112 protein-coding genes and 1 pseudogene (1 of these 113 running past the window's edge) are annotated in these 113362 nt (G+C 60.7%); 67 read left to right on the forward strand and 46 right to left on the reverse strand.

The genetic code is table 11. The features are described from left to right. Positions 1–90: 90 nt before the first annotated feature. The 4 genes from cobF to AX768_RS32810 all read left to right on the forward strand — a co-directional run bounded on the left by cobF (position 91) and on the right by AX768_RS32810 (position 3292). A complete protein-coding gene (gene cobF / locus AX768_RS15560) occupies positions 91–864 on the forward strand; it encodes a precorrin-6A synthase (deacetylating) (RefSeq protein ID WP_062002246.1) in 774 nt (257 codons plus the stop codon). Between the two features lie 83 nt (positions 865–947). Beyond that, positions 948–1754 (forward strand): hypothetical protein, encoded by an 807-nt coding sequence (locus AX768_RS15565; RefSeq protein ID WP_062001066.1) that lies wholly within the window; start codon positions 948–950, stop codon positions 1752–1754. A gap of 11 nt (positions 1755–1765) precedes the next feature. Then, the gene (gene solA, locus AX768_RS15570; RefSeq protein ID WP_231941478.1) at positions 1766–2956 is read left to right on the forward strand and encodes an N-methyl-L-tryptophan oxidase; all 1191 of its coding nucleotides are present in this window, start codon (positions 1766–1768) and stop codon (positions 2954–2956) included. A 159-nt stretch (positions 2957–3115) separates the two neighbouring features. Further along, entirely contained in the window at positions 3116–3292 is a 177-nt protein-coding gene (locus AX768_RS32810; protein ID WP_155524263.1) for a hypothetical protein, read from the forward strand. 85 nt (positions 3293–3377) lie between these two features. On the opposite strand, the gene AX768_RS15575 is transcribed toward AX768_RS32810, so the two are convergent. From AX768_RS15575 to AX768_RS15610, 8 genes are all read right to left on the reverse strand, one after another. Beyond that, positions 3378–4598, reverse strand: a complete 1221-nt coding sequence (locus AX768_RS15575; RefSeq protein WP_062001067.1) for an ABC transporter substrate-binding protein — start codon at positions 4596–4598, stop codon at positions 3378–3380. A 53-nt stretch (positions 4599–4651) separates the two neighbouring features. Next, on the reverse strand, positions 4652–5362 hold the full coding sequence (locus AX768_RS15580; RefSeq protein WP_062001068.1) for an ABC transporter ATP-binding protein: 711 nt from the start codon (positions 5360–5362) through the stop codon (positions 4652–4654). Continuing rightward, positions 5359–6147: an ABC transporter ATP-binding protein gene (locus AX768_RS15585; protein ID WP_062001069.1), complete on the reverse strand. Its 789-nt coding sequence runs from the start codon at positions 6145–6147 to the stop codon at positions 5359–5361. Before AX768_RS15585 ends, AX768_RS15580 begins: the two co-directional genes overlap by 4 nt. Beyond that, complete coding sequence (locus tag AX768_RS15590) at positions 6144–8066, reverse strand: ABC transporter permease (protein ID WP_062001070.1); 1923 nt, start codon at positions 8064–8066, stop codon at positions 6144–6146. The genes AX768_RS15585 and AX768_RS15590 overlap by 4 nt, the downstream gene beginning before the upstream one ends. A gap of 389 nt (positions 8067–8455) precedes the next feature. Beyond that, positions 8456–8935, reverse strand: a complete 480-nt coding sequence (locus AX768_RS15595; RefSeq protein WP_062001071.1) for a MarR family winged helix-turn-helix transcriptional regulator — start codon at positions 8933–8935, stop codon at positions 8456–8458. After that, positions 8925–11621, reverse strand: a complete 2697-nt coding sequence (locus AX768_RS15600; RefSeq protein ID WP_231941479.1) for a cytochrome c — start codon at positions 11619–11621, stop codon at positions 8925–8927. The genes AX768_RS15595 and AX768_RS15600 overlap by 11 nt, the downstream gene beginning before the upstream one ends. A gap of 30 nt (positions 11622–11651) precedes the next feature. Further along, positions 11652–12125 carry a (2Fe-2S)-binding protein gene (locus tag AX768_RS15605; protein ID WP_062002249.1) on the reverse strand — a complete coding sequence of 158 codons (474 nt, stop codon included), beginning with the start codon at positions 12123–12125 and terminating at the stop codon, positions 11652–11654. A 57-nt stretch (positions 12126–12182) separates the two neighbouring features. Further along, a complete protein-coding gene (locus AX768_RS15610; protein ID WP_062001072.1) occupies positions 12183–13343 on the reverse strand; it encodes an FAD-dependent monooxygenase in 1161 nt (386 codons plus the stop codon). 293 nt (positions 13344–13636) lie between these two features. Between AX768_RS15610 and AX768_RS15615 the strand changes: the two genes are divergently transcribed. From AX768_RS15615 to AX768_RS15640, 6 genes are all read left to right on the forward strand, one after another. Then, the gene (locus AX768_RS15615; RefSeq protein ID WP_062001073.1) at positions 13637–14389 is read left to right on the forward strand and encodes a maleate cis-trans isomerase family protein; all 753 of its coding nucleotides are present in this window, start codon (positions 13637–13639) and stop codon (positions 14387–14389) included. Between the two features lie 53 nt (positions 14390–14442). Further along, positions 14443–15270 carry an alpha/beta fold hydrolase gene (locus tag AX768_RS15620; protein ID WP_062002250.1) on the forward strand — a complete coding sequence of 276 codons (828 nt, stop codon included), beginning with the start codon at positions 14443–14445 and terminating at the stop codon, positions 15268–15270. 21 nt (positions 15271–15291) lie between these two features. Next, positions 15292–16326, forward strand: coding sequence for a hypothetical protein (locus tag AX768_RS15625; RefSeq protein WP_062001074.1), 1035 nt, complete (start codon positions 15292–15294; stop codon positions 16324–16326). 25 nt (positions 16327–16351) lie between these two features. Beyond that, positions 16352–16990 (forward strand): N-carbamoylsarcosine amidohydrolase, encoded by a 639-nt coding sequence (locus AX768_RS15630; RefSeq protein ID WP_062001075.1) that lies wholly within the window; start codon positions 16352–16354, stop codon positions 16988–16990. Positions 16991–17322: 332 nt separating this feature from the next. After that, positions 17323–18576 (forward strand): MFS transporter, encoded by a 1254-nt coding sequence (locus AX768_RS15635; protein ID WP_442857264.1) that lies wholly within the window; start codon positions 17323–17325, stop codon positions 18574–18576. A 23-nt stretch (positions 18577–18599) separates the two neighbouring features. Then, positions 18600–20858 carry a xanthine dehydrogenase family protein molybdopterin-binding subunit gene (locus AX768_RS15640; RefSeq protein WP_062001077.1) on the forward strand — a complete coding sequence of 753 codons (2259 nt, stop codon included), beginning with the start codon at positions 18600–18602 and terminating at the stop codon, positions 20856–20858. Here the strand turns inward: AX768_RS15640 and AX768_RS15645 are convergent. The 3 genes from AX768_RS15645 to AX768_RS15655 are packed head-to-tail and all read right to left on the reverse strand — an operon-like array spanning position 20855 to position 22651. Beyond that, positions 20855–21361, reverse strand: coding sequence for a MarR family winged helix-turn-helix transcriptional regulator (locus tag AX768_RS15645; protein WP_082778895.1), 507 nt, complete (start codon positions 21359–21361; stop codon positions 20855–20857). The two genes, AX768_RS15640 and AX768_RS15645, sit on opposite strands and share 4 nt — an antisense overlap. A 59-nt stretch (positions 21362–21420) precedes the next feature. Then, complete coding sequence (locus AX768_RS15650; RefSeq protein ID WP_062001078.1) at positions 21421–22380, reverse strand: quinone oxidoreductase family protein; 960 nt, start codon at positions 22378–22380, stop codon at positions 21421–21423. Positions 22381–22390: 10 nt separating this feature from the next. Then, complete coding sequence (locus AX768_RS15655; RefSeq protein WP_062001079.1) at positions 22391–22651, reverse strand: hypothetical protein; 261 nt, start codon at positions 22649–22651, stop codon at positions 22391–22393. Positions 22652–22748: 97 nt separating this feature from the next. On the opposite strand from AX768_RS15655, the gene AX768_RS15660 reads away from it, so the two are divergent. Beyond that, positions 22749–23549: an AraC family transcriptional regulator gene (locus AX768_RS15660; protein ID WP_062001080.1), complete on the forward strand. Its 801-nt coding sequence runs from the start codon at positions 22749–22751 to the stop codon at positions 23547–23549. Positions 23550–23555: 6 nt separating this feature from the next. On the opposite strand, the gene AX768_RS15665 is transcribed toward AX768_RS15660, so the two are convergent. Further along, positions 23556–23936: a winged helix-turn-helix transcriptional regulator gene (locus AX768_RS15665; RefSeq protein ID WP_062001081.1), complete on the reverse strand. Its 381-nt coding sequence runs from the start codon at positions 23934–23936 to the stop codon at positions 23556–23558. A gap of 100 nt (positions 23937–24036) precedes the next feature. Here AX768_RS15665 and AX768_RS15670 point away from each other — a divergent pair, with 100 nt between their 5' ends. From AX768_RS15670 to oxlT, 6 genes are all read left to right on the forward strand, one after another. Beyond that, on the forward strand, positions 24037–24768 hold the full coding sequence (locus AX768_RS15670; protein WP_062001082.1) for an SDR family NAD(P)-dependent oxidoreductase: 732 nt from the start codon (positions 24037–24039) through the stop codon (positions 24766–24768). 225 nt (positions 24769–24993) lie between these two features. Continuing rightward, positions 24994–26070: an alpha/beta hydrolase gene (locus AX768_RS15675; protein WP_082779002.1), complete on the forward strand. Its 1077-nt coding sequence runs from the start codon at positions 24994–24996 to the stop codon at positions 26068–26070. A gap of 52 nt (positions 26071–26122) precedes the next feature. Continuing rightward, positions 26123–27097, forward strand: a complete 975-nt coding sequence (locus tag AX768_RS15680; protein ID WP_062002253.1) for an alpha/beta fold hydrolase — start codon at positions 26123–26125, stop codon at positions 27095–27097. A 56-nt stretch (positions 27098–27153) separates the two neighbouring features. After that, positions 27154–27879, forward strand: coding sequence for a GNAT family N-acetyltransferase (locus AX768_RS15685; protein ID WP_062001083.1), 726 nt, complete (start codon positions 27154–27156; stop codon positions 27877–27879). Between the two features lie 22 nt (positions 27880–27901). Then, positions 27902–28441, forward strand: coding sequence for a MarR family winged helix-turn-helix transcriptional regulator (locus tag AX768_RS15690; protein WP_306299754.1), 540 nt, complete (start codon positions 27902–27904; stop codon positions 28439–28441). A 595-nt stretch (positions 28442–29036) separates the two neighbouring features. Further along, on the forward strand, positions 29037–30296 hold the full coding sequence (gene oxlT / locus AX768_RS15695) for an oxalate/formate MFS antiporter (protein WP_172812001.1): 1260 nt from the start codon (positions 29037–29039) through the stop codon (positions 30294–30296). A 677-nt stretch (positions 30297–30973) separates the two neighbouring features. Here oxlT and AX768_RS15700 read toward each other — a convergent pair. Next, positions 30974–31750 (reverse strand): SDR family oxidoreductase, encoded by a 777-nt coding sequence (locus tag AX768_RS15700; protein WP_335340470.1) that lies wholly within the window; start codon positions 31748–31750, stop codon positions 30974–30976. 102 nt (positions 31751–31852) lie between these two features. On the opposite strand from AX768_RS15700, the gene AX768_RS15705 reads away from it, so the two are divergent. After that, the gene (locus AX768_RS15705) at positions 31853–32284 is read left to right on the forward strand and encodes a winged helix-turn-helix transcriptional regulator (RefSeq protein ID WP_062001085.1); all 432 of its coding nucleotides are present in this window, start codon (positions 31853–31855) and stop codon (positions 32282–32284) included. Positions 32285–32333: 49 nt separating this feature from the next. Here the strand turns inward: AX768_RS15705 and AX768_RS15710 are convergent, their stop codons facing one another. From AX768_RS15710 to AX768_RS15735, 4 genes are all read right to left on the reverse strand, one after another. Then, a complete protein-coding gene (locus AX768_RS15710) occupies positions 32334–32735 on the reverse strand; it encodes a hypothetical protein (protein WP_062001086.1) in 402 nt (133 codons plus the stop codon). Between the two features lie 1330 nt (positions 32736–34065). After that, positions 34066–35610, reverse strand: a complete 1545-nt coding sequence (locus AX768_RS15725) for an efflux transporter outer membrane subunit (RefSeq protein ID WP_062001088.1) — start codon at positions 35608–35610, stop codon at positions 34066–34068. Then, complete coding sequence (locus AX768_RS15730; RefSeq protein WP_062001089.1) at positions 35600–37129, reverse strand: DHA2 family efflux MFS transporter permease subunit; 1530 nt, start codon at positions 37127–37129, stop codon at positions 35600–35602. Before AX768_RS15730 ends, AX768_RS15725 begins: the two co-directional genes overlap by 11 nt. Positions 37130–37131: 2 nt before the next feature. Then, positions 37132–38256, reverse strand: coding sequence for an HlyD family secretion protein (locus AX768_RS15735; protein ID WP_172811976.1), 1125 nt, complete (start codon positions 38254–38256; stop codon positions 37132–37134). Between the two features lie 109 nt (positions 38257–38365). Between AX768_RS15735 and AX768_RS15740 the strand changes: the two genes are divergently transcribed. The 3 genes from AX768_RS15740 to AX768_RS15750 all read left to right on the forward strand — a co-directional run bounded on the left by AX768_RS15740 (position 38366) and on the right by AX768_RS15750 (position 40473). Next, positions 38366–39079, forward strand: a complete 714-nt coding sequence (locus AX768_RS15740) for a TetR/AcrR family transcriptional regulator (protein ID WP_062001091.1) — start codon at positions 38366–38368, stop codon at positions 39077–39079. Between the two features lie 110 nt (positions 39080–39189). After that, a complete protein-coding gene (locus AX768_RS15745) occupies positions 39190–40119 on the forward strand; it encodes a DnaJ C-terminal domain-containing protein (RefSeq protein WP_062001092.1) in 930 nt (309 codons plus the stop codon). 6 nt (positions 40120–40125) lie between these two features. After that, positions 40126–40473, forward strand: coding sequence for a chaperone modulator CbpM (locus tag AX768_RS15750; RefSeq protein WP_062001093.1), 348 nt, complete (start codon positions 40126–40128; stop codon positions 40471–40473). 82 nt (positions 40474–40555) lie between these two features. On the opposite strand, the gene AX768_RS15755 is transcribed toward AX768_RS15750, so the two are convergent. Beyond that, entirely contained in the window at positions 40556–41008 is a 453-nt protein-coding gene (locus AX768_RS15755; RefSeq protein WP_062001094.1) for a winged helix-turn-helix transcriptional regulator, read from the reverse strand. A 140-nt stretch (positions 41009–41148) separates the two neighbouring features. Here AX768_RS15755 and AX768_RS15760 point away from each other — a divergent pair, with 140 nt between their 5' ends. From AX768_RS15760 to AX768_RS15815, 12 genes are all read left to right on the forward strand, one after another. Continuing rightward, entirely contained in the window at positions 41149–42372 is a 1224-nt protein-coding gene (locus AX768_RS15760; protein ID WP_062001095.1) for an MFS transporter, read from the forward strand. Between the two features lie 174 nt (positions 42373–42546). Beyond that, entirely contained in the window at positions 42547–43884 is a 1338-nt protein-coding gene (locus AX768_RS15765) for a hypothetical protein (protein ID WP_062001096.1), read from the forward strand. 152 nt (positions 43885–44036) lie between these two features. Beyond that, positions 44037–45026, forward strand: coding sequence for a LysR family transcriptional regulator (locus AX768_RS15770; protein WP_062002257.1), 990 nt, complete (start codon positions 44037–44039; stop codon positions 45024–45026). Continuing rightward, complete coding sequence (locus tag AX768_RS15775) at positions 45023–46501, forward strand: flavin-containing monooxygenase (RefSeq protein WP_172811977.1); 1479 nt, start codon at positions 45023–45025, stop codon at positions 46499–46501. Before AX768_RS15770 ends, AX768_RS15775 begins: the two co-directional genes overlap by 4 nt. Further along, on the forward strand, positions 46498–47472 hold the full coding sequence (locus AX768_RS15780) for an ABC transporter permease (RefSeq protein WP_062001097.1): 975 nt from the start codon (positions 46498–46500) through the stop codon (positions 47470–47472). The genes AX768_RS15775 and AX768_RS15780 overlap by 4 nt, the downstream gene beginning before the upstream one ends. Continuing rightward, positions 47469–48395, forward strand: coding sequence for an ABC transporter permease (locus AX768_RS15785; protein ID WP_062001098.1), 927 nt, complete (start codon positions 47469–47471; stop codon positions 48393–48395). The genes AX768_RS15780 and AX768_RS15785 overlap by 4 nt, the downstream gene beginning before the upstream one ends. Continuing rightward, complete coding sequence (locus tag AX768_RS15790) at positions 48392–49429, forward strand: ABC transporter ATP-binding protein (RefSeq protein ID WP_062001099.1); 1038 nt, start codon at positions 48392–48394, stop codon at positions 49427–49429. The genes AX768_RS15785 and AX768_RS15790 overlap by 4 nt, the downstream gene beginning before the upstream one ends. Further along, positions 49426–50421, forward strand: coding sequence for an ABC transporter ATP-binding protein (locus AX768_RS15795; RefSeq protein WP_062001100.1), 996 nt, complete (start codon positions 49426–49428; stop codon positions 50419–50421). Before AX768_RS15790 ends, AX768_RS15795 begins: the two co-directional genes overlap by 4 nt. Before the next feature lie 41 nt (positions 50422–50462). Beyond that, positions 50463–52040, forward strand: a complete 1578-nt coding sequence (locus AX768_RS15800) for an ABC transporter substrate-binding protein (protein WP_172811978.1) — start codon at positions 50463–50465, stop codon at positions 52038–52040. A 7-nt stretch (positions 52041–52047) separates the two neighbouring features. Further along, positions 52048–53355 carry an acyl-CoA thioesterase/BAAT N-terminal domain-containing protein gene (locus AX768_RS15805; protein WP_062001102.1) on the forward strand — a complete coding sequence of 436 codons (1308 nt, stop codon included), beginning with the start codon at positions 52048–52050 and terminating at the stop codon, positions 53353–53355. Next, the gene (locus AX768_RS33260; protein WP_062001103.1) at positions 53352–53861 is read left to right on the forward strand and encodes a CMD domain protein; all 510 of its coding nucleotides are present in this window, start codon (positions 53352–53354) and stop codon (positions 53859–53861) included. The genes AX768_RS15805 and AX768_RS33260 overlap by 4 nt, the downstream gene beginning before the upstream one ends. Beyond that, on the forward strand, positions 53858–54436 hold the full coding sequence (locus tag AX768_RS15815; protein ID WP_062001104.1) for a peroxidase-related enzyme: 579 nt from the start codon (positions 53858–53860) through the stop codon (positions 54434–54436). Before AX768_RS33260 ends, AX768_RS15815 begins: the two co-directional genes overlap by 4 nt. Positions 54437–54559: 123 nt before the next feature. On the opposite strand, the gene AX768_RS15820 is transcribed toward AX768_RS15815, so the two are convergent. Continuing rightward, entirely contained in the window at positions 54560–55612 is a 1053-nt protein-coding gene (locus tag AX768_RS15820; protein WP_062001105.1) for an NAD(P)-dependent alcohol dehydrogenase, read from the reverse strand. Between the two features lie 102 nt (positions 55613–55714). On the opposite strand from AX768_RS15820, the gene AX768_RS15825 reads away from it, so the two are divergent. Beyond that, positions 55715–56611: a LysR substrate-binding domain-containing protein gene (locus AX768_RS15825; RefSeq protein ID WP_062001106.1), complete on the forward strand. Its 897-nt coding sequence runs from the start codon at positions 55715–55717 to the stop codon at positions 56609–56611. Here AX768_RS15825 and AX768_RS15830 read toward each other — a convergent pair whose 3' ends face one another. Then, entirely contained in the window at positions 56612–57472 is an 861-nt protein-coding gene (locus AX768_RS15830) for an NmrA family NAD(P)-binding protein (protein ID WP_062001107.1), read from the reverse strand. 123 nt (positions 57473–57595) lie between these two features. Here AX768_RS15830 and AX768_RS15835 point away from each other — a divergent pair, with 123 nt between their 5' ends. Together AX768_RS15835 and AX768_RS15840 are read left to right on the forward strand one after the other, a co-directional pair. Beyond that, the gene (locus AX768_RS15835) at positions 57596–58504 is read left to right on the forward strand and encodes a LysR family transcriptional regulator (protein WP_062001108.1); all 909 of its coding nucleotides are present in this window, start codon (positions 57596–57598) and stop codon (positions 58502–58504) included. A 72-nt stretch (positions 58505–58576) separates the two neighbouring features. Next, complete coding sequence (locus AX768_RS15840) at positions 58577–59890, forward strand: leucine-rich repeat-containing protein kinase family protein (protein ID WP_062001109.1); 1314 nt, start codon at positions 58577–58579, stop codon at positions 59888–59890. Positions 59891–59926: 36 nt separating this feature from the next. Here AX768_RS15840 and AX768_RS15845 read toward each other — a convergent pair whose 3' ends face one another. From AX768_RS15845 to AX768_RS15855, 3 genes are read right to left on the reverse strand one after another with little or no spacing between them, the layout of a single operon-like run. After that, a complete protein-coding gene (locus tag AX768_RS15845; protein WP_082778896.1) occupies positions 59927–60307 on the reverse strand; it encodes a DUF1090 domain-containing protein in 381 nt (126 codons plus the stop codon). A 42-nt stretch (positions 60308–60349) separates the two neighbouring features. Further along, positions 60350–60976, reverse strand: a complete 627-nt coding sequence (locus AX768_RS15850; RefSeq protein WP_062001111.1) for a cysteine hydrolase family protein — start codon at positions 60974–60976, stop codon at positions 60350–60352. A gap of 36 nt (positions 60977–61012) precedes the next feature. Beyond that, the gene (locus AX768_RS15855; RefSeq protein ID WP_062001112.1) at positions 61013–61930 is read right to left on the reverse strand and encodes a LysR family transcriptional regulator; all 918 of its coding nucleotides are present in this window, start codon (positions 61928–61930) and stop codon (positions 61013–61015) included. 114 nt (positions 61931–62044) lie between these two features. Here AX768_RS15855 and AX768_RS15860 point away from each other — a divergent pair, with 114 nt between their 5' ends. The 3 genes from AX768_RS15860 to AX768_RS15870 all read left to right on the forward strand — a co-directional run bounded on the left by AX768_RS15860 (position 62045) and on the right by AX768_RS15870 (position 65710). Further along, positions 62045–62701, forward strand: coding sequence for a glutathione S-transferase family protein (locus AX768_RS15860; RefSeq protein WP_062001113.1), 657 nt, complete (start codon positions 62045–62047; stop codon positions 62699–62701). A 34-nt stretch (positions 62702–62735) separates the two neighbouring features. Next, positions 62736–64766 (forward strand): 2Fe-2S iron-sulfur cluster-binding protein, encoded by a 2031-nt coding sequence (locus AX768_RS15865; protein WP_062001114.1) that lies wholly within the window; start codon positions 62736–62738, stop codon positions 64764–64766. 134 nt (positions 64767–64900) lie between these two features. Further along, entirely contained in the window at positions 64901–65710 is an 810-nt protein-coding gene (locus AX768_RS15870; RefSeq protein ID WP_062001115.1) for a class II aldolase/adducin family protein, read from the forward strand. Positions 65711–65765: 55 nt separating this feature from the next. Here the strand turns inward: AX768_RS15870 and AX768_RS15875 are convergent, their stop codons facing one another. Beyond that, complete coding sequence (locus AX768_RS15875; RefSeq protein WP_231941482.1) at positions 65766–66767, reverse strand: ABC transporter substrate-binding protein; 1002 nt, start codon at positions 66765–66767, stop codon at positions 65766–65768. A gap of 199 nt (positions 66768–66966) precedes the next feature. Between AX768_RS15875 and AX768_RS15880 the strand changes: the two genes are divergently transcribed. The 4 genes from AX768_RS15880 to AX768_RS15895 all read left to right on the forward strand — a co-directional run bounded on the left by AX768_RS15880 (position 66967) and on the right by AX768_RS15895 (position 71180). Beyond that, positions 66967–67731, forward strand: a complete 765-nt coding sequence (locus AX768_RS15880) for a PadR family transcriptional regulator (protein WP_082778897.1) — start codon at positions 66967–66969, stop codon at positions 67729–67731. Between the two features lie 29 nt (positions 67732–67760). Next, a complete protein-coding gene (locus AX768_RS15885; RefSeq protein WP_062001117.1) occupies positions 67761–68576 on the forward strand; it encodes a siderophore-interacting protein in 816 nt (271 codons plus the stop codon). 52 nt (positions 68577–68628) lie between these two features. Continuing rightward, on the forward strand, positions 68629–69882 hold the full coding sequence (locus AX768_RS15890; RefSeq protein WP_062001118.1) for an MFS transporter: 1254 nt from the start codon (positions 68629–68631) through the stop codon (positions 69880–69882). A 419-nt stretch (positions 69883–70301) separates the two neighbouring features. Continuing rightward, positions 70302–71180: a DMT family transporter gene (locus AX768_RS15895; protein ID WP_062001119.1), complete on the forward strand. Its 879-nt coding sequence runs from the start codon at positions 70302–70304 to the stop codon at positions 71178–71180. Between the two features lie 50 nt (positions 71181–71230). Here the strand turns inward: AX768_RS15895 and AX768_RS15900 are convergent, their stop codons facing one another. The 5 genes from AX768_RS15900 to AX768_RS15920 form a co-directional block, all read right to left on the reverse strand. Next, a complete protein-coding gene (locus tag AX768_RS15900; RefSeq protein ID WP_062001120.1) occupies positions 71231–71638 on the reverse strand; it encodes a RidA family protein in 408 nt (135 codons plus the stop codon). 86 nt (positions 71639–71724) lie between these two features. Further along, positions 71725–72690, reverse strand: a complete 966-nt coding sequence (locus AX768_RS15905) for an agmatinase (RefSeq protein WP_062001121.1) — start codon at positions 72688–72690, stop codon at positions 71725–71727. 52 nt (positions 72691–72742) lie between these two features. Continuing rightward, positions 72743–73405, reverse strand: a complete 663-nt coding sequence (locus AX768_RS15910; RefSeq protein WP_062001122.1) for an amino acid ABC transporter permease — start codon at positions 73403–73405, stop codon at positions 72743–72745. Then, positions 73395–74078, reverse strand: a complete 684-nt coding sequence (locus tag AX768_RS15915; RefSeq protein ID WP_062001123.1) for an amino acid ABC transporter permease — start codon at positions 74076–74078, stop codon at positions 73395–73397. Before AX768_RS15915 ends, AX768_RS15910 begins: the two co-directional genes overlap by 11 nt. Positions 74079–74091: 13 nt before the next feature. Beyond that, the gene (locus AX768_RS15920; protein ID WP_062002260.1) at positions 74092–74940 is read right to left on the reverse strand and encodes a transporter substrate-binding domain-containing protein; all 849 of its coding nucleotides are present in this window, start codon (positions 74938–74940) and stop codon (positions 74092–74094) included. A 121-nt stretch (positions 74941–75061) separates the two neighbouring features. Between AX768_RS15920 and AX768_RS15925 the strand changes: the two genes are divergently transcribed. Next, a complete protein-coding gene (locus AX768_RS15925; protein ID WP_062001124.1) occupies positions 75062–75946 on the forward strand; it encodes a LysR family transcriptional regulator in 885 nt (294 codons plus the stop codon). Positions 75947–75950: 4 nt separating this feature from the next. Here the strand turns inward: AX768_RS15925 and AX768_RS15930 are convergent, their stop codons facing one another. Then, positions 75951–76871 carry a DMT family transporter gene (locus AX768_RS15930; RefSeq protein WP_062001125.1) on the reverse strand — a complete coding sequence of 307 codons (921 nt, stop codon included), beginning with the start codon at positions 76869–76871 and terminating at the stop codon, positions 75951–75953. Positions 76872–76979: 108 nt separating this feature from the next. Between AX768_RS15930 and AX768_RS15935 the strand changes: the two genes are divergently transcribed. Then, positions 76980–77897, forward strand: coding sequence for a LysR family transcriptional regulator (locus AX768_RS15935; RefSeq protein ID WP_062001126.1), 918 nt, complete (start codon positions 76980–76982; stop codon positions 77895–77897). A 69-nt stretch (positions 77898–77966) separates the two neighbouring features. Then, complete coding sequence (locus AX768_RS15940; RefSeq protein WP_062001127.1) at positions 77967–78755, forward strand: aldolase; 789 nt, start codon at positions 77967–77969, stop codon at positions 78753–78755. Positions 78756–78809: 54 nt separating this feature from the next. Here the strand turns inward: AX768_RS15940 and AX768_RS15945 are convergent, their stop codons facing one another. The 6 genes from AX768_RS15945 to AX768_RS15970 form a co-directional block, all read right to left on the reverse strand. Continuing rightward, positions 78810–79316, reverse strand: coding sequence for an HPP family protein (locus AX768_RS15945; protein ID WP_062001128.1), 507 nt, complete (start codon positions 79314–79316; stop codon positions 78810–78812). A gap of 59 nt (positions 79317–79375) precedes the next feature. After that, positions 79376–80578 carry an NAD-dependent formate dehydrogenase gene (locus AX768_RS15950; protein WP_062001129.1) on the reverse strand — a complete coding sequence of 401 codons (1203 nt, stop codon included), beginning with the start codon at positions 80576–80578 and terminating at the stop codon, positions 79376–79378. A 198-nt stretch (positions 80579–80776) separates the two neighbouring features. Continuing rightward, positions 80777–81706 (reverse strand): LysR family transcriptional regulator, encoded by a 930-nt coding sequence (locus tag AX768_RS15955; protein ID WP_062001130.1) that lies wholly within the window; start codon positions 81704–81706, stop codon positions 80777–80779. A 72-nt stretch (positions 81707–81778) separates the two neighbouring features. Continuing rightward, complete coding sequence (locus AX768_RS15960; protein ID WP_062002261.1) at positions 81779–82435, reverse strand: M24 family metallopeptidase; 657 nt, start codon at positions 82433–82435, stop codon at positions 81779–81781. 85 nt (positions 82436–82520) lie between these two features. Then, positions 82521–83171, reverse strand: coding sequence for a response regulator (locus AX768_RS15965; RefSeq protein ID WP_062001131.1), 651 nt, complete (start codon positions 83169–83171; stop codon positions 82521–82523). Continuing rightward, positions 83168–84514 (reverse strand): cache domain-containing protein, encoded by a 1347-nt coding sequence (locus tag AX768_RS15970; RefSeq protein WP_231941483.1) that lies wholly within the window; start codon positions 84512–84514, stop codon positions 83168–83170. Before AX768_RS15970 ends, AX768_RS15965 begins: the two co-directional genes overlap by 4 nt. Before the next feature lie 354 nt (positions 84515–84868). Here AX768_RS15970 and AX768_RS15975 point away from each other — a divergent pair, with 354 nt between their 5' ends. The 3 genes from AX768_RS15975 (at position 84869) to AX768_RS15985 (ending at position 87709) form a co-directional block, all read left to right on the forward strand. Beyond that, on the forward strand, positions 84869–85072 hold the full coding sequence (locus tag AX768_RS15975; protein WP_062001133.1) for a DUF3311 domain-containing protein: 204 nt from the start codon (positions 84869–84871) through the stop codon (positions 85070–85072). Further along, positions 85072–86559 (forward strand): monocarboxylate uptake permease MctP, encoded by a 1488-nt coding sequence (mctP, locus tag AX768_RS15980; RefSeq protein WP_062001134.1) that lies wholly within the window; start codon positions 85072–85074, stop codon positions 86557–86559. Before AX768_RS15975 ends, mctP begins: the two co-directional genes overlap by 1 nt. Positions 86560–86845: 286 nt before the next feature. Further along, positions 86846–87709: a cytochrome c oxidase assembly protein gene (locus tag AX768_RS15985; RefSeq protein WP_062001135.1), complete on the forward strand. Its 864-nt coding sequence runs from the start codon at positions 86846–86848 to the stop codon at positions 87707–87709. Between the two features lie 19 nt (positions 87710–87728). On the opposite strand, the gene AX768_RS15990 is transcribed toward AX768_RS15985, so the two are convergent. Further along, positions 87729–87914, reverse strand: coding sequence for a hypothetical protein (locus AX768_RS15990; protein WP_062001136.1), 186 nt, complete (start codon positions 87912–87914; stop codon positions 87729–87731). Positions 87915–87960: 46 nt separating this feature from the next. Next, positions 87961–88857 carry a LysR family transcriptional regulator gene (locus tag AX768_RS15995; protein WP_062001137.1) on the reverse strand — a complete coding sequence of 299 codons (897 nt, stop codon included), beginning with the start codon at positions 88855–88857 and terminating at the stop codon, positions 87961–87963. Between the two features lie 98 nt (positions 88858–88955). On the opposite strand from AX768_RS15995, the gene AX768_RS16000 reads away from it, so the two are divergent. The 7 genes from AX768_RS16000 (at position 88956) to AX768_RS16030 (ending at position 94856) form a co-directional block, all read left to right on the forward strand. Further along, positions 88956–89915, forward strand: a complete 960-nt coding sequence (locus tag AX768_RS16000; RefSeq protein WP_062002262.1) for an SDR family NAD(P)-dependent oxidoreductase — start codon at positions 88956–88958, stop codon at positions 89913–89915. Positions 89916–90033: 118 nt separating this feature from the next. Next, positions 90034–90870: an oxidoreductase gene (locus AX768_RS16005; RefSeq protein ID WP_062001138.1), complete on the forward strand. Its 837-nt coding sequence runs from the start codon at positions 90034–90036 to the stop codon at positions 90868–90870. 104 nt (positions 90871–90974) lie between these two features. Beyond that, on the forward strand, positions 90975–91550 hold the full coding sequence (locus tag AX768_RS16010) for an RNA polymerase sigma factor (protein ID WP_062001139.1): 576 nt from the start codon (positions 90975–90977) through the stop codon (positions 91548–91550). 11 nt (positions 91551–91561) lie between these two features. Continuing rightward, positions 91562–91879, forward strand: coding sequence for a hypothetical protein (locus AX768_RS16015; RefSeq protein ID WP_062001140.1), 318 nt, complete (start codon positions 91562–91564; stop codon positions 91877–91879). Continuing rightward, complete coding sequence (locus tag AX768_RS16020) at positions 91876–92178, forward strand: 4Fe-4S binding protein (RefSeq protein ID WP_062001141.1); 303 nt, start codon at positions 91876–91878, stop codon at positions 92176–92178. Before AX768_RS16015 ends, AX768_RS16020 begins: the two co-directional genes overlap by 4 nt. Before the next feature lie 182 nt (positions 92179–92360). Then, positions 92361–93656 carry an L-fuconate dehydratase gene (locus AX768_RS16025; RefSeq protein ID WP_062001142.1) on the forward strand — a complete coding sequence of 432 codons (1296 nt, stop codon included), beginning with the start codon at positions 92361–92363 and terminating at the stop codon, positions 93654–93656. A 150-nt stretch (positions 93657–93806) separates the two neighbouring features. Further along, a complete protein-coding gene (locus AX768_RS16030; protein ID WP_062001143.1) occupies positions 93807–94856 on the forward strand; it encodes a HoxN/HupN/NixA family nickel/cobalt transporter in 1050 nt (349 codons plus the stop codon). A gap of 17 nt (positions 94857–94873) precedes the next feature. Here the strand turns inward: AX768_RS16030 and AX768_RS16035 are convergent, their stop codons facing one another. Together AX768_RS16035 and AX768_RS16040 are read right to left on the reverse strand one after the other, a co-directional pair. After that, complete coding sequence (locus AX768_RS16035) at positions 94874–95365, reverse strand: GAF domain-containing protein (RefSeq protein ID WP_062001144.1); 492 nt, start codon at positions 95363–95365, stop codon at positions 94874–94876. A 38-nt stretch (positions 95366–95403) separates the two neighbouring features. After that, on the reverse strand, positions 95404–96051 hold the full coding sequence (locus tag AX768_RS16040; protein ID WP_062001145.1) for a 4'-phosphopantetheinyl transferase family protein: 648 nt from the start codon (positions 96049–96051) through the stop codon (positions 95404–95406). Positions 96052–96196: 145 nt separating this feature from the next. Between AX768_RS16040 and AX768_RS16045 the strand changes: the two genes are divergently transcribed. From AX768_RS16045 to AX768_RS16055, 3 genes are all read left to right on the forward strand, one after another. Further along, entirely contained in the window at positions 96197–96802 is a 606-nt protein-coding gene (locus tag AX768_RS16045) for a nitroreductase family protein (protein WP_062002263.1), read from the forward strand. 2 nt (positions 96803–96804) lie between these two features. Beyond that, positions 96805–97572 (forward strand): hypothetical protein, encoded by a 768-nt coding sequence (locus AX768_RS16050; protein ID WP_062001146.1) that lies wholly within the window; start codon positions 96805–96807, stop codon positions 97570–97572. Positions 97573–97673: 101 nt separating this feature from the next. Beyond that, a complete protein-coding gene (locus AX768_RS16055) occupies positions 97674–98090 on the forward strand; it encodes a MarR family winged helix-turn-helix transcriptional regulator (protein ID WP_062001147.1) in 417 nt (138 codons plus the stop codon). Between the two features lie 355 nt (positions 98091–98445). Here AX768_RS16055 and AX768_RS16065 read toward each other — a convergent pair whose 3' ends face one another. Next, positions 98446–98739, reverse strand: coding sequence for an H-NS histone family protein (locus AX768_RS16065; RefSeq protein WP_062001149.1), 294 nt, complete (start codon positions 98737–98739; stop codon positions 98446–98448). Between the two features lie 456 nt (positions 98740–99195). Further along, positions 99196–100050 carry a LysR family transcriptional regulator gene (locus AX768_RS16070; protein WP_062001150.1) on the reverse strand — a complete coding sequence of 285 codons (855 nt, stop codon included), beginning with the start codon at positions 100048–100050 and terminating at the stop codon, positions 99196–99198. A gap of 110 nt (positions 100051–100160) precedes the next feature. Between AX768_RS16070 and AX768_RS16075 the strand changes: the two genes are divergently transcribed. Continuing rightward, positions 100161–101147: a zinc-dependent alcohol dehydrogenase family protein gene (locus AX768_RS16075; protein ID WP_062001151.1), complete on the forward strand. Its 987-nt coding sequence runs from the start codon at positions 100161–100163 to the stop codon at positions 101145–101147. A 3-nt stretch (positions 101148–101150) separates the two neighbouring features. Here AX768_RS16075 and AX768_RS16080 read toward each other — a convergent pair whose 3' ends face one another. Continuing rightward, on the reverse strand, positions 101151–102047 hold the full coding sequence (locus AX768_RS16080) for a DMT family transporter (protein ID WP_062001152.1): 897 nt from the start codon (positions 102045–102047) through the stop codon (positions 101151–101153). Between the two features lie 108 nt (positions 102048–102155). Here AX768_RS16080 and AX768_RS16085 point away from each other — a divergent pair, with 108 nt between their 5' ends. Further along, positions 102156–103553 (forward strand): aminotransferase-like domain-containing protein, encoded by a 1398-nt coding sequence (locus AX768_RS16085; protein WP_062001153.1) that lies wholly within the window; start codon positions 102156–102158, stop codon positions 103551–103553. A gap of 3 nt (positions 103554–103556) precedes the next feature. On the opposite strand, the gene AX768_RS16090 is transcribed toward AX768_RS16085, so the two are convergent. Next, positions 103557–104627, reverse strand: coding sequence for an NAD(P)H-dependent flavin oxidoreductase (locus tag AX768_RS16090; RefSeq protein WP_062002264.1), 1071 nt, complete (start codon positions 104625–104627; stop codon positions 103557–103559). A gap of 123 nt (positions 104628–104750) precedes the next feature. Here AX768_RS16090 and AX768_RS16095 point away from each other — a divergent pair, with 123 nt between their 5' ends. Beyond that, positions 104751–105638 (forward strand): LysR family transcriptional regulator, encoded by an 888-nt coding sequence (locus AX768_RS16095; RefSeq protein WP_062001154.1) that lies wholly within the window; start codon positions 104751–104753, stop codon positions 105636–105638. Between the two features lie 19 nt (positions 105639–105657). Here the strand turns inward: AX768_RS16095 and AX768_RS16100 are convergent, their stop codons facing one another. Next, on the reverse strand, positions 105658–106620 hold the full coding sequence (locus AX768_RS16100) for a LysR family transcriptional regulator (protein WP_062001155.1): 963 nt from the start codon (positions 106618–106620) through the stop codon (positions 105658–105660). Positions 106621–106737: 117 nt separating this feature from the next. Here AX768_RS16100 and AX768_RS16105 point away from each other — a divergent pair. Continuing rightward, positions 106738–107921: pseudogene (locus AX768_RS16105) on the forward strand (M20 aminoacylase family protein). A gap of 19 nt (positions 107922–107940) precedes the next feature. Continuing rightward, positions 107941–109215 carry an MFS transporter gene (locus tag AX768_RS16110; protein ID WP_062001156.1) on the forward strand — a complete coding sequence of 425 codons (1275 nt, stop codon included), beginning with the start codon at positions 107941–107943 and terminating at the stop codon, positions 109213–109215. 65 nt (positions 109216–109280) lie between these two features. Here AX768_RS16110 and AX768_RS16115 read toward each other — a convergent pair whose 3' ends face one another. Next, the gene (locus AX768_RS16115; RefSeq protein WP_062001157.1) at positions 109281–110087 is read right to left on the reverse strand and encodes a CerR family C-terminal domain-containing protein; all 807 of its coding nucleotides are present in this window, start codon (positions 110085–110087) and stop codon (positions 109281–109283) included. Positions 110088–110186: 99 nt separating this feature from the next. On the opposite strand from AX768_RS16115, the gene AX768_RS16120 reads away from it, so the two are divergent. The 3 genes in view from AX768_RS16120 to AX768_RS16130 are tightly spaced (at most 22 nt apart) and all read left to right on the forward strand, a layout consistent with a single transcriptional unit that may run on beyond the window. Next, positions 110187–111326: an HlyD family secretion protein gene (locus AX768_RS16120; RefSeq protein ID WP_062001158.1), complete on the forward strand. Its 1140-nt coding sequence runs from the start codon at positions 110187–110189 to the stop codon at positions 111324–111326. After that, positions 111319–112911 (forward strand): MDR family MFS transporter, encoded by a 1593-nt coding sequence (locus AX768_RS16125; protein ID WP_062001159.1) that lies wholly within the window; start codon positions 111319–111321, stop codon positions 112909–112911. Before AX768_RS16120 ends, AX768_RS16125 begins: the two co-directional genes overlap by 8 nt. Before the next feature lie 22 nt (positions 112912–112933). Further along, positions 112934–113362 carry the 5' end (the start) of an efflux transporter outer membrane subunit gene (locus AX768_RS16130; RefSeq protein WP_062002265.1) on the forward strand. 1029 nt of this gene lie beyond the right edge of the window, so only the first 429 of its 1458 coding nucleotides appear in the window; it begins with the start codon at positions 112934–112936; the stop codon falls past the right edge of the window.

The raw sequence follows: 113362 nt of genomic DNA on the forward strand, positions 1-113362 counted from the left end.
CCCGGGCTGGTCCCGGGATTTTCCCGTTCACGGATGCATCGCTGCATCGAGACAATGTATCGTGTCACCAAATCCTTGAACGAGGCGGTGATGAAGCGAATTCTGATCATTGGTATTGGTGCGGGCAACCCCGACTATGTGACTATTCAGGCGGTCAACGCGCTCAACGAAGTGGACGTCTTCTTCGTGATGGACAAGGGCGCCGCCAAGCAAAAACTGATTGCATTGCGGCGGGAGATCTGCCGGCGTTTCATCAAGGGAAACGATTACCGGTTCGCTGAGGCGACGAGCCCGGAGCGGGAGCGCAATGTCGCCGATTATCGCGGGAGCGTGGAAGATCTCAACGACGACAAGCAGGCCGTATTTGAACGGCTCATTTCAGACGAGATGGCGGACGGCGAGTGCGGCGCGTTCCTGACGTGGGGTGATCCGGCGCTGTACGACAGCACGATCCGGATCGTCGATTCGATCATCAGGAAAGGCGGTCACGAGATCGAGTATGAAGTGATCCCCGGCATCACCAGCGTGCAGGCGCTCGCCGCGCAGCACAAGATCCCGTTGAACCGCATTGGGGGATCGATCCAGATCACGACCGGCCGGCTGATTGCGGAAGGTTTCCCGGACAATGTCGATACCGTCGTTGTCATGCTGGATGCCGAAAACGCGTACAAACGTTTCGCGGATCAGGACATCGATATCTATTGGGGCGCGTATGTAGGAACGCCCGATGAAATCCTCATCTCCGGAAAAGTGAGAGACGTCATGGGCGATATCGAGCGCGTTCGCGCCGAGGCGCGCGACGCGAACGGCTGGATCATGGACACTTATCTGATGCGAAGAAATCGAAGTGTCACTGACAGATAGCGAACCATTAGCGAACGTATAGCGGATGAACAACGAACGAACCATGGCGAGCCCGAACTATACTGGCGCATCTGGAGGGTTCAATGACCGATCACGAAAGACTGCACCCGCTGCGTCCGTTCCTGAAGAATTGGGTCTGGGAGCATGGTCGAATCGGGACTCGCTATCTCGATTGCACCGACGGCGCCATCAAGTTCGATGAAGGCAAGAAATCGCATTTTGCCGCCGAGAAATACATCTACGTCCCACTCGACAAAGACGCTCCGGACAACGCCGCCGCGGACGGCCCGGTGATCCAGGAAGCGGGACTTGCCCGCTTTTTGCGAGCGGCGCAACTGGGCACACCGGCGGACGCCGGTTCTGTCGCCGACGTTCAGCGGGCGGTGCAGGACTGCGTGGAGCTTGGCGTCTTCAGCGCGTATCAACGGGAAGCTCACGAAGCGCTCGCCCGGTACGCGGAAGAAGCGATGTTCGACGACGAGATCCGCGCAGCCGTTGTCGAAGACATTCGTCGTAGCTACGCCGGCATGCGTGCGCAACTCGCGCTGTACGATTTCAGCGTGCTCTACGGCTTGCCCGCACCGCTCCTGATCAGCGAGACGCCGTTCATCGACTGGCGAGTGCGTGCCAGGCCGGCGCAACCGTTCGTTTCCCTCCCGCTTGGACCGTACGCTCTGCTGGTCGGCGCGCCGTCAGGCAGGAGCAGCCGTGTCGGCCCGGTCGTCTGGAAAGCTGCGAGCGCAATGGGACCGCTGAAGGATCACAACCGGCATCTCGCGGAGCACGCGCGGCTCTGGCTCGTTGCAACCACGGACGATCAACTGATCGCGGAGCAAGGCCGCTTTGCGCCCGCCATCGATCCGGCAAAAGAGGACACGAAGCCATCATGACAGGCGGTGCTATGAACCGAATGCAGCAGGAACTGCGGTGCGATGTCGTGGTTGTAGGACTGGGCGCCATGGGCGCCGCAACGCTTTACCAACTCGCCAAGGCGGGCGCCAACGTTGTCGGCATCGACCGGTTCGCGCCGCCGCACGATCAAGGCTCGAGTCACGGCGACACACGCATTACCCGCCTGGCGGTTGGCGAAGGCGCCGCTTACATTCCGTTTGTGCACCGCTCGCACGCGATCTGGCGCGAGCTCGAAGCAGACAGCGGCGAAGCGCTCTTCGAGCAATGCGGCGTGCTTGTGATGACGTCGAGCGAAGCGCCCGCACGTCACCATGGCGCGGAAGATTTCACGGGACACACCATTGAACTTGCGCGCCGTTGCGGCATTGCGCACGAGATCCTGAACGCCTCGCAAATCCGCGCCCGGTTTCCCCAGTTCGGACCGGTTCGCGACGACGCAACCGGTTACTTCGAACCCGAAGGCGGTTATGTTCGCCCGGAGCGTTGCATTGCGGCGCAACTGAATGCTGCACGCAAACTAGGCGCTACGGTGATCACCGGCACGACGGTTTCATCGATTGAATCTGACGACGGCGTGGTGCGCGTCAGAGCCGGCGATCGGACGCTCGCGGCCAACAAGGTCATTGTATGCGCCGGAATGTGGTCGGCAAATTTGCTGGGCGAACCGTTCGGCGCGTTGCTGAAGGTCTGCAGGCAAACACTGTTCTGGTTCAGGCTCGAAGAACCATCGATATTTCCAGAAATGTCACCGACCTTCATCCTTTCGCACGGTCCACTGGAAACGGATATTTGCTACGGCTTTCCGCCCGTTCCCGGCGAAGGAAGCATGAAGATCGCAACGGAGCAGTACGTAGGTTTGGATTCCATCGATACACTCGATCGCAATGTCTCGGACGCGGAGGTTGCGCAAATGGTCCGGTCCCACGTCTCGGAGAATTTTGCGGGCGTGACGCCGGAGCTGGTCAAAGCCGCCGTTTGTACCTACACGGTCACGCCCGACTATGGTTTCATCATCGACGACCACCCCATGCTCGCCAATGTGACCGTGGTTTCCGCGTGCTCAGGGCACGGCTTCAAGCACTCGGCGGGTATCGGCGAGGCGCTTGCGCAGCGGACCCTCACGGGACGAAGCGATGTCGATCTCTCGGCGTTTTCGGTGAGCCGTTTTAACGTGCGGTAATTTTACGCAGCCATCCTCCAATTCGTAGCTGTCATTCTTCAGTGAAATAGCCGTAGAATGCCGCGCTTATCGGGGAATTGCTTTGCCGGCGGGAGCCTCACAATTCATCCATGCCAGTCGTTGCGGCAACGTAAAGATACCAATCGGTTCGGGGATGAAATGAGCACGTTGATGTGGGTCGTGTCTGTGTGGGCGATGGCTGCACTGCTGGTCGTGTTGTTCGTGCATGGGGCCAGCATCAAGTCTAAGCCGCCCGCCAGGCGCAAGCCCGCCGAGGCAACGCCGCCGGCGGCACAGACAACGGAGAATTTGCGCCGCGTTTCTTCCGAAGGCTGAAAGTTTCGGTTCCTGTCAGGCCCAGCTAAAAAGCCGCGCTCGTTCCCGGGCGCGGCTTCTTTTTAAACGACAACAGCTCCAAAGCTCAATCCGCCGGCCGCATCTTCGCCACTTCGGCATCCGATGGCTGGACGCTCGCGCCATCGATATACCGGTACGACGTCATCACGCCCTTGCCGTCCTTGAGCGCCGTCGTGCCAACGTACGCGCCCATGGTCGACTGGTTGTCCTGCGCGCGATACGAGATCGGGCCAAAAGGTGTATCGACGGACAAGCCCTTGAACGCCTGCGCCAGCTTCTCGGAGTCGGTCGACCTGGCTTTCTTCAAGCCATCGGCAATGGACATCAGCGCCGAGTATCCGACCACCGATCCGACCCGCGGATAGTCGTGATATTTCGCCTGGTACGCCGCGACGAACTTCTTGTTCGCGGGGGTATCGATGGAATACCACGGGTAGCCCGTCACGATCCAGCCAACCGGCGCCTCGGCGCCCAGCGGATCGATATATTCAGGTTCGCCGGTCAGCAGCGACACCACCGAGACGCCCTTGAACAAACCACGTGTATTGCCTTCACGCACGAACTTGCCGAGATCCGCGCCGAACTCGACGTTGAAGATGGCGTCGGGTTTGGCATCGGCGAGGGCTTGCGTCACGGCGCCTGCGTCGAGCTTGCCGAGCGGCGCGGCTTGATCGGCGACAAACTCCACATCCGGTTGCGCGGCCTTCAGCAAACGCTTGAACGTGGCCACCGCAGACTGTCCGTACTCGTAGTTCGGATACACGACCGCCCAGCGTTTCTTGTGCAGCTTGGCGGCTTCGGGCACGAGCATGGCGACCTGCATATAAGTCGATGGACGCAGCCGGTACGTGTATTTGTTGCCGTCCTGCCAGACGATCTTGTCGGTCAGCGGTTCAGCGGCGAGGAAGAAAATCTTGCGCTGCTTCGCATAGTCGGCGAGCGCCAGACCCGTGTTCGAGAGGAAACCGCCAAACAGCAGCGAGACCTGCTCGCCCGTCACGAGCTCCTGCGCGACGCGAACCGTGTCGCCCGGATTGCCGTTGTCGTCGCGGGAGATGACCTCGAGCTTCTTGCCGTCGATACCCCCTGCCGCGTTGACTTCATCCAGCGCCATGTTCCAGCCGTTCTTGTACGGCCCGAGGAACGCCGGCTGCGCTTTGTAGCTGTTGATTTCGCCAATCTTGATGGTGTCGGCAGCAGCCGCGCCGGTCGACGCCAGGGCGGCGGCTAGCGGCGTAACCATCAGGACGGTCAGGCGCAGCAACGATCCAACACGCGTGGTCATAGTTGTTCTCTCCAGATGGGTGCTGATTAAAAACCGCTTCATACGTTCACGCGTCATACGCTCAAGTAAGCCCGCCGCACGGCTTCGTCGCGTGCGAGTTCGTCTATGGTGCCGCTGAACCGGATCTGGCCTTTTTCGAGCACATAGGCGCGGTCACTGACGAGTTCGGCAAAGTGCATGTTCTGCTCGGAAAGAAGAATGGAAAGCCCTTCGCGCTTCAACTCCAGAATCATGTTCGCCATCTGCTCGACGATGATCGGCGCCACGCCTTCCGAAGGTTCATCGAGCAGGACGAGATACGGGTTGCCCATCAGCGTACGCGATACCGTCAACATCTGCTGCTCGCCGCCGCTCATCTGGCTGCCGGGGCGGTTCGGCATTTCGCCGAGATTCGGGAACAGCTTGAAGAGTTTTTCGGGCGTCCAGCGCGGTGCGTTTTCGCGGGGCGGCTGACGCCCGGTATCGAGATTTTCCATCACCGATAAATCGCCGAACACGCGGCGGTCTTCCGGCACGAAACCCATGCCAAGACGCGCGATGCGATATGGCGGCATCGTGGAGATGTCCTGGCCGCAAAAGTCGATCGCGCCGCGCCGCGCGGGAAGCATGCCCATGAGGGCTTTCATCGTGGTCGATTTGCCGGCGCCGTTGCGGCCCATCAACGCAACCACTTCGCCGCGGCCGACTTCGAGACCGACGTCGTAGAGGATCTGCGCGCGGCCGTAGAAGGCGTTCAGGCCCGAGACCTTCAGCATGGCCGTCATCGAGCAACTCCGTCTTCGGCAAGCGATGCGCGCGGCATGAACGATTTTCCCGTGCCGAAGTACACCTCGCGCACACGCGGATCGTTGCGCACGGTCTCGGCATCCCCCTCGCCGATCAGCTTGCCGCGTGCGAGCACGATGAGTTTGTCGGCGTAAGCGAACACCACGTCCATGCTGTGCTCGGTGAAAAGCACGCCGAGCTTGTGGTCGATCACGAGTTGCTTCGTGAGCGCCATGAGGTCGTTGCGCTCCTTGGGCGCCATGCCTGCGGTCGGTTCGTCCATCAGCAGCAATTTCGGCTTGTTGGCAAGTGCGATGGCGAGCTCGACGCGCTTGACATCGCCGTAAGCGAGCACGCCGCATGCGCGCTTTGCGTGCGCCGCCATGCCGACTTGTTCGAGCAGCGCGAGGGCTTCGTCGGCGTGTAGCGATGGTGCAGGCTTCCACCAGTTGAACAGTTCGTGATCGCGCGAGACCAGCGCCATCTGGACGTTTTCGATGACGGTCATCGAGTTGAACGTGGCCGCGATCTGAAAAGTCCGGCCAACGCCAAGGCGCCAGATATCGCGTGGACGTTTGCCGGCGATCTCGTGGCCATCGAAAAGGATCGAACCCGAGCTTGGCTTCAACTGGCCGTTGAGCATGTTGAAGCACGTCGACTTGCCCGCACCGTTCGGGCCGATCAGCGCAAGCAGTTGTCCGGCTTCGAGGTCGAAGGAGACGTCGTCGACCGCCTTGAGGCCACCGAACGATCTCGCCAGATTCGATACCCGCAGCAACGTCATAGCGCCTCCTTGGCAGGTTGCGGCGCGGCGCCGTGATCGGCATTGCGGCGTGAGTCGAGCTTGTGCTGCACGAAGCCCACGATACCCTGCGGAAATGCGATCACGAGCACCAGGATCGCGCCGCCGAGCAACGCTTGCCAGTAGTCGGTCTGCCGCGCGACGGTATCCTGCAGCCACGTGAACACCGCTGCGCCAACGATGGGTCCGGCCAGCGTCTGTATGCCGCCGAGCAGGACCATCACAAGGCCATCGACCGAGCGCCCCACGCTGATCACTTCCGGCGAGATGGAACCCTTGGAGAACGCGTACAACGATCCGGCAAGCCCGCAAAACAGCGATGAGATTATGAAAGCGACCCATTGAATCCGCTTGACATCGATACCAATGGCTTCAGCGCGCAATACCGAATCACGCGAAGCACGCATTGCATAGCCGAGCGGCGAGAACAGCATGCGCCTGAGCATCCACACGCCGATGACTGCAAAGGACAATGTCAGGTAGTAATACGCAATCGGCGAACTCAGCCACGCCGATGGCCACAGGTTGAGAATACCGTTGCTGCCGCCCGTCACCGCATCCCACTGGTACACGACCGACCACACGATCTGCGCAAAAGCGAGCGTCAGCATGGCGAGATAGACGCCCGACAGACGCACGCAAAACCATCCGAACACGAGTGCGCCCAGGCCCGCAAGCACGGGGCCGAGAACAATGGCGGCTTCCATCGGCAAGTTGAGGACTTTCAGGAACAGCGCTGCGCCATACGCACCAAGTCCGAAATACGCAGCATGCCCGAACGAGTGCATGCCGCCCGGTCCCATGATGAAATGCAGGCTCGTTGCAAACAAGACGGCGATCAGGATCTCGACCAGCAGCACGGGCATGTACGGGAATACGCCCGACAACAACGGCGCGAGCAACAGCACCGCGAGGACGATACCGGCGAATATCTTGAGCCGCGAATCGGCGCGGCGCAGTGGCGTTTCGGCGAACGCCATCGTGCGAACGGCCGTTTGCGCGCGACCAAGCAGTCCCCAGGGCCGCACGACCAGCACGATCGCCATCACTACGAACTCCGCCACGAGCGTGAATTTGCTAAGCGAAAAGACCACGCCGCCAATGGTTACATCGCCAATGCCGATACACAGCGCCTTGATCTCGGCGATCAGCAGCGCGGCCACGAAGGCGCCGGGAATCGATCCCATGCCGCCCACCACCACGACCACGAATGCATTGCCGATGGTATCGAGATCCAGCGAAAGATTCGCCGACATGCGCGGCACTTGCAGCGCGCCACCAAGTCCCGCGAGAAACGCACCGATAAAAAACACGCCCGTGAAAAGCCAAGCCTGATTGATGCCGAGCGCGCCGAGCATCTCGCGGTCGCTCGTTGCCGCGCGCACGAGCGTGCCGAGACGCGTGCGCGTCAGGCCGAACCACAGCACCGCGAGCACGATAGGACCGATCACGATCAGCGCGATGTCATACGTCGGCAGCGAGTGGCCGAGCAGACTGACTGCACCGCCAAGCAACGGTGCGCGCGGGCCGAACAGGTCTTCGGGTCCCCAGATGTAAAGCGCGGCATCGCGGAAGATCAGCACCAGCGCGAACGTGGCAAGCAAGTGGAACAACTCGGGCGCCTGATAAATGCGCCTGAGCACGATCATCTCCACGAGCGCGCCGATTACGGCGACGACGACAGCCGCGGCGAGCATCGAAAGCCAGAAGCCCGCGACCGTTGAACCGAAGCGGCTCGCAATGCTGTAGGCCACGTAGACGCCGAGCATATAGAACGAGCCATGCGCGAAATTGACGATACGCGTCACGCCGAAGATCAACGACAAACCGGACGCGACCAGAAACATGGCGCATGCATCCGCTAGTCCGTTGATGAGTTGCACAGCCAGGTTCGACAACATCGACGCCTCTATCGCTTGGTTTTCATCAGGAAGACGGCGCCTGTCCTGCGCAGCGCTGGATCAACTCATCAACTCATGTACACACTCTAATTCTAGTCTTCTATGCAATGAGTATGCCTGTTTTTCAGCTAGTGACTTGTACTAGGTATTTTGGCCTTTTGTCGCTATGCAGAAGGACCTTAAGCCTGACGGTTCGCTGACATGCAAGCAAGGCACCGCACCGCATTGCACCTTTAAAACCCAGCGTACACACCACAATCTCTTTTGCGGTGCGAAGGTCCCGCTATTGGTGCAATGCCGCGAGCCACCTCTGCCTGTCATGCGGACAGGATGCAATTATAAGAAGCACTGGCTTTGCCCGCAGTGGTTTTATGAATCTTGCAGCGATATCAGTCGCTCTCGACCGCGCTCAGTTTGCGCAGCAGATACAGGACGGCCACGCGTTCGGCGTCGTTGAGATCGCTCATGGTCAGCTCACTGATGCGCCGCGCAACCGGCGTTACGCCCTCGACCAGTTCTTCGCCCGCCTGCGTCAATTGCACGATGACCTTGCGCCGGTCATCGCGATTGGTGCGCAACTCGATCAGATCGCGCGCCCTCAAACGTTCGATAATGCCGCGTACCGTGGCCGCATCGATTGCGGTCGCCTTGCCAAGGTCGCTCATGGACGATGGCCCGAGCTTACGGCTCGCGCTCAACACGGCAAACTGCACGGCGGTCAGTTGCGGGTCGTCGATACTTCGCCCGAAGATGAACAGATGCCGCTGATAAGCCTTGCGCAGCAGATGCCCGATCTGCTCCGATACTTCATATTGGGGCGAGGGAGGTTGCGAGGTATCGGAGGAACGCGTCGGAGGGTCAATGCGCATGTTTCCGGACTCGCGCCGACGCCTGCGCCAGCTCCTTCCACGGCGCTTCGTTCGGCGCGAAAGTGGCGCGGATATACGTCACCAGGTCGGCCATCTGGCGGTCATCGAAGGAGTCCCTGAAGCCGGGCATGTAGCCGAGCGCATCGGTGGCGGGGGCGTCGATGCCGTTCTGAATGACCTTCAGCAAGTTGTCGGGCGTAGCTTCGCTCACACTTGTATTGAGCGCCAGCAACGGTCGCACACCGAAGTTGCCGACACCCCCGGTCGCCGCGTGGCACACGGCGCACGCGCCATCGAAAATACGGCGGCCGCTGTCGAGAGCTTGCAGGGTGATGGCGTCCGGTTTGGCTTGCGCGACTGCCACCGGTTTCGCGACTTCCGCCGTAGCCGATAACGACGCGACGTAATGCGCCATCGCACGGACGTCGGCTTCGGGCAGTGTCGACAAACTCGCGACGACCGGCGCCATCGGTCCGGCGGCGACGCCGTGCTCGTGCGAGAAACCGGTCTTCAGGTAATCGTAGAGCGCCTGTTCGGTCCACTTGACGGGCGCTTTCGAGTTGCCGACCAGCGACGGCGCAACCCAGCCCTCCGCGCTGCCGCCCGTCATGTACAAGCGTCCGCCTTTTTCCGCGCCGAGTGCGTTGCGCGGCGAATGGCATGCGCTGCAGTGGCCGGCGCCATCGACGAGATATTGCCCGCGGTTCCATTGCGCCGAACGCGTGGGGTCCGGCTTGAATTCACCCTGCTTCAGGTACAACGCATTCCAGCCCGCGACCAGCGCGCGCTGGTTCAGCGGGAATGGCAAGCGCGTTTGCGGCGGCGCATTTTCGACGGCCGGCTGCGACATGAGATACGCGTACAGCGCGGTCATGTCGGCTTCGCTCATCTTCGTGAAGGCGGTGTACGGAAACGCGGGGTAGAGATGGTGGCCATCCCGCGAAATGCCCTGGCGCATTGCGCGGTCGAACGCAGCGAAGGACCAGTTGCCGATGCCCGTCTTCGGGTCAGGCGTGAGGTTGGTCGTGTAGACCATGCCGAATGGCGTTTCAAGCCCTAGGCCACCCGCGTTGACGGCGCCGCCGGGCGCGGTGTGGCAGACGGCGCAGTCACCGAACTCGGCAATCTGGCGGCCACGCGCGATGGTGGCCTCGGACCAGGTGGAGGCCAACGGGCGCGCGATGGGTTCTATCGACGCCCGTAACGGCCATAGCGTGCATGCGAGGCCGATCACGCCGCCAAGGCTGCCGGCCGCAAGCAACGCCTTCAGCGAGCGTTTGCCGCGCTTTGGTACGCCAACCGGTGCGCCGACCATTGACGCTTCCGATCCATCCAGCGCCGCACGCACGCGTTCCGGCGTGAAGGGCGGCGCGCGAAAGCGTACGCCGGTTGCATCGAAGAGCGCATTGGCGATAGCCGCAGCGGCCGGCGATGCATCGATGCTTTCGATGGCAATCCCGGCAGGCACTTCCGCGGCGGCGGCCACCGCCAGTTCATGCGACACGGCCTGAGCGCCGGGCGTTTCGTCGTGCGATGGCCGCGCGGTGAGCTGCAGACCGAGCGCACGCGATGCCGCCGCCGCAATCAGCCCCGCCGGAACGCCGCTCATGCGGCCCAAGCGTCTGCGACCGCTCGCACGCCCCGCCACCACGCGCTTGACCGCTACGTCGCCGGTCGCGCGATTGACATCAAGATCGACAATCCACGCCGAATACGCTGGCGTTAACGCGTTGCTCTTGTGTTCATCGAAAGCGAAACCGCGGCCGTGCGCTATTCCACTAGTCGAATACTTCGGCTCGCCACCCCACGCCGCACGTTCCGCGACTGTATTGATCAGCTCGCGTGCGCCGTCGTATTCCACCGGATCAAGGTGATCGAGCCGGAACGACACGGGATCGCGGTTGTTCTCACGCGCGATTTCATCGATGAACGATTCACGCGCAAAGGCATGCGCCGCGTCAGGAATGAGTTTGGCGGGATCGTCGATCAGTAATTTCGAACGGCGTGACACATACGGGCCTGGATCTCGTGCAGCGGCTTCGTCACCGGAAACACCGGGCGTTCGCGCAATGTATTGCCAATCGAGCAGCGCACCTTCGCTGTCCAATGAAGCCGCGACGGAAAATGTCGCCTCGCGCACGAGCGACGCCGACATATATCCGCCGACACACACCGCGCCGCCGAGTTCTTTAATCAGCACCACAGCGGCGATTGCGGCGAGCGTTGAATCGGTCGCTGTATGGAGCGGATGGAACTCGAAGCGCTCAGCGGAAAACCCCGTCGCGCTGACGAGCTTTGCGAGCAGATCTGCACTTGGTGGGGTGCTCGTCCATAGGGAGATGAAGTCGCCGTCAAAGCGTGCGATCGCCTCGCATGGCGTGAACGTGTCCGGAGAAAGCGGCCAGACATAATGCGCTTCCTGCTGCAGGCCGGAGTGCGGCACGGGCAGCGACGCATCGGCGCCCGTATTATCAACCACGCGCCGCGCGGCATCGCACGCAAGTTCAAGACGGGCCGCAACAAACGCAGCCACGTTCCCCGCGTGAACCCAGCGCACGCTTTTCATTTGCAGCGCAGCAGCACGCTGCAGCAACGCCGGGTCGATGTCCACCAGCACGCATGCATAGAGCATCGACTCGGGCAGCAGCACGGGTCGGCCGGAATCCCGTTCGTGCATGAGGTCCATTACAAGAGGTCCGTTACACGCGTCATTGGATCAGCGCCCTTCTTCGCGTTTCAAATACTCGACCGCGCGATGCACGGCCTTCATGATCTCGATATGCGTACCGCAGCGGCACAGGTTGAAGCGCAACGCGTCACGAATCGCGGCGTCATCGGGTTCGGGATCGCGATCGAGCAGCGCCTTCGTGCTCATGATCATGCCGTTGAGACAATAGCCGCATTGCGCCGCTTGTTCATCGATAAAAGCGCGCTGGATCGGATGCAACGCATCCAGCGTGCCGAGCCCCTCGAGCGTGACCGTTTCCCGTCCGATAGCCGCCGCGACCGGCACCACGCACGAACGCGCCGCACCGCCGTCGAGCAGCACCGTGCATGCGCCGCACTGCCCCAGGCCGCAGCCATACTTCGGACCGTTCAGCTCGAAGTCGTTGCGCAAGACATAAAGCAAGGGCGTGTCACGCGTCACGCCTTCGAGCGTACGCGATGAACCATTGACACTGAGCGTCATGGATTCGGAGGCCGATGATGCAGATGCGGACACGCTCATGTTTGACGTTTATCAGTATCAGGCTGCAGCCGTCGAAGCCTGCTTCGCCACGGGCGTCTTCAACGGCTCGTTGAACACGTCGTAGGCAAACACCCACGCCGGATCTTCGTTCGTGCGCAGCCACGTGTTGTTGTGTGACACAAGCTGCACCTTCGAAGCACGTTCCGCGCGATTCGCTTCATACAGCGCGAACGCATTCGTGTAATCGTTCACGCCGATCTCGTCCAGGCACCGCGTCAGCATGGCCGCATCTTCGATAGCCATGGCCGCGCCCTGCGCCATGTGCGGTTTCATTGGATGGCAGGCGTCACCGAGCAGGACCAGCCGGCCGCGGCTCCACAACGGCAGCGGGTCGCGTTCCAGCAGCGGCCACTTCGTGACTTCCGGCGTGGCATCGATCAGCTTTTGCACCGACGGATGGTAACCCGCGAAAACTTCGCGCATCTCGTCGCGGCTGCTCGGCGCAACCGATTGTCCCGCCGGCCACTCTGCTTGCGGAACGCCAGTCACGTAATAGATTTCATCGCGCTTGGACGTGACGTAATACACCATCATATGGCGATCTTCCGACCACCACTTGACGCACAGGTCGAACGGATCGGTGCCGAGCAGCGACGCCGGAAACACCGCGCGATGCGCCACATAACCCGTATAACGCGGCGGCTCGGCGCCAAGCAGGTGATCGCGCAGTTTCGAGTTCACGCCATCCGCACCGATCACGATGTCGGCCGTTTCCACGCTGCCGTCGGCGAACGTCAGGCGCACGTCCTTATCGGTTTCTTCAATATTGGTCAGGCACTTGTTGAATTCGATGGTGCCCGGCGCAACGGCTTGCGTCATCAGCGCGTGAAAGTCACCGCGATGCACCGTCAGGTAGGTCGCGCCATATTCGTTGACAGCGAAATCGCCGAGCGGAATCTGCGCAATCGCCTCGCCGCTTTTCCAGTCGCGGCTGTACCAGAAGTCCGGATGCGATCCCATGACATTCAACGCATCTTCGCAACCGATGCGACGCATGATCTTCATCACGTTCGGCCCCAGGTGGATGCCTGCGCCAAGACGCGAGAACGCCGGCGCCTGCTCATACAGACGCACTGAATAACCGGCGCGCTGCATCAACGCGGCTGCCGCCGTTCCTCCAAGGCCCGCGCCAACAATCGCGATACGGGGTGTGCTCATGATGATCTCTCCATGTCTGGCGCTCGGACGAAAGTCGTTCAACCGAGCCTGTGTGTGAACTGATATCGAGTGTACACATTGAATTATTTTGGGTAAAGAAAATTTGCAGTTGATCTCCACAGGTGCGGGAAAGCCCTTTATCGGTGCGATTTATAAGGGTTTTCACCAAGCTGAAGCATGGCTGCACCATTAAAATTTATTTGTGGAATCTTGTTATATTCCAACGTGTACACTAGACTTTCCTGAACCAGACAAGCTGCCCCGTGCGGCCCACGAATTACGGAGTCGAACAGATGACCAAAAACTTCCGCATCGGCCAGATCGTGCCGAGTTCGAATACAACAATGGAAACCGAGATTCCAGCCATGCTGCTCGCGCGGCAGACCATCCGCCCGGAGCGCTTCACTTTCCATTCGAGCCGCATGCGCATGAAGAAAGTGGTGAAGGAGGAGCTTGCGGCCATGGATGCGGAATCGGACCGCTGCGCGCTCGAACTCAGCGACGCACGCGTCGACGTGCTGGGATATGCATGCCTCGTTGCAATCATGGCGATGGGCCATGGTTATCACCGCGTCTCTCAAAAGCGGCTGCACGAACGTACGGTCGAAAACGGCGGTTCCGCGCCGGTCATCACGAGCGCGGGTGCGCTGGTCGACGCGCTGAAGGTCATCAAGGCGAAGCGTATTGTGGTGGTTGCGCCTTACATGAAGCCGCTGACCGAGCTCGTGGTGGATTACATCCGCTCGGAAGGGTTTGAAGTCGTCGATTACCGTGCGCTCGAAATTCCCGACAATCTGGACGTTGGCCGTCACGACCCGCGCCTCTTGCCGGAAATCGTGAAGACGCTGAACTACAAGGACGTCGATGCAATCGTACTGTCGGCGTGTGTGCAAATGCCGTCGCTTGCCGCGGTGCCGCAAGTCGAAGCCATGACAGGCAAGCCGGTCATCACCGCCGCGATCGCGACGACCTACGCCATGCTGCGCGAACTCGATCTCGAGCGCATCGTGCCGGGCGCGGGCGCGCTGCTGTCGGGCGCATATTGATCGCCCTGTCGAACCTTCCGATGCAAGCTCTCGACTCATCCAAGGACTCCGCGATGGACTCAACTTTGCTTTACGGCGCGAACGTCAATGCCAACGGCATTCGTCAGCATTTCCTGCGCTATGGCGGTGCAGACGGCGTGCGCGCCGGCCGCCCTGCCGTGATCCTGATCCCCGGCATCACCAGCCCGGCGGTGACGTGGGGTTTCGTCGGCGAAGTGCTCGGCCGCCAGTTCGATACCTACGTGCTCGACGTCCGCGGCCGGGGTTTGTCGGAGGCCACGGCTACGCTCGACTACAGTCTCGACGCGCAAGCCGCCGATGTCGTCGCGCTCGCTCAGGCGCTCGGCCTTGAACACTATGCGCTCGTTGGCCATTCGATGGGCGCCCGCATCGCAATCCGCGCCGCTCGCAGCGCACCAGAAGGCCTGACGCGCACGGTTCTCGTCGATCCGCCCGTGTCCGGTCCCGGCCGCCGCGCGTATCCGGCGAAACTGCCGTGGTACGTCGATTCCATCCGCCTCGCGGTCAAGGGCATCGACGCGGAAGGCATGCTCGCCTTCTGCCCGACGTGGACCGAAGAACAACGCCGCGTGCGCGCGCAATGGCTCCATACCTGCGACGAACGCGCGATGCTTGCGTCGTTCGAAGGGTTCCATACCGACGACATCCATGCAGACCTGCCGCTCCTGCGCGTGCCGTCGCTGCTGATCACGGCCGCACGCGGCGACGTGGTGCTCGACGAGGACGTGAAGGAAATGCAGGCGCTCGCGCCGGGTTTGCTGCACGCGCGCGTGCCGGATGCCGGCCACATGATTCCGTGGGACAACGAAGCCGGCTTCTACGAAGCATTCGGCGATTTCCTCGGCGCAAAGCTCGCATAGATCACCCAAAAAGGAACTGTCATGCCTATCAGCGATTACGAAATGATTGCCGCGTGGAAAGAGGTGCTGACGTTATCGAAGCTGCAGGCCGGCCAGACCGTCACCGTCCTCACGAGCGCGTCCACGCATCCGCAGACGTTGTCGAGCGCGTTGATCGCCACGCAGTCGATGGGCGCGATCGTCAACCGGCTCGACCTGCTGCCGGTGAACGGCGAGAAGGCGCTGAGCCGCGATTCGCTCGCATACCTCGGCACCACGCCGCTGACCGGCAATCACGCGGCCATTGCGGCGCTGAAGGAGAGTGATCTCGTGCTCGACCTGATGACGCTGCTGTTCTCGCCGGAGCAGCACGAGATCCTCAAGACCGGCACGAAGATCCTGCTCGCCGTCGAACCGCCTGAAGTACTCGTACGCATGATTCCGACCGAGGCCGATCGAACGCGCGTGCGCGCTGCGGCTGCGCGGATCACGGTATCGAAGGAAATGCGGGTGAAGTCGAAAGCGGGTACGGAACTGGTGTGTCCGCTGGGCGAATTCCCGGCAATCTCCGAATACGGTTTCGTCGATGAACCCGGCCGCTGGGACCACTGGCCAAGCGGTTTCGTGCTCACATTCCCGAACGAAGGCCAGGCAAGCGGGCAGATCGTGATCGATCGCGGCGACATCCTGCTGCCGCAAAAACGCTACGTGAGCGATCCGATCACGCTGACTGTTGTGAATGGTTACGCAACGCGCATCGATGGTGGCGTGGACGCTGCCCTGCTCAGCGACTACATGGCTTCGTTCAACGATCCCGAAGGATATGCGATCTCGCATATTGGCTGGGGTTTGCAGCCACGCGCTCGCTGGTCCACGTTGGGGCTCTATGACCGCGAGGCGACCATCGGCATGGATGCGCGTGCGTTCGAAGGCAATTTCCTGTTTTCTCTTGGACCGAACAACGAAGCCGGCGGCAAGCGCACCACGACGTGTCACATCGACATTCCGCTGCGTCATTGCGATGTGATGCTCGACGGCGAAGCCGTGGTTCGCGACGGCGTGGTGATGGACCGATAACACAATCTCGAATCGGAGCAATTGAATGAGCGACATCCAGAGCCATGCGGAATCCGGCGTCTACAAGCAGCAGGGATTCGGCACGCCATTGCCAGTGAAAGGCAATATCGGCTTGTTGATCGTGGACTTCGTGGTCGGTTTCGCGGACCCGAAGACTTTCGGCGGCGGCAACATTGCACCGGCCATTGAACGCACCACGCACTTGCTTGCGGCAGCGCGGCGCAATAAATGGCCGGTTGCGCATAGCCGGATCGTCTATGCCGCCGATGGCAGCGACGACAACGTCTTCTCCCTGAAAGTCCCGGGCATGGCGACGCTGACCGAAGACCACCCGAACAGCGCAATCGTGCCGGAACTCACGCCCGCCGCCGGCGAACTGGTCGTGCGCAAGACCGTGCCGTCCGCGTTCTTCGGCACGCAACTCGCGCCGTGGTTATCGCAACGCGCGGTCCAGACGCTGATCGTGGCGGGTGCGGTGACGAGCGGATGCGTGCGCGCCAGTGTGGTCGATGCCATGTCGCACGGCTTCCGCCCGCTGGTCATTTCGGATTGCGTCGGTGATCGCGCGATCGGTCCGCACGATGCAAACCTTTTCGATATGCAGCAGAAATACGCCGCCGTGATGACGCTTGACGAAGCATTTGCAAGCATCGAAAACCGCTAGAGAAGGCACGCGAAAGCCCGCCTGAATCAACTTGATTTCACCTTGAAACGTCCCCCGGGTACAGCCTGCGGGACGCTTCGGCACGTCTGAAGCAATACACTTAACCCGTTGATTTATAACGATATTTTGTTATAAAAATATTGCTTTTCGGATTTTGGTTACGTAACTTTGTAGACGCTGAGACGCCCATGCCGCACCCGCGATCGCACCTTTTTAACAGCACCTCATTCACAGCACCTCATTAAAGCAGGCTTCCCAGGAGACACCTCATGTCGACCCCGATCACGGACACTGCGCGCGGCTCGCTGCACACCGACGCCCAGGCAGAACGCATGCTTTACAAGAAGCTCACCTGGCGGCTCATCCCGTTCTTCTGCCTCTGCTATTTCTCGGCGTACCTGGACCGCGTGAACGTCGGCCTCGCAAAGCTGCAGATGCTAGATGCACTCAATTTCAGCGATACCGTCTACGGACTCGGCGCCGGCCTCTTTTTTGTCGGCTATATCCTGTTCGAAGTGCCGAGCAACCTGATCCTGCAAAAGGTCGGCGCGAAGCTCTGGATTGCGCGGATCATGGTGACGTGGGGCATCCTCTCCGGCCTCACCGTGTTCGTGAAGACGCCCGGCCAGTTCTACGTACTGCGTTTCATGCTGGGCGTGGCTGAAGCGGGTTTCCTGCCGGGCGTGCTGCTGTATCTGACGAACTGGTTCCCCGATGCACGGCGCAGCAAGATCATCGCGCTCTTCATGATGGGGCTGCCGTTGTCGAGCCTGGTTGGCGGCCCGTTGTCAGGATGGATCCTGACCTTTTTCGACGGCATGCATGGCTGGCAAGGCTGGCAGTGGCTGTTCGGCCTGGAAGCTTTGCCGTCCATCGTGCTGGGGGTGCTGGTGTTTTTTTATCTGCCCAATACCGTGGAGTCCGCCAAGTTTCTCGATCACGATGAACGCCGCCGCCTGAAGCACGATCTCGCGCAGGAATCGCATGCGGGCAAGGGGCATCGGCTGCGGGACGCGTTCACGGACCCAAAGGTATGGGCGCTGGGTCTCATCGATCTGTGCGTGTTGCTCGGGACCTATGCCATCAGCTTCTGGATGCCCAGCATCATTCGCGATTCGGGCGTCGAGAGCGCGCTGGAAATCGGCATGCTGACCGCGATTCCGAATGCGCTCGCCGTCATCATGATGCTCGTGACCGGTGCAAGTTCGGACAAGTATCGCGAACGTCGCTGGCATATCGTCGTGCCGTTTGCGTGCACGGCGTTTGGTTTGATCGCGAGCACATTCTTCAGCGGCAACACGGCGATCACCGTGATCCTGCTGTCGATTGCGAACGCTGGCGTCGCCGCGGCCATGCCAGTGGTATGGGCCCTGCCGTCCACGTTCCTGCGCGGCACCGCTGCGGCGGCGGGCATCGCGTTCGCATGTTCGATTGCGAACCTCGGCGGTTTTGCGAGCACCTACGTGCTCGGCTGGATGAAAGACGCGACGCACAGCATGAGCGCCGGTTTGATCACGTTCGGCATTTGCATGCTGGCAGGATGTCTCTTGGCGCTGGCGATGCCCAAGAGTATTGTCAATCGATAACCGCATTTTCTGGAAAACGCGTCATGCCAATTGCAGGAACGCCTACCCGAGGTGAACTGCTCGCGCGCAACGGCTGCCTGAATGTCGTCAGGCAGCCGGCCGCGCCGGTGAAACCCGCGCCCGGGCAACCGGGCAGCGGGTCTTCGTACGTTCAGGACACGCCGGAAATCTTCGTCGCCGTGCTCGACGACGAACGCATTTTCGCCTTCAACGGTCATGTGGATCTGGGAACGGGCATCCGGACGTCGCTCGGGCAGATCGTGGCGGAAGAGCTGGACGTGCCCGCCACGCGCGTGCAGATGATCCTGGGCGATTCGGCGCAAGTGCCGAACCAGGGGCCGACGATCGCGAGCGCGACGATCCAGATCTCGGCCGTGCCGCTGCGGTTTGCGGCGGCGCAAGCGCGGCTTGCGTTGATCGGATTGGCGGCGCGCGCGTGGGGAATGGACGCCGCGGATGCCGCGCTTCTGCGTACCGACAATGGCTGCGTCATCGCACCCGATGACACCCGCCTCACGTTCGGCGCATTGCTTCGAGGGCAGCGCCTGATGCTCGTGCTCGATAACACCACTGCGGTGAAAGATCCGTCGACATACCGCATTGTCGGACGCTCGACGCCGCGCGTCGATCTGCCCGCGAAAGCAACGGGCGCGCTCACGTTCGTGCACGATATGCGCGTGCCCGGCATGCTGCACGGGCGTGTGGTGCGGCCGCCGTATGCGGGACATGATTGCGGCGAGTTCATCGGCAAGATGCTGATCGATGTGGACCGGCCGTCCGTGGAAGCCATGCCCGGCGTGCGCGGCGTTGTGGTGATCGGCGACTTCGTTGGCGTGGTCGCCGAGCGCGAGGAACAGGCCATTCGCGCCGCCCGCGCGCTGCGCGTCAGATGGCGGCCGATGCCAACGCTGCCGTCTCTCGATGACCCCGCGAAGGCCATATCGAACGCGCCTGCAAAGCGGCGCTTGCTGCTCGAAGAAGGCGATGTGGCATCCGTTCAGGGCAAGCCCAATACCACGACCCTGACACGCACTTATGTATGGCCCTACCAGATGCATGCATCGATAGGACCGTCCTGCGCCCTCGCCGATTACTGCGATGACCACATCACCGTGTGGTCAGGAACGCAGAACCCGCAAAGCTTGCGCTTCGACCTGTCGCGACTCGTGGAACGCGCGGAAGGTGACATCGATATCGTGCGCATGGAAGCCTCCGGATGCTACGGCCGCAACTGCGCCGATGACGTGGCCGGCGACGCCCTGTTGCTTTCGCGTGCGATGCGCCGCCCGGTGCGCGTGCAGTTGTCACGTGCCGATGAACATCAGTGGGAGCCCAAGGGAACCGCACAGGTGGTGGACGTGACGGGCACTGTCTCGGACAGCGGCGAGACGCTCGCGTATGAGTTCGCGTCGCGGTATCCATCGAACGATGCGCCGCTCCTTGCATTGCTGCTCACGGGCGCGTTGCCGGCCGAGCCGCGAGTCTTCGAAATGGGCGATCGCACGGCGGTTTCGCCGTACACGTTCGAGCATCGGCGGTTTGTGTGCAACGACATGGCGCCACTCATCAGGGCGTCGTGGTTCCGGGGGGTATCGGCGTTGCCGAACTCGTTTGCGCATGATGTGTTCATCGATGAACTCGCCGTCGAGACCGGCGCCGATCCGCTCGAATTCCGGCTGCGGCATATGCAGGACGAACGCGCGAGGGAGTTGCTGGAAGCAGTGGCCGCGCGTGCGGGCTGGCAACGTCGCGTAAAACCTGACGATGCGAACGCGCGCGTCCTGCAAGGACATGGCGTGGCGTATGCGCGTTATGTTCATAGCCGCTTTCCAGGGTTTGGGGCGGCATGGTCGGCCTGGATCGTCGATCTGGAGGTGGATCGTGTGACCGGCGAAATTCGTCTGAAGCGCGTGACCGTTGGTCAGGATACCGGCACGGTGGTCAATCCCGACGGCGTGCGTCATCAGATCCACGGCAATGTGATTCAGACGATCAGCCGTGTATTGAAGGAGCGTGTTCGCTTCACCGATGGTCTCGTCGCGAGTCGCGAATGGGGCAGTTATCCAATCCTGACCTTCCCGGAATTACCGTTGATCGATGTGGTGCAAATGGAACGGCAAGGGGAACCGCCGCTGGGGTCGGGCGAGTCGGCTTCGTTGCCCGGGGCGGCGGCTATTGCCAATGCGCTTTTCGATGCCACCGGCGTCAGGTTCCGGGAAGCGCCCTTCACGGCCGATGTGGTTCGGGCTGCGTTGCAAGCATCTTTGACGCTGGTGCTTTAATTTTCTTCCGCCCGCGTCATCGCCCGCAACAAATAGACGATCGCGACACGTTCGGCGGGGTTCAATCCGCCGAACGTCTGCTCGCTGACCTGCTTGGCAAACGGAATGCTCTGATCAATCAGCGCAAGGCCTTCGGGCGTAGTGCGAACAAGAAGCTTGCGTCCATCGAGCGGATCGGGGGAAACAACAATCAGCGAACGCGCCTTGAGCCGCTCGACCACGCCACGGATGGTAGCCTGGTCGATAGCCGTCGCTTTCACGATGTCGTTGAGCGAGCACGACTGCTGCTCCTTCACCGCGCACAACGTCACGAATTGCGCGGCCGTCAGGTCCGAATCGGGAATTGCCGCCTGGAAGATCGCGACGTGGCGCTGATACGCGCGCCGCAGCAGGTGGCCGATCTGCTCGGAGAAGTGATACTCGTCGGCGCCGGTAAGCTTCGGGACGTCCGCAACAGCGCGAACGTCCTTGACGGCGGGAGCAGGAGGGGATTTTTTAGCCATGCGGCGATTGTAGCGTACACGTTATACCGCCGGCGATGTTCATCGTACCGCTCTCGACCTCACGGCTTCGGAACAAAAACCGTCCGGCGCAAACTGTCCGCATGCGCCCAATACTTACCGATGTCCGCAAGCGGAACGATCTCGGTGTCGGTCCGCAGACCGGCGGGTACGGCTGCATTGAACACTTGCTGCATGGCATGCAGGAGGCGGGGCAACGGAACACTTCCAATACCGCTGCCCGTAAGCGTGATCGCCGCCGAGCGCAGGACGGCGGCCGGCAACTGGATATCGGCGCCGCTGATGGACCCGATCTGCACAAACCGGACTGGATGATCGTCAGGCGACGCCTTCGCCGCTGAAACCAACAACGCCCGGGCGCTGCTTCCCCACAAGTAATCCAGCACCACGTCCACGCCTTCTGCAAATTGCGACTCAAACGCGCGGTTCAACGCGCCCTCTTCCTGTTCCAGCGAAATAGTCACATCGGCGCCGGCTGTTTTCATTGATGCAAGCGTGGTCTCGCGCCGCCCGGTAGCGATGACCTTCCCCGCCCCGAGATGCTTCGCGATCTGCACCGCGAGGCGCCCGGACGTACCCGTCGCGCCGTTGATCAGCACCGTCTCGCCCGCAACGAAGCCGCCCCGCTCGACGAGCGCCGCCAAAGAAGACATGCCCGGAATCGCGATGGCCGCTGCGGTGACGTCATCGAGCGCATCGGGCAACGCGACACAATGAGCGGCGGACACGAGGCAGTATTCGGCCAACGATCCAGACGGCGCCTCCGGCTTGAAAAAATAGACGCGCTGACCGTCTTCCAGACGCCCGGTTCCATCGACGCCTGCAACGAACGGGAACGTCGTCGCCGATGAATAATGCGTCCCCGAGGCCCGCGCCCGCGCAACGTGGCTCAGTGCGCTTGCCGTCACCTCGATCAGTCGATGGCCGGTTTGAGCGACGGGTTGATCGAAGTCGGCGTACACCGGGCCTTCACCCGGCGCTTTGATGATTGCTGCTTTCATGGCGTTTTCCTTAGTCCTTGGTGTGCGCGGCGACCCAGGCGCGAAGCGCGGCATCGCGAATGTCGAGGACGTCGAACAAGCCGACGGCGCGCAGTGCAGGCAGCGCTTCGAGCATGTCCATCTCGACTTCAGCGCGTGCGTTTTCGCTTGCTTCCGGATCGGTCCAGACACGTGCATTCGCGAGAAATGCGGCGACAGTACCCTTTCGAATCGTGGTCCCGCCGATTTCAGCCTGATTGATATGGTCGGGGAGCATGTCCTGGGCTCGCATCGCGATGGCCTCCTGAAGCAGTAGGAATGAAGCCAGTTTAGGCGTGCGAGCGCGGCCAGTCTCCGGTATAAAGGCCAATCGATACCGCGTTTCAGCCATGACTTCATATTTGATTCGACCCGACCTGGTGACCTCGCCGGACGGTCCGTTCCTCGCCGCGGCTGAACTGACGCAAGACGAAGCGCGCGCCACGCCGTCGCACAGCCATGCGCGCGGACAACTCATGGGCGCATTGAGCGGCTTGATGTCGGTCGGCCTGGACAAACAGCACTGGGTCGTTCCCGCCGTCCATGCAATCTGGATTCCGCCGCATTGCGTCCACTCCGTGCGCTCGTATGGACCGTTCTCGGGCTGGAGCGTTTTCATCACCGAGCACCGATGTGCCAATCTGCCGTCGGAGCCACGGGCGATCAGGACAACGCCGTTGCTGCGTGAAGCAGTGAGACGCGCCGCGACGTGGCCGGGCGCCGAGCTGGACCAGACGCAGACGCGGATAGCAGAAGTGGTGATCGATGAACTGGCCGCATCGAAAGAAGAATCGCTGGTCCTTCCGCGCCCGGAAGATGCACGGCTCATCCGAATCACGGATGCGTTAGCCAGTGATCTCTCCGACAACCGCCGTCTCGAGGAATGGGCCGCGTGGGCGGGTTTGGCGCCACGGACCTTGAGCCGCCGGTTTGCGGAGGAGACCGGCTTGAGTTTCGCGCAATGGCGTCAGCAGGCGCGCTTGCTTCGCGCGCTGGAACTTGTCGCGGATGGCGTGTCGGTGACGACGATCGCGCTCGAACTGGGATACGACAACGTCAGCGCGTTTATCGATATGTTCCGGCGCGCCTTGGGGACGACGCCCGGACGCTATCTGGCCGCAGAGGGAAAGCAAACCCGGTCTGCCGATTGAACCGGTTCAAAGCGCCCTTTCATCGTAAGCAAGCCGCGCTCTCTCGATACCCCCGCCATGCTTCGCCGCCCACACCACGAGCGCCTCGAATGGATCTTGCAGCGTTCGGCCGAGCGAAGTGATCGAATACTCGACCGCCACCGGCGACGATGCTATGACCCGCCGATTGACCAGCCCGTTTCGCTCCAGCCGTCGCAAAGCTTCGGTCAACGCCTTGTGCGTAATGGGATCGAGGCGTCGCTTTATCGCGTTAAACCGCGAGGGTTCAGTGCACAACACGGTCAGGATCAACACCGACCATTTGTTCGCGATCTGCTCTAGAACGGGCCGCGTCGCGTTGATCTCGGCAAGCGGCGGTTCCGCCTTCAATGCCACCTTCGATGCCATCACGGTTTCCTCTCGTATATCTAGTCTATGAACGGTGCGTAATTGACACTAAATATACACGGTGTATCTTCGGCCGGACTGAACATACAAGGGGTTGACTGTGCTGAAGCTCGAAGGAAAGACAGCGGTTATCACCGGTGGCAATAGCGGAATTGGTCTTGCGATAGCGCGGCGCTTCGCCGAAGAAGGCGCCCATGTTTTTATCACCGGCCGTCGCAAGGCGCAGCTCGATGAGGCCGTTGCGTTGATTGGCGGTCACGTGGAAGCCGTGCAAGGTGACGTGACGAGTGCAAGCGATCTCGACCGGCTGTTCGATACGGTCAAGGCGAAGGCCGGCAAGCTGGATATCCTGGTGACGTCGTCGGGTATATCGGAGTTCTCGACGCTCGATTCCACGACCGAAGATCACTTCGATAAAACGTTCGACGTCAACGTTCGCGGCATGGTGTTCACCGTTCAGCGCGCGGTGCAGCAGATGGCGAGCGGCAGCAGCATCGTGTTGGTGGGTTCGATTGCCGGATCGATCGGCAACCCTGGCTACGGAACGTACTCGGCTACAAAGGCCGCAGTCCGGTCGTATGCGCGTACCTGGACTGCCGAACTCGCGGCACGGGCAATCCGCGTGAACGTGTTGAGCCCGGGTCCCATCGACACTCCCATGTTCGAGAACGTCAGCGACGAAGTCCGGCTCTCACTGACGAGCCGGATTCCTTTGAACCGCCTGGGTCGTCCGGAGGAAGTGGCGAACGCGGCATTATTCCTTGCATCGTCCGACAGCAGTTTTGTGGCGGGCGCGGAGTTGTGTATCGATGGAGGGATGACACAGGTTTAATCGGCGGTCGTTGGCGTCCGGGAATGGGAGAGGCAGCCTCTCCCCACGCTCAATAAATTATCGGCATATACCCACATATTGCGGGCATATGCTAATATTCTGCGAAACGTGCAATGTATCGGTTTTTGATCCATGCAGCGATTGTGACCCGAAGCGGCGGTTTCCCGGATGGCTTTGCAATCTCCGCCGAGCGTTCCGCACGAGAAAACGGATGAGGTAAGCGTTATGCCCAACGAACTCAAAAGCTCGACTATCGCGGCCGCACCAGATGACGCTGCATTGCGGGATCGTCCAGTCTTGATCGCGCGCACCTTCAGTTCGCCTCGCCACACCACGCGCTATCTGGAGGCTGGACCGGCCGAGGGGCCGTTGATGATCTTCCTCCACGGCTGGCCTGGAATCGGCCTGATGTGGCGACCGCAGATCGAAGCCTTTGCATCAGAAGGCTGGCGGTGCGTCGCGCCGGACATGCGCGGTTATGGAGGCTCGACGGCGCCGTCCGCGTCCAATGCCTACGCGCTCAAGGAGATCGTGCAAGATATGGTCGAACTTCACGATCATCTGGGCGCGCGTCCGGCAATCTGGGTCGGCCACGACCTGGGAAGCCCGGTGGCCGGGGCGCTGGCTGCTCATCATGCAGAGCGCAGCCGTGGCGTGGTATTCGCGTCCGTCCCGTATATGCCCGAGAGCTTCGCTTTGCGCAACTTGTTGCCCTTGGTCGATCGGACGCTCTACCCGGCCGATCAATTTCCAGACGGGCAGTGGGATTATTACGGCTTCTACCTGACGCACTTCGACCAGACGGTCACCGATTTCAACGCGGACATAGCCGCAACGCTCGCGGCGATTTATCGGCGTGGAGACCCCGAGTCCGTGGGCAAGGCCTATCGCTCTGCTTTGGTGTCGCGTAACGGAGGCTGGTTCGGAGCGGCGCATCGTGCGCCGGCAGTGCAGCCCGACGCTGCGCTCTGGCCATCCACCGACTTTGACGCCCTCGTCGATGTGTTTCGTGTCAGCGGGTTTCGTCCGGCCAACGCGTGGTATCTGAACGACGACGCCAACATCGCGTACGCTCAAGCAGCACCCGACGGCGGACTTCTGCACCAGCCCGTACTGTTCGTGAACGGCGACTTTGATGGCATCTGTGACATCACTCGAAGCCGTCTCGGCGAGCCCATGCGCAGCACGTGCACTGATCTGACGGTGACGACGCTGCCATCCGGACACTGGCTGCCACTCGAGCGCAAGACCGAGCTTGTCCAGGTCATGCGTTCATGGCTTGAAGGGAAAGGAATATCTTAGTGAATCCTTATCATATAAATAGCCTCGCATTTCGACCATGGAGTTCAATGACATGACTTCAGATATAACGGGTGGCGTCAAGGAATACGATATCGCAACCAATGGCATTTCCCTGCACGTGACGGAGCAAGGGGCGGGACCAGCCGTGCTGTTCTGCCACGGGTTTCCGGATACGTCCTACACATGGCGCCGGCAAATGAACGCCATTGCGTCGGCGGGGTATCGCGCCATCGCTCCCGATATGCGCGGCTATGGGCGAAGTTCAGCCCCCGCCGATGCAAGCCTCTACACCCCGCTGCACACCACAGGCGACTTGATCGGTCTGCTCGATGCGCTGAAGATATCCAGCGCAGTGCTTGTGGGGCACGACTGGGGTGCAACCCATGCATGGAATGCGGCGCTGATGCGTCCCGATCGATTCAAGGCGGTCTTTGGCCTCAGCGTGCCTTTCGTTACGCGTGGCGAATCCAGCGTTTTCGAAAGAATGCGCGAGTCGGGACGTCAAGACGATTTTTACATGTTCGAGCAGATACGGCCGGATGCTGACCAGATATGGGCCGACGCTGCCGTGACGATTCCAGGCATCCTGTACTGGGCATCCGGTTCTGCGCCGGAAGGCGAGCAGTGGAGTCCCCTGGACCGTACACGCAGCCTTTATCGGGCTGCTCCCGGGCCACTGCCCTCGTGGGCGGAAGCAGATTATGTGGCGCATAACATCGCGGAATTTCGGCGCACCGGTTTTCACGGCGGATTGAATTACTATCGCGCCGCAGAGCCTTATTTCACGCTGTCCGCTCCGTGGAAGGGCGCGAAGATCACTCAGCCATCGTTCTTCATCTGGGGCAAATCGGATGGTTTGAAGGAGCTTTACCCTTTTACGTTACAGCAGATGCGCGCCGGCCTTCCCGGTCTTATGGGAGGACTCGAACTCGATAATGTGGGCCACTGGGTGCAACACGAGGCGTCAGCCGAGGTCAGCGAACAGCTTGTCAGGTTCCTGCGCACTGTGGATGCGGTTCTTTCTTGACAAAGCGACGTTCGGGCTCATCGCATGACCACAGCCTTCGAATACATGGAGCAATCATGGAATCGACGATCGACCCGGCAGCCGAGATCGAGTCGGAGGACTACATGGGCAATGTCATTTGGGCCGCACTTTCAGGAGCGCATGCGTCTCTTGCGCAAAGCAACGAAAACGGCCTGCGATACAAACCTGAATTCGCCCCGTTCGGCGCCGCGCAAGATTACAGCGAGAGCAGCGTCGCGCAAATTGCCCGAATGCTGCACGCTGATGAACGGCTCACGCTCTTTACGCAGCACAAGCCGACCATTCCTGCGAGGTATGAGATAGTCCGAGAGGCGACGGTTATCCAAATGATTGGCGCGAGAGAATTCGCTGCATCGAGTGATAAGGCAATCGTTGAGCTTGGAAAAGAAGACGTTCCAAGCATGATGCGGCTGGTGGAGAAAACCGATCCGGGTCCTTTCAAGGAACGCACGCCGGAAATGGGCAGGTTCATCGGTGTTCGTGAAAGAGGACAACTGGTCGCCATGTCGGGAGAACGGATGGTCGCAGGAAAATATGTTGAAGTGAGTGCCGTATGCACTCATCCTGACTGGCGTGGTCAAGGCCTTGCAGGAAAGCTCATGGAACATCTTGCGGCCGGAATTCAGCATCGGGGAGGCGTTCCCTTCCTGCACGTTTTTTCCACCAATACTTCTGCAATACGGCTGTACAAGCAATTAGGATATCGTCGCGCCCGCGAACTGCATCTCACAGGAATTGTTGTGCGTGCGGGCATGGGTTGACGCTTTATATGGAGCAATAGCAGTGCGCAACGAAACACCCCCCGCCAAGCGGCCGGACAACAACCCGTCTCTCGGCGATAACAACCGGTGCAACAACACGGCTTTGCGTAAAGCGACCCGACGCGTCTCGCAACTCTACGATGCCGTACTGGCGCCGACGGGGCTGCGCTCCACGCAACGTTCGATCTTGCTGAATATCGCGCGGCTTGGAAGTCCGACAATGGGCGAACTCGCCGCGTCCCTTGTTCTCGATCGATCGGCGCTGGGCCATAACCTCAAGCCACTCGAAAGGGACGGTTTTATCGGTCTCGTGGTGGACCCCGAGGACCGGCGAAACCGGCTCGCCAGGCTTACTCCGAAGGGAAAGAAAAAACTCGAGGAGACGGCTGTGCTGTGGAACACGGCGCAAGAACGCTTCGAGAGCAAGTTTGGCGTTGCGAAGGCGAAGGCGCTTCGGGAGGTGCTTGCCGCCATCGCGGCGGAGGAGTTCGATGACGTGTTTGAAGCGCCGGACGCGCAGTCTGCTGTCCGTAGTCGCGCGAAGTCACGTGCGGCCACTTGAGGCGTTCTGGGGACGCTTTGCTATCGCCATCGGCGTAAAGCTAGACACGAAACACAACCGTCGCAGCAGTACCAGTCACTGGAACGAACAAAACCGCGATCGGCCGCGCATAGCCCGCCCGTCGAACGTCCACTCCCGCACGCACCGCCATGGAGCCGCGCGGCGCTTCCGATGCACCGATCAGGTCCAGACGCACCACCCAGGGTCGTCACCCACACACACCCGGTTGTACTTAAAGCTTTACAGAAGGGACGTTTGACTTTGCATAGCCTTTGGCACGTTTCTCGCGTAAACACCGGATATGTATACAAGAAATTCGGTTCTGCGCGTCTCCCTCGGCATGGCTCGCACGACGATCGCGGCGCAAGCAAAGACCAGGCGCTGTGACCCGCAGACGTAATCGTTCGGTATCCAGATTAGTTTATGGAAGCGGGCTACGATCCACGCAGTATCGGGGCTGCGGCGAGCTTGCAGGAGCTCGCGCGCTTTTTCAATGAAACCGCACGTCCGGCCTATAGGCGCGCAGGACGCTGCACGTCACTCGGTAACCGGAGTCACCATGACCACACGCTCTCACCCCGTGACATCGACGGATATGGGCAATGTCGCGACGTCTGCCACGCATAACCGCTGGCTTCAACTCGGACTCGGTCTCATCTGCATGATGGCGATCTCGAGCCCGCAATACGTGTGGACGCTGATGACCAAACCGCTCGCCGCGAAGCTGGGCGTCGCGCTGCCGGAATTGCAAGTGACGTTTTCCTTGCTGATCATTCTGCAAACCTTCTTCTCGCCGTTTCAAGGCAAGTTGATCGACCGTTTTGGTCCGCGCCTGCTGATCTCGATCGGCACGGTCATGTCGGGGTTGAGCTGGGTGCTCGCCTCGCAGGTGCAAAGCGCGTCGATGCTATATCTGACTTACGGCGTTGTCGGCGGACTCGGCACCGGCATTGTCTATGTCGGCGTGGTGGGCTTGATGGTGCGCTGGTTTCCGAAGCGGCGGGGTTTCGCGGCGGGCGCGGTTGCCGCCGGCTACGGTATGGGCGCGATCGTCACGACCTTCCCGATAGCGAACTCGCTTCAGGCGCGTGGTATAGACGCTACGCTGTGGATGTTCGGCATTGCATTTGCAGTGGTCGGATTGATTGCTTCGCAGGGTTTGCGCGTGCCGCCTTCGCACGACAGCATTGCTGAAATGACAGCCAGTTCCGGCGCGCCGGGCGTGGCGAATCTGCGTCCTTCGCAGGCGCTCAAAACGCCTGTTTTCTGGCTGATGTTCGCAATGATGACCATGATGTCCACCTCGGGCCTGATGGTCACTTCACAAATGGCGACCTTCGCCGCCGACTTCGGCGTGACAAAGATGCTCGTGTTCGGCATGGCAGCGCTGCCGCTTGCGCTGACCATCGACCGGTTCACGAACGGCCTCACGCGGCCGCTGTTTGGTTGGGTATCCGACAAGGTCGGCCGCGAGAACACCATGTTCTTCGCGTTTGCCCTTGAAGGCGTGGCGATGGCACTGTGGCTGCTCACGCGCGAAAACGCGGTGCTGTTCGTGCTGCTCTCAGGGGTCGTGTTCTTCGGCTGGGGCGAAATATTTTCGCTGTTCCCCGCAACGCTCACCGACACCTTCGGCACCCGTCATGCCACGGAGAACTATGGCTGGCTGTACATCTCGCAAGGCATTGGCTCGATCTTTGGCGGCCCTCTGGCGGCGCTCATGCACCAGCACGCCGGAAGCTGGGTGCCCGTGTTCACGACGGCGATCACGCTCGACATCGTGACCGCACTGCTCGCCATTGCCCTGCTCAAGCCGATGCGGCGCCGGTTTCTCACCACGTCGCGCGGTCTTTGAACCATGCTGGGTCGACTGGACCCGCGCGCCCTGAACGCTCGCTATTCAGAAACCCTGTCGATTGCTGCTTGCACGCGGGCGCCGGCGTCGACGTTACCTTGCGCTGCGAGGTTGCGGGCAACCTGACGCAGTTGTGAACTACTGAGACCCGTATTCAAGCTGATGCGGATATGCGACTGCAATTGCGACTCGACGCCAGTAAGCGCGCCCAACGCACCGGATCAGGTCTCCGGTTAGATCCGATGGTGCTTGCGACTGTCTTTTGCTTGCCGCACTAAGCGAATGTCATACCGTATGGCACGTCTTCTCGTGGTCAATGAGCAACGATGCTTGCGGCCGGTAGCCTGTCGTAACATGTACCTTCCTCTCTGGAAGCGACGATGACAAACTCTCTCTTTGCGGCTGTATTCATCGTGCTGGCGGGATGCACGACCACTGCCGTGCCAGCTTCCAGTTCGACGCCCGATGCGGCGAAGCCGTCCGCTACATCAACTGCTCCTTCGCCCGATCAGGGGCCTACCGAGGCTCCTCATAGGAACCCGAAAATGTATGGGCCACCGGGCTTATAGTGAAATCGGCGTTCTTGGCCAGATGCCTGCGCCTCACCGAGCGATCTCGTCATGTGCAAAGCCTGCATTGCGCGATCGCGCTGGATCCAAACAACTACGCAGCGCCGCTCAAGCGCTGACCGGTTTCGGACGACCAAGCTTCACCATCTGCCGGAACATGAAGTGCGGCGCAACGCGGCTGGCGATCTTTAAGACATTGCTCACGCCCGGCCGAATCTCCGTTTTCCCGGCTTCGATACCCGCAATGGCGCGCCTCGCGAGCACGCTGACGTTCATGCCTTTCTCGCCTTTCATTTCTTCGGCAAACTCGCCTCGGAACAGCGGGGTTTCGGTGCCCGGAGGAGCCAGTTCCACGACCGATACGCAGGTGTCGGCCAACTGCGCCCTCAGACACTCTGTATAGGCGTGAAGTGCAGCTTTCGACGCGCTGTATATGGGAGCCGCGGGGAAAGGGATAAACGCCAGACCCGACGACACATTCACGATCAGGCTGTTCTTCTGCTTCAAGAGCAAAGGCAGGAAAGCCTGGACCATCCACATGGGTCCTTTCAGATTGCCATCCACCTCGGCAGTCAAATCACCCAGTCGATGCGGCCGATCCAATTTGATATTGCGCATTGTTCCTGCGTTGTTCACCAGCGTGTCCAACGCAGGAAACTGCTCACACACCGTTTTGTACAGGGACTCGATACTCGCTGGATCGCCAACGTCGCTTTGAAAAGCATGAAGCCCGGGTATGGCTTGCTGTGCAAGCTCAAGCCTGCCCGGATCTCGTCCGGTCACAATCACCGTGTTTCCCTGAGCGATCAACTGCCGCGCGAGCTCCATGCCAATCCCGCTCGTACCGCCCGTTATCAACACTGTTCTTCCGATCATCTTCATCATTTCACTCCCTGTTCATTGAGCACGACCGTAGTTTGACCGGCATACTCTCCAGAAGGAAGAAGGCACCTGAAAGTTACATACTTACCAAACGGAGAGTGTGAAATGGAGCGAGTCCTCGAATTCACCAAGGAACAGATCGCCGCTGCGCAGTACTACGCGAGCCTGACGCCACCAATCGATCTCGATCCTCGGATTGCATCGTTGGTCAGAGATTTGATCGGTCGCGTTGCAGACAAATGGACCATGTTGATTCTCGACGTACTCGCGGAGAAGTCGCCGCTGCGTTTCAGCCGGCTGAGCGAACTGGTCGAGGGAATCAGTCAGAAGATGCTCACCCAGACCCTGCGCGCGATGGAGCGTGATGGTCTGGTGGTGCGCACGGTGTATCCGGTCGTGCCACCGAAGGTCGAATATAAGCTCACTGACCTCGGGATCACGTTGGGCGCTGCGTTCTGTGGAGTCTGGGTCTGGGCGGCCAACAATCTGGATACGGTGGAGAAGGCGCGGCAGGAATTTGATCAGCGACCCCGGTGATGGCTGCGGATATGCGCGGCTTGGCGTGGTGCGGAATCAAAGGGATAAGCTATCTGAAAACCCAAACCCACGCTGTCCTCAGACGCCGCGCACGGTCTTCGAAGAGATATGAGGCAGCCAGCGCCAGGAGGCCCGAGATAGCACCCGTTACGATGTGCTCGACGTAGGGAATGCGGTAGTGACTGGCATGGGAATAGGCGTCGCCTATCGTTGTCAGGATGCCGACGACCAGCGAATTACCGTATCGATTGGCGTAGAGCTTCGTCGCGGGCGTGAACGTCAAAAGTACAGCCAGGAGTCCGGTGAACAGGCCCGTATGGAATGCAATCGTCCAATGGCCTAGGCTCATGATGTTGGACCAACTCCCCGGCATGCAGGTCATGCACGCGCTGGTCGGTTGCCAAAAACGCTGGATAAACAACCGGAAGCGGCGCTTCCACTCTGCTGGCATGACGTATTCCGATCGAAGGCGGTGAACGGCTGGAGAAACGTAGGTATTGGTGGAGCAGCTTCCCGCCTTTTGGCTAGCTTGCTGTTCCTGTCACGGATGCGTTGGCTGCGCGCACCATCGATGCCAAGAACGATGCGATGGTAAATAGTATAGGAACTCAAAAACGGGACGGTCGCTAAGCCCAAAGAAATCGGCATTACGTGGTTGGCCGCCTGCTACTCATCGAGCAGTTGCATCGTGTACAACGCGAGCGGTACGCGGCCACGATCACGACAGATGCCCTCGCGCTGGTCCGGATGTGAAAGATGTTCGACGGCTGGCTTCGATCCAAAAGAGACAGCCGCCCTTCGCTGAAGCGGTCATTCGCGGAAAGGCGTGCTTCCGGTCCAGCCTGTTCCCAGGCTACCGATCCTTGGAGCGTCCCTCATGAACCCCCAATCTCTCGTAGACGATAGCGAAGCAGTCCCCCAGTTCCTGTTGAAGATGATCACGCATCGCAGCCGCGGTCGCGTCAAAGCGCTCGTACTCGTACGCGTCCCACGGTCCGGGGTCTGGAGGGTATTCCCAGTTGAGCGATAGGTCATGCCACGCAGTCATTTCCGCAAGCTTTCTGCGCGTCTCGTCAACCAGCGGCAGCGAGTCCTCAATCGGACCCACCCCGTATGCGCTGCGAGTAGCGTCGTCTCCCACCCAAATACAACCACCGCCCCACTCGAACATGAGTATGAGTCGATATTTTTCAGTCATCGCAAGCGTCCGTGTCCGTGCCAAGTACCGGGTCTGTGGAAGGTCGATTGTTACGATCTCGCCACCGCTGTCGATTGTCTCCCAGTGGCCGAACGCGAGCGTAGGCGGCAGCCTCGGACGACCTGCGAGGAACGGTACACTTTCTTGGAAACGACCATTGGCGCCTCCAAGATTAACTTTGCAGCGCTATTGAAGTTGCGCTCGCATCAACGGTAGGAGCTCAAGATAGACTTTTAGATATTCGTCCACACCCGTATGCCGAGACGCGCGTGCGGCGAAGAACAACTCGTTCCGCAGTTCTTCCATTGTCGAACGGGGCTTTTGTCGTGCGACAGCGGAGCTCTTTGCAAACGACCCGTAGTGCTCATATCCGTTGAACGACATCGCAAAAGCAAAGACGGCCTTTGGGTCCTCGGGATTTGGCAGATCGGATTCGTTGACCAAAGGTTGCATTGTTGAACTAGAAAAAACATGGTTAATGGCATTAATTGTTGCCTATCATCGCTGTCTTGTCGACCGTCCGTTCCTGGCCGGTTTCTGTCAGCAGCTACCGACACCACCCCCAAACATCCATCACCCAACCTCATTCCCGCCCAGCCGTAGCCACCACCTCTCCTCCCGCATACTCCGCACCTTCAACATCCCACCCGCCGCCCAGCGCCTTATAAAGCGAAACAAGATTCGTAGAAACAGTCGCCGTACTATCGACCCATTGCTGCTCGCTTGTCAGCAACGCCTTCTGCGCCGTCAACACGTCCAGGTAATTCGACAGGCCCCTGACATAGCGCTTGTTTGCAATATCCAGCGCGCGCCTGGACGCCTGCACACTTGCATCCAGCCGGTCCCGGCGACGCTGTTCGGAGGCAAAGCCTGTGAGCGCGTCATCGACTTCCTGAAACGCCGACAGCACCGTCTTCCGATACGTAATCGCCGCTTCCTGCTGCTGCGCCTCCCTCAAGGCGAGCGTGGCACGCAACCGTCCACCCTCGAAGATCGGAATCGAAAGGCTCGGCCCCGCGCTGTAGCTGCGCGCGCCCCAGCTACCCATATTCGTAAACTGCGTGGCCTGGATGGCGACGCTCCCCGACAGCGTGATCTTCGGAAAAAAGTCCGCCTTCGCCGCGCCGATACTCGCCGTTGCCGCATGAAGCTGCGCATCCGCCTCGCGGATATCCGGCCTGCGTCGCGCCAGTTCCGATGAAAGCCCGATCGGCACGCGCGGCGGCGCCATCGGCACGGCCGAAGCGGGCGTCAACTGCGCCGCAAGCGCTTGCGGATATTCGCCGAGCAACACCCCAATTGCGTTGATGAGCTTCGCTTCCTGCTGCTCTTGCTGCGGGATATCGGCGGCGTTCGTTTCGGCCTGGCTCTGAGCATTGGCAACATCCAGATCCGTGGCGAGTCCATGCTTCGCGCGCTCGTTCGTGAGTTGCACGGTGCGCTGCGCGAACGCCAGATTCTCGCGCGTGATCCGCAGCTTCTCCTGCGTTCCGCGCAGATTCAGATAATCGCGGGCAACTTCGGCAGCAGTCGAGACGATCGCGTCATGCCGCGCTTCGTTTTGAGCATCGGCGGTGGCGCTCGCGTTTTCTGCAGTGCGCCGGACGCGGCCCCAGAGGTCGAGTTCCCACGATGCATCGAAGCCATACTGGAACAGGTTGAACGGCGGCAGTGCGCTTCCCGTCGATTGCGTCGGCACACCGCCCTGCCGTCCACCGAGCCCGTTTGTATCAGTGGCCGATGGTGACCCGCTGCCCCCAAGCAAACCGATGACGCCATCGGCGCTCTGAAGTTCGCGTGTGTACGACGCGTTGCCATTGAGCGTAGGGAACTCATCCGCTTTCGCCTGCCCAAGTTGCGCACGCGATTCGGCGACCCGCGCCGCCGCGACCTTGATATCCAGATTACTGTCTATAGCGCGCTTGACCAGCTCCGTCAAAAGCGGATCGCCGAAGCTGTTCCACCACAGCGGATCGATCGGCTCGGGTACCGCAACCGAGCTCGTGTCGTCAGTTTTGGCCGGCGGGGACCATTGCGGCGTCTGCAGCGCGGGATGCTCGAAGTTGGGCCCCATCGTGCAGGCGGACAGGAAGACGACAAACGGAATCCATCGATAATCAATGCGCATTGACCTGTGCCCCCTTCGGCAGCTTCGGCAACAACAAACAGATGGGACACAGCACGAGCGAAATGACGCCCAGCGTGATGAACACATCGAGGTAACTCAAGACAGACGCCTGCTGCTCGACCCTGCTGGCGATCGATCCGAGCGAATTGACAAAGCCGTTGTATGGCGTGATGTGTTCGGCGAGCCGCGCATGGTGAAACTGGTCTCGCCACGCGAGCTGCGTTGTCACCAGCGACACACCGAAACTGCCGCCAAGATTGCGCATCATGTTGATGAGCGCCGACGCGTTGTTGTTTTCTTTCGGCGGAATGCCGATGAACTGCACGGTCGAAAGCGGAATGAAGAGGAACGGCAGCCAGATGACCTGATAAAGCCGCGACAACGATACATCCCAGAACCCGATGTTCAGATTGAGCCCGGCGGTATGAAGCAGTGCGACGCCGGTGCCCGCGAGCGACATCATGACGAGCCATTTGGGCTGGAACACGCGCCCGGTCACCACGCCGGCTATCGGCATGAAGAACAGCGTGACGAGGCCCCCAAGACCCAGCGTCAAACCGGCATTGGTTGCGTCGTAACCCAGCAGTTCCTGCGTGAATTGCGGGAGGATCTGCGTCGTGCTGTTAATGATGAAGCCGAACGCGAACATCACGCTGCAACTGATGGCAAACGCCCGCGATTTGAAAAGCCGCAGGTTCACGATCGGCTGGGCCACGGTCAGTTCGCGAATGACCAGCGCGATCAGCGCAACGCACGCGACCGCCGAAAACGAACAGATGAAGTTCGATGAAAACCCGTCCTCGCGTTCGAACTTGTCGAGCACGATCTGCAGGCAGCCGAAACCGACCGCCACCAGGAAGAACCCGAGATAGTCGATTCTCAGCCCTTTATCGAGCAGCGCACGCCGCTCCTGCTGCACGAGCTTGCTGTCGCTCACGAACATCCACGTGAGCACGAGCGACACCATCCCCACCGGCAGGTTGATCAGGAACACCCAGTGCCACGAGTAGTTCTCGGTGATCCAGCCGCCGAGCATCGGTCCGATGGCGGGTGCCGTGACGACCGTGAAGCCGTACAGCGCGAATGCCATCGCGCGTTTTTCGGGTGTGAACGTGTCAGCGAAAATGCTTTGCTCGACAGGCGCCAGTCCACCGCCGCCAAGCCCTTGCAGCACGCGAAAGACGATCATCATCGGCAACGAGGTCGCGAATCCGCACGCCACCGAACTGACCGTGAACAGCAACACGCAGATCATGTAGAACCGCTTGCGGCCGATCACGTTTGCGAGCCAGCCGCTGATCGGCAAGACGATCGCGTTGCTCACGAGATAGCTGGTCGTGATGTACGTGCTCTGGTCGAGACTCGCGCCCAGTCCGCCGGCAATATGCCGGAGCGCCACATTCGCGATGGTGGTGTCGAGCACTTCCATGAAGGTCGCAATCGACACGATGACCGCGATCAGCCACGGGTTGAACGGCCCCGCCGCCGACCTCGGCAACGCTACGTGAGTGGTGGCCATGCTTATCGCACCGTCACGCGCGGGCTGACCGAAAGGCCGGGCGCGAGCGGCAGATGACGCCAGTCGTCGCCGTCGAAGACGATCTTCACAGGCAGGCGCTGCACGACCTTCACGTAATTACCCGTCGCGTTTTCCGCGGGCAGGCTGCTGAACACCGAACCCGTCCCGCGCTGCAGGCTTTCCACGTGCGCGTGAAGGACAGTGTCCGGATAAGCATCGACGGTGACATCGACCGCTTGCCCCACGTTCATGTAAACGAGCTGCGTCTCCTTGAAGTTGGCGGTGACCCACATCTCGTCGGGCACGACCGCGACCAGCGCCTGACCGGGCGTGACGTAGTTGCCGAGGTTCACGGTGCGGCGCGTCACCTTCCCGGCTTGCGGCGCGAGCACTTCCGTGTAGCTCAGTTGCAGCCTTGCATTGTCGACATCGGCATGATTCTGCCGCACCGACGCCAGCGCGGCATCGATCTTCGTTTTCTGCGATGCAACCTGCGCCTCGGCCGCCTGGACCGCCTGTTTTGCGCTGTCGAGCTTGGCAAGCGCGCTCTTGGTCGTCGCCTGGCTTTGTTCGAGTTGCTGGCGCGTGATGGCGGCGGGGTCCGTTCCGGTGAAGCGGGTCAGGTCCTGCTGCGCCTGCGTCAGGTCGGCTTGCGCCACGCGCACTTGCGAGATCTGTTGCGCCAGGCTCGCCGTCTGGTAAAGCAGGTCGGCACGCGCCTGCGCGACTTGCGCCACGGCATTGGCTTCCTGCGCTTCGGCTTGTTCGAGCTTCACTTCAAAGTCGCGCCGGTCGATGCGCAAGAGCGGCTGATTCTTCTCGACGTGCTGGTTATCGGCAACAAGCAGTTCGATGACCCTCCCGCTCACCTGCGACGCGATCTGACTCTGATTACTGTCGATAAACGCGTCGTCAGTGCTTTCGTAATGCCGGCTGTGCAGCCAGTACGCCACGCCCGCAACCACGCAAACCAGCAGCACCACGCCACCGATCACCGCGTTCAGGCGCTTGCGCCCCGGGCTCATCGGCTTGGATGATTCCTGCTCCTGCCCCTTTGTCTGCGCGTCGTCGCCTTCGGGCTTTTCGCCGCCGGAGGGCGTACTGTTTTCGCTTTCACTTCCGGCCATTGCATTCTCCAAAATAATATTGAGATGCATTCTACAATAGAACGGAACGGTATCGTTCTATTCAAAAAGCCTGCGATAATCCGGTCAGGTAATTCGCGAAGGAACAGTTGTGAGCCGCACCCCGAAAAGTGTTGATGCAGATGTCTCGCCCTGCCCGATCAGGTCGATCTTCTCGCGCAAGAAAGGCCGTCCGTCGAACGCAATGGCGGGTGACGTCGAAGAGCGGATCCTCGATGCCGCCACGGCCATGTTCCTTCAGCACGGGTTCGGCGGGGCATCGCTTGAACGTATCGCCGAGGCGGCGGGCGCGGGCAAGGCGACGCTCTACAGCCGCTATAGCGGCAAGGAAGCGCTGTTTTCGGAAGTGGTCAAGCGCAACTGCGAACGCAGCCTGCAACTCGTGTATGACGCGCCGCAATCGGCGGAACTCCCGCAACGGCTCGTTGCCGTGACGCAGACGCTCGTCACGCGCTTGCTAAGCGACGAAGTGATCGCGCTCATACGGATGGTGGTGGCGGATGCGCCGCGGTTTCCATCGCTGGCGAAACTCACGAGCGACGCCGGCAGGTCACGCGCAGTCGAAGCGGTGGCGACCATGATTGCCGAACACTCGGGGCGCTCCTTCGATGCCCGCACACAGGCCGCGAACAAACGGCACGCGCACGTGCTGGCAACGCAGCTCCTGGATGCAATCGTCTCCCCCATGCTCATGCGAGGCTTGATGGGCGAAGACCTCGATGAAATCCGCGGAGATATCCGCTCGCATGTGAAGCAGACGGTCGCGCTTTTCGTGGCGGCCGACGCGCTGCACGCTTTTCTGTAAGCGTTCGACGGCTTGGGCACATGCTTGTATATTGATGGGACAGCTTGCCGTCAGGGCCGCAGGTCACCTTGTCAGTGTGGGTCTATCGATTAGACGAAACAGGCTAAACCATGAAATACAAGGATTACTACGCCGTAATGGGCGTCCCGCGAACGGCCACCGAGGCGGAAATCAAGACCGCGCATCGCAAGCTCGCGCGCAAGTTTCACCCGGACCTGAACAAGGACGCGGACGCCGAGTCCCGCTTCAAGGAGGTGGGCGAGGCGTATCAGGTGCTGAGAGACGCGGAAAAGCGCGCCGCATTCGATGCCCTCGGCACGGGTCTCAAGGACGGCGACGAGATTCGTCCGCGCCCGGATGTCAGCGATGGTTTCGAGTATCAGGGAGCCGGCGGCGCGCAGGATACGGACGACTTCTTCAGCGATCTCTTCGGTGCGCGCCAACGCCATGCGCCGCGCTCCCAATCGTTCGACTGGCGCGGCGAGGACCATCACGCGCGGGTGTCGGTGAGCCTGGAGGACACGTACAACGGCGCGCAGCGGACTTTTACGCTGCAAATGCCATCCGTCGATGACCACGGACGCGTCACTTATCAAACCCGCACGCTCGATGTATCGATTCCGAAAGGCATTCTCGACGGCCAGCGCCTCCGGCTCGCTGGCCAAGGCGGCGCCGGCACCGGAAACGCTCCGGCGGGCGACTTGTATCTGGAAGTCACGCTCGAGGAACACAAGCGGTATCGAGTCGATGGCCGCGACGTGACGCTCGATCTTCCCGTGGCGCCGTGGGAAGCCGCGCTGGGCGCGGAGGTCGTCGTACCGACGCCTTCCGGTCAGGTGACCATGAACGTCCCGGCCGGCTCCGCGGCGGGACGGCGCCTGAGGCTCAGGGGCCGAGGCATCCCCGGCAACCCGGCCGGCGATCTTTATGTGGTGCTCGGCATCGTCCTGCCCCGCGCCGATACCGATGCCAAGAAAGCCGCCTACAACGCCTTGCGCGAGGCGTTCGAGTTCGACCCACGCGCGAATTTTTATGGGTGACCCATCATGAAAGAAAACGATCCGGTCTATCTGCAGGGCGAGGTTGTCGAGGAACACGTCGAGTTTACGCTGATCGAGCTGTGCCGCGTCACGGGTGCGTCCGAAGAGCAGTTCACGCTGTGGGTGAACGAGGGCGCGTTCGAACCTCGGGGCGCGCGCATCGAGGAATGGCGGTTCAGTGGCGCCTCGCTGCGACGCGCCGTCACCGCGCAACGGCTCACACGGGATCTGGAACTAAATGCTCAAGGTGTCGCGCTCGCGCTTGATCTGCTCGATCAGATCGACGTTTTGCGCGCCCGCCTGGCGCGCCAGAATGATCAGGGCGATTCGTTCGAAGCGTCGTCCGGGACTTGATACGGCAAAACGCTGAATTTGTGCCTGGCGGTTTGATGCTCGAGGCTTCTCCGGCATTGCCGGGGAAGCATCTAGCAAAACGTCATCGTTCCCCTACCTTCTTCACAAACGTCTCCTCCATCGCCAGCGCTTTCCCGTCCGCGTTTTTCAACGCGAGCGCGGGAACCGGCTTTCCGTTCGTTCTGTCGATGAGCACCGAGTGTTTCTCTCCCCGTTCGAACAGATTCCCTTCGCCCCACTGCCGCAACGTGACGATCACCGGGAACAACGCCTTGCCTCTGGGTGTCAGCACATATTCCCAATAAGCCGATCCATCCGATGCCGGAACGCATTCCAGCACGCCCGACTCGACAAGCTGCTTGAGCCGGTCCGTCAAGATGTTCCGCGCGATAAGAAGGCTTTCCTGGAACGCTCCAAACCGGCGAACGCCATCGAATGCGTCGCGAATGATCAGCATCGACCAGCGGTCACCGACAACGTCGAGTGCCCGCGCCACCGGACACGTTGAATCCGAGAGGCCTTTGCTTCGAGCCATTGCACCACCTCCATCGTTGCTTTCGAAAAAACGATCGCTTGTGCGCCGTCGCTCAAACTAGTTGCATTTTAAAACAGGTTTCATTTACACTCAAACCAGTTTTAATTCACAACTAGATTTGACGACCGAAGGAATGACCGATGAATCCAGCAAGCGCACAACGCATACCGCTTCGTGTGCCGGCCCCGTTGGTGTTGCTGCTCGCAGTCTGTTGCGCTGCGAGTGTCGCGAACGTGTATTACGCACAACCGTTGCTGGATGCGATTGCAGCAGACTTCCGTATCAGCCACGCAGTGGTCGGCGGCGTGATCACTGCAACTCAAGTTGGGTGCGCTCTTGCCTTGTTGCTGGTCGTGCCGCTTGGAGACCTCGTGAATCGCAAACGCCTGATCTGCGCGCAGCTCGTGTTTCTCGCAGTGTCGTTGATCGTCGTCGGACTTGCGGTGTCGCCCGTTTCGTTGCTGATCGGCATGGTCGGCGTGGGCATGGCGGGTACCGCGATGACGCAAGGGCTGATTGCATACTCCGCGACGCTCGCGCACGAATCGGAACGCGGAAGAGTCGTGGGCGCGACGCAAAGCGGCGTGGTGGTCGGTTTGCTCATGGCGCGTTCTTTGGCGGGCGTGGTGACGGACATCGCCGGCTGGCGCTGGGTGTATCTCCTGTCGAGCGTGATGGCGGCAATCATGTTGATCGTGCTGTCGCGCACACTGCCGTTGCCGCATGTTCAGCCGGTGACGCTCACCTATCGGAAGCTGTTGCGCTCCATGTTCACGCTGCTCGCCGAAGAACGCGTGCTGCAGGTCCGCGGCATGATCGGACTGCTGATGTTCGCGGCCTTCAGCATCTTCTGGAGCGCGTTGGTCTTGCCCCTGAGTGCGGCGCCTTTCTCGATGTCGCATACACAAATCGGCGCGTTCGGTCTGGTCGGTGCGATCGGCGCGCTTGCGGCCGCGCGTGCGGGCCATCTCGCAGACCGCGGACTCGGGCAATGGACAACAGGTGTCGCGCTGGTGTGCATGCTGGCGTGCTGGATTCCCATCGGCTTCATGCCGCATGGCATTGCGCTTCTGATTGCCGGCATCGTCCTGCTCGATATGGGCGGACAAGCCATCCACGTGACCAACCAGAGCATGATCTTCAGCACCCGGCCCGAAGCGCACGGACGGCTGGTTGGCTGCTACATGCTGTTTTATTCCGTGGGCAGCGGGCTCGGCGCGGTGTTATCGACTTGGGTTTATGCAAGAGACGGGTGGAGCGGCGTATGTACGCTTGGCTTTGCGGCAAGCGCTGTTGCGCTGGTGTTTTGGGCGCTTACATTACGAACCACCCCAGGCCGCGCACAACAGAACGCGGCGCGATGACTGCATTGAATTCCACGCGTTGCACATCGCTTCGCCAAGACTCGGCGCGCCATCACGTACGTAACGTGTGTTCGCCAAGGCACATAAAACATTTCAATCCATCTCCCTGCCAATCGTTTGCGCTAGACAAGGAACCTGAGAAACAAACATTCTTTTATTCGCCCGGAGCCGACCATGTGCGATACCACCGCCAACGATGCCGTATGTCCACAACGGCAAGGATGCTGGAATTTCGCCGGTAGCCATATTCCCAGGCTCCTCGAGGATTGCGAGAAGATGCTGGACTATGCGGCGGATAAAGCTATCGAACTTCCGCCCGAGTCCATACGGGCGATCGCGGTTGCCCGTGAAGCTTTTGCACGAGGCAAATGGACACCGGACATTGAAAAGGACCTGTACGCTGCGAAAACGTCTATCGCCAAAGCCATCCAGCCGTGTTCGCTGGAAACGCTCGCGTCAGGAACGATCTCCGATGCAAAGAAGATCGCAAGGTTCTACTCCCGGCTGACGCTTTGGCTGGTGATTTTCATCGTGCCTGTATCCATGCTTTGCTTCACGGGCTCGGATCTCTCGGTGAAAGGTAAATCGCTGATCGACCAAAACGATAAAAACGCCCTGCTCATTCACGATCAGTTGCAGGACTACCGGATCGCCATCATCAAGGCCAAAGCGGTGCAGGGAGCTTCGGCGCCGGCCGCATCCGCAAGCGCCGAAAAAACCAGAACGGGAGCCGCGCCCTCCCTGAAAAACGGAGACCTGATCAGGATTGCGTCCGGATCAACCCAGGCGTCGGATGCCGCGGCGGCACCTGCTCCTGCGTCAGATTCGTGGGAAATAACCGACCTGGGTTTGTCGCAGACCCCGGCGGCGCGACTGCTTAAAGAGACCCTCCAGGATTTCTCGCGGAACAATCGTCAGCTTTACGCAGAAACGCTTTGGCTGATCCGGCTTACGGGACATGGATCGGACAACGTATATGGATCGCCGTGGATGCTGAGCGGGCCTACGCAGCGTGAGAACCTGGAGCTATTGCTTCCAATCCTGCTCGAACCGACAGACGCCGGAACCCAGATTTCGATACCGCCAAAAGCGATAGGCCCGGAAGACGCGGTCGACGACGGCATGCGCAAACTTGCCGTGTATCAGGACATTCGCGCGATGGCGCAAAACGCGGAGCGCACCAGCGATATCTTCTGGGGCGCGGTAACGTCATATCTACTCCCGGTGCTTTACGCAGTGCTTGGCGCGCTCGCTTACATCCTGCGCGAATCGGCGGCGCAAATCAGTTCCAGGACATTCGACCCCGCAAATGCGCGTTATTCAAATCGAACCCGGCTCATCATCGCGCTGATTGTGGGCTCTGTGATCGGACTGTTTGGCAGCGTCTGGAAGACACAAGTGGGTTCCGCGTCACCGCTCGCGGTCGCCTTCCTCGCGGGATATGCAGCGGACGCATTCTTTTCTTTCCTCGACAAAGCCGCACCGACGCGCACGACAACTGCCACGATTTGAAGACTGCACAGGCGCGCGGCCGGGCGTCCGGATGAGAAAGGGGCCCTGCTTCGCGCTTTTATCTATCAATATAATTTTTGATCATTTGCATTTCGCATGGTCGCGGCGCAAGAATGTGTTTTCTGCATTCACTGATACCCAATCCGCCGGCCATGGAAATTCGCCAACTCGAAGCCTTTGCCGCCGTCATGTCCGCCGGAAGCGTCACCGCTGCCGGGCGCTTGCTCGGGCGATCGCAGCCGGCGGTATCGCGTTCCATACAAGAACTCGAGGCGGAGATCGGCTACCCGCTATTCCAGCGTTTCGGTCCGCGCGTCGCGCCGACCCGCGAGGCGTCCGAGCTTTACCAGGACGTAGAACGCACGCTTGCAAGCCTGAGACAGGTCAAATCGCGTGCGGAACAGATTGCGTTGCAGGCGCCACCGCCGCTGACCATCGCGGCCACGTCAGCGCTTGCGGCCGGCCTCGTGCCCCACGCGCTCGCACTGCTCGACCTGACCCATGCGCTCGAATCCGTGCATCTGCGCAGCGCCGCGCCCGAACAGGTCGTCGATGCCGTTCTGAACGGCATGGTCGATATGGGCGTTTCCAGCTTGCCGCTGGAACATCGCGGCGTGCTCGTTCACTGGATTGGCGAGTCTGCGTGCGTGGCCGCGGTGCGCGCCGATGACCCGCTGGCAAAAGCGCCGCGTATCGCGTTGAGCGACTTCGCCGGCCGCCGTCTTGTAACGATGCAAAACCCCTACCGCCTGCGCCCCCGTCTCGATGCGGCGTTCGCGCAAGCCGGCGTGCGCACGGCTGGCGTGATCGAAACGAATTCATCGCTTAATGCGCTTGGAGCCGTTCGCGCGGGCCTCGGGCTCGCCGTGCTGGAACCGGTGACCGCACACGGTTTGCCCGTGGAAGGCGTGGTGCTGCGCCCGCTCGATATCCGCATACCGTTCCTGTTCGGCGTCATCACACCGGAGTTCCGGCCGCCGAGCGCGGCGACGCTGGCCGCCGCCGATGCCCTCATGCACGCCGCCGCCGAGATCCTCCCCGACTTCGTCCTGCACGACGCCGGCCAGCACAGCGCGATTCTCCAGGCGCTCTACGGCGATGCCGACGACACCCTCAATCCGACCGAAGAGCCCGCCACGTGAGCCTCGACATCATCGTTTCATCGAACCAGATCAAAGGGCTCGCGGCGCTCGAGGCGCGGCTCGCCGAGGACCTGTCCCTTCTCGAATTGCCGGCGCGCGAATGGGTGACGAGCAGGACGCACGATGGCCATGATGTGCTGGACGTCGCGGTGATCGGCGGCGGGATGGCGGGACTGGCGGCATCTGCGGCGCTTAAGTTGCTGGGCGTGCGCGCACGCATCTTCGATCGCTCGCCGCAGGGGCTCGAAGGACCTTGGGCCACGACTGCGCGCATGGAAACGCTACGCTCGCCAAAACAGCTGACCGGGCCGGCGCTCGGCTTGCCCGCACTCACGTTTCGCGCGTGGTTCGAAGCGCAGTTCGGGGCTGAAGCATGGCAGGCGCTCGACAAGATCGACCGGCTGCAGTGGATGGAATATCTGGTCTGGTATCGCCGCGTGCTCGCACTCGACGTCCGCAATGGCCACACCATCGAAGCCGTGACGCCGCGTGCGGATGGTCTTGTGGTGCTGAGCGTTCGCACGCACGAAAAACGTTTCGATGTCTTCGCGCGGCGCGTCGTGCTTGCAACCGGACGCGATGGTCTGGGCGGACCGGCGTTGCCGGGTTTTATCGACGGGTTGCCGCGTTCGCGTTGGGCGCATTCATCGGACAGGGTTGATTTCAGCACGCTTCGCGGCAAGCGTATTGCCGTCGTCGGGGGCGGATCGTCGGCCATGGACAGTGCGGCGACCGCACTCGAAGCCGGCGCTGCGAGTGTCGATTTGCTGATCAGACGTCCGGACCTGCCACGCGTGAACAAGGGCAAGGGTGCAGGCAATCCGGGCCTGACGCACGGCCACCAGACTCTTCCCGATGAATGGAAGTGGAAGATCCGGCACTACATCAATACGGTGCAGGTGCCGCCGCCGCGGGGCAGCACGTTACGGGTGTCGCGTCATCATCCCAGCGTGCGGTTCAATCTTGGCTGCCCGGTTTTGTCGGTGGAAGAAACAGCCGATGGTCTAGCCATCCACACGCCGAAGGGCACGTTCGCGGCTGACTTCCTGATCGTCTCGACGGGCTTCAAGGTAAACTGGAACGCGCGCCCGGAATTCGCCGCGTTCGCGCCGTTCATCCGCACATGGGCCGACCGGTACACCCCGCCACCCGGCGAAGAAGACGCCGAACTGTCCGACTCGCCCGATGTCGGCCCCGCCTTCGAGTTCCTCGAGAAAACGCCGGGGGATTGCCCGGGTTTGTCGAATGTTCATTGCTTCTGCTATCCGGCAACGCTTTCGCACGGCGCCGTCTCCGGCGACATTCCCGCCATCAGCACGGGCGCGAAACGTCTCTCGCAAGGCATCGCGAGTTTGCTGTACCGCGAAGACGTGGAGCAGCATTACGCGGCGCTCGAAGCCTACGCGGAGCCCGAACTCTTCGGCGATGAATTCACGCCCGCCGACGCACCGCCCCAGTATGCGGAGGACCGATGAGCGGCTGGCTCGTTCGCCGCGTCGCGCAAGCGGCGTTCGTTGTGCTGCTGATGACGCTGATCGTATTCATCGGCTTGCATGCGATCGGCAATCCAATCGATATCCTCATCGGGCAGGATGTCGACCAGGTCGATCGCGCGCGGATCATCGCGCAACTTGGCCTCGATCAGCCGCTGTGGAAGCAGTACCTCGCGTTTCTCGCGGGCGCCGCGCACGGCGATCTCGGCAATAGCTTCGTTTATAACGAACCCGCGATTCGCCTGATCCTGCAACGCCTTCCGGCGACACTCGAACTGGCGGTATCGGCGCTGCTGCTGGCGCTTTTCATCGGCATTCCGCTTGGGCTTTTTTCGGGCTTGCATCCGCGCAATCCGCTTTCGAAGATGTTGATGACGGGCAGCATTGTCGGCTTCTCGCTGCCTACGTTCTGGGTGGGCCTGATGCTGATCATGCTCTTCAGCGTAAAGCTCGGATGGCTGCCTGCGAGCGGGCGCGGTGAAACTGCAAGCCTGTTTGGTGTGCAATGGTCGTGGCTGACCATCGACGGGCTGCGCCACCTTATTTTGCCCGCGCTGAATCTCTCGCTTTTCAAGGTCTCGCTCGTGTTGCGCCTGACGAGCGCCGGCGTGCGCGAAGTCATGCCGATGGAACATGTTCGCTTTGCGCGCGCCAAGGGTTTGTCGCCGATGCGTGTCGTGCTCGTGCATATCTTGCGCAACACGCTGATACCGCTCGTCACGGTGATCGGACTCGAGTTTGGTTCGACCATTGCGTTCGCGGTCGTGACGGAGACCGTTTTCTCGTGGCCCGGCGCAGGCAAGCTGATTCTCGACAGCATCAACGCGCTCGATCGGCCGGTGATCCTTTCATACCTGATCGTGGTCGTGTGCATGTTCGTCACGCTGAACCTGCTGGTCGATATCCTTTATAAATTCCTCGATCCGCGCGTGCGGCTGGAGGGCGCGCGATGAGCACCACGCCTCTCGTTCCCGAAACGCCTGTGCGCGCTGTATCGAAGCGCCGGTCGCCGTGGCGTCAACTCGTGGCCGATTTCGTGCGCTCGCCGGTCGCGCTAGGCGCGTTGATCGTTGCGGTGTTGCTCATGCTCGCCGCGGTTTTCGCGCCGTACATTACGCCGCAAAATCCCTACGACCTCCTTCAGCTCGACGTCCTCGATGCCCGCCTTCCGCCCGGCTCCATGAACAGCGCCGGCACCCACGCGTACTGGCTCGGTACCGACGGCCAGGGCCGCGACCTCTATTCAGCGATGCTCTATGGCTTGCGCCTGAGCTTGTCAGTGGGTCTTGGCTCGGCAGTAATCGCGGGCGTCGTTGGCACAGTATTCGGATTGATCGCGGCATACGCAGGCGGCAAGGTGGACAGCCTCATCATGCGGCTTGTCGATTTGCTGCTCGCCTTCCCGTCCATCCTGGTCGCGATGATGCTGCTCGCGTTCCTCGGCAAAAGCGTGACGAACGTCGTGCTCACTTTGGTGCTAATCGAATGGGCGTACTACGCCCGCACAGCGCGCGCGCAGGCTTTAGTCGAAGCCCGGCGCGAGTATGTCGAACCGGCGCGCAGCCTGGCAATTCCGAACTGGCGCATCGTGCTCGTTCATATGCTGCCGAATTGCCTGCCGCCGCTGATCGTAGTCGGCACGCTGCAGGTCGCACGCGCAATCACGCTGGAAGCAACGTTGTCGTTTCTCGGGCTCGGCGTGCCGATCACGGAACCATCGCTCGGGCTGCTGATTGCCAACGGCTACCAGACCATGCTCTCGGGCGAATACTGGACGAGCGTCTACCCGGGTCTCGCGCTGCTGGCCATCCTCGTATCGATCAACATGGTCGGCGACCGTCTGCGCGAATTGCTCAATCCGAGGTTCGTGAAATGAGCGACGCAGCCTTTCATACTTCCGATACCACCCTCGAAGTCCGCGGCCTGAAGACGCGCTTCTTCACGCGCGAAGGCGAGCTGCCTGCGGTCGAGGATGTATCGCTGACGCTCGGCCGCGGTCGCGTGCTGGGTCTGGTCGGGGAATCTGGATCAGGGAAATCCGTGACCGGTTTCTCGATCATAGGACTGATCGATGCACCCGGCCGCGTGGTCGGCGGCGAGATCCTGTTCAAGGGAAGGAATATTGTTGGTCTGCCGGAAGCCGAAATGCGGCGCCTGCGCGGCAGCCGTATTGCGATGGTGTTCCAGGACCCGATGTCCACGCTCAACCCCGTGCAACGCGTCGACGAGCAGATGATCGAAGCCGTGCGTGCGCATCGGAATGTAAGCCGCAGTACCGCCCGTGAGCAGGCAAGCGAAGCGCTCGCGGCAATGGGTATCGCAAGTCCTGGCGAACGTCTGCGTGCGTATCCGCATCAGTTGTCGGGCGGCATGCGCCAGCGCGTGGCGATCGCGATTGCCATGCTGCACAAGCCTGATTTGATCATCGCCGATGAACCCACGACCGCGCTCGACGTGACCATCCAGGCGCAGATCCTGTCCGAGGTGCAGACGCTCGTGCGCACGCAAGGTACATCGCTGATCTGGATCACGCACGACCTGTCCGTGGTCGCGGGTCTCGCCGACGACATCGCCGTGATGTATGCCGGCAGGATCGTGGAGCAAGGCACCGTCGATGCAGTGCTCGATCATCCGCAGCATCCCTACACGGCAGGTCTGATCGACAGCTTGCCGAGCCTCAACACGCGTCACAGAAGGCTGACGCAGATAGCGGGCATCACGCCCGACTTGCGTTCATTGCCGCCGGGCTGCGCGTTCGCGCCGCGCTGCACGCGTGCGACTTCAATCTGCACCACGCCGCCGGCGCTCGGCCCGTCGCCTGCTGCGAAGGCCGCTGAACATGGCAGGCATCTCGTGCGCTGCTTCCACCCGGGCCGTCATGCCGACGTGCCCACGGAGACAACAGCATGAGCCTCATCGAGCTGCGCGGTGTCAGCCAGCGCTTTGGCGAACGCGACGACAACGCTGCAGCGCGCTGGCTGCGTGAACGCAAACTCCTCGCGCCGCATGCAATCACGCGTGCAGTCGATCACGTCGATCTCGCAATACAGCCCGGCGAAGTAGTCGGTCTTGTCGGCGAATCGGGCTGCGGAAAATCGACGCTCGGCCGGATCGTCTCGGGCCTCATCGCGCCGACGGAAGGCGATGTGATGGTCGACGGCCACGATCGCGAATCCATGTCACCCGACGCATTGCGTGCCGCCAGGCTTGCGATCCAGATGATTTTCCAGGACCCGTATTCGAGCCTGAATCCGAGGCGGCGGGTGCGCGATATCGTCGGTGAGGCACCGCTGATTCACGGCATGGTCGAACGCGCCGATCTCGACGCATACGTGGCTGCGCAACTGAAACGCGCGGGGCTCGATCCGTCACTGGCAGACAGATACCCGCATGAATTCAGCGGCGGTCAGCGGCAGCGCATTGGTATCGCGCGGGCGCTTGCCGTCAATCCGTCGATGCTCGTCTGCGACGAAGCCGTAGCCGCGCTGGATGTATCAATACAAGCGCAGATCCTGAATCTCTTCATGGACCTGCGCGAGCAGTTGAACCTCACGTATTTGTTCATCAGCCACGATCTTGGCGTGGTCGAACAATTATCCGATCGCGTGGTGATCATGTATCTCGGTCGCGTGGTGGAAAGCGCGCCTGTTGAACAGATATTCCGGCGTCCGAACCATCCGTACACGCAAACCTTGCTTGCGGAGATTCCTCGTATCGATGCGCGCAAAAAGCACTTCACCGCCATTCGCGGCGAAATGCCGAGTCCGCTCGCGCCGCCGTCCGGTTGCCATTTCCATCCGCGATGTCCGCACGCAATGCCGCGCTGCAAGACCGAAGTCCCGACCTTGCGCGGCATTGCCATCGAACACGTCAGCGCCTGTCACCTGAACGACGCTCAATGATTCTTCAATCCAGAACATACTTCAAGAAAAGGAATTGCATCGTGAATCGCCTGATCCTTTCCACGCTGAGCGTAACCCTCGCCGGCGCGGCGTTGTTCAGTTCGGCCACATCCGCGCAGACGCTCAACATTGCGTTCGCCGATCCGTTGTCATCGCTCGATCCGCAGTTGAACAACTACGCGGGCGACCGTTCCGTTGATCTGCACTTCTGGGACTTGCTGGTCGAAAACCACGACAACGTGCTCGCACCCGGACTCGCCACCAGCTGGAAAGCGACGGGTAACGATACCTGGGAATTCAAGCTGCGCCATGATGTGAAGTGGCAGGACGGTGCGCCGTTCACCGCTGATGACGTCATCTACTCTTACCAGCGCGCGCGCAATGTACCGGGCACCATTGCGACCTTTGCGGGTTATCTGCGCACCGTCGCGTCAGTGACCGCGCCCGATCCGTACACGCTCGTCATCAAGACGAGCACGCCGACGCCCGACCTGCCGCTGAACCTGACATCTGTGCATATCGTCAGCAAGCATGTGGGCGAGAAGTCATCGAGTGAAGACTACAACGCCGGCCGCGCGATGGTCGGATCGGGACCCTACAAGTTCGTCTCATACACGCCCGGGGACCGCGTAGTGATGAAACGCAACGACGCATACTGGGGCGCGAAGCCGCTCTGGGACACGGTGAACTATCGCTACGTCAGCAACGCGGCGGCCCGGACGGCGGCGCTGTTGTCGGGCGATGTCGACATGATCGACAAAGTCTCTGTCTCCGATTTGCCGCGCCTGAAGCAATCGCCGAAGGTTTCCGTCTACGCGTATCCAGGCCTGCGCGTCCTGCTACTTCAACCGAGTTTCCGCGAAGGACCGAGCCCCTATATCACCGATAACGCCGGCAAGCCCCTGCCAAAAAACCCGCTCCTCGATGTACGCGTGCGCCGCGCGTTGTCCCTTGCGATCAATCGTCCCGCGATCACCGACCGCATCCTGCAAGGTGCAGCGACGGTCGCGAACCAATGGATGCCGGCGAAGACCTTCGGTTATAACCCTGATGTCAAGGACATCCCGAACGATCCGGCCCAGGCGAAGAAACTGCTTGCCGAAGCGGGTTTCCCCGATGGTTTCCAGTTGACGCTCAGCGTGCCGAACGACCGTTATCCGCAAGCACCTGAAACGGCGCAGGCCGTCGCGCAATTCTGGACGCGCATTGGCGTGAAGACGAAGGTCGAGGTCATGCCATGGGCGGTTTACGCAAGCCGGGCGAATAAAAACGAGTTCGCGATGAGCATGATCGCGTGGGGTAACGGCACGGGCGAAGCGAGCTACGCGCTCGTCAACATCCTCGGCACCGTCGATGCAAAGAAGGGCATTGGTTCATCGAACTGGGGCCGCTATAGCAGTCCCGCCGTCGATCACGCGCTCGATGCCGCGACCGCCGAGTTCGACGCCGCCAAGCGCGAAACGATCCTGCGCGGATCGGTGAAGGTGGTGAGCGACGACGTGGGCGTCATTCCGCTTTTCCATTATCAAAACATCTGGGCCGCGAAGAAGGGGCTGAAGGTGACCCCGGCCGTCAGCGACCGGACGACCGCGATGATGGTCACGCGCATCGGCAATTGAGGCCGGCATGACATACATCACGATCACTCCGGCCGATGACCTGATCGACGTCCCGCGCCGCATCCTGGTTGGCGGTTCGCAAGCGGGCACGTTGATCGGGTTGCGCACGCACACTGCGCGCGGCGATGGCGTGATCTGGACAAGCCGCGCGGTATATCGCGCGGACGCGGATGGCGTTATCGACCTTTCGCGCGATGCACCTGTTGAAGGCGATTACAGCGATGTGTCGCCGATGGGACTGATCTGGTCGCAAACGCCCGTTGAAACCGGCAAGCGCGAGGTGTTCCCGGCGGATGTAAGCGACGCGCTGACCACGCGCGTCGAAGTTTTCGATGCCGATGGAAAGTGCCTGGACGAAGCCGTGTTGACACAACGCCTGATGGCACCGGGCGTTCAACGACGCGAGATGCGCGAGGACGGTTGCGTTGGCACCCTGTTCGTTCCAGCAACGCCGGGACCGCATCCGGTCGTGCTCGTGCTGAATGGATCGGGCGGCGGCATCAATGAGCCGCGCGGTGCGCTGTATGCATCGCGTGGATATGCCGCCCTTGCGCTCGGCTACTTCAAGACACCGGGACTATCCGATTACATCTCGAACACGCCGCTCGAATATTTCCGCCGCGCGCTCGACTGGATCAGCCGCGAGTTGCAGCCCGCGCATGGCTTCATTGCAGTCAGCGGACAATCGCGCGGCGGCGAACTTGAGTTGTTGCTCGGTGCGACTTATCCAGACCGGATCAAGGCGGTGATCGGTTATGTGCCTGGCGCGGTGGTCCACAGCGCGCAAAACGCCGCGGATCCCGCAACGGGCCGCGAAGGCCCGGCGTGGTTGATCGATGGCAAGCCGCTACCGCATCTATGGGAAAACAATCGCACGGCAAGCTGGAAGCCTTTCGATGACGGACCGCCGCCGCACCGCCATGAACGCGCCATTCGCACCGCCTTGCTCGATCAGGAAGCGGTGGAACGCGCGCGGATTCGCGTGGAACAGATCGATGGACCCGTGCTTCTGCTTTCCGCCGCTGACGACGGATCATGGCCATCGTCCGACTATTCGCGCATGGTCGTCGACAAGCTGGAGCAGCAGAAACATGCGTACCCGGTCAACCATCTCGACTTCGATCAAGCCGGCCACGCCATCGTGTTCCCTTACGTACCGACCACCCAACTCGTGTATGCGCATCCCGTGTCGGGACGCATCAGCACGGGCGGTGGCCGGCCCGCAGCAAACGCGCACGCCGATGAAGCATCGTGGCGCGCGGTCCTGAATTTCCTCAACGCTGCTACAAGCACTCGCGCAAAGGAGCAAGCATGACAGATACGGATATTGTCGACCGGATTGCGGGTCTCACGCCGGGCACGCCGACCCATGCCATAAGGCACAAACGCGAGAAAGTTGCCGATGCCACCCAGCGCAGCTACGAAGCGCTGTTCGATCCGGCGCTGCCGGATTTATCGCTGAGTGATCGCTTGTTCGTAGCGTTGTACGCGTGCACGTTATCGAATGCTTCGGCACTGGGCGCGCATTACGCGGAACGGCTTGCATCGATCGATGCGGACCGCGCCTTGATCAACCAGATCGCGCAGGGTTCCATCGTCACACAAGAACCGCGGCTGCATGCAATGCTGGTCTTCACGCGCACGCTGATCGAATCGCCCATCGAGGGCGACAAGGCCGCGCTCGAACACCTTCCCGCCGCGGGCATCCCGACGCCGGCCGTGGTCGCGCTCGCGCAACTGATCGCGTTCCTCTCCTATCAAATTCGCCTGACTGCCGGATTGCGCGCGCTGCAGGCGCTGAATGCCACGGAGGCCGCATGAGCCGTCTGATCGAAGCACATGGCTTTACCAATCGCGTGCTCGGATGGGACGCGTGGCTGGACGTCGTGCAACTCGCCGATGCATCGGCCGAACAAATTGCCGTGCTCGAAGAAAGCCATCCGAAGGCGAAGGAATCCGACTACTACCTGTTCCTCGTGCATCAGCCTGAGATTTTGCGGCAGCGTTCGGCCGCGTTCAACGCGATCATGTACGCGCCCGGCGGATTGCCGCGCGCTGAACGCGAACTGGCGTCGACGGTGGTATCGCGGATCAATGGCTGCGTGTATTGCGCTTCGGTGCATGCGCAGCGGTTCGAGCAATTGGCCAAACGCGATGATGTGATCGAGCAGGTGTTCAACGATCCTGTCACCGCAGGGACCACGCCGCGCGAGAAGGCGATCGTGCTGGCATCGATCGATTTGACGCTCAGGCCGGGCGAGGTCGAGCCGGCTCAGTTGAAGGCGCTGCGCGACGTTGGCCTGAACGACGATGAGATCCTCGACCTGATTCATTCCATCGCCATTTTTGCATGGGCGAACCGGTTGATGTTGAATCTGGGGGAACCGGTGGGGTAAGGCGGAATGTGGTCCGTGCGGGCGCATTATGGGCAGCGCTATCACGCACAACGAAAAAAACAAAGGCCACGCGTGTGCGTGGCCTTTGCGTGCGTTCCTACGGTCGTCTGTTCATGCTTATATTCAAGCGTCCGCGAGCGAAGCCATATCGATCACGAATCGATACTTCACGTCGTTCTTCAACAAGCGCTCATACGCTTCGTTGACGCCCTGGATCTGCACGACCTCCACGTCGCTGACAATGCCGTGCTCGGCGCAGAAATCCATCATCTCCTGCGTCTCAGCCAAGCCTCCAATTGCCGAGCCCGCCGCCGACTTGCGCCCGATAATGACACTCACGCCCGCAAGCGGCTCCGTGTCGGTCAATACGCCGACCAACGCCAACGTCCGGTCGCGCTTGAGCAGCGCCATGTAGGGGTTGAGGTCGTGCCCAACCGGAATGGTGTCGAGCAGGAAATCGAAGCTGCCGGCATGCGCAGCCAACTGGGCGGCATCGGTCGAGATCAGCACTTCGTCAGCGCCAAGACGCGCCGCGTCCTGACCTTTACCCGGTGAAGTCGTGATCATGACCACGTGCGCACCGAGCGCCTTCGCAAACTTGACGCCCATATGTCCGAGTCCGCCAAGTCCGATCACGCCAACTTTCTGACCCGGCCCCACCTTCCAATGACGCAGCGGTGAATAGGTCGTGATCCCCGCGCACAATAAAGGCGCGACTGCTTTCAAGTCGAGGTTCGCAGCCACCTTCACCACGAAACGCTCTTCCACCACGATCTGATCGGAATAACCGCCGAAGGTCAGTTGTTCGCTGCCGCGTTCCTTCCCGTTATAAGTCGGTGTGGGGCCTTCCTCGCAATACTGTTCGAGGTTCTCGCGGCACGCCGAACATTGCCGGCATGAATCGACAAGGCACCCCACCCCCGCGTAATCGCCGACCTTGAACTTCTGGACATCGCTGCCGACCTCGACCACGCGTCCCACGATTTCGTGTCCCGGCACCATCGGATATAACGAGTTGCTCCAGTCGTTGCGCGCCTGATGCAGGTCCGAATGACAAATACCGGCATACAGGATTTCTATGCGAACGTCGTTCGGCCTCGTATCGCGGCGCGTAAAACTGAAAGGAACGAGCGGCGTGGTAGCGCTATGAACAGCATATCCTCGGGCTTGAAACATGGTGTCCTTATGTGGCTTTGTTGAACGTACATGCACAATAGGCACTCAGCTGGTGGTGCGCAAGCTTGAGTTTCCGCATGAATCGTTGAATAATCCTGCACAATGCTTACCGATAACCTCTCGCACTTGTCCGCGTTCGCTGCCGTCGCGCGCCACGGCAGCTTCCGCAAGGCCGGCGCCGAACTGGGGCTGTCCACGTCGGCGATCAGCTACGCCATTCGCGGACTGGAAGAAAGACTGGGCGTGAACCTGATCAACCGCACCACGCGCAGCGTCGCGCTGACCGACGCCGGTCAGCGTCTGCTGGAACGTCTTCAACCGGTGCTGCACGATCTCGGCGACGCCTTGGAGGAGATGAACAACTTCCGCGCGACGCCGACCGGCACGCTGCGCCTCAACATGTCGCACGTGGCGGCGCGGCTGGTGGTCGCGCCGCTCATGGCGCGCTTTCTGACGGCTTATCCGGACATTGCCCTGGAGATTGTCGAAGATGACAGCCTCGCCGATATCGTCGGCCTGGGTTTCGATGCCGGCATCCGTTTTCAGGAGTCCATCCCCGAAGACATGGTCGCGGTCCCGATCGGCCCGGCGCAGCGCGGTCTTGCGATTGCAACGCCGGATTACCTGGAAGGACGCCCGCCGCTGCATCATCCGAACGATCTGCTCGACCACAATTGCATCCGTCACCGGTTTCCAAGCGGCAGGCTTTATAAATGGGAATTCGAAAAGGACGGCACGCGGTTGGAGATCGATGTCAAAGGCCGCGTGACGGTAAGCACGCTCGAGCGGACATTGCAGGCCGCGCTGGATGGCATCGGCATCGGGTTCTCCATGGAAGCGATCGTTGGCGATCTCATCGATCAAGGCCGTCTGGTTGCCGTGCTGGAGGACTGGTGCCCGTATTACCCGGGCTTCATGTTGTATTATCCGCGCCAGCGAAGGACGTCGCCGGCACTGCGTGCTTTCATCGATATGGCGCGGGAAACCACTTCCAGTTGATCATCCCGCCGCAGCTTGCACAAGCTCGCGCAAGACTGTTTCCAGCTTCACTTCGCCTTTGATCGGGGCGCCTTCGAACTCGATCCAGCCTTCGTTGAAGCCATCGAGCATCTGGATGCGCGGCATCGGATCGTTCATGCCCTGCGACCTGAAAAGCGCGCCCCATGTTTCGCGCGGCACGGCTTCAGCACGGACATCGCGTCCGAGGATTTTTGCAAACGTCGCGGCAATGTCGTTCGGACTCACGCGCTGTGGCCCTTCCAATTCCACGACCCGCGTTCCCGTCCAGTCCTGTTGCAGCAGCTCCGCGGCCACGCGTCCCACGTCCGCCGTGGCAATCATTGCCACGGGTTTATCGAGCGGCTGCAAGAAGCTTCGCACGATGCCTTCATCGCGCGCAGACGCTACGTCACACGCCGAGTTTTCCATGAACCAGCCGGGCCTGAGGAACGTCACAGGCATGGAAAGCTGGCTCAATGTGTGTTCCATCAACGAACGCTGCGTGAGCAAATTCGACTGGCTCGCCTGCGCACCGATAGTCGAAAGACACACCACCTTGCGCGGTCTAGCGGCTTCCAGCGCAGCCTTGACGGCATCGATCACGACACGCGCCTCGGGAAAGCCCGGCGACGGATCGAAGTTCGACGGCGGCAGAATGAATACGCCGTCCGCGCCTCTGAACGCCGCCGTCAACGCGGCCACGTCTTCCATGTCGGCGAGCGCGCTTTCGCATCCTTGCGATGCCCAGTGCTGCGCTTTGCCCGGGTCGCGCACGATTGCGCGGACCGGAAGACCCTTCGATAACAACGTCCGAGCAAGCGCGCCTCCGACCTTGCCGCTGATGCCAGTAATTGCGTACATGGTGAACTCCCTTTTGAATAGTCTGCGATTGAGTGCATCATAGGGGTGCGCGATCATTGAGGGAATCGCCCTCGTGTCACTTCATTAGTGACCTTTCAGCACGAATTAAAAACCGGATAAATCATGAGCTTCGATGGACGTACGCTTGCCAACATCAGCGTCCTTGCCGCAATTGTCGAAGGCGGAAGTTTTGCGCGCGCGGCAGACGCGCTGGGTTTATCGCCGTCCGGTGTCAGCCGCGCGGTCGGGCGACTGGAGACGAGCATAGGCGTGCGCTTGCTTGACCGGACCACACGTTCGGTGATGCTGACGGACGAAGGCCGCCGGCTTTACGAAGAGATAGGACCGCTGCTTGCGGGCATTGGCGACGCCGTCACCATGACCGCTGGCGCGTCCGCCGCCGTGCAGGGGCGCTTGCGTGTGAACGTGGATGCGTATTTTTCGCGACGCATGCTTGCGGTGCATCTCGCCAGATTCCTTGAGCGCTATCCCGAACTGTCGCTTGAACTGGTTACACGTGACCAGCTCGGCGACCTGGTTGCCGACGGATTCGATATTGCCGTTCGCTTCGGACAACCGCCATCGTCGTCACTGGTTGCCCGCAAGTTGCTGGAGACACGCACCGTGACCGTTGCTGCGCCGTCATACATCAGGAAGCATGGCCGGCCGGAAACGCCCGCGGACTTGATCGATCACGCGTGCATCCAGATGCGCAATTCGCTGACGGGCGAACCGATGGAATGGGAATACAAATCGGGCCGGAAGACTGTTCCGGCGAAAACATCGGGACGTCTGCTTTTGAACGACGCCGGCACGCTGCTCGGCGCATGCCTCGCGGGCGCGGGCATCGCGCGACTGAAGGCGAGTGGCGTGCAGGATCTCATCGATAAAGGCCGGCTCGTGCAATTGCTGCCCGAATGGACCGGCGAGGCGTTTGCGCTTTACGCGCTGTATCCGTCACGGCATTTACCGGCGGCGAAGGTGCGTGCGTTTATCGACTTTGTGATCGAAATTCTTGCTGCGGATTCCTGATGCCGGTTCGTTCAAGCGTTTCCCCGTAAAATCCCGCAATACAAAAACGGCATCAATCTCGGATCTCGCATTGTGATCACCACGCTCGAACAACTACGCGCCGGACTGCCGGCAGGCACACGGCAATTGAAAATGTCGTGTGGGCTGACCGAGTTTCCGCGCGAAATCTTCAATCTCGCCGATACACTCGAATCACTCGACTTGTCCGGTAATGCGTTGTCGTCGCTTCCGGACGATCTTCCGCGGCTTGCCAAGCTGCGCATCATCTTCTGTTCGAACAACCGGTTCACCGAGTTGCCCGAAGTACTCGGCAAGTGTCAGCAGTTGAGCATGATCGGGTTCAAGGCGAACCAAATCGCCAGGGTGGCGGGTACATCGTTGCCGGCAACTCTTCGCTGGCTGATCCTCACCGACAACCACGTTGAAATGCTGCCGCCCGAGATAGGAAACTGCACGAAGCTTCAGAAGCTGATGCTGGCGGGTAATCGCTTGCGGACGCTGCCGTCCGCGCTTGCTGCTTGTTCGCGCCTCGAACTGCTGCGGCTCGCCGCGAATCAGCTCGATGAACTGCCTGCGTGGCTCACGTCCATGCCGCGCTTGTCCTGGCTCGCTTATGCAGGCAATCCGCTAAGCGAAACGCTGGAAGCGGACGCACTGATTCACACGCCGATCAACCCTGTCGAATGGAGCGACCTGACGCTTGAACATGTCCTGGGTGAAGGCGCTTCCGGCGTGATCTATCGTGCATCGTATTCCACGAACGATGGTGCTGCTCAACCGGTTGCAGTCAAATTGTTCAAGGGCGCTGTAACCAGCGATGGGTTGCCTCATTGCGAAATGGCGGCATGCATCAATGCGGGTGAGCATGGGAATCTGATTTCGGTACTTGGGAAGGTACGCGCGCATCCGCAAGGTGCTGATGCACTCGTGCTGACGCTGATCAATCCCGAGTTCCGTAATCTCGCGGGTCCGCCAAGCCTTGATTCCTGCACCCGCGATGTGTACGCCGACGATGTCCGCTTCACGCGATGGGCCGCGTTGAACATGGCCTATGGCATTGCATCGGCTGCATGTCATTTGCATGCGAAAGGAATCATGCACGGCGACCTTTACGCACACAACATCCTGCATTGCGGTGAGAGTCGCGCGCTGCTGGGCGACTTTGGCGCAGCTTCGTTTTATTCGCCGCAAGGCCCGCACGCTCAATCGCTGCAGCGCCTGGAAGTGAGGGCTTATGGATGCCTGCTGGAAGAATTGATCGATCGATGCGACGCTGTCGACCCTTCGCTGATCGAATTGAAAAACAGATGTCTGAGCGAAAAGACCGACGACCGGCCGCTATTCGACGAGATCGTCTCGACGTTATCAACGCTCATGAAAACTTAAGAGCGCCCGTCGAAAAGCCGGACGCTCTCTTTTTAATCAGGGACCAACTGGCTCCTGAGCCTGCTTGAGTTCTTCACGTGCCTGATCCAGCTTGCGCTGTTGCGAAGCGATCTTCTTTGATCCGTCGCCTTTGTCCTGCGCCTTTTTCAGTTCGGCTACCCGTGAATTGACTTTGGCCTGTGCGTTCGTTATCCGGCTTTGACGCCGCTTTTCCAGTGAAGCATCAGAACAGTTTTGTTTGGCCTGATCCAGCGCCGTCTGCAAACCTTTTAGTTGCGCAGTATTGTTGTGCGCCTGCGCGTATTCGATCTGCTGGTTGATCCTGTCCTGTTTCTGCTGACAGGTCTCGCTATTTGCATCCGCAAAGGCGCTTGTGGCGAGCACGCTTAAAGTGGCAGCTACAAGAAAACGTCTCATTTTTTCTCCAGGGCGAAATGGTGGATGAGCGAGAAATAAACGTTAGCCGCGAGCCCGTGCTTTCTGGTTCGACGTGTAGATGTTGTCGCGCACTGGCGCAGCGCCACTTTCGAGCACGCCAATCCATTCGTCGGTTGACAGCACTGCGGCAAAGCGCGATTGCATCACGACCGTGAACACGCGATGGATCTCTTCGGCGCTTGCATAGCCCGCCCGATTCTCATAAGGCACGGAACCGGTGGCATCGACGAGAAACTCGACCGACATACCCGCGTGTACCGCGTGCTTCACCGTGGAGTCATCGCAGTTTTGCGTCATATAGCCAGCGATTACGAGCGTATCGATTTCGTGCGTCTTCAACCAGTCGCCAAGACTCGTTCCGGCGAACGCGCTCGGCAACGCTTTCTCGATCACCTGCGCGTGCGGCCGGGAACTCACCACGTCGTGCAGTGCGGCTCCGGCCGATCCACGCGCGAACAAAGGCGACGTTTCAGGCGCGATGTTCTGGATCAGGACCACGGGCACGTGATGGCGGTTAGCAGCGTCGATTGCACGGCCTATGTTTGCGAGCGATACATTGACGTCCGGGTATTCGATCAGCAGATTGCCGGAGACGTATTCGTTTTGAACATCTATGACGATCAACGCGCGACGGGGTGAGGACGGCATGGCGAAGCTCCTGTGATGTGATGACGCTGCTCCGGACTATACAACGTCAACGCCGCCCGCAAGATGAGCCTTCAACGCATCGATGAAAACGCGCACCTTCGGCACCGGTTGCCGCGCCGATGGAAACACCGCATGAATCCCCGCGGGTGCCCCTGACCACTCCGGCAGCAAACGCACCAGCCGTCCCTCGGCAACATCGTCGCCAATCGAGAAGTCCGTGAGAAACGCAACGCCCCCGCCCGCGAGCGTCGCTGCACGGCACGTTGGCGATGTATCGGCGAAGAAGCCCGCGCTGAAGCGGACAGTACGCCGGGCGCCTCGCCTGCTTTCAATCGATACCACCAATGGTTTTACCAACGCGGACATGGCCACGAACGGCAGCTTCGCCAGCGCTTCCGGTTTAGTCGGCTTCCCCCATGTACTGATGAACTCGGGACTCGCGACCAGCCACTTCACGAAACCGCCGATTTTCACCGCGCGATAACTCGAGTCCGCTAACCTTCCGAGGCGAATGGCGACATCGACGCTTTCTGCAACCAGATCCACCATCCTGTCCGCAGACACCAGCTCGACCTTCAACTCCGGATGCGTCCGGCGCAAGCCAGCGAGCATGGGCGCGATAACGTTCGTCCCGTAGTCGATCGGCGTTGCCACGCGCAGCGTGCCGCGCAATTCGCCGGAGCCTTGCGCAAGCGCCGAAATCGCGTCTTCCGCTGTGCTCAGGATCTGCCGGCTCGCTGCGTAAAACGCGTGGCCGGCCTCCGTGACACTCACGCGTCGCGTGGTTCGCACGAGCAGGCTGGCGCCCACTTCCGCCTCGAGCCGCTGCATGTGCGTGCTGACCATGGTTTTCGCAATTCCAAGGCGGTCGGCCGCGGCGGTCAGCGATCCAGCTTCGACCACCGCCGCGAACACCACCAGCCGATTGAGGTTCACACCACTCAGGTCGGTCATTCGATTGTCCACTATAAAAGGATTGTGTTGCCATGATTATCCGTCTTCTCGCATCGTGCGTGGCGGTCTATTCTACGAGCACTCACTCATCAATCACTTCGCCAGGACCCGACCATGCCTTCTGCCATCAAAACCAAACCAGATCAGCCGATCCGCTTGCACACGACGTTATTGTCCGGACACGGGCATCGCGTGAAGCTTTTCCTGACATTGCTCGACCTGCCGTTCACGACGATAGAACTCAACATGAAAGCCGGTGACAACCGCAAGCCCGCCCATCTGGCGCTCAATCCGTTCGGCGAAGTGCCGGTGATCGAGGACGGCGACATTGTTCTGACGGATTCGAATGCGATCCTCGTCTACCTTGCGCAAAAGTATGGCGATGCATCGTGGCTGCCTGAAGATCCCGTCGGTGCCGCAGCCGTTCAGCGCTGGTTGTCGCTCGCTGCGGGCAAGATCGCGTATGGACCCTGTGCCGCGCGTCTCGTCACCGTGTTCGGCGCGCCGCGCGATCACGCGGGGGCGATGCGCATTGCAGAAGATCTCTTCGCGATCATCGAGCCCGAGTTCGGTGACAAGCCGTTCGCCGTGGGGCAAACACCGACCATCGCGGATATTGCGGCTTACTCGTACATCGCTCATGCGCCCGAGGGCGGCATTTCGCTCGATCCATATCCCAATCTGCGCGCGTGGTTGAAGCGCGTCGAAGCGCTGCCGCGCTTTCTGCGTATGCCTGCCTCGAAGGCCGGCTTGCTTGCCGAGTCCGACTGATTGCTCCGTACCATCCACCAACTGGTGAACGCCCATGTCCGATACCCTCGTCGCCGCTCCGCCTGCAGGCTGGAGCGCTGTTGAATCGCCCTTTCACGCCGGCGAACTGGCGGCGCAGGAACTAGCGGGCGTACGTGAGCGCATGGACGTCAATGCGCGTCGCGGAATTCGTGACTACATGCCCGAGCAGCATCGGCAATTCTTCGCAGAGCAGCCGTTCATGGTGCTGGGCGGCGTCGATGCTGCGGGACAACCGTGGGCAACATTGCGTATCGGTGAACCGGGCTTTGTGTCTACGCCCGATGAACGCACGTTGCGGATCGCGGGCCACAGCCTGAAAGGCGACCCTCTCGCAAGCGCGTGGAAAGCGGGCGCTTTGCTGGGTGGCCTCGGCATTCAGCCCGCCACGCGCAGGCGTAATCGCGTGAACGGCGTGGTCACTTCCGTCGACGAAAATGCGATCACCGTGGCCGTCAGTCAGAGCTATGGCAACTGTGCAAAATACATTCAAAGCCGCACGCCGACGCCCATTGATTTCGGCAAGCAGGCGCGTGACGACGAGGCGCCTGTCATCACGGATCATCTGAGCGACGCCGATCGCGAATTGATTGCCAACGCGGACACGTTTTTTATCGCGAGCGCGAATACATCGGACGATGCGGGTATCGGCCGTGGCGCGGACGTGTCGCATCGGGGCGGCAAGCCGGGGTTCATTCGTAACGACAGCAAGCACGCGCTCACCACCCCCGACTTCAGCGGCAACCTGTTCTTCAACACCATCGGTAATCTGATGCGTGATCCGCGCGCGGGTTTGCTCGTGATCGACTTCGTCAGCGGCGACCTGCTGTATCTGGCCGTGGATGCAGAAGTGATCTGGGAAGGTAAGGATCTCGAATCATTCGAGGGCGCGGAGCGCCTCATCCGCTGGCGTGTGCGTGAAGTGCGGCGCACGCGCAGCGCTTTGCCGTTGCGTTGGTCGGGCGTGCAATACGCGCCGCAACTGGCGAAGACAGGGAGCTGGACGAAAGCGCCGAGCGCGTGGCGCACGCTGAACGTCGCCGAGGTTCGCGACGAAGCACCCGGCATCAAGTCGTTTTATTTCGAGCCTACCGATGACGAGCCGCTCGCGTCTTTTGCGCCTGGCCAGTTTCTGCCGATCCGGCTGAACATTCCCGGGCTCGCGGCGCCGCTGATCCGAACCTATACGCTTTCCGATGCGCATGACGGCAAGCGTTATAGGATTACGGTGAAGCGTGAAGGTGTGGCATCGACGTGGTTGCACGAGCATGTCGATGCGGGCAGCGTGATGGAAACGAAGACGCCGGGTGGCGCGTTCGTGCTCGATCGAACGAGCTCGCGTCCGATCGTGCTTGTATCGGCGGGAATTGGCATCACACCGATGATCGCGATGCTCAACAGCGTGCGTTCGAACAACGACCGTGCCCAGCCCGAGCATGTGTATTTCATCCACGGCGCGCGCCGGGCAATCGATCGCCCCTTCGCTGACGAACTTGATGCCGCAGCGCAGGCGTTTCCGCAGCTCTCGATTCATCTTCGCGATGCGCAGCGCGTGGATATCGACTATCTCAGGAGTGTGCTGCCATTCGGCGACTACGACTTCTACCTCTGCGGTCCGGCTGCTTTCATGCAAGACCTGTACACCGGCTTGCGCGCGCTGAACGTGGCCGACGACCGGATCCGTTTCGAAGCGTTCGGACCCGCGAGCGTCAAGCGAACTGAAAGGTCCGCAGCAGTTGCACCTATTGTCCCGGTCCGTGATCCTGAGCTTATGTCGAAGGTCATTTTCATGCGATCGCAAAAGACCGCGCAATGGTCTCCCGAAGATGGAAGCCTGCTCGACTTCGCCGAAGCAAACGGCGTGGCGGTGGCATCGAATTGCAGATCGGGCGTATGCGGCACATGTTCCACACGCCTGCTTTCCGGCGATGTGGCGTATCCCGTGCCCTGCGAGGGAGAGGTCGAACCGGGACACGCACTGATTTGCAGTGCGATTCCTGCGAAGACAGGTCCAGGCGAAGACTCGGTCGTGGTGCTGGACGCCTAGGGCACCCCTCAATCATGCACATTCGATATGGTTATCTGCATTTGATATTTAACCCTCGAATGCGCGAATGTTAGCCTTTGAAGCAATCCACCGGGTAGCCGACTCCCGGCTCGACCGCCAAAGGACATTCAATAATGAGCACCCTCCCCGCCACACCCGAACTTGCGCTCCACGCCTCGCCCGTCCGCAAATTCTGGTTCGATGAAGTCCCGCCGCCCGTATCGCTCGCGGCTGAACGTCGCCACCGGCTCGAACGTCTTGCAGGCGCATTCCGCCTGTTCGCCCGATACGGATTCGACCAGGGTCTCGCCGGCCACATCACCGCCCGCGACCCCGAATGGACCGATCACTTCTGGGTCAATCCGCTTGGCCGGCACTTTTCACGCATGCGCGTTTCCGACTTGCTGCTCGTGAACAGCGAAGGCGAGATCGTCGTTGGCAAGGGGCCCGTCAATCAGGCCGCCTTTGCCATTCATGCGGCAATTCATGAAGCGCGCCCGGATATCGTTGCAGCGGCCCACACGCATTCGCTCTACGGCAAGGCGTGGTCGACGCTTGGCCGCAAGCTCGATCCGCTGACACAGGACTCGTGCTCGTTCTATCAGGATCACGAACTATTCGATGATTTCCAGGGTGTCGTGCTCGACACCAGGGAAGGCGCCCGCATTGCCGACGCACTCGGCACGAGCAAAGCGGTGATCCTGAAGAACCACGGCATCCTGACTGCCGGTCCGACCGTGGAAGCGGCAGCATGGTGGTATCTCGCGCTCGATAACGCGTGCCACACACAATTGCTCGCAGAGGCGGCCGGCACGCCCCAACCCATTCCACACGATGTCGCCGCGTTGACGCACGAGCGCGTGGGACGCCCCGGCGGTGCTCTGTTCTCGTTCCAGAGCTTGTATGAAGGGCTGGTTGAAGCGGAACCCGACTTGCTGGATTGAACAAAACACCGCGTGGATGGCCGACCCTCTCGCCGTCCACGCGCTCTTGCCTGCCTCAAGCTTTTGCAATCTGCGTATCGGATATCGCCCGCACATCGATCCGCCTCGGCAGGATCGCATCGCGAAACGCGCTGTCCGCCACTTTCTGCAACGCCGCGATATCGTTGTCCGCAACGAACCGCTGCTTCAGCGCGGATCGTGCGGTAATCGTCCTGGCTGCATCGAGCGGAAGACGGGTCAGCGATGCATACACCCGCGCATATTCGTCCGGATTGGCAATCGCCCAATCGCCCGCGCGCTGGAACCGCTCCAGCACATCGGCTATTGCAAGCCGCTTCAAAGGATTCGCTGCGGCCTCGCCCGACGCCGTGATAAACCCCAAGCCACTATTGATGCCCGTGCCGTCGCGCAGTACGCGCGCACCATGCTGCACGGCTGTGCCGAAGTACGGATCGAAGGTCGCCCATACGTCAATGCTCCCCGATGCAAACGCGGTGAACGCATCGACCGGCAACACGAATCTCACCGATACATCGTTGCGCGTGAGCCCCGCCTCGGCGAGCGCGCCGTAAAGCTGGAACTGCGAAATGCTGCCGCGCGCCGACGATACGAACACCGTGCGGCCCTTGAGATCCGCGACGCTGCGCAGCTTCGAATTTGCCGGCACGAGAATGCCGAGTTGCGATCCGGAACCGACGCGCGTCGCGACGATCTTGAGCGTCGGATCGCCCACGGCCGCCGCCAGCACGGGCAGGTCTCCCGCCGGAGCGATATCGACCGCGCCGGCACGCTGCGCCTCGAACAACGGCGCGGCGCCCTGGAAATTGGCCCATTTGAACGCGTACGGCGTGCCATCGAGCACTCTTGCCGCCTCGGCGAGTGCGCGCGTGCCGCCCGCCTGATCGCCCAGGACGAGCGTGACAGAAGACAGCGCGGCATGCGCAGCCCTCGCTGAACCAGATGCAAACCCGCCGATTGCAGCGAGCGCGGGCGCGGCTCCCAGCACGCGCAACGTGCGGCGCCTCGCGGCAAAAAACTCGGAACCAACCATATACATGAACCTCGTGGACGAAATCAGCGTCCAGAGTAGCGACGCGCATCCACGTTGAGAATTATTCAATTCTCGTAAGGTTATGAGGCTCCCAAACCTAAGCATTGCATGGTTTCGCCGAGCAGAAAAACAAAAAAACACGTTGACTTCGTATCTTAAGATATATATCTTAAGATGTGTTTTACGATACCTACGGAGTTTCTCGATGAAACGACATCACTTTCACACACACGATTCGGCGGCTTTCGACGGCCGTTCAGCCCTGCATTCCCTCTGGCACGCAATGAGCCGCCACCATCACCGCCACCACGGCGAAGACCGTTTCGGAGGCCGCGGCAGTCATGACGGCCCGGGTGGATCCGGCCGCGGTGGTCATGATGGATTCGGCGGCCGCGGTGGATTCGGCGGCGGCCCCGGCGGCTTCGGTGGCGGCGAAGACGGCATGCCGCGCGGTCGCAAATTCACGTCCGACGACCTTCAGCTCCTGCTCCTCGCTCTGCTCGCCGAGCAGCCGCGCCACGGCTACGAGCTGATCAAGGCACTCGAAGTCCGGTCGAACGGTTTCTACACGCCGAGTCCGGGCATGGTGTATCCGGCGCTGACCTATCTTGAAGAACTCGGTTACGCGACCGTCGAACTGGAAGGCAACCGCAAGCGTTACGCGCTAGCGGAACCTGGCCGCGAGTATCTGGCGGCCAACCGGGAACGCGTCGACATCATGTTCGCGAAACTCAGTCATTTTGCTCGCAAGATGGATTCAGTGCGCCGCGCGTTCGCTGGCGAAACCTCTGACGAAAACGGCGACGGCGACAACACCTGGCTGCCGGAATACATCCAGGCACGCCGTGCGCTGAAGCACGCATTGCTGATGCGAACCGAAGCCACCATCGCCGAACAGCGCCGCATCGCCGCCATTCTCGTACGCGCCACGGCCGAAATCGAAGGCACGGCGGCGAGTGATCCGGCTTGAAACCCACATAACGATGAAGGAAAGACAGTATGCAAAACAGACCCGATCTGGCGGTCGTGCGCGTTCGCCATGCACTCAAATTCCGCCTGCTTCAAGTCAAGCGGGTTCATCTGGTAACACCGCATCTCCTGCGCGTCACAATGGGCGGCGAAGATCTCCAGGACTTCGAATCTGCATCGTTCGATGATCACATCAAGGTCTTCTTCCCGGCTCCCGGCGAAGAAAAACCCGTGGTCCCGACTGCCGGTCCCAATGGTCCCGTCTTCGCCGAAGACCAGCCGCGACCGATCGCACGCGACTTCACGCCGCGCCGTTTCGATCGTGAGGCCCGGGAACTGGATATCGAATTCGCGTTGCACGAAGCAGGACCCGCCGCGACCTGGGCCAGACAAGCAGACGTGGGTCAGTACCTTGGCATTGGCGGCCCACGCGGTTCGTTTACCATTCCCACGGGGTTCGACTGGCATCTTCTTATAGGCGATGAAACCGCGCTGCCCGCCATCGCGCGCCGTCTGGAAGAGTTGCCTGCGGGAACCCGTGTTGCAGCGCTGATCGAAGTTGAGGATCCATCGGCAAAAATCGAATTCAGTACCAATGCGGACCTCTACGCAGAATGGCGCTACCGTAACGAATCCGAGTTTCCGGGCGGTGCGTTGTTGCTCGCACTGCGCGAAATGTATCTGCCCGATGGCGAAGGGTATGTGTGGGCAGCGGCTGAGTCGAGCGTGGTTCGTGCGGCGCGTCAGCATTTGTGCACGGAACGCGGTATCGATAAAACCCGCATTCGCGCCTCCAGTTACTGGAAGCGCGGCGCGGTTGCGGTCCATGAGTCTATCGACGACTAGACCTTGAATCGCACACGCCGCGTCCAAAAGAATAAATTCAATCAGGATGGCTATGTATAGTCTCGATTCAACTCGCGAGCGGCGCCTGCTGTGGCTGCTCGCACTCACCCAGTTCACCATCATCATGGACTTCATGGTGATGATGCCGCTCGGCCCGCAGATCATGCGCAGCTTTCAGATTACACCCGCTGCATTTGCCACCGCGGTCTCGGCGTACTCATGGTGCTCGGGACTTTCCGGGCTGCTGGGGGCGACGTATATCGATCGCTTCGACCGGCGCCGGTTATTGCTCGCCGTGTATGCGTTGTTTGCTTTATCCAACCTCGCTTGCGCCTTTGCGCCCACTTTCCCTATCCTGCTTTTAGCGCGTGCATTCGCGGGCATCACCGGCGGCATGCTCGGTTCGGTCGTGATGGCCATTGTCAGCGACGTCATCCCCGTGGCAAGGCGCGGCGCCGCGACTGGAACGATCATGACGGCGTTTTCGCTGGCCGCCGTTGCGGGCGTGCCGGCAGGCATTCTGCTCGGCGCGCACTTTGGCTGGTACACGCCATTCATCCTGCTGACGGTGCTCTCCGTGCTGATATGGCTCGGCGGCATGCGAATCGTACCCACGCTGGCCGAACACCTGGGACGGCAACAGCCTGCGTTGCGAAGCGTGCTGCCATCGTTATGGCGGCTTTTGACGAACCCTCGATACATGAGCGCGTTCGCCATGACCTTCGTTGTAATGGGCTCGCAGATGCTGGTGATCCCGTTCATATCACCCGTGCTGGTCGCCAATCACGGCGTGCAGCCTGCGCAATTGTCGTGGCTTTATATGGGCGGCGGCGCGGCGACGTTCTTCACTTCACGTTTTGTCGGCCGTCTTTCCGATCGTTACGGCAGCCGCCACATGTTCCGCGTGATGGTCGCCGTTTCCCTTCTGCCAATCCTCTTCGTCACGCATTTACCGAGCTTGCCGTATGTATTGCTGCTGCTGTTTTTCCCGGTCTTCATGGTGACGGTTTCCGGCCGCATGGTTCCCATGCAGGCGTTGCTTACGACGGTTCCAGAGCCCGCAAACCGGGGCGCGTTCCTCAGCACGAACAGTGCGCTGCAGGCGCTTGGCAGCGGCTGCGGCGCGTGGCTTGGGGGCTTGCTGTTGTCGAGCGGTGCTGACGGGAGCATTCAAGGGTATGGCGTCAATGGATGGCTCGCGACCGTGCTCGTAATCGCGGCGGCGGTGTGGATCAGCCGCGTCAAGTCGTCGTCGGAGAGGCCCGCGGCAAGCGCCGTTGCAGCCGAACCGCTGGGCGAGGCTTAAGGTGTGATGCGGACCAGCTTGTCAAGTGGTCCGCCACGCTACCTGAACGTGTGTTGCACAAGCTTCGCGGAAACGGTAATCTCACGCTCACGAAGCCACGAACCTTCAACGAACCTTCATCTCTCTCATGACGAAGCCCGCGCACATTCTTTCCGCTGATATCGAGTTCGACTCGACGATCAGCCGTGCGCACACAGCCCGTCTGTCTGCTTTTACTGTTTCCCCACCTGTCGCTTCACCTCCCGCATCTCCTCCGAACGCCGTCACCGCAGGCGCAGCAGCGCCTCCGCGTGGACTCGTTTGCGGCTGATCAACAGCCACTGAATCCTGGCAACCGGCTCGACCGCTGCACCTTGCGTGCTCTGGCGGCGTGACCGTGTTCGCCCTGGTCATCTATTCCCTCGACAGGTGAATGAATCATGGTCTTCGTAAAAACAGCCTTCGCAGCCTATGGCTCGACGGCGCTCTTCGTGTTGCTCTGGAGCAGCGGTGCGATCGTTTCGGAAACAGGGCTCCAGCATGCTCCCGCACTACCCTTTCTCGTCATGCGCTTCGCACTCGCGTCAGCGGTCCTCGCGGCCCTGGGCGTATGGCGCGGACGATGGCTGCCCGCGCGAGGAACGAGACTTCAGGTTGCGCTTACCGGCGGCTTGCTCACAGGCGGTTATTCCATCTGCTATCTGCTTGCGCTTGACCATGGAATGACGCCCGGCATTCTCGCCACGATCCTGGGCGTTCAGCCTGTGTTGACGCTGTTGCTCGTGGAACGACGATTGACGATACGGCGCGCGGGCGGCCTTTTACTTGCCTTGAGTGGCTTGTGTCTGGTCGTGTTGGGAGCGGGAAGGATCGGACACTTCCCGGCGCTGGGACTGTTGTTCGCATCCGCATCGCTCGGCTGCATGACGGTCGGGGCCATTCTGCAAAAACGCCTGAAGCAGCAGCCTCTCGATATCCTGCCTTTGCAAAACGCAGTCAGCCTCGTGCTATGCGTGTTGTTCCTGCCTTTGCAGCCGTCCGGTATCGTCCTGAGTGCGGGGCTGCTCTTGCCGTTGTTCTGGCTAGGCATCGTGATATCGGTATTTGCGCAGGTGCTGTTCTACCGCCTCGTGCATGCGGGAAATCTCGTCAACGTGACAAGCCTCTTTTATCTCGTGCCTGTTTGTACGGCGATCATGGACTACATCTTCCTCGGCAACCGCCTCGCACCGGCAGGCGTCGCGGGAATGGCGTTGATACTTGCCGGGCTTGTCCTCGTTTTCCGGGCAACACCCGTGCATAACGTCGGGCACGCGTAGCATGCCGGCGGCCTGGAAAGTCATTTCCGGGCCGCCGGTTCAAGCAAGCGTCATGACTTCACAGCGATCACGTCGACCTCGACCAGCCATTCAGGACGCGCAAGCGCGGTAACGGTCAGTCCCGTCGATACCGCATGCACACCCTTCAACCAGCGCCCGACCACGCGATACACTGCCTCGCGATACCGCACGTCGGTCAGATAGATCGTCACCTTGCAAATGTCTTCGAGCTTGCTGCCGGCTTCTTCAAGCAGCATCTTGACGTTGGCCATCGCCTTTTCGGCCTGCGCTGCGGCATCGCCGATACCGACTGATTCGTATGTATCGATATCCTGTCCAATCTGGCCGCGCAGGAAGATCATGTTGCCCGCCGCGACCGCTTGCGCGAGATCGTTATCGAGCGACTGTTCGGGATAGGTGACCTTCGTGTTGAACGGACGAATGCGAGTGTGTTCCATGATGTCCCGTAAAAACTGAATTCAATGCGTCAGGATGCGCGCCAAGAACAGCCGAGCGCGCTCCGGCCTGGACGAACCGCACACGACTAGCGGCGGTTATCGAAATAGCCTGCGCGGATAGCGGTGCCGATCAGGTTCAGGATCAGCCGCCCCGCCGTCACGCACGAGATCTGGTTCACATCTTTCTCAGGCTGAATCTCCACGATATCCATGCCCACCACACGGCCCTTCTTCACGAGCCCGTGAATGAGCTTGCGGGCTTGCAGGAAGGTCACGCCGCCGGGCGCGGGACCTGCAACGGCCGGCATGACCGAAGGATCGAGGCCATCGGCGTCGATGGTCAGGTAGTAGTTGCCGCCATCCGGAATGCGCGCGAGCACGGCGTCCATGCCGATGTCGTGAAGCTCGTAAGCGGTGATCAGGTCCGAGCCATAAGCCTTGGCGGCGCGGAATTCCTCCGGACGGCCGCTGCCCTGCGCACGCAATCCGATCTGCACGATCTTCGCGACATGCTTCATTTCGGAAGCGCGGCGAATCGGGCTGGAGAGACCGTCGCGCACGCCGTTCACTTCGTCGCGCCAGTCGAGGTGGGCATCGACATGAACCAGCGTGATCGGGCCAAGGCTGTCGAACGCGCGCAGCACCGGCGTGGTGATGCCATGATCGCCGCCCATCACGATAGGCAATGCGCCTGCAGCCAGGATCTTGCGCACGGCTTGCTCGACGCGCTCGTAATGGCTGCCGGGCGCCGCGAGATCGGCAATCACATCGCCGCAATCGACAAAGCGAATGTCCGTGCGTTCCTGCAGCAACGGACCATCGATATCGAAATCGTAGTGGCCCGGCGAACGCACTACGCGGTCAGTTGCCTGACGGATTGCGGTAGGTGCATTGGTCTGGTCATTGGTAAAATCGGCGGCGGAATATGCCGAACCATAGGGCATGCCGAGAACGGCGATGTCGGCGTCGAGGTTATCGAGGTCCATCGCCAGCTCGGAATAAAGGAGCGTCTTGTGGCCGGTCTTAGGAGGAACAGTCAGGGGCTTGGTCATGATAAGGAGTCCTGTATTAAGTGGCATTGATTACGGCAAGGGACGCGCAGTATCAGACGCGCCGGTATCGGGTTGCGTATCGCTCCGACCATTGCCCGGCCACGTCGAGCAGCACGCTGCACAGCCAGTAGATGAGCGCGGTGGTGCCGAGTACTTCGACGTACGCGAAGGTATCGGCGGTGAGCAGGTTGCTTTGATAGGTCAGCTCCGTCAGGCTCATGACGGAGAATATCGACGAGTCCTTGAACATCATGATGGTGAGACTGGTCGTGGCCGGTGCGAGAAAACCAAAAATTTGCGGCAAGACCACATGACGCTGCACCTGAAGACCCGAAAGCCCCAGCGAGCGCGCCGCCTGCACCTGTCCATGCGCGAGGCTGCCGAATGCCGCGCGCAGGATCTCGCAAAAGTACCCGCCGGTGTAGAACGCCGTGGCCGCTACGCCGATCGCAAACGCGGGCATCGATACACCCAGCTTCGGCAAGCCGAAGAAGCTCAGGTAGACGAGTATCAGAAACGGGACATTGCGCACGATCTCCACGTACGAGAGCGCGGCTGCGCGCAACACGCGCCATGCCGAGGCACGGAAATACGCGGCAACGGTGCCTGCCACGATGCCGAGCGGAATGCCGAGCACGCAGACCTGAGCGGTGACCTTCAACCCTTTGAGCAAGGGGAGAATGGACGATTGAACGATAGCCAGGTCAATGGACATTGGGTAACACCTTAGCCACGCGGCGTTCAAGTCCACGCGATGCCGACGACGCAACGAACAGAATCGCGAAGTAGACTGCGGCCGTCGCGGAAAACACCTGCAGCGGCAAGTTGGTTTGCAGGGTCGCGTCGCGTGCGACCGTCGCAAGGTCGTGTACCGCGATGATCGACATGAGTGAGGACGCCTTCAGCAGCATCGTGAATTCGTTGGTCAGCGGCGGGATCGATCGATAAAAAAGCTGCGGAAACACGATGTATCGCCACACCTGAAAGGCAGGCATGCCAAGCGCACGAGCCGCCGGGATCTGCCCTCGGCCCAGCGAGTTCAATGCGCCACGCAAGATCTCCGAGACATACGCCGCAGTGTTCAATGCAAGTGCGAGAATGCCTGCCTGCAGCGGCGAGATATTCAGATCGAGCACTGCAGGCAGCACGTAATACGCAACCAGCATCTGAATCAGCGCGGGCGTACCGCGTATCAGGCTTACATAGAGAATGACGAGCCACGCGAGCACGCGGCCGCCGTGCTGGCGCACCAACAGCAACATCGCGCCGATCGCGATGCCAAGCACGAACGCCGCCACGCTCGATAGAATCGTCGTGATCGCGCCCGCAACGACATCGTGGAAAAACGGTGCGAGCACGGCGAGCTGGCTGCTTATGAAAGCGAACATGGGGCGCTGCGCCTCAGACCGCGCCTTCGGGCAAATAGCCGCTGGTTGGCAGGTTCATTGTGTAGCCAAACCACTTCTTCTGCATTTGCGCCAGCTGGCCGCTCTTCGTCAATTCCGCGAGCGACGTATTGATGAAAGTCCGAATCTCCAGGTCCTGCGGGTTCGCAACCCACGCGAGCATCTTCGGCTCGCCAATCTTGCCGATCACGCGGAATTGTCCTGGTTCCTTCTTCATCAGCACGGCAACGACATTCGACGGCATGATGCCAACATCCAGCGTCTTGTTCGTCAACGCGACCATGACGTCCGGATAGGCCTGGAACAGTTTGATATCGGCGTAACCAGCGCCTTTGGTTTTCAGTTGTGCGTCGAAGGCTTGCGCGATCGGTTGCGACGACGAACCCATCTGCGTGCCAACCACATGTCCTGCGATATCTTCCGCTTTGGCGATTGCGCTGTCATTTGAACGCACGACCAGCACGGTATCGACGACACCTACGGGCTCCGAGAACGCAAAGCGCTTCGCGCGCTCAGGATTGATGCCAACGCTCGTCGCGACGAAATCGAACTTGTGCGTCATGAGGCCGGGCAGCAGACCCTGGAACGGCAGGTTGACCTGATCGAGCGTGACGCCCAGCTTGCTCGCCATGTAATCCAGAATGTCGTGACCATAGCCCACTACCTTGCCGTTTTCAACGAACTCGTAGGGTTCGTAAGCCGCCTCGGTGCCGACTGTTAGTTTGCCGCGCTTGCGAATGTCCGCAAGCGTTCCGCCTTCCGCGAACGCAAGGGAGGGCAAGGCCATCGCAAGCGAGACGCCGCCCGCGATAGTGATGAATTTGCGTCGGTTGAGCGTGTTCATGTGATTCCCCGGATCGTTGAAAAGCATTGATGGGGGAAATGTAGGCAGTCAAAAAAGTTTTGAAAAACCATTTTTTCGCGGTTATGGTTCCGGAAACCGAAACCTTTTGAGCCGCGCGCCGATGAAAAAAATGGATCTGACCGAGCGCGACCTGCGTTCGCTGCGCGTGTTTTGCGCGGCGGCGCAGGCGAGCGGATTCGCCGCGGCGGAGCGGGCTTTATCGATGTCGAAGGCGTCGATCAGCAGGCATATCAACGAAGTGGAGGCGCATCTCGGTCTCAAGTTGTGTGAACGTGGTCCCGGCGGATTCCAGCTAACCGAAGGCGGGGAAGTTGCGCTGAGGGTCGCGTTGCAGGCGCTGGAAGCGCTGGAGCGCATCAAGCCGGAAGTCGATGCCGTGCGCGGAATTCTGTCCGGTCCGTTGCTGCTTGGCACGTCCGAACATGTGCTTACGCATGAGGGATGCCGGATCTCCGAGGCGCTTGGTGAGTTGCACACGATGGCGCCGCTCGTCAGGCCTTCGTTGTCGGTGATGACGTTCAGCGACCTTGGCGCAGCGCTTACGGAACGCCGCGTGCAGATCGCAATACGCGGCGCTTATAAACGGATCCGGGCGTTTCGGCATTACCCGCTTTTCACGGAGACGCATCGCGTGTTTTATCGGCCGGCAGCTTCCGGCGAGATTCATGCAAATTCTGATACGCGCGTTTTACCCCTCGTTTACAGGCCTCATCCGTTCGTCGAGGACGCGCTCGCAACGCAGGGATTCACCCAGGGCCTCGAGGTCAGCGGGCTCGAAGCCGTGGCCATGATGGTCGCCACCGGCCGCTATGTCGGCTTGTTGCCCGAGCACTACGCAGCGCAACTTTCGCCGCGATACGAGTTCGCGGTACTGCCTGAATCACCCTTCTATTCGATGCCCTTTTGCGCCATCGTGGAAGAAGCGCGGCCTCTCACCCGGAGTGCGGAAGCGTTTTTGAATCTGTTGCTGGAGGCACATCGCTGAGTGATCAGGCGCTTCCCGCGGACAACTGGACACTTGCGGCTTTACCCCAGCGCACGGTCGCGAGCATGGACGCCACGACGATCAACCCGCCCCCAACCCACGCCGTTACCGGGATTCTTTCACCAAGCCAGAGGCACGCGAACAACGCGCCGAACGCCGGTTCGCTGCCCATCAGCAACGCGACGCGGGTGGGACTGCTGCGCTTGATCGCGTAATTCTGGGCGAAGAATGCGAACAGCGTGCAAGCCAAAACCAGATAAAACATGCTGATCCAGAACGGCGTGTGCCCCGCGAAAGAAGGCACATGCTGCCACTGGCGCGGTGCGAAGAGAAGCGCCACCGCCGCGCTGCCGACCGCAACTACGCCCGATTGCACCGCTGTCACCGATAACGCAGGCAACACCGAATCACGCATCACGCGCTTGGTCACGCATACATTGAGCGCACGCAGAAATGCGGCGGCGAGTATCAACGCATCGCCGGGATTGAAGACGAATGTACCGTCGTCGGCCAGCAGCCATGCGCCGAACAGAGAAAGGGCAACCGCGCCCCATTCCATGCGAGCGGGTTTGCGCTTGAGCAGAAACCATTCGACCAGCGGCGTCATGACTACGCACAGGCTGATCAGAAATGCCGCGTTGGCTGCGCGGGTAAGCAGCACGCCAAAAGTCTCGCAAAGAAAAATGCCCAATAACAAGACCCCCGCGATAAACAAGCCGCGCAGCGTGCGTGCATCGGCGTGACGCAAATGACGCAACGCGGGCGACAAAACCACGAACGTCATGCCGAACCGCAGCGTCAACAAGCCGAGCACGGGGTAGAACACGAGCGCATTCTTGACGACGCCATAGCTCGTGCCCCACACCACGGCGACCACCAGCAGCATCAAATCGGAACCTAACAGCAGGCGATCTTGTTTCGGCACGGCGCCCCCCAGTGAAAGAATCCGTATTGTCGAGCCTTGCGCTTGCGGTGATAATCGGGCCGACGCGCACAGGCTCTATGTCGCAAATGCATCAATCACGGATCATCGATGAACCCTACCGAACTGTTTGCGTTGCTGCCTGACATGGCCGTGTTTGCGCGCGTTGTCGACTGCGGAAATTTTTCGGTCGCGGCGCGCCAGCTTGGCAGTACCCCTTCAACGGTAAGCCGTCAGATCAAGCGCCTGGAGGAAGCGTTGGCCACGCGCCTGCTCGAACGTTCCACGCGCAAAGTGCGAGTGACGGAATCGGGCGAGCAGGTCGTCCGGTATTGCCGCGACATCGTAAGCGCTGCATCGGGCGCCGTGGATGCAGCCGGGTCACTCGTCGGCCGGCCGCAAGGCAAGGTGCGTCTCAGTGCGCCGACTGCGTTTGCAAAGACCGTGATCCACCCTCTCGTGCCGGGATTTTTGCGCGCATATGAGGACGTCGACTTGCAGTTGTTTTACGCCGATCATGAAGTCGACCCGCTTCACGACGATATCGACCTGGTGATCCGTCTGACGGAACATCCCCCGCCGGGTCTGGCCGGACGGCGGCTGGGTTCGGTACGTTGGGTGTTGTGTGCATCGCCCGCTTACTTGAAGGCGCGCGGTACGCTCACGCACCCACGCGATCTGGCGCAGCATGATTGCCTGTATCTGGGCGAGACCACCGATGACAACCGCTGGCGTTTTCAGCGTGGTTCCGAAACGCAAACGGTCGAAGTCCACGGGCGTTATATAGCGAACCATGCAGGCGCACGCCTCGACGCCGCGTTGCAGGATTTTGGCATTGCGAACTTGCCGGAGTTCACCGCTGCGGATGCGCTGGCGCGCGGCGAACTGTTACAGGTGCTTGCCGATTGGACCTTCGCTGCACAGGCATACGTGGGAGAGGTGTGGCTGCTTTATCCGCCGAACAGGTTTTTACCGCCCAAGGTGCGGGTGCTGATTGATTATCTGGTTGAGAAAGGTGTCGGCGCTTAGGCGCGTCGAGACCGAAAACGCTTAAGCTCTTCGATATACTCAAAGCACTGAAACTCCACGGCAATCATCATGGCCCATACGCTTTCAGTTGGCGAACTACACGCATCGTCCAATCGTGCACGGCTGGATTCCGATGCAGTCATGCAGGCGCGTATCGAGCTCGCCGCATGTTTTCAACTGGCAGCCCAGCGCGGATTCGAGGAAGGCGTTTGCAACCATTTCTCGGCAGTCGTGCCGGGACATGAGGACCTGTTCTTCGTCAATCCCTACGGCTATGCGTTCGCGGAAGTGACGGCGTCGCGTCTGCTCGTTTGCGATTTCGAAGGACATGTGATCGCTGGCGAAGGCAAGCCCGAAGCCACCGCGTTTTATATTCATGCGCGTTTGCATCGGTCAAAACCGCGTCTCAAAGCGGCCTTCCATACCCATATGCCGAATGCGACTGCACTGTGCTTGCTCGAAGGGCCGCCGCTTCTATGGCTGGGCCAGACTGCACTGAAGTTTTACGGCCGTACCGCAGTGGACGAGCACTACAACGGTCTCGCGCTGGACGCATCAGAAGGCGATCGCATTGCGTTGGCAATGGGCAGCGCCGACGTGCTATTTCTGAAGAATCACGGCGTGATGGTGGGCGGGGCGAGCATCGCTGAAGCGTGGGACGATCTTTATTATCTCGAGCGCGCGGCTGAGGTCCAACTCAAGGCCATGGCGAGCAATCGACCGCTCAAGCCGATTCCGCATGAGGTGGCGCAGCTTGCCTACGAGCAAATGCGCCTGGGCGATGCAGAAAGCGCACGCGCGCATCTGGACAGCGCGCTGCGTATATTGCGCAGTCACGGAAACAAGTTCGAAGAATGATTTCTGGCACGGACTCGGGAAAAGGCGGGGGCAACGCTGCCGCCATCGGTTGAATTACAACCACTTCTGAGGCCATCGGTGACGACGCACGAAGTTGTTGAAGACAAGCGCGATCACCAAAAGCAAACAAACACCTGCCAGTACGGGGACAAAGAAGAATCCCACCGATGCATTGCCGCTCAACATGATTACAAGCGGATCGGCTCCCGCCGGCGGATGTACGCAACGTCCAAGTTGCATGAGTCCGATGGCAATGCCAACAGCCAGCGCCATTTGCCATATCCCCGGCCCTGCCATATAGAACATCGCAAGTCCGACTGCAGTGCAAAGCAAATGCCCGATGACGAGATTGCGCGGTTGAGCGAAGGCACTGTCGGGCGCGCCAAACAGCAGAACGCTCGATGCACCGAATGGTGCGATCACCAGCGGGCTGCTCGTCACATGCCCGAGCCATGCGATCAATCCTATTGCACATGTACCGCCCAGAAAACCGAATAGTGCTTGCTTCAAGTGGGTTGGATGATGAACGGCTGGCGCCGCTCTAGCAGTCTGCTCGCTCATAGGTCTAACATCCTTGCGGTCGGGCACGCCGGTTAGTCTGGACCGGCGTGCCGGCAACGTTATGCCTTCTTGTAACGGGCAGCTTCTTCAGAGCCCTTCGTTGCATTGCCTGCGCTGTACGAGTGAGCGCCCACACCGGCGAGTCGGCCGCCGTCGACGATCAGGTACTCGTCGCGAATCGGTTCGTCGGCGAACCAGCATTCAAGGATTTCCCGTGTACCCGCTGCGTAACGCGCCTGTGCGGAAAGCGTCGTGCCCGACGTATGCGGCGTCATGCCCTGGTTCGGCATGGTGCGCCACGGGTGATCGGCCGGCGCCGGTTGCGGGAACCACACGTCGCCCGCGTAACCGGCCAGTTGACCGCTTTCCAATGCACGGACGATAGCGTCGCGATCCACGATCTTGCCGCGTGCCGTGTTGATGATGTAGGCGCCGCGCTTCATCTTGTTGATCATCGCTTCGTCGAAGAGATGCTCGGTTTCCGGGTGCAGCGGACAGTTGATCGTGACGATATCGCAGACCTTCGCCATGGACTCTGCAGTCGGGTGCCACGTGGCGCCCAACTCGCGCTCGACAGCTTCCGGCAAACGGTGACGGTCCGTGTAATGCAGCTTCACGTCGAACGGCTTGAGGCGGCGCAGCACGGCTGCACCAATGCGGCCAGCGGCGACCGTACCCACATTCATGCCTTCCAGGTCGTACGCACGCGACACGCAATCCGCAATATTCCAGCCGCCCTTCTTGACCCACTCATGCGACGGCAGGTAGTTACGAACCTGCGACAGGATCATCATTACGACATGCTCAGCCACGCTGATGCTGTTGCAGAACGTCACTTCGGCAACGGTAATGCCACGGTCGATAGCAGCTTGCAAATCGACGTGATCCGAACCGATACCGGCGGTCAGCGCAAGTTTCAGCTTCGGCGCTTTTGCAATGCGTTCAGCCGTCAGGTACGCGGGCCAGAACGGCTGTGAGATAACGATTTCGGCATCCTCGAGTTCGCGCTCGAACGTGGAGTTCGGGCCGTCCTTGTCCGACGTCACAACCAGTGTGTGCCCTTGCGATTCCAGGAACTTGCGCAGGCCCAGCTCGCCCGACACGCTGCCCAGCAATTCGCCCGGGTTGAAATCAATCGCCTTCGGCGTGGGCGCGCTTTGCCCGTCATGGTACTTCGTGATATTGGGTACATCGTCCCGTGCATACTTCTTCGGCATGCCATCAACGGGATCATCGTATAAAACGCAAAGAACCTTGGCCATGATTGTCTCCACTCCACTTTGATTTGAATTACACCGGCGCTTCTCGCGAAGAGCGCCGCCTCGTCGAACATGAGGTTGGTACGTCGACGAGATTCAGTGTCTACAAGTCGCGGCAGCGGGTCCAATCGTTTGGATGGATCACTTGATAAACCCTTGTTATCAAAGCAGGCGAACGCGGGTCGGCTTAAGCGTGAGTGATCAGGCCGTTTGAACGGCAGCAGGTACGAGCGCGTCGAACTCGCGCTGAAGGTTGAGTTGCTCCACCGAGCGCCACATGGCGGCAACCAGCGGCGGCAGCGCATTGCGGCTGCGCGCAATCAGGCCAATACCCCGCGTCAATTCGGGCAGCAGGAGCGATGCACGCACATCGTTGCCCGAAGGCAGCACGCTAAGCAGACTATGAGGAAAAACGCTATACAGGCCGGCGTATTGGATGTGAGCGTAAAGAGAGAGCAGCGAATCAGTCTCGAGTACGACGCGGGGCTGCACGTTCCCCCGCCGGAACGCCGCGTTGATCACTTGACGGTTCTGCATGGTCGACTTGAGCAGCCCTAGCGGCAATTCACCGACATCGCTCCAGGACTGTATCGGCGCGCTGCAGCTGTCCCCGGCGCTTGCGGGTGACAGAAGCATATATCGCTCGAAATAGAGCGGCAGGACGCTGAAACCGGCCTGGACCTGATCGTCGAGATAGGTCAGGCCGACATCGAGTTCATATTCGTCGAGCTGACGCAGGATGGCGTCGGAACTCAGCGAGCGGACCTCGTACCTCATGTCCGGATGCTCGCGCATGCAAGGCGCGAGCATCCGCGCGGTCACCGGAATGATGGTCGGGATCGCCCCTATGCGCAGGGTCCCGATGAGCTTGATCTGCGCGGCCGAGGCATCGTGGCGCATGTTCTGGAGCGACGCCAGCGTCTGCTTCGCCCATCCGAGCACGCGCTCGCCTTCTTCGGTGAACCCCACGAACCGCCGTGTCCGCTCGACAATGACGAGACCGAGTTCCGTCTCGAGAGTGCGAATAGCCGATGACAACGCCGGCTGGGATACGTGGCACGCCTCCGCTGCCCGCGCGAAATGCTTCTCCCTTGCCAACGTGACGAGATACTCGAGCTGGCGAATGAACATCGCTTTCCTTGGTTGGCCTTGGTTGGCTATGGTCCGTCGAGATCCTTCACGCGCCCTTCGGGCTCTCTTGGCTTAGACGAGCAGATCCTCGTAGAAAGCGCCGAATGGACGCGTCGGATGCGCGAGCTGAATCTCCAGAATCCACAATCCCGCATTCGGGTGCGGCTGGAAATCGCCGAGATTGCCCGCCTTGTAAATGGCGTGCGGAAAATCGCTGACCCGATGTCCCTTGATGTCGAGATTCAGCTTCCATCCCAGCGCATGCGCACGTTCAGCGGCGTAGTCGTACAGCGCCTTGCCGCCTGCGCCGGTCGTGCGCCAGTGGTGTTCGACTTCATCGAAGACGGTCTTTGCGTCCTGCGCGCACGCGTGCATTTCGGCGTCCGCACCGACTACGAAGGTCGCGCCCGAGTCGCCTTCATGGCCTTGCCAGACCACACCCAGGTCGATAAAAAAGATGTCGTCGTCCTTGAGCCGCGGATCGTCTTGGGAGCGCTCCTTGAAGGTTCGCAGAGTATTTTCGCCAAAGCGGATCAGGATGGGATGCCAGATTCGGTCCATCTTCATGTCCTGAAGAACGCTCTTGCATTCGGCCAAGGCTTCCGACTCCAGCATTCCGGGCTTGACCTTCGACGCGACCCGCTCGACCACTTCCCATGTCTTGTCACGTGCGCGACGCATGGATTCGAGAACGAATTTCTCGCCGACTGCCTCTTGCGCGCTATTCACCACTGGGACGCTCCGTCGTTATATCCGGATAAATATATCGATGGCTGATAAGAAAGTCCACCGCCACGACAAAATGGGACCGGTCTCAAGCGCTGAAAAATTCAACAGCAAACTTGATCAGTTCCGCCTGACCCTCAATATCCAGCTTGCGTTTGATCGACATTCGGTGCGTCTCCACCGTCCTGACCGAGAGCCCGTGCAGCACCGCGATCTGCTTGTTGGAAAGGCCATTGGCGAGGTCGCGCAACAACTCCTGTTCGCGCGGCGTCAGCTTTTCGATCTGCCTGTAATTGCTGCGGTCCTTGGCGTGGCTTTTGACCGGAACCGCCGCAGCCTGTTTCACCTGTTCGTTGAAATAGGCGCCGCCGCCCAGAATAGTATGGATCGCAGCGATGATCTCCGTCGCCGGCGCGTCCTTGAGCACATATCCGCTTGCGCCTGCCGCTCGAGCTTCGGCCATGTATTCGGCGTTGTTGTGCATCGATAAAACGAGCACGTGCATTGCCGGATGGCGCTGCCGTATTTCGCGCGTAAGCGCTACGCCGCTGCCACCTTTCATGCTGAGGTCCGTCAGCACGAACCGCGGCGAAAGACGCTCCATGACCCGCAGCGCCTCCGGCATATTGCTCGCTTCACCGACTACCCGGAAGCCGTCGATGGCATCCAGCCGCAGCCTCAATCCGTCGCGCACGAGTTGATGATCGTCCACCAGCAAGATGTCGATAGTGCCTGTCATGAGCTCACGTGGCTTGATACGGTTGAGGGGAATTCGACCGGGATCGCAGCCGTCAGGCCAGTCCATCCCGGCCGTGATTCGATTCCGAAGGAGCCGTTGAGCGACTCCACGCGTTCGCGCATGTTGCGCAGGCCGATACCTCGTCGCGGGTCCGACTGCACTGCGCCGGAACCGAAGCCGATACCGTCATCGATGATCGTCAAGACAACCCGCCCCGGCGCACAAGTGAGCGTGACGCGTGCGTTGGCCGCATGCGCATGGCGCTGGATGTTCGTCAGCGCCTCCTGCGCGACACGAAATAGCGCCGTGTTCACGGCGTCGGGCAGCGGATGCGCATCGCTCTTTGCGGCATCGACTGTGACGTTCGTGTGCGGTGCGTTACCCGCCTCGTTGAATTCGAGCGCAAGCTGGCGCAAGGCGGCGCCGAGTCCAAAATCGTCGAGCATGGCCGGACGCAGGTCGTGGGAGATCTGCCGGATCTCGGCCAGCGTCCGGTTCGTCTGCGCCAATGCGTTGTGAATAGGCGGTCCGCTAGGATCGTCCCGGCTGGCATTGGCAGGTTTTAGCGCAAGCGCCGACTCCAGCAGCAATTTGATGGATACGAGCATCTGGCTGATGCCGTCGTGAAGTTCACGAGACAACCGGACTCGCTCCGCCTCCTGCGATTCAACCACCTGACGCGCCATGATCTTCAACTGCGCGTCCGAGCTGCGGTGATCGGTGACGTTCATTGCAATGCCGCAAGCGCCGATAAACCCCATCCCCAGCGCACCGACCAGTCCGATCAAAAACAGCGTATGGCGAATATTCGACGACGCCTGCCGCCCTGTTTGAGAAAGCGCCATATTGACGTCGTCCAGATAGATGCCCGTCCCGACCATCCATCCCCATCGTTCGAAAGTCACCACATAACCAAGCTTTGATTCCATTTTATGTGTCGACGGACGCTCCCATAAATATTCGACAAACCCACCGCCGCTTTTAGCCTTTGCCAAGAGAGATTGAATGGTAAGCGCGCCATGAGGATCGTGCATGGACCAGAGGTTCGTGCCTACGAGCTGCGCAAGGCGTGGATGCATCAGCAAATCGCCTTGAAGGTCGTAGACGAAAAAATAGCCGTCGCTACCGAACTCGAGTTTCGATAAGATTGCCAGCGCCTCAGCGCGCGTAGCGGGGTCGTCACGACCTGAGTTGTAAAGCGGCGCAACCGCGCTTTCCGCCAGCGCGACGTAATTCTTGAGCTCGACTTCCTTGCTGCTTCGGTAAGCCGCTGCAATCTCCCGCTGCTCCGAATTCGACAAGGCCTTGGCCTGGAACGCTACGGCAATGGCAATCGTAGCCATTGCTCCGATGAATGGAAGAAGAGCGAGAATCAGCCACTTTCGCTTCATCCCGTGCAAAGAGAGTCGCATTGAATTTTTCCGCTGGAACGCTGGATTTGTTCGGCCGAATATCCTTGTCCAGCCTCGAATTGTGCCATCCCTCCGCACGACCCGCCCTTAAGACACCTTTCGCCTGCGTAGTATTACGTAGGGTGATTCCGCCCTTGACCTTGTAAAGACACTTGCGTGTTAAGCCTCGCAGCGCTGCACCATAGAGCACACGCCGCGTCTACGTATTACTACGGAAGGCGACAACCGAAATTCCGCTAATACTCCGGCTCCAGTTCGAAAAGAGACTGGTTCCAGGAGATATCCATGAGTTCAGAAAGCGTTTCCTCCGGAAAACGCGCAGCCGGCAGGCTGCTGCTGTTGATCCCTTACGTCGCCTTATTGTGGCTGCCCTTTTATAACGACGTGCGTCCGTCATTCGCCGGTTTTCCTTTCTTCTATTGGTATCAGCTGCTATGGGTGCCGCTGACGTCGCTGATCCTGTACGTCATTTACAAGTGGGTCCGATAATGCCGACGACATTCAACTGGACCTCCGGTCTCGTATTCCTGGGATTCTTTGCGCTGGTCACGGTGCTGGGATTTTTCGCGGCGCGCTGGAAAGCGGGCGACATGACGCAATTGCACGAATGGGGACTCGGTGGCCGCCAGTTCGGTGCAGTCATTTCGTGGTTCCTCGTGGGCGGCGACTTCTATACCGCGTACACGGTGATCGCGGTCCCGGCACTCGTCTACGCAGTCGGGGCATATGGATTCTTTGCGCTGCCTTACACGATCATCGTGTACCCGTTCGTGTTCGCGGTGATGCCCAAGCTCTGGTCGGTTTGCCAGAAGAACAATCACATTACGGCCGCTGACTTCGTGCAGGGTATCTACGGCGGACGATGGTTTGCCGCGGCTATCGCGTTGACGGGAATCATCGCGACGATGCCGTACATTGCGTTGCAACTCGTCGGCATGCAAGTGGTGATCAAGAGCCTTGGCGTGACGGGTGAGACGCCGCTGGTCGTCGCTTTTATCATTCTTGCGGTGTACACGTATGCGAGCGGCCTGCGCGCGCCTGCAATGATCGCCTTCGTCAAGGACATCATGATTTACATCGTGGTGATCGCGGCGATCTGGCTCATTCCCAGCAAGCTTGGCGGCTATGCATCCGTCTTCGATGCAGCCGATCACTTCTTTACGGCCAAGGGTGGAGCGACGGGCATTACGCTCAAGGCAAGCCAGTTCACGGCTTATGCCTCGCTTGCGTTCGGCTCTGCAATGGCAGCCTTCATGTATCCGCACACGCTGACCGGCGTGCTCAGCTCCAAGAGCGCGAAGACCATCAAGCAGAACGCGATTGCCTTGCCGGCTTACACGCTGCTGCTCGGGCTGATTGCGCTGCTGGGTTACATGGCAATTGCGGCTGGTGTAAAGGTCACTTCGCCAACCGATGTGGTGCCTGCGTTGTTCCTCAAGCTGTTCCCGTCGTGGTTCGTCGGCTTCGCTGCGGCCGCGATCGCGATCAGTGCGCTTGTGCCTGCCGCGATCATGTCGATTGGATCGGCAAACCTGTTCACGCGCAATTTGTGGAAGCCGCTGGTTCAGCCGAACATTACGCCGGCGCAGGAGGCGACCAATGCCAAGGTGGTGTCGCTCGCAGTCAAGCTGGGCGCACTGGTCTTCATCATCTTCCTGCCGACGCAATTTGCCATCGACCTGCAATTGCTTGGCGGCGTATGGATCTTGCAGACGTTCCCGGCAGTCGTGTTCTCGCTGTACACGCGCTGGCTCAAGTTACCCGCTCTGTTTATTGGCTGGCTGGCGGGGATTGGGCTTGGCACGACAATGGTGTTCATGCAAGGGCTCAAGCCTATCTACGCTTTGCACGTAGGCGCCACGACGTATCCGGTTTATATCGGCGTGCTTGCGCTTGCGGTCAATATTGTTGTGACGCTCGTGCTGTCGACGGTGTTTCCGGCGCGGATTGCTTCGGCAACGCGCTCGGCTGCTTAAGTCGGCTAAATTAGCGGTCTTAATTGGGCGCCGGCCGTGGTGCCGGCGCCCAATTCATAGGTGACTCTCACTAGCGGCAAATCGACGCGCCTCAATCAAAAAAGAAATACGCGTCCATTGCCCGCTTAGCGTATGCCCCCTGACCGGGCGCAGCGCTTTTAGCGAGTTTCTTACGTCCGAGCTAAAGCCTCGAGCGCCAGCACCCCCTCTGCGCAACTGCTAACATTCGACTCGCCAAGACGAGCGTCCCTGCACGCCCGTGCTTCCTTACATTGTTTAAGCCGCCATGTCTCTATTCGATCTGCTCGTCCCCTGGGAACCATCTGTTGGGCTCGTGGCAATTTTCGTTGGAACTGCCGTGCTGTTCGCCCGCGGGTCGCGCCGCATCCGAATCAGCCGTACCCGTCAGGGTGCTTTCTGGATCGGCCTTGCGCTCTTCTATATTGCCCTGCACACGCGTCTCGACTATTACGCCGAGCACGAATTCTTCGTGCACAGGCTTCAGCATCTCGTCCTTCATCACCTCGCACCGTTGATTCTGATGGCGTCTTATCCAGGCAGTGCGCTCAGGGCCGGGCTGCCCTTGCATTGGCGCAGCGCGTTGCGTCGCTGGGAATATCGCCGTCCCGCACGACTACTTGCGGCCATCGTGCTGAATCCTACGTTCATTTCAATAGCGTTTGTCGTCTCGGTTGTGTTCTGGCTGATTCCATCGGTGCAATTCGTTGCGATGCTCGACTGGCGCATCTATGCGTTCATGAACTGGTCGGTCGCCATAAGCGGCCTGCTGTACTGGTGGATGCTGCTCGATCATCGTCCGCATCCGCCCAGCCGCACACGGCCGGGCCTGCGCGTGCTTTCACCCGTCATCACCATGGCGCCGCAGATTCTGGTCGGCGCCATCATCACGTTTTCGAGTCACGATCTATACCCGATTTTCACGCTGTGCGGCCGCGCATTCACATCGGTGCCTGCTACGCTGGATCAGAGTCTCGGCGGACTCATCATGTGGGTACCCGCCGCTGTACTCGAAGCAATCGGCGCAATGATGGCGCTGCGTCATCTCATGCGGCTTTCCGAATTGCCGCAACGCGTACCGCCCAAGTCGAAAGCAAAGAAGCCGGCCACCAAGCCTATTCTCGCGAAGTGAAAAGCCTTAAGCGTTTGAATCACCTTGCAAGCGCATTCTTCTCTGGCGGCACCAGGTTGCGCGTGAAAGAGCGCCGATCAAGGTCGCTGACTAACAATTTGCGCGAAGCCGTCAGCGGCCGGAAAACTGTAACCTGATCCGCAAGCAATTTTCTGTCTTCCAGTGGAAATATCAGCAGCACCGCTCGCCGACCGTAGCGATGCATTCGTGCTCGCTGGATCCAGGTAATCGTGCCAAGGGGCGAAGCTTGACTAAGCTCCTTGCACATACTTTTCCAGTCCCGTGGCCAAAGCGGCAAACGCGACCTTGCAACTCGGGTTATCGCGAAGGTCTTCGTGCATGGCGAGCCATGTGTCGAGCTTGAGCGATATCCGCTTTGGGAAAAGCCGCACGAGAGCCGGATTGTTTCGCGCAAGACCGATCTGGCAATAGCCAATGCCAAACCCCGCCCTCAGCATCGCGAGAGACGCAAGGTCGCTGTCGGTGCGCAATGCCAGCAACTCGCGGTGCACGTCGGGTAACTTAGTTTTCATGCTGCGGATAAAAGCGGTTTCCTTGTCGAAGCCGATCAGCACGTGACCAGCCAGGTCATCGATTCGTGCAGGCCTGCCGCGCCGCGCCAAGTAGTCCTTATGCGCGTACATGCCGAGCTCCACATCGCCGATACGGCGCGCGATCAGCACGCCCTGGCTGGGCCGCTGCATCCGCACTGCAATATCAGCCTCACGCTGCAACAGATCCTCTATACGATTGGATGACATCAATTCGATGGTCAGCTCGGGATAGGCCGCGTGCAGTTCCGTGATGATCGCAGGCAGGACCTCGACCGTGATCACGTCGCTCGCCGTGATGCGGACGGTGCCGCGCACTCCAGCTCCCTGACTCGATGCCGCGCGCAACAACGCCGTGCTCGTCGACTCCAGCGCCTCGGCGTAAGGGCGTAATGCAAGCGCTTCCTGCGTCGGGCTCAAACCCTGTTGCGTGCGGATGAAGAGCGCATAGCCCAGCGCTGTCTCGAGCGCATCCACGTGGCGGCCCACTGTAGGCTGCGTCAGGCCGAGCGACCGTGCGGCGCCCGACAAGGAGCCCTCGCGCAGCACCTCAAGAAACGTTCGATAAAAATCCCAGCTCAACGCATTTTCGATCATACAAAAATGTATATCCATTCCACTATTTTCGACAATTTCATTTAACCACGTTTCGCGCAAGAATGGTCGTCGATCGAAGAACACAACAGGAGTCGAAGATGAGCGAAAGCCGGATCGCATTGGTGTTGGGCGCAACAGGTGGCATTGGCGGAGAAGTGGCGCGGCAACTCGCTGGGGAAGGCTGGCATGTGCGCGCGCTGCATCGCCAGCCTGCAAAGCTGACCGCACGGGACGAACGTTTCGAGTGGCAACAAGGCGATGCAATGAACCGCGACGACGTTGTTGCGGCGTCCCACGGCGCGCAGCTTATTGTTCATGCGGTCAATCCGCCCGGATACAAGAATTGGGCGGCGCTGGTCCTGCCGATGATCGACAACACCATCGCAGCGGCGCGGGCGTCAGGCGCGCGGATTCTTTTGCCGGGCACCGTCTATAACTACGGACCCGACGCGCTCCCGTTACTAAGCGAGACGTCGCCTCAGAATCCGGTCACGCGCAAGGGTGCAATCCGTGTCGAGCTGGAGCGGCACTTGAAGAACGCAAGCGCCGATGGCGTGCGCAGCCTTGTCGTGCGTGCCGGCGATTTCTTCGGGCCCGGCAGCACGGGCAATAGCTGGTTGTCGAGCGCTCTGGTGAAACCAGGCAAGCCGGTACAGAGCATGTTTTATCCGGGCAACCGTGGCGTTGGACATCAGTGGGCGTATGTGCCGGACGTCGCACGAACAATGGTGCAGCTGGTTGAACGCGAACGGACGCTTCCGGACTTCGCCACTTACCAGATGCTCGGGCATTGGGACGCCGACGGCACTCGCATGATCGATGCAATCAAGCATGCAACCGACCGTCCGGATATCAAGGTCCGCGCATTTCCGTGGTGGGCGTTGCCCGCTATTGCGCCGTTTTCGGAGACGTTCCGGGAGCTGCTCGAAATGCGCTACTTGTGGAAAGAGCCTGTTCACATGAACAATACAGCGTTGCTGAACGTGCTTGGCGAAGAACCGCACACGCCTTGGGATGAAGCGGTCAGGACCACTTTGGCCGCTCTGAGGTGTCTATAGAAGAAACTTACGCTAGAAAGCGTGCTTTGCAGGATCAAGCAAGAACGCACGACGAACGGGCTACCGGTGAAGCATCGCCGCGTGTTCCCATGGAACTCCGATCATCGAGGAGCACATCATGCAGACAACCTGGTTCATCACTGGCGCAAGCCGTGGACTCGGCGCAAACATCGCAGAAGCCGCCTTGCGAGCCGGCGACCGCGTGGTCGCGACGGGCCGCAAACGAGAGGATGTCAGTGCACGCCTCGGGCAGGACAGCGAGCAATTGCTAAGTCTCACTCTGGATGTCGCCGATGCAACCCAGGCGCAAGCCGCAGTCGATGCAGCGATAAAGAAGTTCGGCACGATCGATGTGCTGGTGAACAACGCCGGCTACGGTCATCTGGGTTTCTTCGAAGAGACCACGATGCAGGACGTGCAGGCGCAGCTCTCCACCAACCTCTTCGGTACCTTCAACGTCACATGGGCGGCGCTCCCGGTCATGCGCGCTGCTCGGCGGGGTCGCATCTTCAACGTGTCATCGCTTGCGGGCATTCTTGGCGCCGAACTGTGCTCGCTGTATAGCGCGAGCAAGTTTGCGCTCGAAGGTTTTTCCGAATCATTGGCCAAGGAAGTGGCGCCGTTTGGATTGCACGTGACCATCGTTGAGCCGGGCCCGTTCCGCACTGACTTCCTGAAGCCCGAGTCGCTTCGTTTCGGCGATAAACCCATCGCGGATTACGACGAACGACGCGCCACGCTTCGCGCGTCGTTCGAACAACGCAACGGTCAGCAGCCAGGCGATCCGGTGAAACTTGCAGATGCGATGGTCAAACTTGCGGGCGAGCCCAAGCCGCCTCTGCGCTTCATTGCAGGTTCGATTGCCGTCAATGCAGCCGATGCAAAACTCGCCGCCATGCAAGCGGAATTAAAGCAGTGGCGCGATGTATCGGTGAGCACCGACGGCACTTACTGAACGCGGTTCACTGGCAAAACGTCTAATCTCCCTCATGAAGCGGCCGCCCGGCCGCTTTTTTCACGCGGACACAATATTCCTGCGTGTGGATCGTCAGCAGGTGTATGGAACCGCCGAAGCCGTCAGGCCCGATCATCATCGAAAGCGATAACGAGATCACCGCAACCGTCTTGCGTGAGCGCTCGAAGCTCGGAAATTTTATCCGGCGTCGTGTGCGCGATCCCAGTGACGCCGAAGACATCCTGCAGGATGTGCTGCACGAGTTCGTCCGGGCGTACCGGCTGCCCGAGCCTATCGAACAGGTCAGTGCGTGGCTGTTCCGGGTGGCGCGCAATCGCATCATCGACCGGTTTCGCAAGAGGCGAGAACAGCCGTTAGGCGAAATCGACGACGAAGCCGATGAGGACTACCGGCTCGATCTCGCCCTTCCTGCGCAGGACGGCGGTCCTGAAGCGTCCTATGCGCGCACGGTCCTGCTGACGGCATTGCAGGAGGCGATCGATGAGCTTCCTGCCAATCAGCGCGACATTTTTATCGCTCACGAACTGGAGGGGCGCGGCTTCAAGGAGCTGGCGCTGGAAACCGGTGTGAGCATCAACACGCTGCTCGCTCGCAAGCGATACGCGGTGCTGCATCTGCGCACGCGCTTGCAGCCTGTTTATGACGATCTGGATATTTGAGGAGAAAGGCAATGCGTTTCGGACTGAAGATATTGGCCAAGGTGGTATTGGCATTCGTTGCGGTCGCCGCTTTGGGGTGGCTTGTCATGACCTTGTGGAACTGGGTGGTTCCGGCGTTGTTCATCGGCGCCCGGGTGATCGATTTTCCGCATGCGCTGGGGTTGATGGTGTTGAGCCGCATTCTGTTCGGCGGCTTTCGGGGGCATGGCGGAGGATGGCGCGGACGCCGCCAATGGCGGCGCTGGGAACAGATGACGCCCGAGGAACGCGAGCAATTCAAGAGCCGGCGGTGTGGGGTTCGCAAGCCCCGCGAGGCTGACAGCGTATGAGCGCCGTTCTCGCGTCATCGGCGAACTGCAAGCAGGCGCCGGGTGTCATCGTCCCGGTGGTGAATCTGAAACGTTGCGAAGGCAAGGCCGATTGCGCGGTGGTCTGTCCGGAAAACGTGTTCGTGATCCGTCAAATCGATACAGCGGACTACGCGCGCCTGGGCCCGCTGAACAAGCTCAAACTGCGCGTCCATGGAATGAAGGTCGCTTACACGCCCAACGAGGACGCGTGCCGCGCATGCGGTTTATGCGTGACCGCTTGCCCTGAGCGGGCAATCACGCTGGCGAGAAGGACTTGAACGCTCAAGGCACCACGGATGCCCCGTAGTGCGTAGTGGCCTTTGATAACGACGTTGTACCCCGTGCTAGCATGCCTGCAACCAAACGCAGCGGCTGAGCGCGCGCCTGCTGAGCGCGTGCCTGCTGAGCGCGCGCCCGGGTTTCTACCGAGTCGAATCTGCCATTGCACGGAGGTGTTCAGATGACCACGATCACGAATTTGTCCGTCAGGGACATCCGCTTTCCCACCTCGCGATCGCTCGATGGCTCGGACGCGATGAATGCGGCGCCGGACTATTCCGCCACCTACGTCATCCTCGAAACCGATTCACCCACGAAGCTCGATGGTCACGGCCTCACGTTCACCATAGGACACGGCAACGAGATCTGCGTGGCCGCAGTGAAGGCGCTTGCGCCGCTGATCATCGGCAAGAAGCTCGAGGACGTCACCGCAAACATGGGTGACTTCTGGCGCGGTTTTACATCGGATAGCCAGTTGCGCTGGATCGGTCCGGACAAGGGCGCGATCCACCTTGCAACAGCCGCGGTCGTCAACGCCGTATGGGACCTGTGGGCGAAATCCGTGCAGAAGCCCGTGTGGAAACTGCTCGTGGATATGAGCCCCGAAGAACTCGTGCGCTGCCTCGATTTCCGCTACGTCACGGACGCGCTCACGCCCGAAGAAGCATTGGCGATATTGCGCCGTCACTCGCCGACCCGTGCCGCACGCGAGCAGGAAATGCTGGCTGATGGCTATCCGGCGTACACCACGTCGGCAGGCTGGCTTGGCTACGACGATGAAAAAATCCGCCGCCTCGCGCGCGAAGGCGTGTCCCAGGGATGGACGCATTTCAAGCAGAAGGTCGGCGGCAACATAGAAGAAGACATCCGCCGCGCGCGCATTCTTCGCGATGAAATCGGCGCCGATCGCAAACTGATGATGGACGCCAACCAGGTCTGGGACGTCGACGAAGCCGTCGCCAACATGCGCCGCCTGGCGCAGTTCGACCCGTGGTGGATCGAAGAGCCCACGAGTCCCGACGATATCCTCGGCCACGCCGCGATCCGTAGCCGGATTGCGCCCATCGGCGTCGCCACCGGCGAGCATTGCCAGAACCGCGTGATGTTCAAGCAATTGCTGCAGGCGGGCGCCATCGACTTTTGTCAGATCGACAGTTGCCGGCTAGGCGGCCTGAACGAAGTGATCGTGGTGTTGCTGATGGCCGCCAAGTTCGGCGTGCCGGTGTGTCCGCACGCGGGCGGCGTGGGTTTGTGCGAGTACGTCCAGCATATTTCCATCTTCGATTATGTTTGCGTGTCGGCGTCGCTGGATAATCGCGTGCTCGAATACGTCGATCATCTGCACGAGCATTTCGTCAGCCCGGTCGTTATCCGCAATGGCCGATACATGCCGCCGGACTCAGCCGGCTACAGCATCGAAATGCATGCCGCTTCGCTAGAACGATTCCATTTCCCCGATGGCGAGGGATGGGCCTAAGTCGGGCATAAGTGACACGCGGTTTAATATTCCGATCGGAGCGATGGTGAATGCGGCCAGAGAATTTTGGCACGCTATCATTCGAGCGCTATCGTGATCAGCCAGGTCTCTTGCTCGGTCCGGCACCCAAAACTCAAAGACGGAATATCAATGCGAGCACTGATAAAGGCAGTCTTCGGCGACGAACAAGGCCACATGCGCCAAAAGATCTTCAGCCTTTATGCCTTACTGATTGCCTTCAATGCCGGCGCCTGGATCTGGGCCTTCGTCGCGTTCCATCACTACCCGCTGCTGCTTGGAACAAGCCTGCTTGCCTATTCGTTCGGCTTGCGTCACGCGGTGGACGCCGACCATATTGCGGCTATCGACAACGTCACGCGCAAGCTCATGCAGGACGGCAGACGTCCTGTCACCGTGGGTTTGATGTTCTCGCTGGGACATTCGACGGTAGTCGTGCTTGCATCGGTGGCGATCGCCGCAACGGCCATGGCGCTGCAGACACGCATGGCGGAGTTCAAGGAGATCGGCGGCCTCATTGGCACGCTGGTTTCCACGTTCTTCCTGTTCGCCATCGCGATCATGAACCTGGTCATTCTGCGCGCGGTAATTGGCGCCTTTCGTCGCGTGCGGCGCGGCGAGCCCTATGTGGATGAAGACTTCGACTTGCTGCTCGCGAATCGCGGTTTCTTTGCGCGCATCTTCAGGCCGCTGTTTCGCCTGATCACGAAAAGCCGCCACATGTACCTGCTTGGTTTCCTGTTCGGCCTCGGCTTCGATACCGCCACCGAAGTCGGCTTGCTCGGCATATCGGCCGCGGGCGCGTCGCAAGGCTTGCCGATCTGGTCGATCATCGTGTTTCCCGTGCTGTTCACCGCGGGCATGACGCTGATCGATACCACCGACAGCATCCTGATGCTCGGCGCTTATGGCTGGGCCTTCGTCAAGCCCATTCGCAAGCTCTACTACAACATCACCATCACCACGATTTCCGTGCTCGTCGCGCTGCTGGTCGGGAGTATCGAGGGCCTGGGGTTGCTTGCGGACAAGCTGCAACTTGGCGGATGGTTCTGGAATGCGGTCGGCAGCCTCAACGACAACTTCGGCATGATCGGCTACGTGATCGTTGGCGTGTTTGCGGCGAGCTGGCTGATCTCGGCCGCCGTGTACCGCTGGAAACGGTTCGACGAGCTCGAGACGTAATAGCGCTTATGAATACATCAAGCCCAGGCCAGTTCCATGAACACGCTGCAGAGCGCTTCCATGCCTTGAGCATCGTCGGCATCGAAGCGACTCACAATGGGACTATCCACGTCCCACACACCAACGAGCGTCCCGTCCTTCGCAATCAACGGGACCACGATCTCCGATTGAGACGCCGAGTCGCACGCAATGTGTCCGGGGAACTCGTGGACATCGCGCACAACCTGCGTCTCGCGGGTTTGTGCGGCGGTCCCGCAAACGCCTTTGCCAAGCGCGATACGAACGCAAGCCGGTTTCCCCTGGAACGGACCGACCACGAGTTCGGCGCCATCGAAGAAATAAAAGCCGCTCCAGTTCAGGTCGGACAGCGTGTGATAAACGAGCGCCGAGAAATTCGCGGCATTGGCGATGCGATCGGTTTCATCGGCGAGGAGCGAGCGGGCCTGCGCAAGCAGTTCCTGATATTGCTCGGCTTTGGAGCCGGTAGTGGGCTGGATTGTCAGCGACATAAGATGCTTGGTGGATGGATGCTGGACATTTCAACATATCACAGCGGACCGTTATCGGCAGGGACGCCGAACGCGACGGCGGCTTCGTAACCATCGACATCATCGAGCCACGCGAAGTCGAACCCCGGCGGAATGCGCCCGTTCGCAAGATCGATGGACTTCAAGCCGTCGCCAATTCCAATCCCCGCGCCCGTTGCCTTGAGCAACGCTTCCTTGGCAGTCCAGCACCGATAAAACTCGCGCACAGCCGTTATTCCTGGCGCTTCCTCGTTCATGCAAACCGCATCCAAGAGCGTGCGCCAGTCAAGCGCCGGATTCGCTTCTTCAATGTCCACGCCGACCGCTCGCAGCGTCGATACAGCAATCAGGACACGCTCGCCCGAATGCGACACGTTGAAGGAAACGTGTGGAAAGCCCGCAAGCGCTGGTCGTCCGTGAGCGCCTACCCTGAATTCGAGTTGCGCCGGATCGCGCGCCACGCGCTCGCCGAGAATCGCGCGCAGAGTCGATCGCGCGACCGCGAACCGCACGCGATCTTCGAGCCGCTTGTAACGCGCCATCCGCTCCCGTTCGTCCGCGCTGAGAACGCGGTTCACGCAGGCCGACGTGTCGGCGAGCTCCACGTCAACGCGCCATAACGCGATATCGGAGGGCCATCGGCCAAGGTTGGCGAGCAGGGTGGGCATCGGTCGGAAGGAGAAAAAAGCAGCGTCATCCCAAAGCCGGAAGTATAAGGTCTTGCCGTGACAAAATTTTGGTATTGAGAATCATTTGCAATTAGAGTGATTTTTGGCCATCATGGACGCCTTCGGAAAGCTTTGGACATTTCCCATGCAAACCATGACCCATGCTGGCGCTGATGCGTTGCAGCTATTGATGACGCGCCAATCACACTGGCCGCTCACCGAGCCGGCGCCCGAGGACGCGCAACTCAGGCAGATCTTCGATGCCGCCCTGCGCGCGCCCGACCACGGCGGTTTGCGCCCGTGGCGCTTTGTGCTGATCCGTGGCGACGCGCGTTTGAAACTCGGCGAAGTGCTGGTCGACCTCGCGTCTTCGCGCTCGCCCGGCGAACCGCGCTCGGCGCACGAACACCGCGGCGGGCGTGCGCTGGCGGCGCCTGTGGTGATTGCGCTGGTGGCATCGATCACGACGCGAACCAAGGTGCCCGAAGTCGAGCAGTTGCTGGCTGTCGGCGCTGCCGCCATGAACATGCTGAACGCCGTCCACGCGCTGGGCTTTGGCGGTTTCTGGGCAACTGGCGCAGACAGTTACGAACCCGGCATGCACCGCGCGCTCGGACTCGCTGATACGGATCGGCTGCTTGGCTTCCTGTTCGTCGGCACGCCGCCTGAAGGCACGCGCGCCATCGCGCGCCCTTCCAGCGACGCCTACGTCACCGAGTGGTTCGAGGCGAGCGTCCAGAGCACGGACTGACTATGGCAAGCCCTGCTCTGACTGACATTTCGCGCGCGGACCGGCCCCGTGATGTCCAGCCTGTGAAGCGCGTCGATCACGGTCCGCCGCCGCAGTTCATGCCATTGCGCATGAACGAAACCCTGTCGATGGAACCGCGCGTTCCGCCGAAAGGCGAAGTCTTCGTATTCCGTTTCCGAAGCCAATGGCAGCGCATCAGCGCGCACGATGCAGCAACGTGGCTCACGCAAGACGAGACGCGCCGCGCCGCGTTGCTGCCGAGTCCCGCATTGCGATACCGCTATATATCGAGCCGCGCAGTGCTTAGGCTGGCTGTCGCGCGCTTGTTCGGCTGCGAGCCGAGCGCGGTCGATCTTCGGGACGATGCAAAAGGCCGTTTGCTCGCCCAGGCGACCGGAATCAATACTGTCCTGTGCGCGGATATAGGCTATGCGGGCGTATGGATCATGCTTGCCATCAGTGCAGCGCAGGTAGGGCTCGGGACATCGCTGCCATCGTTCGGATCGGGCTCGGACGCTCCTTTGTCCGATACCGCCAGCCCCCTGCCCTTCGGCAGACAGCGTGCGCGAGACAACAGCTTGCTGAGCGCGGCGGGTCATCGTTCGGCTACTGATAATCCCGACAGCGCCGACGACCTCGCCGCAAACGGAGCATGGTACGTGTTCGACTTGCCGATGCCCGGACAACTTTGTGCGTCGATCTGCAGCTTGACGCCGATAAACACCATCCACGCATTCGGATGGAGCAAGCGCAACGAAAACGGCCGATAACCTCCGTTCATCCGCACAGCATCCGCAGGTCCGCGTAATGACGACCGAACCGGTCCAGGCAAATAGTTGTTTTGCTAACTATCCTGTGCTTTAATGCCTCCATGTTCGATCACTGCCTCTACTTCAACTCCGCTGCACTTGCGCGCCTCGTGGAACGCGAGTGGACCGCCGTGTACGCTGAATTCAGCCTCACGCCGCCACAAGGATTCGTGCTTCGGGTTGTCCTCGCCACGCCCGACTGCCTCAGCAGCCAGGTGGCGGACATTCTTGGAATAGCGAGGCCGACTGCCACGCGGCTTATCGACAGCCTGTGCGAAAAACAATTGGTCGAGCGCAGTCAGGCGAAGACCGATGGCCGCGAGTGGACAGTAAGTGTGACCGCGGCAGGCCGTGCGCTCGACCGCCCGATCAACAACGCCAGCGCGCGAATTGCCAGAACCTTGCGCGGAAAGATCGGTCCGGAATTATTCGAATCCGCCGTCACATCGATGCACGAAGTGAGAAAAGCGCTGGCATGACCTCCGCCAATTTTTTGGTCGTCAATAGTTGTCTTGCTAACCATTAACAGGAAAAAAAGTGAACCATGATTCGCACCGCATGGCTGGCATGAAGAGGATCCATTCATCGATAACATGGCTTGGCGCCACCATTGCGATCATCGGCGTGGCGTTGTTGCTCGCTGGAATCAGGATGGCAGTGCCAAGCGCCCGCGTGAATACCGCGCGGTGCCTTGAAGCCTATGCGCATGACCAGAATCGCAGCGTTGAAGGACTGCTTCGTGACACTGCGTTGCATGCGTCACTTATAGAGGCGGCAACCCTTTGCTCACAGTAGAAACGAGCAAAGCGTTCATACCCGCAACCAAAAACCTGCTTAAGCACCCACCAGGAAATCGGCACGATTCTTATCGGCGATCCAGTGTGGCGCGCGTCCTCGCCCTGACCATGTGGCGCCGGTCGTTGTGTCGCGGTATTTAGGGGCAGTGACGGTTGCAACGGGCGCCTTTGCCAGAACGCTGTGTCCCATCAACTCGGACAGCGAAATCTTGTATTCGCCCATTTTCGCGACTATCTCCGCGAGGACGATTTCAGCCTGACGTTGCCGCGCTACTTCCAATTGATCCTGCAGCGCTTCGCGCTGCGCAAGCAGTTCTTTGAGGGTGGGCATTTCACTTTGCATTATAAAAATTGTTGTTCAAAAGCACTTTGATGTTCTCGGGCGCAGCACCGGATATGCCAGTGCGAAACCATGTCGAGGATTGCAGGACTGTTCCGCTGCGATATTTCAATGCGACCCGGTTAAAACCGGAAGGTCAGCTTTGACCTGAGTATTCCCGCCCCAATTCGGCAGCAAACTCTTGATCAGGCGCGTGCCAGGAAATGCCGGCAGAAGAAGAAGTCTGGGAAGCCGCGGGACGGCTTTGCGCCTCTTCGTTGCAGCGGGGTCAAGTGTACGCATTTTAGTCGGCGGCGCGCGGGATGGCGTCGCATTGACGCTATTAAAGCATAAGAACCGCCTTCGTGATAATCCCCTTTTGTTGTCGCGACGCTGAAAGGTTTCGATAAAGCCCCGAGACTAAGGACTTATTTCAATGTTTTGGATAATCAATGTTCACCGTCGCACTTAGAGATTTGCCAGCTTTTCGATAATCAAATCAAGCAATGCCCGCAATCTTGCGAGACGGCGCAGGTCGCGGTGATAGCCAAACCATACGTCGCGTCCGGGCGGCGCTTCACCCAGGTCGATCCGCTGAATGCCCGGCATGGTGTCGCCGAGCGGACATGGCAGGACAGCAAGCCCCGCGCCCTGCGCGCACATCTTCGCCTGCGCATCGCGATTATTGCTGCCGAACGCCACGTGGGCGTGCGGCAATATGCGTCGTATCCAGTTGACGTCGGGCAGCGTACCGAACGCGCTGTCCATGGTGACAAGTCCGTAGCCCTTACCATCGCCGGCGCGGGGTGGGGGTGCATCGGCGGGACCGTAGAGCGCGTAGTCCACGTGCATGAATTTTCGCTGGATGACGTCCGCCTCTTCGAACGGCGTGATGCGCAATAACAGGTCGGCATCACGTCGCGCAAGACTCAAGCGGCGGGAATCCGTGACGAGTTCAATGCTGACCCTCGGATGCGCCCGCAGGAACTCGGCGAACACCGGCGTCAGGACGTGAACGCCGAACCAGTCCGACGACGATACCCGCAACACGCCTGTGAGATGCGTCTCCTTGCCGGCGAGCGAGCGCTCGAACGCGAGCGCGTCCTCCTCCATTCGCTCCGCGTGCGCGAGCACGGCAGAGCCTTCGTCGGTAAGGATGAAACCGTCGGCAGTGCGCTGGAACAAAGTCTGCCCCGTTGCTTCCTCGAGTGCGCGAATCCGCCGTCCCATGGTCGGCTGTGTCTGCCCCGCCTGCCTCGCCGCCGCGCTGAGCGTGCCGGTGCGCGCAATCGCGAGGAAGATCCGTACGTCGCTCCAGTCCATTCTTCCTCATGCAAAAATGTTTAGCCGGCGTGCAGTAACGTCGATTGCCGTACTTTCCCGCATGGACGAACATGAATCAAGCAAATTCATTCGCCTCGGAGAGAAACATCATGGACATGCAAGTTCTGATTCTGCAGCGCTATAACGGACCGCTCGAACGCACGGTGCTTCCCCAGCCCGTCCCGCAAGCGGGTGAAGTGCTGGTGCGCATCAAGGCCGCGGGGCTCAACCCGCTCGATACGAAGATCCGTGCCGGCAGCGCCGCTCACGCAAAGCACCCGCTGCCGCTTGTCCTGGGTATCGATATGGCTGGTGTAATCGAAGCTGTCGGCGCAGGCGTGTCGCAGTTCAAGCCCGGCGATGAAGTTTATGGAATGACCGGCGGTGTCGCGGGAATCCAGGGCTCGCTCGCCCAGTTCGCCGCCGTCGATGCGCGGCTGATTGCGCTGAAACCAGCGAATCTGTCCATGAAACAAGCAGCCGCACTGCCGCTAAGCTTCATCACGTCGTATCAGGGAATCGTCGACAGAGCGCATGTGCAAGCCGGTCAAACCGTGCTGGTGCAAGGCGGTGGTGGCGGCGTCGGGCACGTTTCGGTTCAGCTTGCGCGGGCGTTGGGCGCTCAGGTTTTCGCCACGGTCAGCGAGGCGGACGTGGCGCTGATGCAACAGTATGGGGCCACGGGCATCGATTACCGGACGTTTTCCGTCGAGCAGTACGTGAAAGCGCACACGAACGCAGAGGGATTCGACGTGGTCGCGGATACCGTCGGCGGCGCCACGCTCGATGCGTCGTTTGCAGCGGTCAAGCAATTCGGGCACGTGGTCAGCGCGCTCGGCTGGGGCACGCATTCGCTCGCCCCCCTGTCGTTTCGCGAGGCGACCTATTCCGGCGTATTCACGCTTGCACCGCTTTTGACGGGCAAGCACCGCGAACATCACGGCGAGATCCTGAAGGTCGCGACCGCACTTGCTGAAGAAGGAAAGCTCGTCCCAAAACTGGATCCGCGCGCCTTCGACCTGGACAGCGCCGAACTCGCCTACCAGTCGATGACCGACGGCACCGCCAACGGAAAACTCGTTGTCGATATCCGCTGACGTTCAACGCGCCGCCAGCACCACCACCGGCCGCGCGAACCGCTTCGCACCGACCACGCAAAGCACGACGGCCGTGGCGACGGCGACCATCGACCAGCCAACCGGTTCGTGAAGCAGGGTCGCCGCGAGCACCAGCCCGAAAAAGGGCTGAAGCAACTGCAATTGCCCGACAGCGGCAATGCCGCCCTGAGCCAGCCCGCGATACCAGAACACGAAGCCGATCAGCATGCTGAACAGGGATACGTAGGCGAGTCCCATCCATGCCGGTTCGCCGATCCCGTCCCAGGAAGCCGGCAAGGTCGCGAGCGCCGCCGGAACCATGACGGGCAGGGACATCACCAGCGCCCACGAGATCACCTGCCAGCCGCCGAGCTTGCGCGAGAGCCGCGCGCCTTCCGCATAACCCAGACCGCAGACGATCACCGCGCCGATCATCAATACATCGCCGATAGAAGCTGCGCCGCCGCCCTGCAGCAGCGCGAATCCTGCGACGAGTACCGCGCCAAGCCCGGAAAAAAGCCAGAACGCGGGACGCGGACGCTCGCCGCCGCGCAGCACGCCGAAGATCGCGGTCGTGAGCGGCAACACCGCCACGAAAACCACCGAATGTGCCGCCGTGATGTGCTTGAGCGCGAGCGCCGTCAGCAACGGAAAGCCGATGACCACGCCGAACGCGACCACGGCAAGCGGTATCAGGTCACTGCGTTCGGGGCGTTTTTCACGGAACACCAGCAACAGCACGAGGCCGAGCGCACCCGCAATGCACGCACGCGCCACGGTCAGGAAGACCGGGTCGAAACTCGCGACCGCAAGACGCGTAGCGGGAAGCGACCCGCTGAAAATCAGCATCCCGAGAAAACCGTTCATCCACCCGCTCGCTGCCTTGTCTGTCTCACTCATTCTCTTACCTCTGGATTCAAGCTCGAAGTATCGGTTGGGGATGCATGGCTTTTCCAGAGACAGTGCACTACAGTTCTGCAAAACTGTCTTGGTCGGAAACCAGTACACATGGAAGACACACTGCAGGCCGAAAGCGGAACGCTGGTTGAGCGCGTGATGCAGGCCGTCCAGCAGCGAATCTCGAATCGCACACTTTCGGCAGGCGCCCGGGTGCCATCCATTCGCGGCCTGGCAGAGACGCTGCAGGTATCCAAATCCACTGTGGTCGAGGCGTATGACCGGCTCGCGGCCGAGGGCGTGATCCAGTCGCGGCGCGGATCGGGCTTTTACGTTACCGGCCACTTGCCGCCGCTTTCACTGGCCGAACTCGGTCCACTGCTGGACCGGGCGGTCGATCCGTTCTGGGTATCGCGCCAGTCGCTCGATGCCGCCGACGACACCCTGAAAGCCGGCTGCGGCTGGCTGCCCGGGTCGTGGCTGCCGGAGGCCGGAATCCGCCGTGCGTTGCGATCCGCCGCGCGTGCGGACGTGACCACGCTCGCCGACTACGGCACGTCGCTCGGGCTTCCCGCGCTTCGGCAATTGCTGGCGCGGCGCCTGGCGGACCGCGGGATCCACGCCGCGCCCGACCAGATCATGCTCGCCGAATCCGGCACGCAGGCTATCGACCTGCTGTGCCGTTTCCTGCTCGAACCGGGCGATACGGTACTCGTCGATGACCCGTGTTATTTCAACTTTCTAGCGCTGCTGCGGGCACATCGCGCGAAGATTGTCAGCGTTCCGTACACGTCCTCCGGCCCCGACATGACACTGTTCGCTCAGGCGCTCGCGGAGCACCGGCCGCGGCTCTACATCACGAACTCGGCGCTGCACAATCCGACCGGCGCGACGCTTGCGCCTGTGGTCGCGCATCGTCTGCTGAAGCTCGCCGATCAGGCGGACCTCACGATCATCGAAGACGATATCTTCGGCGACTTCGAGCACGAGCCGTCGCCCCGCCTTGCCGCATTCGATGGCCTCGACCGCGTCGTGCATATCGGCAGCTTTTCCAAGAGCCTCTCGGCGGCGGTCCGTTGCGGATTCATCGCGGCACGGCACGACTGGATCGAAGGTCTGATCGATCTGAAGATCGCGACGTCGTTCGGCAGCGGGCGGCTTTCATCCGAACTCGTGTTGAGCGTGCTGAAGGACGGCACGTATCGCAAGCATATGGAAGCGTTGCGGGAACGTTTGTCCCGTTCGATGGGACCCGTAAGCGCAAAACTGTCCGCGCTGGGTATCAAGCCGTGGATCGAGCCACGCGGCGGGATGTTCCTCTGGTGTGCGTTGCCCGAAGGGATCGATGCGGCGGATATGGCCCGGCGCGCTTTGGTCGAAAACGTCGTTCTGGCGCCCGGCAATGCATTCAGCGTTGCGCAATCCGCCGGCCGGTTCCTGCGCTTCAACGTCGCGCAATGCGGCGACCCGCGCGTCTTCAAGGTGCTCGAACGCGCGATGCATGCTTAGCATTCAGGGCAAACGCGCCAGGGTCTCCGCAATCAGCGCCCGCGTCAGTTCGCCCGCAGGCATCTCACGCGCGAGCCGCGCCGCCTGTCCTGACCAGAGGCTCGTGAAGTCCCCCTTGCCCGCTGCTTCGGCTTTCGCCTTCAGCGGCGCGAGCGCAGCCGATGCAAGCGGAAACGCCGGCGCCGCGTCCGACAACGGCCCGATTTCCCGCATCACGCGGTTCATGATTCCACGAGCCGGCCGTCCGGTGAACAGGTTGGTCACGGCGGTGGAATCATCACCGGATTCGCGCAGCGCAACGCGATGCAGCTCCGGCACCTTCGCTTCCGGGCAGAACAGATAGGCCGTGCCAATCTGCACCGCCGATGCACCCAGCGCCAGTGCAGCGACAATCCCTCGTGCATCGGCGACGCCACCGGCTGCGATCACCGGCACCGATACCGCGTCAGCGATCTGCGGCACGAGCGCGAACGTGCCGACCTGCGTCGCCATGTCATGGTTGAGGAACGTGCCGCGATGGCCGCCTGCCTCGAACCCCATCGCGATGATTGCATCGCAGCCGTGCGCTTCGAGCCACCGGGCTTCCGCCACCGTCGTAGCCGATGCAATGATCTTCGCGCCGGTCGCCTTGACGCGATCGAACAGCAATTTCTCCGGGAGTCCGAAATGAAAGCTCACCACCTCGGGTTTGAATTCTTCTACGAGCGCGCAAAACTCGTTATCGAAGGGACGACGGACTGCGCCCGCAGATGTGAACTCAGGATCGATCCCATGCTCGATGTAATACTCAGCGAGCCGTTCGCGCCACGCGAGCTCGCGTGCGGCATCGGCCTGCGGCGCCGTATGGCAGAAGAAATTTACGTTGACCGGCGCGCGGGTTTTCGAGCGGAGCAACGTGAGCGCATCGTGCGCTTGCTCCACGCTCGACAACGCGCAAGGCAGCGATGCCAGGCCGCCCGCTTCACCCACCGCTATGGCAAGTTCCGGTGTACCCGGCCCGGCCATTGGAGCGAGAATAATGGGTGCTTCAATGCCGAACAGCTCGATGATCCGACGATCACGCCAGGTGCCCATGTTCGCTCCTTTCCCGGATAGTTGCTTGGTCATTCAGTGACGTCCAGCTTAACAAGCTTTGATCAGGCGAGCGGCGCTTTGATGTGATAATTGCTATCACTTCTTCCGATACCTGGAGCCATCATGGACGCCGCCGATCTGCGCATCTTCGAGTCGGTTGCACGAAACGGCAGCATGAACCGGGCGGCGCTCGAACTTCATACCGTGCAGTCGAACGTGACCGCGCGAATTCGATTGCTCGAAGAAGAACTCGGCGCGACGCTGTTTCACCGGCATCATCGAGGTGTGGAACTGACAGCGGCCGGACGCAGGTTATTGCCTTTCTCCAGGCAGATGGCGCGGCTGCTGGACGATGCCCGGACAGCGGTGAAAGACGAAGGCGTCGCGAGCGGACCGCTGGTTCTGGGTACGCTCGAAACCACCGCCGCGTTGCGCATGCCGAACGTGCTCGCGCAATTCACCGTAACGTTTCCGAAGGTCGAACTCGTCATGCGAACCGGCACTACGGCGAGTCTGGTGGAAGACGTCCTGCAGTATCGGCTCGATGGTGCGTTTGTCGCCGGTCCTGTCACTCACGAAGACCTGCATACGGAAACCATCTTCAACGAGGAAATGGCGCTTGTCACCGCGCGCAGGTTCCGGTCCGTCAGGGATCTCGCGCAAACGGGCGTGGTGAAGACCATCGTGTTCCGGCAGGGATGTTCGTATCGTGCGCGGCTTGAAAGCGTCCTCACACGGCTGGGCCTGCAGGTCAGCACACCGCTCGAATTCGGTTCACTCGATGCCATGCTCGGATGCGTCGCGGCCGGCGTCGGCGTGACGCTCCTGCCAAAGGGCGTGGTCATGGCGGCGTCGCGTGAAGGACGGGTCGCCCTGCATGAGCTTGCTCCCGACGATGCTTTCGTCGATACGGTGTTCGTGCGTCGTCACGACGTCTATGCATGCAGCGCCGTGAACGCGTTTCTCGCCATCGCGCGCCCGGTGGCGATGCCTGCGCTTGCTTCTGCCTGAAGCAGGCGCATCGGGTCGGCTAACCCGCGCTGGCTCCTCTTCCCGAGGCCGCCCATCTGCGCTGCATCGCTTCCACGAGTTGCCGCCATAAAAACTCGGCCGCTGGCGACAAACGCCGCCCCACGCGGCGTATCACCTGGCTGCTGAATTCGCGCGCTATCGGATGCTCGATTTCAAGTGCTACCAGACGTCCGGCGTCAAGATACTGACGCGCGGCATCGGTGGACATGAAAGCCACGCCCAGCCCCGCCGCCGCGATTGCCTGAGCTGCGGAAAACAGGTCGCATCTGTACGACGGCGTCACCGTCAGCCGCTCTGCGCTTATGATGGCGTCCAGGTACTGCTGCACGCCGAACCGCTCCGGCATGAAAATCAACCGCTGATCGCGCAACTGCTCGAAGCGGATCCGACGCTCGCCGGCAAGTGCATGACGCGGACTGACCATCGCGCAAAACGGCGCCGCGCGAAAGATCCGCGCACGAATCGCGGGATCACTTTTGCCGCCCGCGCACAGGCCGAGATCCACGTCGTCGTTGCGCACCATGGCAATGATCTCGGAGGTCGCTCCACTGCGGAATTCCACCACGATGTCAGGAAACTGCAAGCTGAACCCCTCCATGACGGTAGCCAGCAGATTTTCGATACGCCCCTCGCCCACGCCAATCCCCAGCCTCCCGCGCCGCAGGCTCTTGAAGTCTTCGAGTTGAGCGAGCATGTCGGCATCGCGCCGCTTGCTCTCGCGAAAATGTTCGACGAGGCTCATGCCAATTTCGGTCAGCACCGCGCGCCGCCCGCTTCGCTCAAGCAGGACGACGCCGTAATCCCGTTCGAGCTGCCCGACTTGCCGGCTGATCACCGACGGATTGATACCGAGCGCGTCAGCCGCCGCTCGCACGCCGCCGTGCGACTCGACTTCATGCAGATAACGCAGGCTTCGGGCACTCAAAACGGATTCGCGCGAGGAAGAGATATCGATCGTCATGTGCTTTGAATGTTGACATTCAGGTCAACATTATCGGCGAAGGAACGTCATTGTTTGAGTGATTTTGCACCGGAATACTGGCCGATTCCGTTTCCCCAAATACAGGCACCATCGATCATGGAAAATACCAAGGGTTTCTGCTTACTCGAAGACACGAGCGATCTGCGCGATGAACTCAGCGTCATCCGTCATCACCTTCACAAGAATCCGGAGCTCGCGTACAAGGAATTCCAGACCTCTGACTTCGTGGCGCAGAAGCTGGAAACGTGGGGCTACAAGGTCACGCGCGGCCTGGGTGGAACGGGCATGGTGGCGTCGCTTACGGCAGGCACCGGGACGCGCGCCGTCGCCGTTCGTGCCGATATGGACGCATTGCCTATCGCCGAAGAAACCGGTCTGCCCTATGCAAGCGGCAACGCAGGCTTGATGCACGCCTGCGGTCACGACGGCCACACCACCATGTCCTCGGCGCCGCGCGCCATCTCGCTCGTTCACGTGCTTTCGACGGCACCGTGCATCTCGTGTTCCAACCGGCCGAAGAAATCGGCGCGGACAGCGGTGCGAAACGCATGATCGAAGATGGTCTCTTCGAGCGGTTCCCCTGCGAAGCGATCTTCGGGCTGCACAATCATCCGGGTTATCCGACCGGCACATTCATGTTCCGCAGCGGACCGTTCATGGCGGCATCGGACACGGTCAACATCACCGTGCATGGCCGCGGCGGTCACGCTGCACGCCCGCATCTGTCGATCGATCCGGTCGTGATCGGCTCGGCTCTGGTAATGGCGTTGCAGACGGTGGTCGCGCGCAGTATCGACCCCATGCAGACGGCCGTCGTCACGGTCGGCGCATTCAATGCGGGACACGCGGCAAACGTGATTCCCGAATCGGCGCGGCTGCAGCTCAGCGTCCGTTCCTTCGACACCACCGTTCGCAAGCAGCTCGAAACCCGCATTCGCGCGCTTGCCGAAGCCCATGCGAGCGGCTACGGCGCGAAGATCGATATCGACTACGTGCCGGGGTATCCGGTCGTGATCAACAGCGAAGCGGAGACCCGACTGGCGCTCGAAGTGGCGCGTGAACTGGTTGGAGAAGATCGTGTGGTCGATAACTTCGGCCCCATCGCCGGCAGCGAGGACTTCGCTTATTACCTGCAGCAGAAGCCGGGCTGTTTCCTGCGTCTTGGCAACGGTGAAGGCGCGCCGATGCTTCACAACGCGTCCTATGATTTCAACGATGACAACCTGACCGTTGGCGCCGCGTACTGGACGCGTCTGGTCGAGCGCTTCCTCGCGCGATAAAAACCATCTACGGATTCCCATGGCGACCACAACAGTCCAACCTGCCAAAGCCGTGTCGCAAGGCAAGATCGTCATTGCGGCGATCATTGGCAACCTGCTCGAGTTCTTCGACTTCACCGTCTACAGCTTTTTCGCGCTGACTATCGCCAAGCTGTTTTTCCCGGCGCACGATCCGGTGGTGTCGACCTTGCTTGCGTTGTCCGCGTTCGCGATTGGTTTCGTCGCGCGTCCGGTCGGCGGTTTCGTGCTCGGACATTACGCCGATAAACGCGGCCGACGCGCCGCCCTTACGCTGACCATCTTCCTGATGGCACTCGGCTCCGCGATGATCGGCCTTGCACCCACATACGCGAGCATCGGCCTGGCGGCACCCGCGCTGATCATCTTCGCGCGCTTGCTGCAAGGCTTCGCGCAAGGCGGCGAATTCGGTGCGGCGACAGCCACGCTACTGGAAACAGGATCGGCCAAGGGTCGCGGCTTTCGTGCAAGCTGGCAACTCGCCAGTCAGGGCGCTGCGGCGCTGATGGGTTCCGGTATCGCAGCATTGCTCACGTATCAGTTGAGCCCCGAGCAACTGCTCGACTGGGGATGGCGCGTGCCGTTCCTGATCGGCACGGCGATCATGCCCGTAGGTGTTTATCTGCGCCGGCATATTGTGGAAGAGCCGCCGAAACCAGCCAGGGCGCATGCGTCCGGTTTCGAACCCGGGATGGTCCGCAAGTGGATCCTGACCGTGTTCGCGATCATGGGCATGACGGTCGCCACCTACGTTCTCATGTACTACATTCCCACGTACATGATCCAGTACCTCAAGGTGCCGGCCAAGCTGTCCATGCTGGTTTCAATATGCGCCGCGGTCGCGTCATTGGCGTTGTGCCCGGTATGGGGCGCGTTATCGGACAAGATGCAGCGCCGCAAACCACTGATCCTGGCTGGACGGATTGCGTTGATCGTGTTGCTGTATCCGTGCTTCTGGCTGATGAACCAGTATCCATCCCTGCCTGTGGTGATGGGTCTGATCGTGTTGCTGATGCTGTTCTACACGATGGGTTCGGCCCCCGCCTATTCGCTGATGCCGGAAAACTTCCCCAAGCATTTGCGCGCGGGCTATCTGGCGAGCGCTTACGCAGTGGCGGTTTCTCTCTTCGGCGGCAGTGCGCAGCTTGTGGTCGCGTGGCTGATCAAGATCACTGGCAACACGATGGCGCCGGCGTGGTACATGATCATCTGCGTGGTGATCTCGCTGATTGCAGTGTCCAAGCTCGATGAAACCGGCGGACGTGAATTGACGTGACTGCGTGAGCTCAAGACATTTGGAGGCCGGACGCTCGCGCGTCCGGCTTTTTTTTCGGGCCGAACTTATGCCCGCTTGCCGGCTTTCTTCGTGGCGCCAGCCGTCGCGGACCGCTTTCGCGCGGCCGGCCTGGCGGCAAGTTTCAATGCACCCTTGCGTTCACTCGCCGCCGTCTCGCGCGCCCATTTCTCGAGCAGCGTGCGGGTCTGCTCGCGCACGATCCGCTTCAGGAATTCGCCCTTCTCGGCATCGATTTCCGTCCAGCCGAGCAGCCCGAGCGACGTACGCGGCGCAACGTGGAACATCAGCAACTGACCGTTCAGGCTGATCATGCGGATCAGGGTCACGGGGTCGTCGGCTGTGGTGCCCGTGATGCGCGCCATCAGCCGCGAGGTGACATCGTTCAATGGCTGGCGTACACGGCGCGTCAGGATCTCGGTTGCAATGGAAGGCTCGTGGCCCACCTGTTCCCGCGCGAAAAACAGCCGGTGATTTGTCGTCCCGCAACCTTTCGCGAACATCCGGTCGGCGATGGCTTCCTGAATGCGAATGAAAGCATCGATCAGCAGCGGCACGGCGGCGTTGTTTTCCAGCACCTGATTGGCATGCGCCACGACCGGCTCGAAATTGACCGCGGCTTCGTCGGCCATGTATTCCGCACACGCGCGATACACACCCTCTTTGTTCTCGAAGTAGTACTGCAGCGCCGGGGCATTGACGCCCGCGCGGGCAGCGATCTCGCGCGTCGATGCGCCATCGAACCCGTGTTCTCCAAAAGATTCGATCGCCGCCACAATAATTCGCAGCCGTGTTTCGTCTCCACGTACGTAACCGCCTTCTGACGGACGGCGCAGCCTTTTTGTGTCGCTCATTCCAGCCTCCCAACGTCCAGGTGCAAAATATATCACTTGACACAATTCTTCCAACTGGAATAATTCTTCCGATTGGAATAAATTGGATTTTATAAAACGATGTCAACAACCGCCGGATCACCTCCGCAGGATCGCCTGCCGCAAGACTCCGCCGCTCAAGCTCCCCGTTCCCGACGCCGCCTGATCCTGATGGGCCTCGGGCTCGTGGTCATTGTCGTGGGCGGAATCTGGCTCGCGCGCTGGTGGACGGTCGGGCGCTTCATTGAAAGCACGGACGACGCGTATCTCCAGGCCGACAGCGTCACCGTTGCGCCGAAAGTGAGCGGTTACGTAACCGACGTGTACGTGGGCGACAACGCGACCGTCAAGGCCGGCGACCCGCTCGTGCGGCTCGATACGCGCCAGTATCAGGCGTCGCTCGAGCAGGCGGAAGCGACCATCGCGGCGCGCACGGCGGACATCCAGAAGGCGCAGGCGGATATCCTGCAGCAGCACGCGAATATCGATCAGGCAAAGGCGCAGGAACAGGTCGCGCGTTTCAGCGCCCAGCACGCACGCGATGAAGTCCAGCGCTATGCGCCGCTCACCGCCACGGGCGCGGAAACCCGCGAGCGTCTCGCCCAGCTTACGAACACCCGCGATCAGGCGAACGCAACCCTTGCGGCGAATACGGCCGCGGTGAAATCGGCCGAAACGCAGATCGCTTCCACGACGGCGCAAATCGCGCAGGCCCGCGCCCAGCTCGAAGCCGCGCAAGCCAGCGCGAAGCAGTCGCAGCTCGACATGCAGGACACCATCGTGCGCAGCGCCTTGCCCGGCAAGGTCGGCGATCGTTCGGTGCGGGTCGGTCAATACGTGCAGCCCGGCACGCGGATGATGAGCGTGGTCCCCGTCCAGAGCACCTACCTGGTCGCGAACTTCAAGGAAACGCAGGTTGGCCATATGCGTATCGGCCAGCCGGTGACGCTGCACGTGGATGCGCTCTCCGGAACCGACCTGCACGGCGTGGTCGACAGCTTTGCGCCGGGCACGGGCGCGCAATTCGCGCTGCTGCCCCCGGAAAACGCGACCGGCAACTTCACGAAGATCGTCCAGCGCGTGCCGGTGCGCATCCGCATCAATACCGGGCCGGAAACGCGCAGCGTGCTGCTGCCGGGGTTATCGGTGACAGCAGATGTCGATACCCGTTCTTCGCGCGAAGGCGACAAGCGCATCGAAGCCGAGAACGATCATGGCTGAAGCAAAGAGCACGGCGCCTGGAGCGCCGGCCGCCGAGGCTGAGCGCGCGAGCGCGGCGGACTGGCTCGCGGTCGCGGCCGGCTCGCTGGGCGCGCTGATGGCGACGCTGGATATTTCCATCACGAACTCGGCGCTGCCGCAGATCCAGGGCGAGATCGGCGCAACCGGCACGGAAGGCACGTGGATCTCGACGGGCTACCTGATGTCCGAGATCGTGATGATCCCACTCGCCGCATGGCTCACGCGCGTGTTCGGCCTGCGCAACTTCCTGCTCGCCAACGCAACCCTGTTCATCATGTTCTCGATGATGTGCGGCTGGTCCCACAGCCTGCCCATGATGATCGCCGGACGCATAGGCCAAGGCTTCGCCGGCGGTGCAATGATCCCGACTGCGCAGACCATCATCCGCACGCGCCTGCCACGCTCGCAGATGCCTGTCGGCATGACCATGTTCGGACTGATCGTGCTGCTCGGGCCCTTGCTCGGCCCCGTGGTCGGCGGCTGGCTTGCAGAAAACATTAGCTGGTCGTGGTGCTTCTTCATCAACCTGCCCGTGTGTATTGCGCTGATCACGTTGCTGATTGTCGGGCTGCCGTCCGACAAGCCGAACTGGGGTACCTTTCTCAAGGCTGACTGGATCGGCATTGTCGGACTGACGATCGGCCTGAGTTCGCTGACCGTGGTGCTGGAGGAAGGACAGCGCGAGCGCTGGTTCGAGTCCAGCGAGATCGTCACGCTGACCTGCGTGACACTGGTGGGCTTCCTGCTGATCGCCATCTCGCAGTTCACCGCGAAAAAACCCATCATGCGGCTGAGCCTGATGAGCAACCCGCGTTATGCCAGCGTCATCATCATCGTGTTCGCGGTCGGCGCAGGTCTTTATGGCGTGTCGTATCTGCTGCCGCAGTTTCTCGGCATTGTGTCCGGGTACAACGCGCAGCAATCGGGCGCGATCATGCTGATATCCGGCGTCCCTGCGTTCCTGATCATGCCGTTCCTGCCGCGCATTCTCGGCAAGCTCGACTTCCGCGTGCTGGTGATCGTCGGGCTCTTGCTCTTTGCGTGGAGCTGCATGCTGGATATCGACCTGACGGCGCAAAGTGTCGGTCACGATTTTTTCTGGTCGCAACTGATACGCGGCTGCGCGCAGATCCTCGCCATGATGCCGCTGAACCAGGCATCCATGGCCGCCGTCTCGCGCGAGGATTCGGGCGATGCCGCCGGCCTCTATAACATGGCCCGCAACCTGGGCGGCTCGGTGGGGCTGGCGGTGATCGGTACGGTCATCGACCGGCGCACTACATTCCATACCGCGATGATCCGCGAATCGCTGACGGCCAATTCGGTGATCGGTCAGGATCGCGTTGCATCCAGCGCCGCGAGCTGGTTCGCTCAAACCGGTGACATGGCGTACGCGAAGATGCGCGCGATCGGCCAGATCGCCGCGCAGATCCATATGCAGGCCACCGTGATCACGTATTCGGAAACCTTCTACCTGCTGGGTCTCGCGCTCCTCGCCTGCATCCCGCTCGCGCTGTTGCTGAAGACGCCTAGCGGACCTGTGTCGTCCTCCGCCGGCCATTGACGGCTCAAAAATGATATCGACGATGTTCTCTCGCTCTACGCCTCCTGTTTTTTTAACGCTGCTCGCTGCGGCTCTCTTGGCTGCATGTACCGTGGGTCCCGACTACTCTGGCGCACCGCAAGTCGCAACCGACGCGGCGCACGCTCAAGATTTCGTGCGTACGCCCGCGACCGGCATGGTGAGCACACGCGCGCCGAGCCAATGGTGGCTCGCGCTCAACGATCCGCAACTGAACGCATTGATCGACGCCGCGCTGGCACACAACCCCGACGTCCACGCCGCACAGGCGCGCTTGCGTGAAGCGCGCGCCCAGTTGCAACATTCGAAGGCGAACGGCATGCCGACTGCTTCCTTCGATGCCGCCGCGCTGCGCACGCGTTCGCCCGATGTGAGTTCGCTCACGTCGTCGCAAGATGGTTCGTCCGGATCTTCCGGCCGTGGTCCGCTGTCG

The organism is Burkholderia sp. PAMC 28687, assembly GCF_001577465.1.
Taxonomy (GTDB): Bacteria; Pseudomonadota; Gammaproteobacteria; order Burkholderiales; family Burkholderiaceae; genus Caballeronia.

Coding starts and splice junctions, on each gene's coding strand:
- cobF (WP_062002246.1), top strand. CDS start 91: ATGAAGCGAATTCTGATCATTGGTATTGGTGCGGGCAACCCCGACTAT.
- AX768_RS15565 (WP_062001066.1), top strand. CDS start 948: ATGACCGATCACGAAAGACTGCACCCGCTGCGTCCGTTCCTGAAGAAT.
- solA (WP_231941478.1), top strand. CDS start 1,766: ATGAACCGAATGCAGCAGGAACTGCGGTGCGATGTCGTGGTTGTAGGA.
- AX768_RS32810 (WP_155524263.1), top strand. CDS start 3,116: ATGAGCACGTTGATGTGGGTCGTGTCTGTGTGGGCGATGGCTGCACTG.
- AX768_RS15575 (WP_062001067.1), bottom strand. CDS start 4,598: ATGACCACGCGTGTTGGATCGTTGCTGCGCCTGACCGTCCTGATGGTT.
- AX768_RS15580 (WP_062001068.1), bottom strand. CDS start 5,362: ATGACGGCCATGCTGAAGGTCTCGGGCCTGAACGCCTTCTACGGCCGC.
- AX768_RS15585 (WP_062001069.1), bottom strand. CDS start 6,147: ATGACGTTGCTGCGGGTATCGAATCTGGCGAGATCGTTCGGTGGCCTC.
- AX768_RS15590 (WP_062001070.1), bottom strand. CDS start 8,066: ATGTTGTCGAACCTGGCTGTGCAACTCATCAACGGACTAGCGGATGCA.
- AX768_RS15595 (WP_062001071.1), bottom strand. CDS start 8,935: ATGCGCATTGACCCTCCGACGCGTTCCTCCGATACCTCGCAACCTCCC.
- AX768_RS15600 (WP_231941479.1), bottom strand. CDS start 11,621: ATGGACCTCATGCACGAACGGGATTCCGGCCGACCCGTGCTGCTGCCC.
- AX768_RS15605 (WP_062002249.1), bottom strand. CDS start 12,125: ATGACGCTCAGTGTCAATGGTTCATCGCGTACGCTCGAAGGCGTGACG.
- AX768_RS15610 (WP_062001072.1), bottom strand. CDS start 13,343: ATGAGCACACCCCGTATCGCGATTGTTGGCGCGGGCCTTGGAGGAACG.
- AX768_RS15615 (WP_062001073.1), top strand. CDS start 13,637: ATGACCAAAAACTTCCGCATCGGCCAGATCGTGCCGAGTTCGAATACA.
- AX768_RS15620 (WP_062002250.1), top strand. CDS start 14,443: ATGGACTCAACTTTGCTTTACGGCGCGAACGTCAATGCCAACGGCATT.
- AX768_RS15625 (WP_062001074.1), top strand. CDS start 15,292: ATGCCTATCAGCGATTACGAAATGATTGCCGCGTGGAAAGAGGTGCTG.
- AX768_RS15630 (WP_062001075.1), top strand. CDS start 16,352: ATGAGCGACATCCAGAGCCATGCGGAATCCGGCGTCTACAAGCAGCAG.
- AX768_RS15635 (WP_442857264.1), top strand. CDS start 17,323: ATGCTTTACAAGAAGCTCACCTGGCGGCTCATCCCGTTCTTCTGCCTC.
- AX768_RS15640 (WP_062001077.1), top strand. CDS start 18,600: ATGCCAATTGCAGGAACGCCTACCCGAGGTGAACTGCTCGCGCGCAAC.
- AX768_RS15645 (WP_082778895.1), bottom strand. CDS start 21,361: ATGGCTAAAAAATCCCCTCCTGCTCCCGCCGTCAAGGACGTTCGCGCT.
- AX768_RS15650 (WP_062001078.1), bottom strand. CDS start 22,380: ATGAAAGCAGCAATCATCAAAGCGCCGGGTGAAGGCCCGGTGTACGCC.
- AX768_RS15655 (WP_062001079.1), bottom strand. CDS start 22,651: ATGCGAGCCCAGGACATGCTCCCCGACCATATCAATCAGGCTGAAATC.
- AX768_RS15660 (WP_062001080.1), top strand. CDS start 22,749: ATGACTTCATATTTGATTCGACCCGACCTGGTGACCTCGCCGGACGGT.
- AX768_RS15665 (WP_062001081.1), bottom strand. CDS start 23,936: ATGGCATCGAAGGTGGCATTGAAGGCGGAACCGCCGCTTGCCGAGATC.
- AX768_RS15675 (WP_082779002.1), top strand. CDS start 24,994: ATGCCCAACGAACTCAAAAGCTCGACTATCGCGGCCGCACCAGATGAC.
- AX768_RS15680 (WP_062002253.1), top strand. CDS start 26,123: ATGACTTCAGATATAACGGGTGGCGTCAAGGAATACGATATCGCAACC.
- AX768_RS15685 (WP_062001083.1), top strand. CDS start 27,154: ATGGAATCGACGATCGACCCGGCAGCCGAGATCGAGTCGGAGGACTAC.
- oxlT (WP_172812001.1), top strand. CDS start 29,037: ATGGGCAATGTCGCGACGTCTGCCACGCATAACCGCTGGCTTCAACTC.
- AX768_RS15700 (WP_335340470.1), bottom strand. CDS start 31,750: ATGATGAAGATGATCGGAAGAACAGTGTTGATAACGGGCGGTACGAGC.
- AX768_RS15705 (WP_062001085.1), top strand. CDS start 31,853: ATGGAGCGAGTCCTCGAATTCACCAAGGAACAGATCGCCGCTGCGCAG.
- AX768_RS15710 (WP_062001086.1), bottom strand. CDS start 32,735: ATGCCAGCAGAGTGGAAGCGCCGCTTCCGGTTGTTTATCCAGCGTTTT.
- AX768_RS15725 (WP_062001088.1), bottom strand. CDS start 35,610: ATGCGCATTGATTATCGATGGATTCCGTTTGTCGTCTTCCTGTCCGCC.
- AX768_RS15730 (WP_062001089.1), bottom strand. CDS start 37,129: ATGGCCACCACTCACGTAGCGTTGCCGAGGTCGGCGGCGGGGCCGTTC.
- AX768_RS15735 (WP_172811976.1), bottom strand. CDS start 38,256: ATGGCCGGAAGTGAAAGCGAAAACAGTACGCCCTCCGGCGGCGAAAAG.
- AX768_RS15745 (WP_062001092.1), top strand. CDS start 39,190: ATGAAATACAAGGATTACTACGCCGTAATGGGCGTCCCGCGAACGGCC.
- AX768_RS15750 (WP_062001093.1), top strand. CDS start 40,126: ATGAAAGAAAACGATCCGGTCTATCTGCAGGGCGAGGTTGTCGAGGAA.
- AX768_RS15755 (WP_062001094.1), bottom strand. CDS start 41,008: ATGGCTCGAAGCAAAGGCCTCTCGGATTCAACGTGTCCGGTGGCGCGG.
- AX768_RS15760 (WP_062001095.1), top strand. CDS start 41,149: ATGAATCCAGCAAGCGCACAACGCATACCGCTTCGTGTGCCGGCCCCG.
- AX768_RS15765 (WP_062001096.1), top strand. CDS start 42,547: ATGTGCGATACCACCGCCAACGATGCCGTATGTCCACAACGGCAAGGA.
- AX768_RS15770 (WP_062002257.1), top strand. CDS start 44,037: ATGGAAATTCGCCAACTCGAAGCCTTTGCCGCCGTCATGTCCGCCGGA.
- AX768_RS15780 (WP_062001097.1), top strand. CDS start 46,498: ATGAGCGGCTGGCTCGTTCGCCGCGTCGCGCAAGCGGCGTTCGTTGTG.
- AX768_RS15785 (WP_062001098.1), top strand. CDS start 47,469: ATGAGCACCACGCCTCTCGTTCCCGAAACGCCTGTGCGCGCTGTATCG.
- AX768_RS15790 (WP_062001099.1), top strand. CDS start 48,392: ATGAGCGACGCAGCCTTTCATACTTCCGATACCACCCTCGAAGTCCGC.
- AX768_RS15795 (WP_062001100.1), top strand. CDS start 49,426: ATGAGCCTCATCGAGCTGCGCGGTGTCAGCCAGCGCTTTGGCGAACGC.
- AX768_RS15805 (WP_062001102.1), top strand. CDS start 52,048: ATGACATACATCACGATCACTCCGGCCGATGACCTGATCGACGTCCCG.
- AX768_RS33260 (WP_062001103.1), top strand. CDS start 53,352: ATGACAGATACGGATATTGTCGACCGGATTGCGGGTCTCACGCCGGGC.
- AX768_RS15815 (WP_062001104.1), top strand. CDS start 53,858: ATGAGCCGTCTGATCGAAGCACATGGCTTTACCAATCGCGTGCTCGGA.
- AX768_RS15820 (WP_062001105.1), bottom strand. CDS start 55,612: ATGTTTCAAGCCCGAGGATATGCTGTTCATAGCGCTACCACGCCGCTC.
- AX768_RS15825 (WP_062001106.1), top strand. CDS start 55,715: ATGCTTACCGATAACCTCTCGCACTTGTCCGCGTTCGCTGCCGTCGCG.
- AX768_RS15830 (WP_062001107.1), bottom strand. CDS start 57,472: ATGTACGCAATTACTGGCATCAGCGGCAAGGTCGGAGGCGCGCTTGCT.
- AX768_RS15835 (WP_062001108.1), top strand. CDS start 57,596: ATGAGCTTCGATGGACGTACGCTTGCCAACATCAGCGTCCTTGCCGCA.
- AX768_RS15845 (WP_082778896.1), bottom strand. CDS start 60,307: ATGAGACGTTTTCTTGTAGCTGCCACTTTAAGCGTGCTCGCCACAAGC.
- AX768_RS15850 (WP_062001111.1), bottom strand. CDS start 60,976: ATGCCGTCCTCACCCCGTCGCGCGTTGATCGTCATAGATGTTCAAAAC.
- AX768_RS15855 (WP_062001112.1), bottom strand. CDS start 61,930: ATGACCGACCTGAGTGGTGTGAACCTCAATCGGCTGGTGGTGTTCGCG.
- AX768_RS15860 (WP_062001113.1), top strand. CDS start 62,045: ATGCCTTCTGCCATCAAAACCAAACCAGATCAGCCGATCCGCTTGCAC.
- AX768_RS15865 (WP_062001114.1), top strand. CDS start 62,736: ATGTCCGATACCCTCGTCGCCGCTCCGCCTGCAGGCTGGAGCGCTGTT.
- AX768_RS15870 (WP_062001115.1), top strand. CDS start 64,901: ATGAGCACCCTCCCCGCCACACCCGAACTTGCGCTCCACGCCTCGCCC.
- AX768_RS15875 (WP_231941482.1), bottom strand. CDS start 66,767: ATGTATATGGTTGGTTCCGAGTTTTTTGCCGCGAGGCGCCGCACGTTG.
- AX768_RS15880 (WP_082778897.1), top strand. CDS start 66,967: ATGAAACGACATCACTTTCACACACACGATTCGGCGGCTTTCGACGGC.
- AX768_RS15885 (WP_062001117.1), top strand. CDS start 67,761: ATGCAAAACAGACCCGATCTGGCGGTCGTGCGCGTTCGCCATGCACTC.
- AX768_RS15890 (WP_062001118.1), top strand. CDS start 68,629: ATGTATAGTCTCGATTCAACTCGCGAGCGGCGCCTGCTGTGGCTGCTC.
- AX768_RS15895 (WP_062001119.1), top strand. CDS start 70,302: ATGGTCTTCGTAAAAACAGCCTTCGCAGCCTATGGCTCGACGGCGCTC.
- AX768_RS15900 (WP_062001120.1), bottom strand. CDS start 71,638: ATGGAACACACTCGCATTCGTCCGTTCAACACGAAGGTCACCTATCCC.
- AX768_RS15905 (WP_062001121.1), bottom strand. CDS start 72,690: ATGACCAAGCCCCTGACTGTTCCTCCTAAGACCGGCCACAAGACGCTC.
- AX768_RS15910 (WP_062001122.1), bottom strand. CDS start 73,405: ATGTCCATTGACCTGGCTATCGTTCAATCGTCCATTCTCCCCTTGCTC.
- AX768_RS15915 (WP_062001123.1), bottom strand. CDS start 74,078: ATGTTCGCTTTCATAAGCAGCCAGCTCGCCGTGCTCGCACCGTTTTTC.
- AX768_RS15920 (WP_062002260.1), bottom strand. CDS start 74,940: ATGAACACGCTCAACCGACGCAAATTCATCACTATCGCGGGCGGCGTC.
- AX768_RS15925 (WP_062001124.1), top strand. CDS start 75,062: ATGAAAAAAATGGATCTGACCGAGCGCGACCTGCGTTCGCTGCGCGTG.
- AX768_RS15935 (WP_062001126.1), top strand. CDS start 76,980: ATGAACCCTACCGAACTGTTTGCGTTGCTGCCTGACATGGCCGTGTTT.
- AX768_RS15940 (WP_062001127.1), top strand. CDS start 77,967: ATGGCCCATACGCTTTCAGTTGGCGAACTACACGCATCGTCCAATCGT.
- AX768_RS15945 (WP_062001128.1), bottom strand. CDS start 79,316: ATGAGCGAGCAGACTGCTAGAGCGGCGCCAGCCGTTCATCATCCAACC.
- AX768_RS15950 (WP_062001129.1), bottom strand. CDS start 80,578: ATGGCCAAGGTTCTTTGCGTTTTATACGATGATCCCGTTGATGGCATG.
- AX768_RS15955 (WP_062001130.1), bottom strand. CDS start 81,706: ATGTTCATTCGCCAGCTCGAGTATCTCGTCACGTTGGCAAGGGAGAAG.
- AX768_RS15965 (WP_062001131.1), bottom strand. CDS start 83,171: ATGACAGGCACTATCGACATCTTGCTGGTGGACGATCATCAACTCGTG.
- AX768_RS15970 (WP_231941483.1), bottom strand. CDS start 84,514: ATGGCTACGATTGCCATTGCCGTAGCGTTCCAGGCCAAGGCCTTGTCG.
- AX768_RS15975 (WP_062001133.1), top strand. CDS start 84,869: ATGAGTTCAGAAAGCGTTTCCTCCGGAAAACGCGCAGCCGGCAGGCTG.
- mctP (WP_062001134.1), top strand. CDS start 85,072: ATGCCGACGACATTCAACTGGACCTCCGGTCTCGTATTCCTGGGATTC.
- AX768_RS15985 (WP_062001135.1), top strand. CDS start 86,846: ATGTCTCTATTCGATCTGCTCGTCCCCTGGGAACCATCTGTTGGGCTC.
- AX768_RS15990 (WP_062001136.1), bottom strand. CDS start 87,914: ATGCATCGCTACGGTCGGCGAGCGGTGCTGCTGATATTTCCACTGGAA.
- AX768_RS15995 (WP_062001137.1), bottom strand. CDS start 88,857: ATGATCGAAAATGCGTTGAGCTGGGATTTTTATCGAACGTTTCTTGAG.
- AX768_RS16000 (WP_062002262.1), top strand. CDS start 88,956: ATGAGCGAAAGCCGGATCGCATTGGTGTTGGGCGCAACAGGTGGCATT.
- AX768_RS16005 (WP_062001138.1), top strand. CDS start 90,034: ATGCAGACAACCTGGTTCATCACTGGCGCAAGCCGTGGACTCGGCGCA.
- AX768_RS16010 (WP_062001139.1), top strand. CDS start 90,975: ATGGAACCGCCGAAGCCGTCAGGCCCGATCATCATCGAAAGCGATAAC.
- AX768_RS16015 (WP_062001140.1), top strand. CDS start 91,562: ATGCGTTTCGGACTGAAGATATTGGCCAAGGTGGTATTGGCATTCGTT.
- AX768_RS16020 (WP_062001141.1), top strand. CDS start 91,876: ATGAGCGCCGTTCTCGCGTCATCGGCGAACTGCAAGCAGGCGCCGGGT.
- AX768_RS16025 (WP_062001142.1), top strand. CDS start 92,361: ATGACCACGATCACGAATTTGTCCGTCAGGGACATCCGCTTTCCCACC.
- AX768_RS16030 (WP_062001143.1), top strand. CDS start 93,807: ATGCGAGCACTGATAAAGGCAGTCTTCGGCGACGAACAAGGCCACATG.
- AX768_RS16035 (WP_062001144.1), bottom strand. CDS start 95,365: ATGTCGCTGACAATCCAGCCCACTACCGGCTCCAAAGCCGAGCAATAT.
- AX768_RS16040 (WP_062001145.1), bottom strand. CDS start 96,051: ATGCCCACCCTGCTCGCCAACCTTGGCCGATGGCCCTCCGATATCGCG.
- AX768_RS16045 (WP_062002263.1), top strand. CDS start 96,197: ATGCAAACCATGACCCATGCTGGCGCTGATGCGTTGCAGCTATTGATG.
- AX768_RS16050 (WP_062001146.1), top strand. CDS start 96,805: ATGGCAAGCCCTGCTCTGACTGACATTTCGCGCGCGGACCGGCCCCGT.
- AX768_RS16055 (WP_062001147.1), top strand. CDS start 97,674: ATGTTCGATCACTGCCTCTACTTCAACTCCGCTGCACTTGCGCGCCTC.
- AX768_RS16065 (WP_062001149.1), bottom strand. CDS start 98,739: ATGCCCACCCTCAAAGAACTGCTTGCGCAGCGCGAAGCGCTGCAGGAT.
- AX768_RS16070 (WP_062001150.1), bottom strand. CDS start 100,050: ATGGACTGGAGCGACGTACGGATCTTCCTCGCGATTGCGCGCACCGGC.
- AX768_RS16075 (WP_062001151.1), top strand. CDS start 100,161: ATGGACATGCAAGTTCTGATTCTGCAGCGCTATAACGGACCGCTCGAA.
- AX768_RS16080 (WP_062001152.1), bottom strand. CDS start 102,047: ATGAGTGAGACAGACAAGGCAGCGAGCGGGTGGATGAACGGTTTTCTC.
- AX768_RS16085 (WP_062001153.1), top strand. CDS start 102,156: ATGGAAGACACACTGCAGGCCGAAAGCGGAACGCTGGTTGAGCGCGTG.
- AX768_RS16090 (WP_062002264.1), bottom strand. CDS start 104,627: ATGGGCACCTGGCGTGATCGTCGGATCATCGAGCTGTTCGGCATTGAA.
- AX768_RS16095 (WP_062001154.1), top strand. CDS start 104,751: ATGGACGCCGCCGATCTGCGCATCTTCGAGTCGGTTGCACGAAACGGC.
- AX768_RS16100 (WP_062001155.1), bottom strand. CDS start 106,620: ATGACGATCGATATCTCTTCCTCGCGCGAATCCGTTTTGAGTGCCCGA.
- AX768_RS16110 (WP_062001156.1), top strand. CDS start 107,941: ATGGCGACCACAACAGTCCAACCTGCCAAAGCCGTGTCGCAAGGCAAG.
- AX768_RS16115 (WP_062001157.1), bottom strand. CDS start 110,087: ATGAGCGACACAAAAAGGCTGCGCCGTCCGTCAGAAGGCGGTTACGTA.
- AX768_RS16120 (WP_062001158.1), top strand. CDS start 110,187: ATGTCAACAACCGCCGGATCACCTCCGCAGGATCGCCTGCCGCAAGAC.
- AX768_RS16125 (WP_062001159.1), top strand. CDS start 111,319: ATGGCTGAAGCAAAGAGCACGGCGCCTGGAGCGCCGGCCGCCGAGGCT.